The 115,343-nt window shown below is 60.4% G+C and carries 106 protein-coding genes and 1 other annotated feature (1 of these 107 only partly in view); of the genes, 81 read left to right on the forward strand and 25 right to left on the reverse strand.

Annotated elements, in window-relative coordinates:
• Positions 1-47: 47 nt before the first annotated feature.
• The 6 genes from MBR110_RS29925 to MBR110_RS29945 all read left to right on the forward strand — a co-directional run bounded on the left by MBR110_RS29925 (position 48) and on the right by MBR110_RS29945 (position 2,502).
• The gene (locus tag MBR110_RS29925) at positions 48-497 is read left to right on the forward strand and encodes a hypothetical protein (protein ID WP_181709944.1); all 450 of its coding nucleotides are present in this window, start codon (positions 48-50) and stop codon (positions 495-497) included.
• The gene (locus tag MBR110_RS29930) at positions 494-934 is read left to right on the forward strand and encodes a hypothetical protein (RefSeq protein WP_181709945.1); all 441 of its coding nucleotides are present in this window, start codon (positions 494-496) and stop codon (positions 932-934) included. Before MBR110_RS29925 ends, MBR110_RS29930 begins: the two co-directional genes overlap by 4 nt.
• A 52-nt stretch (positions 935-986) precedes the next feature.
• Positions 987-1,373 carry a hypothetical protein gene (locus MBR110_RS29935; RefSeq protein ID WP_181709946.1) on the forward strand — a complete coding sequence of 129 codons (387 nt, stop codon included), beginning with the start codon at positions 987-989 and terminating at the stop codon, positions 1,371-1,373.
• A 142-nt stretch (positions 1,374-1,515) separates the two neighbouring features.
• Positions 1,516-1,647: a hypothetical protein gene (locus MBR110_RS32430; protein WP_258570038.1), complete on the forward strand. Its 132-nt coding sequence runs from the start codon at positions 1,516-1,518 to the stop codon at positions 1,645-1,647.
• 16 nt (positions 1,648-1,663) lie between these two features.
• Entirely contained in the window at positions 1,664-1,957 is a 294-nt protein-coding gene (locus MBR110_RS29940; RefSeq protein ID WP_181709947.1) for a hypothetical protein, read from the forward strand.
• 113 nt (positions 1,958-2,070) lie between these two features.
• Entirely contained in the window at positions 2,071-2,502 is a 432-nt protein-coding gene (locus MBR110_RS29945) for a hypothetical protein (protein ID WP_181709948.1), read from the forward strand.
• A gap of 1,779 nt (positions 2,503-4,281) precedes the next feature.
• Here the strand turns inward: MBR110_RS29945 and MBR110_RS29950 are convergent.
• From MBR110_RS29950 to MBR110_RS29960, 3 genes are read right to left on the reverse strand one after another with little or no spacing between them, the layout of a single operon-like run.
• Positions 4,282-5,244, reverse strand: a complete 963-nt coding sequence (locus tag MBR110_RS29950; protein WP_220138112.1) for a hypothetical protein — start codon at positions 5,242-5,244, stop codon at positions 4,282-4,284.
• Positions 5,219-7,144, reverse strand: coding sequence for a type IV secretory system conjugative DNA transfer family protein (locus MBR110_RS29955; protein ID WP_258570039.1), 1,926 nt, complete (start codon positions 7,142-7,144; stop codon positions 5,219-5,221). The genes MBR110_RS29950 and MBR110_RS29955 overlap by 26 nt, the downstream gene beginning before the upstream one ends.
• A 22-nt stretch (positions 7,145-7,166) precedes the next feature.
• Complete coding sequence (locus MBR110_RS29960) at positions 7,167-7,451, reverse strand: hypothetical protein (protein ID WP_181709951.1); 285 nt, start codon at positions 7,449-7,451, stop codon at positions 7,167-7,169.
• A 109-nt stretch (positions 7,452-7,560) separates the two neighbouring features.
• Between MBR110_RS29960 and MBR110_RS29965 the strand changes: the two genes are divergently transcribed.
• The 5 genes from MBR110_RS29965 to MBR110_RS29985 all read left to right on the forward strand — a co-directional run bounded on the left by MBR110_RS29965 (position 7,561) and on the right by MBR110_RS29985 (position 12,326).
• A complete protein-coding gene (locus MBR110_RS29965; protein WP_181709952.1) occupies positions 7,561-9,891 on the forward strand; it encodes an ATP-dependent DNA helicase in 2,331 nt (776 codons plus the stop codon).
• 108 nt (positions 9,892-9,999) lie between these two features.
• Positions 10,000-10,584, forward strand: a complete 585-nt coding sequence (locus MBR110_RS29970) for a hypothetical protein (RefSeq protein ID WP_181709953.1) — start codon at positions 10,000-10,002, stop codon at positions 10,582-10,584.
• Between the two features lie 38 nt (positions 10,585-10,622).
• Entirely contained in the window at positions 10,623-11,015 is a 393-nt protein-coding gene (locus MBR110_RS29975; protein WP_181709954.1) for an outer membrane protein assembly factor BamE, read from the forward strand.
• Positions 11,016-11,299: 284 nt separating this feature from the next.
• Positions 11,300-11,578 carry a hypothetical protein gene (locus MBR110_RS29980; protein ID WP_181709955.1) on the forward strand — a complete coding sequence of 93 codons (279 nt, stop codon included), beginning with the start codon at positions 11,300-11,302 and terminating at the stop codon, positions 11,576-11,578.
• Positions 11,579-11,588: 10 nt separating this feature from the next.
• Positions 11,589-12,326, forward strand: coding sequence for a helix-turn-helix transcriptional regulator (locus MBR110_RS29985; protein WP_181709956.1), 738 nt, complete (start codon positions 11,589-11,591; stop codon positions 12,324-12,326).
• Between the two features lie 78 nt (positions 12,327-12,404).
• On the opposite strand, the gene MBR110_RS32435 is transcribed toward MBR110_RS29985, so the two are convergent.
• A complete protein-coding gene (locus MBR110_RS32435; protein WP_408913059.1) occupies positions 12,405-13,763 on the reverse strand; it encodes a diguanylate cyclase domain-containing protein in 1,359 nt (452 codons plus the stop codon).
• A gap of 993 nt (positions 13,764-14,756) precedes the next feature.
• On the opposite strand from MBR110_RS32435, the gene MBR110_RS29995 reads away from it, so the two are divergent.
• From MBR110_RS29995 to MBR110_RS30015, 5 genes are all read left to right on the forward strand, one after another.
• Entirely contained in the window at positions 14,757-15,416 is a 660-nt protein-coding gene (locus tag MBR110_RS29995) for a hypothetical protein (RefSeq protein WP_181709958.1), read from the forward strand.
• 21 nt (positions 15,417-15,437) lie between these two features.
• Positions 15,438-15,800 (forward strand): hypothetical protein, encoded by a 363-nt coding sequence (locus MBR110_RS30000; RefSeq protein WP_181709959.1) that lies wholly within the window; start codon positions 15,438-15,440, stop codon positions 15,798-15,800.
• Between the two features lie 129 nt (positions 15,801-15,929).
• Positions 15,930-16,367 (forward strand): outer membrane protein assembly factor BamE, encoded by a 438-nt coding sequence (locus MBR110_RS30005; RefSeq protein WP_181709960.1) that lies wholly within the window; start codon positions 15,930-15,932, stop codon positions 16,365-16,367.
• Positions 16,368-16,528: 161 nt separating this feature from the next.
• Positions 16,529-17,071 (forward strand): hypothetical protein, encoded by a 543-nt coding sequence (locus MBR110_RS30010; protein ID WP_181709961.1) that lies wholly within the window; start codon positions 16,529-16,531, stop codon positions 17,069-17,071.
• Between the two features lie 154 nt (positions 17,072-17,225).
• Positions 17,226-17,810, forward strand: a complete 585-nt coding sequence (locus tag MBR110_RS30015) for a hypothetical protein (RefSeq protein WP_181709962.1) — start codon at positions 17,226-17,228, stop codon at positions 17,808-17,810.
• 194 nt (positions 17,811-18,004) lie between these two features.
• Here MBR110_RS30015 and MBR110_RS30020 read toward each other — a convergent pair whose 3' ends face one another.
• Entirely contained in the window at positions 18,005-18,553 is a 549-nt protein-coding gene (locus tag MBR110_RS30020) for a JAB domain-containing protein (RefSeq protein WP_309486129.1), read from the reverse strand.
• 161 nt (positions 18,554-18,714) lie between these two features.
• Between MBR110_RS30020 and MBR110_RS30025 the strand changes: the two genes are divergently transcribed.
• The 11 genes from MBR110_RS30025 to MBR110_RS30075 all read left to right on the forward strand — a co-directional run bounded on the left by MBR110_RS30025 (position 18,715) and on the right by MBR110_RS30075 (position 24,683).
• Positions 18,715-19,239, forward strand: a complete 525-nt coding sequence (locus MBR110_RS30025; protein WP_181709964.1) for a JAB domain-containing protein — start codon at positions 18,715-18,717, stop codon at positions 19,237-19,239.
• A gap of 1,232 nt (positions 19,240-20,471) precedes the next feature.
• The gene (locus MBR110_RS30030) at positions 20,472-20,750 is read left to right on the forward strand and encodes a hypothetical protein (protein WP_181709965.1); all 279 of its coding nucleotides are present in this window, start codon (positions 20,472-20,474) and stop codon (positions 20,748-20,750) included.
• A gap of 9 nt (positions 20,751-20,759) precedes the next feature.
• Positions 20,760-21,251: a hypothetical protein gene (locus tag MBR110_RS30035; protein WP_181709966.1), complete on the forward strand. Its 492-nt coding sequence runs from the start codon at positions 20,760-20,762 to the stop codon at positions 21,249-21,251.
• A gap of 195 nt (positions 21,252-21,446) precedes the next feature.
• Positions 21,447-21,650, forward strand: a complete 204-nt coding sequence (locus MBR110_RS30040) for a helix-turn-helix domain-containing protein (RefSeq protein WP_181709967.1) — start codon at positions 21,447-21,449, stop codon at positions 21,648-21,650.
• Between the two features lie 38 nt (positions 21,651-21,688).
• The gene (locus MBR110_RS30045) at positions 21,689-22,171 is read left to right on the forward strand and encodes a hypothetical protein (RefSeq protein WP_181709968.1); all 483 of its coding nucleotides are present in this window, start codon (positions 21,689-21,691) and stop codon (positions 22,169-22,171) included.
• Positions 22,172-22,578: 407 nt separating this feature from the next.
• Positions 22,579-22,833 carry a hypothetical protein gene (locus MBR110_RS30050; protein ID WP_181709969.1) on the forward strand — a complete coding sequence of 85 codons (255 nt, stop codon included), beginning with the start codon at positions 22,579-22,581 and terminating at the stop codon, positions 22,831-22,833.
• Between the two features lie 9 nt (positions 22,834-22,842).
• Positions 22,843-23,184 (forward strand): hypothetical protein, encoded by a 342-nt coding sequence (locus MBR110_RS30055; protein WP_181709970.1) that lies wholly within the window; start codon positions 22,843-22,845, stop codon positions 23,182-23,184.
• Positions 23,185-23,227: 43 nt separating this feature from the next.
• Complete coding sequence (locus MBR110_RS30060) at positions 23,228-23,488, forward strand: DUF6904 family protein (RefSeq protein WP_181709971.1); 261 nt, start codon at positions 23,228-23,230, stop codon at positions 23,486-23,488.
• A 75-nt stretch (positions 23,489-23,563) separates the two neighbouring features.
• On the forward strand, positions 23,564-23,884 hold the full coding sequence (locus tag MBR110_RS30065) for a hypothetical protein (RefSeq protein ID WP_181709972.1): 321 nt from the start codon (positions 23,564-23,566) through the stop codon (positions 23,882-23,884).
• A 220-nt stretch (positions 23,885-24,104) separates the two neighbouring features.
• A complete protein-coding gene (locus MBR110_RS30070) occupies positions 24,105-24,401 on the forward strand; it encodes a hypothetical protein (protein ID WP_181709973.1) in 297 nt (98 codons plus the stop codon).
• A gap of 15 nt (positions 24,402-24,416) precedes the next feature.
• Positions 24,417-24,683 carry a hypothetical protein gene (locus tag MBR110_RS30075; protein ID WP_181710049.1) on the forward strand — a complete coding sequence of 89 codons (267 nt, stop codon included), beginning with the start codon at positions 24,417-24,419 and terminating at the stop codon, positions 24,681-24,683.
• 508 nt (positions 24,684-25,191) lie between these two features.
• Here MBR110_RS30075 and MBR110_RS30080 read toward each other — a convergent pair.
• A protein-coding gene (locus MBR110_RS30080) for an IS3 family transposase (RefSeq protein ID WP_157367621.1) occupies positions 25,192-26,432 on the reverse strand; the annotation gives its coding sequence in 2 pieces (ribosomal slippage) (positions 25,192-26,147 and positions 26,147-26,432; 1,242 coding nt in all).
• Positions 26,032-26,148, reverse strand: a sequence feature (AL1L pseudoknot). (Overlaps the previous gene by 117 nt.)
• 140 nt (positions 26,433-26,572) lie before the next feature.
• Here MBR110_RS30080 and MBR110_RS30085 point away from each other — a divergent pair.
• Positions 26,573-26,830, forward strand: a complete 258-nt coding sequence (locus MBR110_RS30085) for a hypothetical protein (protein ID WP_181709974.1) — start codon at positions 26,573-26,575, stop codon at positions 26,828-26,830.
• 152 nt (positions 26,831-26,982) lie between these two features.
• Positions 26,983-27,474 (forward strand): hypothetical protein, encoded by a 492-nt coding sequence (locus tag MBR110_RS30090; protein WP_181709975.1) that lies wholly within the window; start codon positions 26,983-26,985, stop codon positions 27,472-27,474.
• 56 nt (positions 27,475-27,530) lie between these two features.
• On the opposite strand, the gene MBR110_RS30095 is transcribed toward MBR110_RS30090, so the two are convergent.
• The 5 genes from MBR110_RS30095 to MBR110_RS30115 all read right to left on the reverse strand — a co-directional run bounded on the left by MBR110_RS30095 (position 27,531) and on the right by MBR110_RS30115 (position 35,714).
• Positions 27,531-28,751, reverse strand: a complete 1,221-nt coding sequence (locus MBR110_RS30095; protein ID WP_181709976.1) for an ISL3 family transposase — start codon at positions 28,749-28,751, stop codon at positions 27,531-27,533.
• Positions 28,752-28,911: 160 nt separating this feature from the next.
• Positions 28,912-32,178, reverse strand: a complete 3,267-nt coding sequence (locus MBR110_RS30100) for a conjugal transfer protein TraG N-terminal domain-containing protein (protein ID WP_181709977.1) — start codon at positions 32,176-32,178, stop codon at positions 28,912-28,914.
• 8 nt (positions 32,179-32,186) lie between these two features.
• Positions 32,187-33,728 carry a conjugal transfer protein TraH gene (locus tag MBR110_RS30105; protein WP_181709978.1) on the reverse strand — a complete coding sequence of 514 codons (1,542 nt, stop codon included), beginning with the start codon at positions 33,726-33,728 and terminating at the stop codon, positions 32,187-32,189.
• Between the two features lie 16 nt (positions 33,729-33,744).
• Entirely contained in the window at positions 33,745-34,710 is a 966-nt protein-coding gene (traF, locus tag MBR110_RS30110; protein ID WP_181709979.1) for a conjugal transfer protein TraF, read from the reverse strand.
• A complete protein-coding gene (locus MBR110_RS30115; protein ID WP_181709980.1) occupies positions 34,686-35,714 on the reverse strand; it encodes a hypothetical protein in 1,029 nt (342 codons plus the stop codon). The genes traF and MBR110_RS30115 overlap by 25 nt, the downstream gene beginning before the upstream one ends.
• Before the next feature lie 129 nt (positions 35,715-35,843).
• Between MBR110_RS30115 and MBR110_RS30120 the strand changes: the two genes are divergently transcribed.
• From MBR110_RS30120 to MBR110_RS30235, 24 genes are all read left to right on the forward strand, one after another.
• Positions 35,844-36,419: a lytic transglycosylase domain-containing protein gene (locus MBR110_RS30120; protein ID WP_181709981.1), complete on the forward strand. Its 576-nt coding sequence runs from the start codon at positions 35,844-35,846 to the stop codon at positions 36,417-36,419.
• An 11-nt stretch (positions 36,420-36,430) separates the two neighbouring features.
• Positions 36,431-36,853, forward strand: coding sequence for a hypothetical protein (locus MBR110_RS30125; RefSeq protein WP_181709982.1), 423 nt, complete (start codon positions 36,431-36,433; stop codon positions 36,851-36,853).
• Positions 36,853-38,112 carry a GspE/PulE family protein gene (locus tag MBR110_RS30130; protein ID WP_181709983.1) on the forward strand — a complete coding sequence of 420 codons (1,260 nt, stop codon included), beginning with the start codon at positions 36,853-36,855 and terminating at the stop codon, positions 38,110-38,112. Before MBR110_RS30125 ends, MBR110_RS30130 begins: the two co-directional genes overlap by 1 nt.
• Positions 38,109-38,795, forward strand: a complete 687-nt coding sequence (locus MBR110_RS30135) for a thioredoxin domain-containing protein (RefSeq protein WP_181709984.1) — start codon at positions 38,109-38,111, stop codon at positions 38,793-38,795. The genes MBR110_RS30130 and MBR110_RS30135 overlap by 4 nt, the downstream gene beginning before the upstream one ends.
• Before the next feature lie 16 nt (positions 38,796-38,811).
• Positions 38,812-39,693: a disulfide bond formation protein DsbG gene (locus MBR110_RS30140; protein WP_181709985.1), complete on the forward strand. Its 882-nt coding sequence runs from the start codon at positions 38,812-38,814 to the stop codon at positions 39,691-39,693.
• Between the two features lie 90 nt (positions 39,694-39,783).
• Positions 39,784-40,155 carry a hypothetical protein gene (locus tag MBR110_RS30145; RefSeq protein WP_181709986.1) on the forward strand — a complete coding sequence of 124 codons (372 nt, stop codon included), beginning with the start codon at positions 39,784-39,786 and terminating at the stop codon, positions 40,153-40,155.
• Positions 40,156-40,158: 3 nt separating this feature from the next.
• Positions 40,159-40,788, forward strand: coding sequence for an OmpA family protein (locus MBR110_RS30150; RefSeq protein WP_181709987.1), 630 nt, complete (start codon positions 40,159-40,161; stop codon positions 40,786-40,788).
• The gene (gene traL, locus MBR110_RS30155; protein WP_181709988.1) at positions 40,785-41,063 is read left to right on the forward strand and encodes a type IV conjugative transfer system protein TraL; all 279 of its coding nucleotides are present in this window, start codon (positions 40,785-40,787) and stop codon (positions 41,061-41,063) included. Before MBR110_RS30150 ends, traL begins: the two co-directional genes overlap by 4 nt.
• A gap of 44 nt (positions 41,064-41,107) precedes the next feature.
• The gene (locus tag MBR110_RS30160) at positions 41,108-41,980 is read left to right on the forward strand and encodes a TraE/TraK family type IV conjugative transfer system protein (protein WP_181709989.1); all 873 of its coding nucleotides are present in this window, start codon (positions 41,108-41,110) and stop codon (positions 41,978-41,980) included.
• A gap of 374 nt (positions 41,981-42,354) precedes the next feature.
• A complete protein-coding gene (locus tag MBR110_RS30165) occupies positions 42,355-43,200 on the forward strand; it encodes a TraK domain-containing protein (RefSeq protein ID WP_181709990.1) in 846 nt (281 codons plus the stop codon).
• Entirely contained in the window at positions 43,197-44,594 is a 1,398-nt protein-coding gene (locus MBR110_RS30170) for a TrbI/VirB10 family protein (RefSeq protein ID WP_181709991.1), read from the forward strand. The genes MBR110_RS30165 and MBR110_RS30170 overlap by 4 nt, the downstream gene beginning before the upstream one ends.
• Positions 44,595-44,602: 8 nt before the next feature.
• Positions 44,603-45,277 (forward strand): TraV family lipoprotein, encoded by a 675-nt coding sequence (locus MBR110_RS30175; protein WP_181709992.1) that lies wholly within the window; start codon positions 44,603-44,605, stop codon positions 45,275-45,277.
• A 338-nt stretch (positions 45,278-45,615) separates the two neighbouring features.
• Positions 45,616-45,960 carry a TraA family conjugative transfer protein gene (gene traA / locus MBR110_RS30180; RefSeq protein ID WP_258570041.1) on the forward strand — a complete coding sequence of 115 codons (345 nt, stop codon included), beginning with the start codon at positions 45,616-45,618 and terminating at the stop codon, positions 45,958-45,960.
• A gap of 314 nt (positions 45,961-46,274) precedes the next feature.
• Positions 46,275-46,619 carry a TraA family conjugative transfer protein gene (gene traA / locus MBR110_RS30185; RefSeq protein ID WP_258570042.1) on the forward strand — a complete coding sequence of 115 codons (345 nt, stop codon included), beginning with the start codon at positions 46,275-46,277 and terminating at the stop codon, positions 46,617-46,619.
• Between the two features lie 151 nt (positions 46,620-46,770).
• Positions 46,771-49,200, forward strand: coding sequence for a TraC family protein (locus tag MBR110_RS30190; protein WP_181709993.1), 2,430 nt, complete (start codon positions 46,771-46,773; stop codon positions 49,198-49,200).
• A complete protein-coding gene (locus tag MBR110_RS30195) occupies positions 49,197-49,850 on the forward strand; it encodes a hypothetical protein (RefSeq protein WP_181709994.1) in 654 nt (217 codons plus the stop codon). The genes MBR110_RS30190 and MBR110_RS30195 overlap by 4 nt, the downstream gene beginning before the upstream one ends.
• 22 nt (positions 49,851-49,872) lie before the next feature.
• Positions 49,873-50,346 carry a signal peptidase I gene (gene lepB, locus MBR110_RS30200; protein WP_258570043.1) on the forward strand — a complete coding sequence of 158 codons (474 nt, stop codon included), beginning with the start codon at positions 49,873-49,875 and terminating at the stop codon, positions 50,344-50,346.
• A gap of 100 nt (positions 50,347-50,446) precedes the next feature.
• Positions 50,447-51,667: a TrbC family F-type conjugative pilus assembly protein gene (locus MBR110_RS30205; RefSeq protein ID WP_258570044.1), complete on the forward strand. Its 1,221-nt coding sequence runs from the start codon at positions 50,447-50,449 to the stop codon at positions 51,665-51,667.
• Between the two features lie 3 nt (positions 51,668-51,670).
• Positions 51,671-52,960 (forward strand): TraU family protein, encoded by a 1,290-nt coding sequence (locus MBR110_RS30210; protein ID WP_408913056.1) that lies wholly within the window; start codon positions 51,671-51,673, stop codon positions 52,958-52,960.
• On the forward strand, positions 52,960-55,668 hold the full coding sequence (traN, locus tag MBR110_RS30215) for a conjugal transfer protein TraN (RefSeq protein WP_181709995.1): 2,709 nt from the start codon (positions 52,960-52,962) through the stop codon (positions 55,666-55,668). The genes MBR110_RS30210 and traN overlap by 1 nt, the downstream gene beginning before the upstream one ends.
• Before the next feature lie 135 nt (positions 55,669-55,803).
• On the forward strand, positions 55,804-56,814 hold the full coding sequence (locus tag MBR110_RS30220; protein ID WP_181709996.1) for an AAA family ATPase: 1,011 nt from the start codon (positions 55,804-55,806) through the stop codon (positions 56,812-56,814).
• A gap of 152 nt (positions 56,815-56,966) precedes the next feature.
• Positions 56,967-57,449, forward strand: coding sequence for a hypothetical protein (locus tag MBR110_RS30225; protein ID WP_181709997.1), 483 nt, complete (start codon positions 56,967-56,969; stop codon positions 57,447-57,449).
• Positions 57,450-57,548: 99 nt separating this feature from the next.
• Positions 57,549-58,064, forward strand: a complete 516-nt coding sequence (locus tag MBR110_RS30230) for a hypothetical protein (RefSeq protein ID WP_181709998.1) — start codon at positions 57,549-57,551, stop codon at positions 58,062-58,064.
• Between the two features lie 248 nt (positions 58,065-58,312).
• Entirely contained in the window at positions 58,313-63,670 is a 5,358-nt protein-coding gene (locus tag MBR110_RS30235; protein WP_181709999.1) for an Ig-like domain-containing protein, read from the forward strand.
• A 162-nt stretch (positions 63,671-63,832) separates the two neighbouring features.
• On the opposite strand, the gene MBR110_RS30240 is transcribed toward MBR110_RS30235, so the two are convergent.
• From MBR110_RS30240 to MBR110_RS30265, 6 genes are all read right to left on the reverse strand, one after another.
• Entirely contained in the window at positions 63,833-64,429 is a 597-nt protein-coding gene (locus tag MBR110_RS30240; RefSeq protein WP_181710000.1) for a hypothetical protein, read from the reverse strand.
• Between the two features lie 402 nt (positions 64,430-64,831).
• Positions 64,832-65,299: a hypothetical protein gene (locus tag MBR110_RS30245; protein WP_181710001.1), complete on the reverse strand. Its 468-nt coding sequence runs from the start codon at positions 65,297-65,299 to the stop codon at positions 64,832-64,834.
• Complete coding sequence (locus tag MBR110_RS30250; RefSeq protein WP_181710002.1) at positions 65,296-66,081, reverse strand: hypothetical protein; 786 nt, start codon at positions 66,079-66,081, stop codon at positions 65,296-65,298. Before MBR110_RS30250 ends, MBR110_RS30245 begins: the two co-directional genes overlap by 4 nt.
• The gene (locus tag MBR110_RS30255) at positions 66,078-67,010 is read right to left on the reverse strand and encodes a hypothetical protein (protein ID WP_181710003.1); all 933 of its coding nucleotides are present in this window, start codon (positions 67,008-67,010) and stop codon (positions 66,078-66,080) included. The genes MBR110_RS30250 and MBR110_RS30255 overlap by 4 nt, the downstream gene beginning before the upstream one ends.
• Before the next feature lie 15 nt (positions 67,011-67,025).
• Positions 67,026-67,946: an OmpA family protein gene (locus tag MBR110_RS30260; RefSeq protein ID WP_258570048.1), complete on the reverse strand. Its 921-nt coding sequence runs from the start codon at positions 67,944-67,946 to the stop codon at positions 67,026-67,028.
• Positions 67,947-68,025: 79 nt separating this feature from the next.
• The gene (locus MBR110_RS30265; RefSeq protein WP_181710005.1) at positions 68,026-68,241 is read right to left on the reverse strand and encodes a hypothetical protein; all 216 of its coding nucleotides are present in this window, start codon (positions 68,239-68,241) and stop codon (positions 68,026-68,028) included.
• A gap of 292 nt (positions 68,242-68,533) precedes the next feature.
• Between MBR110_RS30265 and MBR110_RS30270 the strand changes: the two genes are divergently transcribed.
• The 14 genes from MBR110_RS30270 (at position 68,534) to MBR110_RS30335 (ending at position 94,557) form a co-directional block, all read left to right on the forward strand.
• On the forward strand, positions 68,534-71,962 hold the full coding sequence (locus tag MBR110_RS30270) for a DUF4165 domain-containing protein (RefSeq protein ID WP_181710006.1): 3,429 nt from the start codon (positions 68,534-68,536) through the stop codon (positions 71,960-71,962).
• A 3-nt stretch (positions 71,963-71,965) separates the two neighbouring features.
• Positions 71,966-75,418 carry a DUF4165 domain-containing protein gene (locus MBR110_RS30275; RefSeq protein WP_181710007.1) on the forward strand — a complete coding sequence of 1,151 codons (3,453 nt, stop codon included), beginning with the start codon at positions 71,966-71,968 and terminating at the stop codon, positions 75,416-75,418.
• 3 nt (positions 75,419-75,421) lie between these two features.
• Positions 75,422-78,901: a DUF4165 domain-containing protein gene (locus tag MBR110_RS30280; protein ID WP_181710008.1), complete on the forward strand. Its 3,480-nt coding sequence runs from the start codon at positions 75,422-75,424 to the stop codon at positions 78,899-78,901.
• A 17-nt stretch (positions 78,902-78,918) separates the two neighbouring features.
• The gene (locus MBR110_RS30285) at positions 78,919-82,719 is read left to right on the forward strand and encodes a PKD domain-containing protein (RefSeq protein ID WP_181710009.1); all 3,801 of its coding nucleotides are present in this window, start codon (positions 78,919-78,921) and stop codon (positions 82,717-82,719) included.
• 167 nt (positions 82,720-82,886) lie between these two features.
• Positions 82,887-83,939 (forward strand): ArdC-like ssDNA-binding domain-containing protein, encoded by a 1,053-nt coding sequence (locus MBR110_RS30290; protein WP_181710010.1) that lies wholly within the window; start codon positions 82,887-82,889, stop codon positions 83,937-83,939.
• Between the two features lie 146 nt (positions 83,940-84,085).
• Entirely contained in the window at positions 84,086-84,709 is a 624-nt protein-coding gene (locus tag MBR110_RS30295) for a hypothetical protein (RefSeq protein ID WP_181710011.1), read from the forward strand.
• Between the two features lie 210 nt (positions 84,710-84,919).
• Positions 84,920-85,735, forward strand: a complete 816-nt coding sequence (locus tag MBR110_RS30300) for a metallophosphoesterase (RefSeq protein WP_181710012.1) — start codon at positions 84,920-84,922, stop codon at positions 85,733-85,735.
• A 262-nt stretch (positions 85,736-85,997) separates the two neighbouring features.
• Positions 85,998-86,861: a hypothetical protein gene (locus MBR110_RS30305; protein ID WP_181710013.1), complete on the forward strand. Its 864-nt coding sequence runs from the start codon at positions 85,998-86,000 to the stop codon at positions 86,859-86,861.
• A complete protein-coding gene (locus MBR110_RS30310) occupies positions 86,858-87,583 on the forward strand; it encodes a hypothetical protein (protein ID WP_181710014.1) in 726 nt (241 codons plus the stop codon). The genes MBR110_RS30305 and MBR110_RS30310 overlap by 4 nt, the downstream gene beginning before the upstream one ends.
• Before the next feature lie 277 nt (positions 87,584-87,860).
• Entirely contained in the window at positions 87,861-88,883 is a 1,023-nt protein-coding gene (locus tag MBR110_RS30315; protein WP_181710015.1) for a hypothetical protein, read from the forward strand.
• 37 nt (positions 88,884-88,920) lie between these two features.
• Positions 88,921-91,074, forward strand: a complete 2,154-nt coding sequence (locus MBR110_RS30320; RefSeq protein WP_220138111.1) for an HD domain-containing protein — start codon at positions 88,921-88,923, stop codon at positions 91,072-91,074.
• Positions 91,075-91,168: 94 nt separating this feature from the next.
• Positions 91,169-93,373 carry a hypothetical protein gene (locus tag MBR110_RS30325; protein ID WP_181710017.1) on the forward strand — a complete coding sequence of 735 codons (2,205 nt, stop codon included), beginning with the start codon at positions 91,169-91,171 and terminating at the stop codon, positions 93,371-93,373.
• 190 nt (positions 93,374-93,563) lie between these two features.
• Positions 93,564-93,809: a hypothetical protein gene (locus tag MBR110_RS30330; RefSeq protein WP_181710018.1), complete on the forward strand. Its 246-nt coding sequence runs from the start codon at positions 93,564-93,566 to the stop codon at positions 93,807-93,809.
• Between the two features lie 40 nt (positions 93,810-93,849).
• Positions 93,850-94,557: a hypothetical protein gene (locus MBR110_RS30335; protein WP_181710019.1), complete on the forward strand. Its 708-nt coding sequence runs from the start codon at positions 93,850-93,852 to the stop codon at positions 94,555-94,557.
• Between the two features lie 163 nt (positions 94,558-94,720).
• Here MBR110_RS30335 and MBR110_RS30340 read toward each other — a convergent pair whose 3' ends face one another.
• Entirely contained in the window at positions 94,721-96,388 is a 1,668-nt protein-coding gene (locus MBR110_RS30340; protein ID WP_181710020.1) for a DUF4403 family protein, read from the reverse strand.
• A 366-nt stretch (positions 96,389-96,754) separates the two neighbouring features.
• Between MBR110_RS30340 and MBR110_RS30345 the strand changes: the two genes are divergently transcribed.
• Together MBR110_RS30345 and MBR110_RS30350 are read left to right on the forward strand one after the other, a co-directional pair.
• Positions 96,755-96,991 carry a hypothetical protein gene (locus tag MBR110_RS30345; protein WP_181710021.1) on the forward strand — a complete coding sequence of 79 codons (237 nt, stop codon included), beginning with the start codon at positions 96,755-96,757 and terminating at the stop codon, positions 96,989-96,991.
• Between the two features lie 481 nt (positions 96,992-97,472).
• Positions 97,473-97,733 carry a hypothetical protein gene (locus MBR110_RS30350; protein ID WP_181710022.1) on the forward strand — a complete coding sequence of 87 codons (261 nt, stop codon included), beginning with the start codon at positions 97,473-97,475 and terminating at the stop codon, positions 97,731-97,733.
• A 115-nt stretch (positions 97,734-97,848) separates the two neighbouring features.
• Here MBR110_RS30350 and MBR110_RS30355 read toward each other — a convergent pair whose 3' ends face one another.
• The 6 genes from MBR110_RS30355 to csf5 form a co-directional block, all read right to left on the reverse strand.
• Positions 97,849-98,310: a hypothetical protein gene (locus tag MBR110_RS30355; RefSeq protein WP_181710023.1), complete on the reverse strand. Its 462-nt coding sequence runs from the start codon at positions 98,308-98,310 to the stop codon at positions 97,849-97,851.
• A gap of 1,694 nt (positions 98,311-100,004) precedes the next feature.
• A complete protein-coding gene (locus MBR110_RS32675) occupies positions 100,005-100,508 on the reverse strand; it encodes a hypothetical protein (RefSeq protein ID WP_408913057.1) in 504 nt (167 codons plus the stop codon).
• 549 nt (positions 100,509-101,057) lie between these two features.
• Positions 101,058-101,777 carry a type IV CRISPR-associated protein Csf3 gene (gene csf3, locus MBR110_RS30360; protein WP_258570045.1) on the reverse strand — a complete coding sequence of 240 codons (720 nt, stop codon included), beginning with the start codon at positions 101,775-101,777 and terminating at the stop codon, positions 101,058-101,060.
• Positions 101,778-101,779: 2 nt separating this feature from the next.
• Positions 101,780-102,895: a type IV CRISPR-associated protein Csf2 gene (gene csf2 / locus MBR110_RS30365; protein WP_181710024.1), complete on the reverse strand. Its 1,116-nt coding sequence runs from the start codon at positions 102,893-102,895 to the stop codon at positions 101,780-101,782.
• A gap of 37 nt (positions 102,896-102,932) precedes the next feature.
• Positions 102,933-103,697, reverse strand: a complete 765-nt coding sequence (csf1, locus tag MBR110_RS30370; protein WP_408913058.1) for a type IV CRISPR-associated protein Csf1 — start codon at positions 103,695-103,697, stop codon at positions 102,933-102,935.
• Complete coding sequence (gene csf5 / locus MBR110_RS30375) at positions 103,694-104,419, reverse strand: type IV CRISPR-associated endonuclease Csf5 (protein ID WP_181710026.1); 726 nt, start codon at positions 104,417-104,419, stop codon at positions 103,694-103,696. Before csf5 ends, csf1 begins: the two co-directional genes overlap by 4 nt.
• A 296-nt stretch (positions 104,420-104,715) precedes the next feature.
• On the opposite strand from csf5, the gene csf4 reads away from it, so the two are divergent.
• The 3 genes from csf4 to MBR110_RS30390 all read left to right on the forward strand — a co-directional run bounded on the left by csf4 (position 104,716) and on the right by MBR110_RS30390 (position 109,013).
• The gene (csf4, locus tag MBR110_RS30380) at positions 104,716-107,217 is read left to right on the forward strand and encodes a type IV CRISPR-associated DEAD/DEAH-box helicase Csf4 (RefSeq protein ID WP_181710027.1); all 2,502 of its coding nucleotides are present in this window, start codon (positions 104,716-104,718) and stop codon (positions 107,215-107,217) included.
• 219 nt (positions 107,218-107,436) lie between these two features.
• Entirely contained in the window at positions 107,437-107,841 is a 405-nt protein-coding gene (locus MBR110_RS30385) for a hypothetical protein (RefSeq protein WP_181710028.1), read from the forward strand.
• Positions 107,842-108,065: 224 nt separating this feature from the next.
• The gene (locus MBR110_RS30390; RefSeq protein ID WP_181710029.1) at positions 108,066-109,013 is read left to right on the forward strand and encodes a hypothetical protein; all 948 of its coding nucleotides are present in this window, start codon (positions 108,066-108,068) and stop codon (positions 109,011-109,013) included.
• A 70-nt stretch (positions 109,014-109,083) separates the two neighbouring features.
• Here MBR110_RS30390 and MBR110_RS30395 read toward each other — a convergent pair whose 3' ends face one another.
• Positions 109,084-109,236 carry a hypothetical protein gene (locus tag MBR110_RS30395; protein ID WP_181710030.1) on the reverse strand — a complete coding sequence of 51 codons (153 nt, stop codon included), beginning with the start codon at positions 109,234-109,236 and terminating at the stop codon, positions 109,084-109,086.
• Positions 109,237-109,368: 132 nt separating this feature from the next.
• Here MBR110_RS30395 and MBR110_RS30400 point away from each other — a divergent pair, with 132 nt between their 5' ends.
• The 9 genes from MBR110_RS30400 to MBR110_RS30440 all read left to right on the forward strand — a co-directional run.
• Complete coding sequence (locus tag MBR110_RS30400; protein ID WP_181710031.1) at positions 109,369-109,767, forward strand: hypothetical protein; 399 nt, start codon at positions 109,369-109,371, stop codon at positions 109,765-109,767.
• 251 nt (positions 109,768-110,018) lie between these two features.
• Positions 110,019-110,285, forward strand: coding sequence for a hypothetical protein (locus MBR110_RS30405; RefSeq protein ID WP_181710032.1), 267 nt, complete (start codon positions 110,019-110,021; stop codon positions 110,283-110,285).
• A 177-nt stretch (positions 110,286-110,462) separates the two neighbouring features.
• The gene (locus tag MBR110_RS30410; RefSeq protein WP_181710033.1) at positions 110,463-111,458 is read left to right on the forward strand and encodes an AAA family ATPase; all 996 of its coding nucleotides are present in this window, start codon (positions 110,463-110,465) and stop codon (positions 111,456-111,458) included.
• Between the two features lie 5 nt (positions 111,459-111,463).
• Entirely contained in the window at positions 111,464-111,637 is a 174-nt protein-coding gene (locus tag MBR110_RS30415) for a DUF4031 domain-containing protein (RefSeq protein ID WP_181710034.1), read from the forward strand.
• Between the two features lie 155 nt (positions 111,638-111,792).
• A complete protein-coding gene (locus MBR110_RS30420; RefSeq protein ID WP_181710035.1) occupies positions 111,793-111,990 on the forward strand; it encodes a hypothetical protein in 198 nt (65 codons plus the stop codon).
• 33 nt (positions 111,991-112,023) lie between these two features.
• Entirely contained in the window at positions 112,024-112,524 is a 501-nt protein-coding gene (locus tag MBR110_RS30425; RefSeq protein ID WP_181710036.1) for a hypothetical protein, read from the forward strand.
• 87 nt (positions 112,525-112,611) lie between these two features.
• Positions 112,612-113,013: a hypothetical protein gene (locus tag MBR110_RS30430; protein ID WP_181710037.1), complete on the forward strand. Its 402-nt coding sequence runs from the start codon at positions 112,612-112,614 to the stop codon at positions 113,011-113,013.
• A gap of 173 nt (positions 113,014-113,186) precedes the next feature.
• Positions 113,187-113,528, forward strand: coding sequence for a hypothetical protein (locus MBR110_RS30435; RefSeq protein ID WP_258570046.1), 342 nt, complete (start codon positions 113,187-113,189; stop codon positions 113,526-113,528).
• A gap of 486 nt (positions 113,529-114,014) precedes the next feature.
• Positions 114,015-115,343, forward strand: partial view of a hypothetical protein gene (locus tag MBR110_RS30440; protein WP_181710039.1) — the 5' portion only. Its footprint extends 906 nt past the window's final position; 1,329 of the gene's 2,235 nt are visible here — the first part of the coding sequence; it begins with the start codon at positions 114,015-114,017; its stop codon lies beyond the right edge, outside the window.

The following is a 115,343-nucleotide window of genomic DNA, read 5'->3' on the forward strand; positions in this document are numbered from 1 at the left end:
CGCGCACTCCGATGACAGAATGGTGAGCGATCGATCGGAGGACAACGATGAGCAATCTCAAACTGAAACGACAGGTCGCAGCATGGCTGCGTTCAGGCGACACCGGCGTCAGCTCGGAAACGCTCGTCGCCGCGCTGATGGGTGACGGGATCGAAGATACCGACGTCCCACGTGACGCAGAGGACTTCGGCCGGTGCCAACGCGTGCTGCGTGCGATTCCAGCATTCGGCCCGCGCCTCGGCGAGGTGTGCCGGCGGTTTCCGGCATGGACACCTCTTGTACGCGAATGGACGTCGCTGTCATCGACGTACGAGGTCAGCCTCAATTCGGGCGACTTCGCCGCATTCAACAAGGTCCTTGACGCGGTCCTGAAGGAGGTGGACGAGCAGTACCCGTCGCCCAGCATCGAAGATCCAGCTTTCGGTCGTCACTACGGGCACGATCATGACGAAGGGCACTTCCCGGAAAAGCTCACCTTTGATGTGGTGCATCCATGACCCGCTCCGCGCGAACGTGGACCGCACTTCGTCAGGCCGGGCTCGACTTCGCCGCTGACGCGCTCGGACGCGCGAAGCAAAAAGATTCGATTCCGGACGTAGGTGTTTGGACGCGTGCAGTGAAGTGGACCGCGACGCAGGCGGTAGCGTCCGGAGTACTCGCGGCCGCGTTCACCGTATTCGGGCTGCTACTCGCGGTGCGTAACCACGTCGGTCTGACCATCGTTGAGCGACTTCTTCACGACTTCGACAAGCAAGGTTCTGCGTGGCTCATTTCCGTTGGCGTGGGGTTCGCGGCGTGGTCGCTCGTATGCGTCGCGTACGTGCTGTGGCTGATGGAGCATCAGTACCCCGACGTGGCCGACTATCTGGAGACCGCACCTCAACCCACGGGAGACGTGAAGGCAGTACCAACCTGCGGTGACGGGATCCGGTGAGAGGATACGGGAGGCCCGTGTGGGCATCCGAGACAACATGGAATGGTGCCGTATGACTTCAGAAGATCATCACGTACAACATAGCATTTGCGAGCTCGACAAGGAGATCATCGTCGCCGCCTTGAATCAGATGGTGAATACCGGATGGGTCAATATATGCACCATCGATCGTTGCCTCGGTATTGCACAGATCGTGGCACCTCCAGACATCCACGCCCGCCTCCATGCATTGCATTGTGTGGAATTCGCGCGGATGCCCGTGCCGCTCCGAGAGGCGACCCTTGAGACGATCGCGGCGCTGTTTCGCAATGGTGGGCTGCGCACGTTCGATGACCTTTTTGGCGTGAGCAATCAGCCGACTGAAGCCGCTTCGCCGAAAGGGCAGCGGGTAATCTCGAGCACGATCGGGCGCTTCCTACGGATTGCGCGGGCAGGGTGACGCGTGGCACATCCCGCATGGGGGAATCATCCGGCAGGAACGAATCCAAGTGACGACGGCACTGCGGATTAATGTGTCGGAGCGAGGTGGACAGGCTGCGCATCGAACGCCGGACGACATCTAGCTTTTATAAGGAATCGCCGTGAGCATTCAAGAAATCCTTCACCTGAGCGACGCCGCGACCGACGCCCTGTTGGCTGTTATAGGCGTAGGTTGCTTTGTCGCGGCGGCCTATTGGATGGGCTACTTCAAGCGTGGCATTCGTGCTGGCTAACGGGTCGGAAAAGCAGATGACACTCCATGTCTACGCACAGGAACATGAGCACGATGACGCATACATCGTAGGGACGAGGGAGGATCTCGTGGCGTTGCGTGATGCGATCGACCGGGCACTCGCGGCGAAGGCAGAGCATTGCTCGTCAGACAGTTTGATGGAGGCGTTCGCAGCCGACGGTGAATGCTACGACCTGTATATCAAGGTGGTACCAAAGTCGGTGCAGTACCAGCTGTTGCGGCCCTATGCCGAGCTAAGGGAGGAGCCCGATCAAGGGTTTCGTCACCCCTGCCTGGTTCCTACTGAATAGAGGAAAAGTGCGATCTCGGAAGGTGATCACAAGATACTCCTCACCCGCACAATTCCGACGGCACCGAAGGTACCGTCGCAAAACTAACTGCGACCGATGAAGACACTTCAGCAATGGACTCAAACAATCGAGCGAAGAAGCGGACGCTGATCGATCGCCTGCGGCACCACTTCTGTACCGGCACGATGTGTCGTGCCGTCGCCGAATGGTGCGAGCCACACTCCGAACAAATCACCGGTTTCAGTCTGCTTGTTGCGTTCATAGTGCTATGGACGGGCAGCGCCATACTCGGATATTCGTACTGCTCACGCACACACGGCTTTGGACTGTTCGTCTGTAACCACGCGGGCGCACTCACCTTCGGCTTGTTCCTGCTGCTTGTTGCCATCGCTTGCATGATGGCGTGGATCTTCGGCCGAACGGACTCGCTACTCGCGGCCGCGGTATTCGTCATCTCATCGCTACTTGCCGTTGGAGTCGTGCTCTGGACGATGCCGCTGGACGCAGTAGAATGGCTTGTGAGTCGGATCCGCCGTAGGGGATGAATCTGCGGCCCCGACACCGGTGCAGTCGAGTGCAGACAACTATCCATTGGGCTTGCCGTGGTCATAGAAAGCGCACGGCGTCGCTCCAGATTCGCGATCGAATACAGGGTCCGTCAGGACGTCGCAGAGTGATGGGCGTGGTATCAGGTCAAGAAACAAGCGACCATTCGAGAGAAGACTATCCGTCAGATAAGGAAACACTTCGGGAACGGACGACTCTCCTCGACCACGGCCGCACGTGCGACGCATCGGAGTCCACGGGTTTTCGCGCGCAGCGCGATTTACTGCCGCCGAAGGCGGCATATACGGCGCGCCAGCGCCATATACTGCGCGAAGCGCAATATCCCGCGGCGTCAGCCGCGATATCCAGCGTCGTAGACGCGATATACCCGGCTCCCGATGGGAGCCGGGGGTTTTCCGAAGTGGCACGCACGGCGAGCCAGCGCAGCGCTCCCTGACGACGCTTGCCATCGAAGACGACGCGCAATTTCCCAGGCGACGTACCGAGAAAATCCATCAAATTGCCTGTTGAATAATCGAAACGAGAGTTCTATACTGAAATCGCCGAAACCGTTACGAAGCCTGTTGACGATATCGGCACATACGTCTCTCCTGTTGGTGACGACACATAGCCCGTCCGGCCCGGTTAGCCGGAAGCAGAACCCCGCGATGCGGGGTTTTGTCTTTTTGGAATCTGCGATCCACATGATGGATCACGCCTGCCAGACAGCTTGCACCGTGCCCAAGCGATCTACAGATCGCGGCTGGTGGCTTCCGAACCGAGAAGGGTTGTGCCGGCCCCAGAGAATCGACTCTCGAGCAAATTAGCACCCGTCAATCGTTCGGAAGCACCATGTCCACCGCGGGAACCAATGGCAAGACGATCGATGAAGAGACGGGAACGACTGCGCCAGGCACATCCCACGAAAAGCCGATGTCAAAAGGATGGACTGCACGACGAAGCCGAGGCAAGCGCGGTATCAATGTAGAGCCACCAGCCCCCGCCGGCTCCGTGGTTTAGAACCTCGGGCTTTTCCCGTATCAAGCGAATCACTGTCGATCCATCCACCCACTCGAGTGCACGGGGAGGGAGTGCACCCCCATTGCCCGGACGCTCGAACGAGATCCCGTCGGCAGAGACAGCAGCCTTCCCCCAGTGGGATCGCCCGATAGCGGCGGCCGCATCGAAACTCTCCGTGGAGCGAAGGGGCCGCGAGAATGAAACGACACCCATCATCTTGCACATACCGAAGAGAGCGGCAATCGTTCGATTTTTGCGATTGCCTGCGGCCAGGAAGTCCGCATTGTAGGACCATAGCTCCAGTCCTCTTCGGCTCGCCAGTATCGATAATTGACTTTCCGACATACCCGACCGAACGCCGTCGACTTCGAACGCAACAACAGTAGAAGTCGCCAGTGTAAGTGCTGCAACAATTGAGTATTTCAACAATGCAGATCTCCCTCGTGGCGAGTAGACTCCGCGCCCCGTAACGGCGCGACGTCGAAGATAATCTGCCGCAAATATACTATGTAGCGCCGGCCGCGCTGCAGTCGTGCGTTCATCAACGGGATGAATCATATTCGCGGCCGACCCGATGCGGGCCGGCCGCCCGCCCCATCACCTCGGCGCAATTCCCAACGGCGCCAGAACAGCGGATCCGCAGTGTTAGGCCGCGCGAGTGGGGCAAAGAGGCTACGCGGAGCGGTCTGGTATGGCGCCCGCCAGACAACGCCGCAGGCCGCGCGTTTCGCGGCGCCGACCATCGCCGCCATTCCTTATCAAAACAGGCGTGACCAGGTGAAGTTCCCTTCACGCACCCGCTGAAAGTTCCCTCGCGCACGCTCCTCGAGCTCGAGGACAGGATTACGACCTGTGACCCACAAGAAGCGCTCCAGGTCGTTGCTGTGGGTCCCCACGACGACAGAAACGATGTGTTGCTCGATCAAACGATCAAGAGCCCACGGCAGCTCTTTCACGTCAGCCGAGTCGATCATCTCGGCCGCGCGCTCGAATACCTCACCAACGGTGATCCCTGGCTGATACCACGCAACCTCAACCAAGCACCCGCCCACGTCCCCGGCGAGATACGCAGCGTTCGCCCGAACCTTCTCCGGGCACCCGACGACCGACTCGAAACCAATCGGACCGCCAAGCCTAAACTTTCGTAACCACATTTCGTAAACAAGCCGAAGCCGGACCACGTCGATTCGAATGGATGCAGAAATCGCACCAACGGCATCGCGCAACGACATCTCGCGATCACCATGACAGAAGAAGAACTCGATCGCTTTGTGCTTCTCTGCGGCACGGAAGTTGTTCGAAAACAGCACCTGAAAATGATTGTGGATCAACAAAAACGCCTCGCGCTCTTCACCAGGCTCGAAATCCTCCTCGGTGACAAAGAGGCCCGTCACCCCTTCAGGCTTCACTGCTCGTCGCTTTCGTCCTCCAGTGTCCGATACACCACTCTGCGTGGCTTCAGCAAATTTCGCAGCAAAATCTGATGCCACAGGAAGATCTTCTTCACCAAGTACAAGATCCATTTCGCCGACGTCGAGATAAGCGCAATCCCCGCTGGCGTCAGCAAATGCGAAAGGATCGCCGCCGCTATCTGCCTCAGCGGTGGAATGATCAGTATCAACAGTCCGCATAGAATCACCGTACCCCATGACATTCTTGCCCCTCGTCTCCGCTAAATCGGACCCTAACACCGCCTTAGGCTGCCTGCGCGTCGTCGTCATCCATGTTCCCCCGTGCCGCGCCCTTGGAGGTTCCCTTCTTCGCATTCGCCGCGCGTGCCGCGACCGTCGCGGCTTCCCGCGCCAAAAGATCGTCGACCTTGTCGTTTAAGCGGTAGGCACGTCGCTCTGCATGTGGATCGATTCGGCGACGAACCAACCTGATATCTTTCGCAGTTGCGCCAGTCTCTCGGACGAATCGCTTGTCGAGGTTCACCATCGGCACACGGATATTGAAGACCTTCTTGCCCTCATACAGCACCACACACTCGCCCTTGTCCAACTTCTTCAGCTGGTCCGGCGTGACGATGTAGTCCTCAGTCTGCCGCTCGCCATAACTCTCGCTGGCCGAATCCCCGCTGTTGAATCCCGGCGTCGCCTTTAGCCACTCCGCTGACTTGCTCTTGCTATCCGACGTGCTCATCGACTTGAGCACCTTCTTCGTGTAGCCAATGAGCTCAGCACATTCTTCCGCTGTGTTCTGCGATCCGACGCGGAAGATCATCTTTGTGGTCGCGTTGCCGCTCACACGTTCCATCATGTCCTTCTCTTCAGAGCGAGTTGGCAGCGTTTGCATCGCCGGCATGAGGAAAAGACCGGCGCTCCGAGCCTGTTCAAAGAGGGTGCCCCAGTGCTCTTCCAAATATGATCTTGCTTCATCAAGGAATACTAAGAATGGAATGGTAGGACGATCTTCCGGCGCGAGTTGCAGCCACGCGCAAGCGGTTTTGATATCGGCGACGAACATCTTGCCGAACGCGTTGGACGTTTCGCCCTTCGCCATGGTCGGCAGTGCGACATAGGTGATTCGCCCCTTCCTGATGCTCTCGTACAACCTGACATCAGGCGCATAGGAGTTCATCACCTGACCAAACTTGTCCGCCGCAAAAAGCGACAACTTGCCGGCGATCCCGCCCAGCGTCTGACGAAGGCGGTTAATGTCGATCTGGCCGCCCAGCGGATCCATCGGATTCGCGGCCCGACGGTACTTGTTGAGCCACAGCCGCAACGTATCGAGCTCTTCGGAGCGCCCTTTCTTCTCCAGTTCTGCGACAAGATCATCGAGTGCGGCGCCGTTGTTCAACAGAATGACGAGGTCGCGGAAGGTGTAGAGCTTTCCGGCTTTGTCCAGTGCCGAGAAGAGCGTCTTCAGAGCATCAAGGGCCTCCGATCGGTAGAAGTCGGCGTTCGGATTGACCGGCACCAGCGACAAAACACGCGATGCCTTTTCGTCTGCATCACCATCCGCCAGCGGGTTATATGTATTCGATAGAGTCGGATCACCCGGGTTGATGATGTCGAACTCGTGACCCCGTCCCGCCCAGCACGCAAACCGATATAGCGACAGAATGTTCTCTTTGTCGAGCTTGCCGTCGACAAAGATGACGCCGCCACCACGCTGGATCTGTTGGAGCATCAAATACGAGCCTGCTACCGTCTTGCCGACACCACTCATGCCGCCGATCCACACATGGCGAAACAGCTCGGAGTTCGGAATGACGATCGGTTCGCCTTTATCGGTCGAATAACCGAAGAGTAGGCCTTCCTTCAGCGACTTCGCTGGAGAATCATCCGACGGCACGTTGATCGAACTCTTCAGCAGAAAATAGCTCGACCACGATTCAAGAAAGCGACCCGACAACACGGTCGCACCACTGAACGCCAATAGCGCCGGCAGAATCCAGTCCGTTATTGGCGCAGGGACCCACGGCACGAGCGCGGGAACCGTCTTCGAGGATGCGAGCACCGCCAGACCCATTCCGGTCAATGCGGCTGCGTCGCGGGCCCCGCCCAATCGGACGTCATATAAGTCGGAGACGAGCTTGCTGAAGCGGAAGGGCTCGTTTTCATGTGCCTCCCGCTTTCGTGGCGCCTTTCTATTGAACAGTCGGGTGAAGATCACCCGCTGCCCAATAGAGAACCACCTATCCCGCATGCGTCGGCGACGCAACCGTCTGCGCCGTCGCTTCCACACCGACCGCCACGCTCGCGACCGAGAGCGGCCGCAAGCTCTTGTGAAACACAATCACGACGCCGAGAGCTACCAGAATCGCGGCGAGCAGAAGCCGCTTTCGCCGGCCAATCGCTGTGTCGCGATCGAGACTGCGGTTGATCTCAGCCCAACGATCCGTCTTCTGGGCACCGTCGACGCCGGAAACCCCGCTACCCGCGCTCCCCGCAACATTTTTCTTCCGCTTCCAGATACACATACCGTTCCCCTGAGCAGTTACCGCCTTCCGACATTCAAAACACGGCCTCAAACCGACCGTGACTCCAAGGCGCGTATCGCCGGAATCATTTCTGCAACGGCGGACGCGCTTGGATAATCACTCTAACGACCGACTCGCTTTTTCAGAAATGCAACGAAACGCGGACTCGATTACCGGCCAACTGGTAGAACTAAAGGTCTTCCGCCGGACGTGGGCCATCGGGGCGACGGTGAGTTCTGACGGCGCTCGACTCCCCCTTGTTGGCGAGGCCCTGGTCGACCTTCGATTAGGCTCCGAATACCGCTTCACCGGTCAATGGGATCACCATCCGAAGTACGGGAGCCGCTTTCACGTCGTCACGACACGGCCGCATGTCCAGGTGGATCCCGAGGCCATCGCGCGCCATCTTCAACGCCATTTCACAAACTGCGGACCCAAAACCGCCCAAAAGGTCGTCGCGCACTACCTCGAGCACGACCGTCTCGCGGACCTGCATCAGTTGCTCCTGAATAACCCCGGAGCGGTCCCGTTTGCCGAGATCGCCGGAAGACAGGGGGTTCAACCCATCCACCCCGACTACCTTACCGACAGCATCTATCATCGGCTGTCGATCACCCTCGCCATCGACGGGGTCGGGATCAAGACGTTCAAGAACATCGCGACATGGCTTGCCGGTCAGGTCGAGAGGGGCACCTACCCGGTCGATGACGCGTGGCAACTGTTCACGTCCGATCCTTACAAACTAATCGGACAGGTGCGTCAATACGGATTCAAGCTGGCCGACAAAATCGCCTACAAGGTGGGAATTGGCAGGAACGCGCCATGCCGCTTGAGCGCGCTGGCCGAATACGCGCTGAACGAAGGGTGCGAACAGGAAGGGCACAGTTGGCTGTCACGCACACAGTTCGCAACGAAGATTGTCCGAATCGACCCGCTCGTGAACCCCCTCGCAGCTATCGAGGCCGCTGTCACAAGCGGCGCCCCGATTGCTGTCGATGGCGAGTGTTACTACCCCGCGTACCTTCGCAACGCCGAGATCGCGGTTGCCCGATCCTGGGCCAGACGGGCCGCGGGACATACACAACCGTTGAGCCCGCTCTCTGGCGATCGGTTGTCGCAAGAAATTGCCGTCGCCGAACGAACGGTTGGCATTACGCTCGACGATTCCCAACGCCAGGCGCTGGCCGGTCTGCTGTCGTCGGCCTGCACCCTTCACTCGCTGACTGCCGGACCAGGATGCGGCAAAACGGCACTGATGGAGATGATGTTGCGCGTGATGCCGGCCCGCGCGGCCGCATTCTGTGCTCCCACGGGAAAAGCGGCGAAGAACTTGTCCGCCCGGCTAAAGGCGTTCGGCGTGCGTGCCTACACGGTCAACCACCTGTTAGGAACCGATGGACAGGGCGGCTTCGAGTACACAGAACACAATCTCCTTCCATGCAGCGTCTGTGTGATGGACGAAACCTCCATGCTAGACATTAGCCTCTTAAGTGGGCTACTCGCAGCACTTCCGCTGGATTGTCACATCATCAAGCTTGGCGACGAAGAGCAACTTCCGTCCGTCGGCCCGGGCCAAGTACTGCGCGATGCCCTTGAATTGCCGTTCAATCACCATCGACTCGATAAAACCCACCGGAATGGCGGGGGAATACAAGAGATTGTCCACCAGATCCGGGGCGGCCAATGCGATCTTGTCGATAAACCAGACGTAAGCTTTTCGCATTCGCTACCACCCCCCACCCCTGAGAACGTCGCGGGCATCGCACGCATGTACAAGAACGCTGTTCAATCCGTCGGCATCGAGAACGTTTGCCTACTGACGTCCCGTCGAAAGGGCACCCGCACGGAGCCCGGGTGGAATAGCACGTACCTGAACGAGTACCTGCGCGAGATCTTTAACCCAGGTGGGGAGGCTATTCTCAGTACCAAGCTGCGGGTTGGAGATCGAATAGTCGTCAAGAAGAATGGGCACATACTTCAGAGCGAGGACGATCTGGGCGTCAAGACCTACGAGTACGTCGTGAACGGCGACAGCGGAACCATTGACGAGTGCCATTACAACGCCGACCGGAGCGAAATCACCTACCTGATTCTCAGTCTCGACGACGGCCGGACACTTCGCTATCCGATCGGCAACGACGGACCAACGATCGACAGCGTCGATCTGAGTTACGCAAATACGGTTCACTATGCGCAAGGATCGGAATATCAGATTGTGTTTTTCATCTGCACACCAGGCGGGCCGGCATTCATGCACCGCGGCATCGTCTACACCGCTGCATCCCGCGCCAAGGTTCGGCTTTGCATTATCGGCGACGATCAAACGTTGTTGGATATCGTCAACCGCCCGGTGCCACGTCGGAATAGCAACCTCGTGAAGCGATTCCACGAAGAATTGGCAGTTCTTGCGCCATGCGGAGAACTGCCGTCAGCCCACTAGTCAACGAGTTGATTGCGGAGAAATTGACAGGTGCGTATAACGCACCTAAGCTGAATGAATGTGGATGACGATGCCGTCATCACCGCGCCAACGAAAAGGATACGGGGTATGCGATTCGCGAGTGTTTGCCTGATGTCAGCGACGGTGATCGCCGCAGCGGCGGCCGGCCTTCTCCAAGTTTCCGGAGTGGTCGCGCTTGTCGTCTGTGCCGAGCTAATTGCGCTTGCCGCATACGTGGTGTCGCGTCATGCCCGCACGTTCGATCTCGCCCTCACCGTCGGGTGCCTCGCTGTATTGAAGTATTTCGTGTTTGCGCAACCCGAGTTGTCAGCGATCCTGCATACCAGCTATCCAGTATTCGCGTTTCTCGATGCCAACTGGTTCATCGGCGGCGCGGCGGCAATCTCGATCCCGCTATCCGTGCATTTCGGGATCAACTCGCAAGACGAGCCAAGAACCAAGTCGACCATCGGCGTCGGAAAAAAGATTGCCTTCGTCGCTAGCGCGGCGGCATGGCTTACGCTTGCGGGAGCACTATACGTACACCTGCACGGTTTTGACTTACTCGCCATCGCAGTCGGGATGATCATGGCGACTTGTACGGGCATCAGTATTAGCCTCATTTGCACCACCAGAACGACCGGGGCGGGAGAGACTCACACCCGTCACCAGGATGCAACAACGTCAACCTGAACCTCAATCGACGACACCTATACCGTTAGGAAATCACGATGAAAAAAACATTCGCGGCTTTCGCAATCATGCTCGCGGTCGGCACCCTCGCCGGTTGTGCCAGTGCCGGTAACACACAGCTGAAGGAGACGACGAGGGAGTCCCTAGATCAGAAGCTGATCCAAGGCAAGACCACAAAACAGGATGTTCGTGACGCCTTCGGGGATCCGTCGGCCGTTGGATACACCGACGGTGGGCGCGAAGTCTGGACGTATGTCTACGCACACGCAACGCCAACTGCAGTGAGCTACGTTCCGATCGTGAATCTCTTCTCGCATGGTGCAGACGTCGACAAAAAGCAGCTCGTCATCATGTTCGACAAGGACGGTATCCTGCAAAAGTTCACCTTCAGCCGGAGCCAAACGGAGCGCCGCGGAGGAATCGCTCAGTAAAAGGGGGGCCGCGATCTCGGCTCGCGGCCACACCGCGCATCCACACTGGATCGTCGCACGTCCGCTGTATCAACAGCTAGCCGCGGATCGACAACACGGTCGCGATTCCCGCATGCGGGAACCGCGAAGGGGCATCCAGGCCAGTCCGCACCTATGCACTGCACATTGGTGCCACTGACCGAACCAGCAAAAGTGAGGAAGGCAACGCACGTATCACGGGAGATACGCGCTGGCGTTAGAACCGATAGCCATAGACTACATACGAATAAGTTGGGGGCCTGAGAGTGAATTCCGACACGCATGTCGACTGCCAAGTTTTGATATCGCGCCTCACCCCGGTGGGGCGGGAGAGTATCCATTTGCGTCTTCTGGTCGACAAGACCAATGCCGCTATCAGCCGCGACGCCATCCTGCCTGACGGTACAAAGCTCAGCGTCATCGCACCAATGTCGGAGATCACTGCGGTAATGGATTTCGCGGACTCCGATCGTTATCGAACCCATCTCCAGGAGGCGTACGAAGCCATCGAACTTCGCTTCGCGCAGATCCTGGCAACGAAGTAGATTAGCTCGCATGGACGGGACCACGATCGGTGCAGTCGCCAAGATCAAACGATTGCGCGACTCCGATTCAGAGATCGACCTTCACTGCCGCGTCCATCCGATCATCCGTGCTCTCGGGGGGCAGTCATACGTCTTCACAATGGTGCAGTACGGACTCGATGCGAATGCGCCACCTCACTATCGATACTTTGCGGACTGCGCGCCCGAATGGATACAGATCTACACGTACCGGTGCTGGTACGCAATTGATCCTTTCCTCGAGTACGCTCGCACAAACCTAACACCGTCTGTTGGTTCGCGGATCGAATTGGCGTCAAACGGCCAACGCGAAATGATTGCGACGGCCGCCCGCTACGGCTTCAAAAGCAGCTTGGTCGTTCCGCTACATGGCACGACTCAGGAAACACTCGGCCTTCTTCACGTCGGAACTGACACAGAACCCGAACGAGGGGGGGAAGAACTGCTCGAAGCGAGCGCGCTTATATACCGCCTCTTGGCCACTGAGATGCTCGACATACGGCTTCGTCAATTGCGGCAGCACGCGATAGAAGAGTTCGGTCTTCAGCCTAAGGACCTAACCGTCCTTCAGATGGCGTATTGGAATAGAACGGCAGCCGAGATCGCCGCAACGATGGATTTGTCGATTTCAACCATCCATGCCCTGAACAGAGAAATCAGCGGAAAGTTCAGCACGAAAACCCTCCGTCAGGCCGTGCAAATTGCTTTCACGCGAGGATTGCTGACGTAGGTCGTTCAAGGACACCCGGACTTCGAGGTACCCCACCTTCGCGGAGACGTCACGGCTAGTCAGCCAACGTGCGAGGCCCTATGGCCGATGATGACCGGGTGGTCTGACCATCTGTCTGGCGATTCGCTCCAGCTGCGTGAATTCCGTAAGCCACGCGGTGTCTATACGTTCAGACTCGTCGTCGACGAACACTCGCCACCCAAACGACAATCCCAACCTCACTACAGAAGAAGCAATCGCCGCCGCACGGGCATTCGCAGCGGCGACGCGCATCAGCTCCTCAGGTAGCTTAATCCCGTCCCACCCCGTGGATTTCAAGGCGGAAAAGGTCAGCGCAGGCAAGGTCCCGCGCATGATCAGCAGGACGCCGGCGAGCCGCAGTTCGTCGACCACGTCCGGATCGATCATCGGCAAACTCTGTAGATCCCCACTAACGACCTCGATACCGACTCCGCCGCGATCGACACCATGCTCAGCCACTAGGTCGCGCACTAAGTAGACAAAGTCGGGTAAGAGGATTGCCGACACCGGCAAGGCAACGAGCAAAAACGGAGGAATCGCCGCGTCTTCACGCCACTTATGCCAGTCGGAGAACACCTGCCGCAATACACACCGCGCGTAGTCGTCCGCTAACGCGGTTGAGCTAGTCTCACTTGCAAGCAGAAGGATGTCTTCGACAGTCCGTCCACCTTCATCCCAACGAACCCCCGCTGCATACCCAACCAGCCCTGGGCAGTCCGGCCTTTCTACGCGTCGGTAGCAAACCCATGCGTGCCCACCCGTAAGCGCATACCGTAAGACCTGCTCCGACTCGAACAATCTCTTCATTCGTTCCGGCAACTCGGCCGTATAAACGCATACGATGCTTCGGCGTTCCTTTGCTCCTATGGCTCTCGCCTCGTACATCGCCATACCTGCCTTCTTGACGACCTCGGTCTCACACCCAGGCGAGACTTCACAGACCGCGATACCGATCGACACACGCATTTGATGGGAATCGCCCTGAATGCCGAGCGGCCGGTGGAAAATGCGGAGAATACGTGTGGCGAGTTCTTCCGCAACTGTATTGACGCTCCGGCCACCGAGGACCACTGCAAACTCATCGCAGCGAGTCCGAGCGAGAAATCCAGCGTCGCCGACCTCCTTCGCGAGGCGGCCAGCGACACGGCGCAGGACGTTGTCACCGACGTCATTGCCATGGCGATCATTGATGAACTTGAATTGATCAAGATCAAGACAGAGTACCCCAAGCTCATCAGCCCCATCAGCGGACGATGCTATGCCTGACAGGTGGGTCATCAGCCCACGGCGATTCGGTAATCCCGTCAGCACGTCAGTCTCAGCCATGGCCTTGTATGCGGCCCTTTGCCGGGCGCACCACCTCGCGGCGAACGCTGCTCCACCTACAAACAAGACCACTGAACCGGCCACGATCATCGAAAGCACCGATTGAAGTTCAGGAGCATCCGCGTTCGCCGCGATGGACCGAAGATGAACGTCGTCTCGTGACGGTGCATACTCGGACCCAACCAAACGTCTAAGCCAGTCGACATCGAGCACGTTGTTTAGCGTCCGTTGCGCAAACGACCGAACCAAAACTCCCGTCGAAACCCGCGCACGCACCAACAGACGATCATTTTCGCTCTCGAATCGACATCCAATCGTGGTCCATAGCACTATCGCGAGCGCCAGCAACACCAAGGACGCACCGATAATCAAACGATTTGCACGCACGATTCTTCGCAAATGCCTCGGAGACTGAGTCACGATTTTTATTCTTTCCAGTCGACACCAATGGCGCGATCGCGATCATGCCGGCGTCCTGCGGCACAAGCAACCATTGAGGGGGAATCATTCTCAATGAAAATAGAGGAATCGCCAATCGCCGGACGGACAATATCTACTCTGCGCACGCCAATAGGAGTGTGCTGCCGCTCAGTTGTACGACCGTCGAAAATGACGGATAAACCGCGGGCGTCCGCTAGCCGCCTTAGCTGGTAAGGCGCCCACTGTTGAACTGGCAGTTCGAGGCGAGGCTGAGGTCAACTGCTACCACAACGATTCGGAAAAAGGAATCGTAAATCGGACGCCGATTTACTATCGATACCGGCCGAATTCCTCTTTAGAATCGTGCTGTCGGGAACAAGCGATGCAAATTGCTCTGGCCCGACACTTGGGGTGTAGCGCACGTAGACGCGCGACGTGCAGATCCAACCCGTCGGAAGCGCGGGGATAAATTTTTACTTGCCACTTTGCGGCCAGCTCTTCATTGGGCGGCCGCGTTTATTTTTGTGGAGCCGCGACCCGATGATCGATGAGAATCGGGAGCACTAGCGCTCCAGAAGTGTCAGTTCCTATTCCAGTCGGCCACGGGAATCTCCTGGCGCAAGCCAACTGCCTTCATCGAAGGCTATCAAAGGAGAGACCACAATGTACCGAATCGAAGTGAAGCATGACACCCGCCACAAGGTCTGGCGCGCGCTGAGCGGCACGATGGCGCAACCGGAGACCTACACTCGTGATCTGGTGCTGTACGTCAGGCAGTACGCGATCGATCACCAAGACAATCCGGATTTGATCGCAGCTCGTGTTGTGGATGTTGAGACGGGAGCGGTAGTGAGCTACCGCAACAGCAACGCAGCCGAGAATCGGCCTTCGGCAACCATGTCGACTACGCAAGCAGGCTGTGTCCCAGGGCTGCCCGCATCGCAGGGGCAGGGCGGTTGCGTCGCGCCCGGGAGCGATCCCCAACTGATCGTGAAGCTCTTCAGGCCGAAAACCGGGAGGACAGTAGGGATCCGAGACGATCGGCGAATCCTTATTCGCGACATCGTAACGGGAGAGTGGATCCCCACGGGCAAGATTATCGCGAGCGCATTGACGACCGAAGAGTTCGTCGCTCGGCGGCGGGCCGACGGGTATCGTGACTACCAGGAGGGTGACGTTCCGTCGTTCGAGGAGATCCGCAACATGGAGTTTGATGCATGCGCCAGTGCAACTGACGGTTGCGACGGCATCGAGCCCGATGGCACGTGTTGCCATGGGGCCCCGAGCTGGGTGCAGGCCTTGCTGTCGATAGCTTTGCCGTAAATCAACGACTGGAGACATGAAATGAAGCGACCAGAATATGTGCTCCACCACGGTTCCTACTATCTCTACGACATGGAGCAGCGACCCAATCCGCTCACTGGGGAGCGGACGATCATCACCATGACGGATGAGATCGCGATCGCATTCGATTTGAAAAACGGAATCATGCACAAGCACGGCCGGCCCGAGGTGGTCCACGCATGGACAACCGCTGCGAGAAGAAAGCTGACCGAAGCCGGCCATTCAGATCTCGCGAAAGATATCACCGTGATCATCGGCAAGTTCCCGGTCGCCGAGATCAATATGTGCCTCTCGACGACGGGCTACGTTCTGCAACTCTATGAGAAGCTCGTTCGAGGGGAACTGCAGCCAGCTGGAAGCTGACACACTTCACGATCATCTAGACGCCCAGTCTCCGTCGACCCGGACCTTGTTCATTCCAGCCCTACAAGTGCATCTCTTTGCGCACGTGATACCCAATTTCGGGCCGACACTACTCACAAGGAGAAAATCATGGGCAACTTTCTGAATCGGGTCGTCAAGAGCTTCGCACGGACATCGCGTATTGGGCGCCACGCTGGTCTGATCGTGGTTCTCGCGGTGGTCGCGACTGGCTGCGCGTCGACAGGTAACCAACAACTGAAGGGCGCGACGCGGGACCAGATCAATCATCAGATCGTGCAGGGCAAAACCACCAAGGACGACGTCCGCCGGATGTACGGCGACCCGATGGCGGTGCGCTTTACCGAAGCCGGGCACGAGATGTGGGGCTACGGCTTCTCGAAAGCGACGCCGACCGTCACGAGCTTCGTGCCCGTCGTCGCACTGTTCAGCCGCGGCGCTGACGTCGAACGCCGGACCCTACTCGTGCTGTTTGACGAGAGAGGCGTCGTTGAGAAGGTGGCCTTCAGCCGCTCCGAAACGAAAAGCCGCCGTGGCATTGCCGAATGAACCGAGCCGCCTTTCCGGTCTCGATTACTTTCGATCCTCAACCGCCTACAAGTGCTATGCACATGTGGGCGTTTCCTTTTCTGGTCACACGTCCCCCCGTCGTTGCATTCCATCCAAGGCCGCGCATCTCACGAGACATTGCCAACCTCTTGAGGACAACCATGTTGAAGTTCAACCTATCTCCTGAATCCCGAGCGATGCTCGACCGAATCGAAACGACCACGATCCGGTACTTCTCGCTGACGGATCGCTGGCTTGCTCAAGAGTTGTTGCGTCTCTCGCGCGCACTCCGATGCCAGCGTCCCGACATCCAGCCGACCGATTGCACGTATGACGCCTCGATGCTATGGCACCTTGTGCCGGAGCTCGCGCGGCGTCTCGGTGCCACGAGCTTTCGCAGCAACGAACGCACCAATGGAGCAATCGTCTTGCTAACCGATGCTGCACTTCGTGAACGAATCGGACATTCGTTGAAACAGCTTTGCCCGTACCACTTCACGCCGAGCAGCGATGAAGCGCATCTTCTGTTCCGTCAGCCCTACAACGGGAACCCGATCGCGATGGCACTGGACCGGCTATGTCCGCCGGCCGATTTGATTCACGACCCGATCGCCCGGAGCATTCGGGAGATCGCCGCGGTCCGCAAGATTCAGACGAACGGTTGCTGGACTCCCGCGATGAACCGCCGGAGTCGAACGGCTTGATCTCCCAGCAGGCCCACGCATCGTGCGAGGGCCTCTTTTTTCCCTCCCCGCGAATGCTCGATTCTCCGCGGAAGCACTCTTCCAGCCCCTCGTCCGCATCTCCCAACGCTATGTCAACGCCTCAGATCACGAGGCCCATTCTTGGGAGATGCACATGTCCGCCGTTCTCACTGCAAACTGGTCGTCCAAGCCTGTCGAATCGATGACGCTCGATCGTCACCCCGAGCAGTTCGAGTGCCTTGTTGGCCTCGCGAAACGACCGCACGTCCCGCTCGCACCGCGAGCGCTGTTCCTGCAATTCGGTGATGCCACGGTCACCCACCTCGCGATGCTACGGCGATTCGCTATCGCCGCTCGGCAAATCGGTGCCACACGGATCGAAGCGGCGCCGTCGGTCGATTTCAAGGTGGTCTGGCTGACGCACGTCGACGATCGGTGCCTGAATGGCGTAACCCACTTCGTCGACTTGCCTCGCCCAGGAGATCAGGATTTCTGGGATCGCCGCACGGTCATGCGTCGTGGAATCGGCAACGTGCGCTATCACGTGTCTTCCGACAGCTTCTATGTGTCTGCGACGGTGATGGACGCGCCGGCGGACCTGGTCACGAACATCGTCCATTTCGATGACGTGCCGGCCCTTGAGGAGGCGCTTCTCGAGCAGGAGCTACCGTCACTCGACAGCATCACGGCGAGCGCCGCGCTCGGTATGATGTTTGCGCCTCGGCGACACCATTCCTGATCCGATGGGAGTCTTGCTGTCCCCGTCAGACCTTTCCGCCCGCCCTGGTTCAGCACCTTGAACCTGCGGGCTTTTTCATTTCGCGGCCGGTCTATCATCGAGGTCATCAGCGTGGGGCGGAGGTTCCCCTACCGGCCGCCGACAAACGAAAAAAGCCCCAAAGGATTGGGGCTTACAGATCTATACAGCCGCTGTCAGTCGGCCTTCAGCGAGCGAACAGAGGATCGCTCGACCACGAACATGTCCAGCGCGGGCACGTCGAGGACTTCAGACACGTCGTCCCACCGCCTCACAACGCGTCGCAGGCCTTCGCCACGCTCAACGGACGGCGAGGGGCCCACGGCCGCAAAAATGACCGCCGACGCGAAACACTGCATGGCGATCTTGACGCAGTCGCGCATCCTGGCGTCAAAGTCCGACTGCTGCGTCACGACCGAAGCATCGCATCGTGAAAACTCGAAAGCATCGATCAAGCCGAAGGATCGGTTCAAAAAGAGGACCAGCACCACCGGCGTTGCCGAAGCGCCGACTGTTCGTGCAAGCAATCTCGCCACGTCAAGCGGCCTATTCAAAGTGCGAGTGGGGGGACTCCGGTCGAGCTGAAGGGCAGTCCGACCGGCATGCCAGCGCTCTAGCGATATCGATCGGGGGAGGCGCGTCGCAGCCGCATAAGGTCGGTCACTGCTTGCCAAGTGACTACCTCCGGCCGAATTTACACATACAGGGTCTGCTTGCATCGTCATCTCCTTGAGGAAAAAGTCATTGCGACAGGAGATGCAGCGATCAAGCCGAATCGAGGAACACCCACGAGACGAACCACGAGCGGGACATCGCGGAACGCGGATTCGACCTCAGTCTCGCATTTCCATGGACACTGAATTCCTCGCTTTCGGAGCCCCGCATCATGAACGACACATTCTCGCTATATCGTCCTTACTCCTTGGCGCACAGGTCGACACCGATGCCACCACGATACCCGTGGGCCGGCGGACGCGATGGCCTCCTCGAGCGCACGAGACTCAGCCTGCCTGCCTTTGGTCCGCGGCAGATAGGCCCATTCCTGCGGCGCGAACTCGCTTCGCTCGACCACGATGCCCTTGTCGCCGTCTTTCTCGACAGCTCTCTCCGGATCTGCGACGCGCAGGAAATCGCAGATCTCCCATCGCATGACGGTGAGCTCGGCAAGCGGCCGATGAGCATCGCGGCGCGAGAGACGGTTCGTACATCCCTACGGACCTTTGCCGCAGCCGTTGTGCTCGCGCTCAATGACCGAACGGAAAGACCAAGCAATGGAAGAGTCGGGCGATTGCTCTGGGCAGCCATTGAGGATGCCCTCAAACCTATCGACGTACCTGTCAGCGACTACATCAACGTGTATTGGCCGACCGGAATGATGAGCCGCGTCACGCACTACGCATGCAGCGTATGAGGCGAGCGGACCACCTTTGATGACCTTCTAGCCCCATTGCATTTGCAACTGGGGCTTTTTTTGCGTCCCGCCCGGACGGGCGCCGGGCCCTGCCAATCCGATCCATCGCGGCGCATTGCGTCACCGCTGGCCTCCCCGTCACCTGCGTCGGCCAAACGCGGCGGTGAGCCTCGCGACCTGCGCGTCATAATAATTCGTGCCACCACGGTTGAAATGAGCGGTTGCGTCTGTGAACCTTGAGACGCAGGCACGACGAACTCCAGGCCGCGACCGGACACCGTCCCGCTGACGTCTTGATCGATTGGCAGAGGTGTTTCCGAGACGGTCTGGACGATGGTGCTATTTTCCTCAGTGCATCTCTAAGGTTTGTCTCTGACGTTTTTCGGGGTAGCCTGACACGCAGGATTGGATGTCAGAATAGGCGACCTTGCGGAGCAGGCTTGAACTTGAAGCGGAGTCCCGTCACCTTCCGCTCGGCCGGTGTGGTGGGCAATCTTGATCGTCACGTTCCGATCGCGCGTGCCGATATCGGACGGTTTTTCAAGACTGGCCATTCTGACATTTTCCGGGCAATTCTGACATTGCTGGGTCTATGTCAGAGTTGCTTGAATCAGCAAGGGGCGTGCCAAAAAAAAATAAGCAGCCACCCCGAAAAATGTCAGGGTAATGCCTGCCAAGCCCTTGCCAGTATTGGGTTTGCGGAGTCCTACAAAGGTGAATTCAAATGTAGACGGAGGCAGACACGTTAGCCACAGCGCTTGCGACATTGCCGTCGCTGTTCAAGATCGCTCGGCGAAGGGTGTCGGTGAATCGGTGGTCGGGCCTTTCAGTGATCTGCAGAAGCGAAGCGCTTGTGATGTTGTACGAGGTTACGTCCCGGAAGCCGACCAGTCCACATAACCCGCGAGTAGTGCTGTAGCAATGATGCCCAGGCATACGCGCTGATTGTTCCGCCCCGTGTTGTCCCCGATCCCAGTATTTGGGTGGTCGAAGTATAGCGATGGAGGCAATTGCCGGGTCCGCGAACGGTCTGAAGTGCACGCCCGTTTCACCTCGAACCTTCCTTCAGTGTGCGCAGATTCTGGTGGCCGGTCGAGTCAATCACACTCACGGTCATCCGCAGCTTTGCCATGACAAGGAGACGCCCGCCGCCCCCACTTTCTACCCGATCCACGTTATCTCCACTGGCTATGACTTTTTGGCAACTAGCCGTGTATTCGGAGGAACGTTCTATGTCGACCAAAGCAGCCGCAACAACCACGAATTTCTTCGTGCGCGCGAAGAAGGCGTATGATGCCTTCATGAAACGCTTCAAAGCATCCAACGGACAGGAAGTTGTCAAGACTGTCACCCCATCAGGTGTGACGGCCTATTGCGCTTCGTCCGTCCCGCAAGAGGCTTTGAGGGGTCTTCGTGACAAGCTGCTCACCCAGCTTGGCATGTCACTCACCGAGTTCCGCGAAACCTACGGCTATCAGCCGAAGGGCAAGAAGGGCAACCCCGCCAGATAAGGACTCACCATGGCCTCCTCGCCGTTTGTGCGAGGCGCTGTGGTGAAGTGTCGCTTCCCGTACGATGCCAGGCCGGACAAACCGGGCCCCCAGCCGCACTACTGTTTGCTCATTGCCGAGTTTGAGCTCGGCGAGCGGACGTACGCGGCTGTGTGCTATGGCACGTCTCGGCTCGACGAGCAACTGATTCGTGCTCATGCGGGCATGATCCTGAGCGTCCCATCGCGCTTCATCAAAGGACCGATGCCTGGCCCAGTCACGCATTTTGTGGCAGATCACGTGGCAATCATCCCTCATGACGAGCAATGGTTTTACCTCAGCTTCAAGGCTCGGCTGGACTACATCCCAGAGCGGGCTCGGAAGGGCGACTTTCAGCGTCAGCGTCTCTTTCAGGACTTTTTACGGCACGAAGCGGCGATGAATGTCGCCGCCGCGCAAGCCGCAGAATCGTTATTGGAACTTGGTCGGATCGGCCTGCCACCAAACAGGAAGCTCCGTTGATCTCACGCCCTCGCATTGCCAATCTGGTGATCGGGGGTTTTTATTTCCCGCGATCCGCATAGGCCCAGCTGCCGTGCGGAGCCAGCACACGCGCCATGTCCGATAGAAGAATCAGGCAGATGTTCTGCGAAGTGCTATGACGCCCGCGCGTGAGGTAAGATCATGGAACACCTATGTTCCATTTGATAAGCGCCCATGAGGGATACCAACGTGCTTTACGGCGAAGACGCGCAGGCCCTGCGCAAGAAGGCCGGATTGACCCAAACGCAGCTTGCGGAGCGTTGGGGTTTGACTCGCCAACAAATTGGCCGCTACGAAAAAACCGGGCAGGAAGTGCCCGTGAAGGAGGCGGATGCATATCGGGGACTAGTGCTTACCGTCAAATCAAATGCAACATAGGTGTTGCATTTGCAATTGTGGGGCGATATGATTCGCTCATGGTCGGCGCACGTGTGCCGATACCACGGACAGGGAAAAAGATGATGCGCTCAACGGTCGCTCACAATGTCTACGATGTTGTCCTGTATCGGACCCAACGGGCGCAGGCTCAGCGGGTTGTAATCACGACGCCGGGTACGCGTATCAGTTGGTCCAGCGTGGAGGAATGGATGATGGCGTGGAAACGTCTTAACGCCCGCGCTCCGACCATGAAACGGCACGGGCAACGCGCGGCACACATCGCTGCACTCGCCTCGAACATGGACGTCATCAATAGCGAGACGAACATCGAGACGCTTGCGGCGGCGAAGTTCTTCGTTGAGTGCGAACAAATGCAGCCGCCTCGTGGTGAGCGCGAAGGGCATCCCGCGACGGAAATTCTCCAGCGCCTTGGCACGGTCCTGAACGAGCGTAGGCGTGCTGCTGGAAAGCCCGCTGTCGGCATCCCCACGCACAAGACAAACTGGAAGGCTGCGGCCTGAACACAAGCCCGCTGCGGCGGGCCACGGAAAATGGACATGGAACGTGCCTAGATCGAACACAAGCCCGTCGAAGGCGTGCTGTTCGAGGCGAAGGGCCCCTGGGGTACGTGGACGACGCTTGGCATTCCGTTCGAGCATGCAGGGCGCCTGTGGGCCATCCACCAGAAGATCAACGGCCGCAGCTTGTGGCCGCGTTGGGTGGTATCGGATGTTGAGACTGGTCGGGCGGTGCCGCGAGTCGCCGAAGATGATCCGAAGACTGCCCGAATAGCGGCGATCGCCGTGATTGATGCTGCTGAACGTCAAAGATTAATGCGGCAGTCCGTGCCGCTCGCTCAGGCGGAAATGGGAGTCGGGTGAAGAAAGATGTTGCCGATCAGTTGAGCCACCACCGATAGGAAAACGCGATGCAAATCACGCTCGACACTGCTAAGGCGGTCTACCGTAAGGCAATCGACCCGCACGCAAGTGATGGTGAAGGAGCGGCATGGTGGGATGAGGTTGCGGACGAAGTTCGCGACGTGATCGCTGCGCGATCGTTGGCCGACGCTGCCGCAGTGATCGAGTGGTGGCATCACGACTGGACAGAGGCATCCGACACGCCGCGCGATGCCGCTCGCCGGATTCGAGAGGCGGCCCGAGCGCTGCATTCGAATGCATAGGAAAACATTGTGAGCGACTGCGTGCCCTACGCGATCCATACGGCTACCGGAATCGAATACAACATCGTGCTCGATGCCGCAAAGCGGTTCGGGTGGAACAGCCACGACGGAATGACGGCAGTTGGCGGGTGGCGCGTGTTGCGTGATCTTGGCGTGTCAGCATCGAACATGCGCCGCCCAGGTGCACGAACGACGCTGGCGACTTTCCTTTCGCGAGTCGATTCGACGCGGGCGTACATCATCGACGTGAACGAACATTGGCTGTCGGTGCGAGCAGGCATTGTGTTCGACAAGGCAAACACGGACCCACGAACGGTAGTTCGGAACTACATCGAACTGCCTTCACGATAGAACGGAAACGCCGAACTGCGATGAAGATCCAATGAGACGAGAATTGGAGAAGACTATGCTCCAGTACGCGCTGCTGAAGAATCACGCTGGACTGCTGCTGTGTGGCGACTATAACTCTCTCCGCGAGTTGCATGAGGTCGTGCATGAGGTGAACGAGAACTCAGTGCTCGTGAGGAATAAAGAGGGAGAATTCCTGTCGTTGGCGTATGACGTTAGGAAGGCGTATGAAGGGCAACGTCGCGTGCTGCAACCACCGGACGGATATCCAGAGGTCGGTACCAGCTTCGGAGTAGAGATTCTTTGACCCGTTGCGCTATTTCAGTGTTCGATGCTTCGCGCGGCGTTGGCGTTCTTCGACAGTACCAAACGGCAACAGGGAATGACGTTCTTGCTCGAGGACATCATAGAGGCCGCCTTGCGCGCGGACTTTGGCCCTGAAGCTGAAGCAATCATAGAGCAGTGGCGGCGTATCGATCCGCGTCACGAGTGGGCTGAAAAGAAGATCTATGGCCGTTGCGCGCAGTTCTGTGCTTGGACAAGGGCACAACGCAAGAACGGTCTTTCGGGTCTGCTCGCTAGCCTTGATCCGATGTACCCGGCGTTCTATCCAATCTGGGTTCGAAACGGCGCGGCAAACCTCATTTCGCCCGAGATCTTGGACACATTTGACGGCGCAGAATGGGGCGACCCTAAGTGGTAGTTGAAAACGGCAACGGAAAATCGTGCTCGCATTGAACGCCATCGGAGCAGGCGGTTCGCCCGCTTCGTAATAAGGAAATCGCGATACAAATCACTCTTGACACCGCTAAGGCGGTCAGCCACTGGCGACGCCTTCTACCCCGCCACGGTTGGTTTCTGACCTGATCGTGGTCGGCAACGTTGGCACATGACTGGATGCAAAGGAAAGACAGGGAGTAAGAATGGGCAATTTGGTGGCAATGCCTATCCGAGAGCGCGAAGCGCCGAACATGCTTTCGGTGCTACTCGAAGGTGCAATCGATGGGTTTAACAAGCAGATGGACGCGTCGCGGTTCGACAAGGCGTCGACCAGGGTAATGATGGGGTACCTATCGGCAGCGAGCATTGCACTGCGCTGCAATGGCCTGGATGAGGAGGCTCAGCGCTTCCTCGAAGCGGCGACGGCCATCGAACAGGACTGGACTCGCTATGAGCCCGCGATTCGGGCACTCGCAGCGAGCTTCGGGTACAAGTCCTAGAACCACGGAAAAATGATGCGTGATTTCAAATTGCCGATCGAACTTCCCTCCGGTTGGACGGCTGAGCAGTGCTCATTCGGCGTGCTGCTTGAGGCCAAGGGCCCAGACGGCCGCTTCATCGGCGGAATCACCGTTAACGAGAAGGTACGCGGCTACGCTCTCGGCATTTCGCCAGTCCGCACCGCGGATGTTGAGTCGTCGATTTATCAAGGCAGGGGCTGGCGAGAGAAACTTTATCGCGATGCCGTGAGCAAGCTCAACAGTGCCCTGGTGCGGAAGTGAGATGCGAAATGGCAGCCGATAAAATGACGGACATGACTTTCAATGTGGGTGACGCCGATGAAGCGGGCGCCTGGTAAGGCCTCGAAGTCGGTCGGCAAGCTGTACTGGCCACGCGCGACCGCGTTACGGAAGCCGTAAGAGGGGAAAGGTGATGATGCGAACCATGCATACATCAAAGCGCGATCCCATCGAATTGGCGATGGAGAAGCTGAACAAAGATCGTCCGACCGGCGCACGGGAGTTCGCGACGCCTCGCCGCTCCAATGATCGGTGGGCTTTTCTACCAGCTGATGACCTTCAGCGCGCACGCTTCGTATGCGCGCCGTCTGACGCCAAAATCTTGTCGTAATCAGACAGAGGCCCCTCGCCGGGGCGGCGTCGCAGCGCCAGCCCGCGCGCTGGGGGCAGGAGCGTGGCTCGTGAAAGGAGGGTGTCGCGAGCGGACAACGCTATCACCCAGTGGCGCGAACCGTGTTGAACCGCCCCGGGTATCGCGGAGGCTGTTTGGTTAAAGTAAAACGGCCTCGTCGGCGGTTCTGCCAAGTTGGTTGTAGTAGTTTGCCTCAGCCTCGGCGGGCGGGATATAGCCGATCGATGAGTGCAGGCGTTGATGGTTGAACCAGGCGACCCACTCCAGGGTGGCCAGCTCGACGGATTCCCGGTTTTTCCAGGGCGCACGACGATGGATCAGTTCGGCTTTGTACAGACCGTTGATCGTCTCGGCCAAGGCGTTGTCGTAGCTGTCGCCACGGCTGCCGACCGAGGGCTCGATACCGGCTTCGGCCAGCCGTTCGCTATAGCGGATGCTGACGTATTGCGATCCCCTGTCGGAGTGATGGGTCAGAGAACCGTCATTGCCGGGCTGCCGGGCGTACAACGCCTGCTCCAGCGCATCGAGCACGAAGTCCGTGGTCATGGACTTGCTCACGCGCCAGCCGACGATGCGCCGGGCGTAGACGTCGATGACGAAGGCCACGTACAGCCAGCCCTGCCAGGTCGAGACGTAGGTGAAGTCCGAGACCCAGAGCTGGTTTGGCCGATCCGCCCGGAACTGCCGGTTGACGCGATCCAGCGGCCGCACGGCAGCATCGTCGGCGACGGTGGTGCGCAGCCGCTTGCCACGCCGCACGCCTTGCAGGCCCTGGACGCGCATCAAGCGCTCGACCGTGCAACGAGCCACCGCCACGCCTTCGCGGTTCAGTTGCCGCCAGACCTTGTCAGCGCCATACACGCGATGGTTCTCCTGCCAGACCCGATGGACTTGTGGCTTCAGATGTTCGTCACGCCGGGCACGGTCGCTGCGCCGCGACGGTTCGCGCAGACGCGCGGCGTGGCGCCGATAGGCCGACGGGGCAACCTGCAACACCTTGCAGATCGGCTCGACCCCGTAGACCTCCCGGTGCCGGTCGATGTAGGTGTTTACGACTTCAGCTTGCGGTCGAGCTCCGCCTGCGCGAAAAAAGCGCTGGCCGTGCGCAGGATGTCGTTGGCACGGCGAAGCTCGCGGTTCTCCCGCTCCAGCTCCTTGATCCGTTCGCGCTCGCTGGTGGTCATGCCTTCGCGCTGCCCGCTGTCGACTTCATGCCGCTTGACCCAGGTCAGCAGCGTCTGAGCCGAGCAGCCGATCTTGGGCGCGATCGACTCGACCGCCACCCACAACGATGGATACTCGCTGCGAGACTCCTGCACCAGGCGCACTGCGCGCTCGCGCACTTCCGGGGAAAACTTGTTCGCGTTGTTCTTGCTCATGGCTCACATTCTCTCAAGAGTTGGAGCCTCCGCGAAACCCGGGGCGGTTCATGTTGCATCCCGAGAGCCCGTATGATGAAATGAATTCTGGAGCCTCGCCGGCTGAGAAAAGTTGAAAGGCTGGGGCAAGGGGAATAATCATGCTCGGCACTTTCATCGTTTTTGCTGTCACCCTCGTATTGGCGGGTTTGCTCGTGGCGCTGATTTGCGTCATGGAGTCGCGCGCGCCCAGCGGAAATGCGATTCAACCGCTGAATGGCTGGGAGCCCCTCGGGCCGGATCAGTTCCATCGACAGGCAGATCAAGTCAACCCGGCGACAGGGCTCATGATGGTCGGAAATAGCGGCGTTGACATGGAAGGCAACCCCTACGGCATGAAAATGTTCGATTTCGAGTAGGCTAGGCGTTTCGCCGGAAGCAGTGCCGCCTTCGGGCGGCATTTGTGTTTTTGGCGCCAGACCAGGATCAACAGCGCGCTGTTCCAGCGAATCCTCAACATCTCCGACTGCTATGCAAACCGTCCACTCTGGACCGACCATCGGAGATCAGCATGAATATGTACCTGTACTTCGCCTTTGCAGTACTGATAATCGGCATCGCCGCATCTGGACTTTTTTCTGCCTCGACAACCGCGTCCGCTCAGACGCAATGCGAGAATTCGGCACGGCCTGCAGAAGTCGTGGTGGAGCGCAACACGTTGCTGAGCTCATGGCAGCGCGCGCCGACGCAACATCAGAATGCAGAACGTCGCCTGACGGACTGCACTAGCCGAAACAACGATCAACCGCCCCCAGTTCGATCGACGCAACCTCTCTTGCTCACGCTAAACACCGAACGAGGGGAGGCGGTCCGGGCAAAGGGTACGCCGGTGCACGGGGTGCTGATTCCGAAGCCGAAGGACAATCCTGCCCAACCCGACTTTATCGGATTGATCGGGCAGGTCGGAGAACCGTGGCAACATCAGATTTCCGCGTGGTGGGTAAAGAACCAACGTACAGGCCAGTACCAACTTTCCCTCAGCGTGGAGAAGCGTCGCGTGTAGACGCGGATCCCTGATCTTCAAAAAGCCCTCTCACCTTGAGCGGGCTTTTTCTTGGTTCATCGAGGATTACCGGGGAAGGCGGCGCGGATCTTGAGGAAGAAGTATTCATCGTCACGGTACCCGTAAGCCCGACGCTTGATGACCTTGATGGTGTTGTTGATGCCTTCGACGACGCTGGTATTGAGCGGATGGCGGCAGCGAGTCACGATTCCGTGCCAGTAGCCCTGCAAGCGCTCGGCGAACTTTTGCAGGGCGGCGATCCCGCTTTGCTGAGCCTGCTCGAACCATTGTTCCCAAGCCTTTTGCGCCCAGGCTGGCTTCTGATAGAACCAGAGCCGCTTGAGCTCGTCGCGTAACACGTAGACGCATAACAGCGACTGATTGGCCGCCAGCAACTCTTTCAGGTGCACGGCCTGATCTGGCTTGAGGTTGTGGCGGTTGCGCAGCAACAACCAGCGGCTGGACTTCAGAACTTTGCGGGCCGGCTTGTCATGTCGGAGTTGATTGGCCTGGTCCACTCGCACCCGATCTATCACTTCGCGGCCGTACTTGGCCACGACGTGGTACAGGTCGAAGACGATCTCCGCCTGTGGACACTGTTCCCTGATTTCGAGTTCATACGCCGTGGTCATGTCGATCGCCACCGCTTCAATACGCTTGGCAACGCCTTCGGGAAGCTGCTCGAAGAAGGCACGGGCAGTCTCGCGCGAGCGGCCCTGTCCGATCCAGAGCACCTGCCGGCTCATCGGCTCGACCACCACCGTGGCGTAGCGATGGCCTTTATGCAGCGCGAACTCGTCCATCGCCAGATAGCGGATCGTTGACCAGTCGGGCTCGCGCACACGCGCCCGCAGACGCATCTTGTCGATCGATTTGACCGTGTGCCAGCCCAGGTCGTAGAAGGCCGCCACGGCCTGCACGCTGGCCGCTTGCAGCAGCTTCTCGCAGGCCTTGGCGAAGCGCTCCGTCACTCGCTGGTAGCGGCCCAGCCACGCCAGCTTCTCCAGTCGCGGGCCGCCGCAGCGTTTACACCAGACTCGGCGGCGCGGAACGTGCAGCACCACCCGGTATTCGAACAGCGGCAGGTCACGCACCCGGCGAACCGTTGTCTCGTGGATTTGCTGGCAGCGTGCACCACATTGCTCGCAATACATGACCTTGCTGATCGGCTTCAAATACAGCGACAGCGTGCGGCCGTCGCCTTCCGGCCATTCCACACGCTCCAACCGGTAACCCGTCCAGCAGCCCAGTGCCTGAAGTGCCTTGCGATCGAGCAATTGCTTCTCCTGACGTCCTTAAAGTCAGGCGTCAGGTTACGCAATCGCTCTAAAACCCTCCACGGTTTCCTACGATGAACCTTTTTCTTTTGCTGCGCCAATCCACGCCCCGGGCTGTTGTGTCCTCCGGTTCCCCCGACCCTGCGAATCCGCGCAGCCTTTAGCCCCCGCCACCGATGCTTTGTCCATCGACGTTTTTCGCCGAAAAATCTTCGACGCTCTTTCTGACATCGCTTGCCGCAGGCGCCTTAGTAAACGACGGCAGCTGCGAATCCTCTCCGTGTACGGCCTTCTCACGTGCGTGGATCTGCTCCACCATTCCATCGTGCTGGATGGCGGTCTGCCGAGTCTTCTCGCTTGCCGAGCCAGCCGCAAAACCGGCACCAACCGAGTCCACTTTGCCGCCAACTCCCGCCGCGCGAGCCCCAACCGAACCTTCCGTCAAATGCCGCGCGATCGGAGCATAATCACCCGCTTTAACCCCAAGATTTTTTGCACCGTCCGCCACAGCGGCAGGAACGGTTTTCTCAAGACCGCGCGTATTCGCCGACTCCCTGCCCGACAGCCCGGGTGTCATCGACGACCGCACGGCCTCGAGTTCCTGCGACGCACTAGCCAGGTACTGAGCGTTTTGGCTAATGGCCTTGCCTCCGCCCGGATACTGGATCGATCGCGCAACCGCGCCAGCCATTGCATACCCAACCGCCTGTTCTCCGGTATCGTTCGATTGCACCAGTTCAGAGGCATTACGCATCATCCGTCCCATGTTGTATGGCGTAAAGCCTTGGGTATCGACTCCGCGGAATGCCTTTTCCAGCAAAGCAGAGGACCTCGTGGAATCGTGGCCGGTAGCAATGCCGGCGATTCGGCCTGCGTCCGACCGCGCGGCGCTCAGAGCGGACTGTTGCACGTCTTGGGTCGATTGCTGACCCCTTTGAGCGAGTACCCCAAGGGAGACCTGAGCCTGAGCGGCGACATTGCTCGAGGCCTGAAGCGAGCGTTCCGAAGCCTGGACACGTTGATATGCCTCCGCCATTTGCTCAAACGCTCGTGCCGTCTCCGACGCGCTTTCTTGCCGCCTCGCCTCGCTCGAAGTACTCCCCTGCCTAACTTGTTGGCCGCCCTGACCATCGCTGGCGTGTCCCGATACGTCATACCCTTTTACCTCGGAGGTCCCGCCTCCGACAGTCGTCGATTTATTCATGCTCTGGGACACGTCAGCCCCTACGCCAGCGCCTATGTCGCCGCCGCCGCGTGAGGCACTTCCTCCATTGCCACCACCTCCAAAGATCCGGCCCAGCCCCAGCTTCCCACTAGCGCTCTCGCTCGTCGTCGTCTGATTCTGCATGTTCGATGAGTTCCTGAGCGTGTCCTCGACGCGCGCGCCGACCGAGCTCTTCACATCGTTGCCGACGTCCCATTTGCTCATCAACGAGGTCGTAAGTTGTGACGCCGCTCCCACACCATACTGCTGCGCGTACTGCCCAATCCGCTCCATAGCGGATCCCAATGAACGTTGATACGACGCTTGCGCCGACGCGCGTTCCGCCACACCCTGACCCAATGAAGTACTAGTCGAGACGCTTGCCATTGCGCCTACATCCGCTCCTGTCATCGCCACTGGCGCAGCGCCCCCAAGCAAGCCGCCCACGCCCATGCCCGCCGAGGTAGTTGCTAACCCACCACCTGATCCGCGAGACCATGAGGAGAACCCACTCCATGCGGTCCCGGTATTGTTTGCATACGCGCTCTCGATCGCGCCGGCGTTGGATGCTCGATCGACCGTCGGTGCCAGCCTTCCGCTGTCAACGTATTGCTCGCCATTCCCGGACGAACGGTTGGCGAGGCTGGTCATCGCGAAGATCGAGCCGGTCAGAACCGAGAAGGAGATAAGCGGGGCGGACGCCATCATCGATCCCGATGACGCCAACATGTTCGCGACGTTGTCGTAAAGGTGATCGATCTGGCTCGGGGCGAACATCATTCCGCTCACTCGAGAACCCCGGATCATCGAATTAAACGACACCTGCGTGTAGTAGCTGATGATCGCAGCGATCGGCATCCACGTCTGCGTCCACAGGCCGAAAAGAAAGTACATCACGTAGATCCGGACCGCCGCCAGACCCGCTCCGATCGCGATGATTGCCACGATTGGTGCAAGCGCCGCGAAGAGGAACGTCATGAGGTTCATCGCGCTCGTCATGAAGTTGACGAACATCGAGCCGCTCGCCGCCATACTGATGCGTGCTCGCTCGTAAGCCTCCCCCATGATCTGCTGGAACGCAGCCGCGGCATTGGGATTTGCATCCGCACGGATAGCGGCGAGCGCCGCCGGTGAGAAGACCTGGTTCATCATGAAGGTGTTCGCGTCACCACCGATCTGGGCCGCCAGGTTCTGGTAGTACTGCGCTTGGGTTTGATACGCTGCGTCCGGCCCGGTGTAGGTGGTGCCCGGCGTGTCCACGGTCGAATCGACCATTGCAGTGACCGTCGCCAGATCTTGCCCCATCGTTACCCCGCCGGGGCTGAGCATCTCGAACACCGGCTTGTTCTGGACGTACTGTTGCATTGAATTGACGAGCCCATTTGCGGCGGTCTGGCAGGGCACGAGCGCAGGCGACGCGGAAGGCACTGACTGATCAATGTAGACCGTATAGTTAAGCGGCTGGGAGAGCAGTAGGCCGGCAATGCCCGCGCCCGGAGCCGGCTTGTCGAGCTGCGTCATATCCAGCACCGAAGACTGATTCGCGCCCCCGGTCTTGCAGTAATGCATGAAGTTCAAGAGGTTCGTGCAGGTCGACTGGTGGACGTTGCAGTCGTACATCGTGCGCATAGCCAGCATGATCTTGAGAGGCTTCGCGAATCCATCCGTGCCCAACGACATGAAGTTGTTGTCGGAAGACGCGGTGCTAAACGCCGTCTCGATGCCGCTTGTCACGCGATAGTTGATCATGCCCGCGATGCCCAATGCGTACGCGACGCCAATCGGTACGTTGTCAACGTACAGCGGTGGCGAGCCGGCCGCCCCGTTGGCATTGAAGTACGACACGACGCGCACCGACGTGGTCGGGTAAAACATCAGTATCGCGATGATCATCATCAGGACGTACTCGCCGATCATCAGGCGCATCTTGAAGATCGAGTGCAGCAATACGCCGACCAGGCCGACGAGGGAAAGGGCAGACATCCCGCCAGCGATGAACGAACCTGCGACGTCGCCATGACCGAAGAGCATCGCGATCGCATTGAGTGCGGCGGCAATCGGCGCAGGGTCGCCCGCAGTCCACATCGTCGGGAAGTCAGACGATGAGGGCACCGTCCCGATGTTGCCGAGCGGGTCGGCGAAAGCGATCATCGGAACTGCAAGCGCACCCAGCCCCGCAATGTATCGCGCACCGTCGCGAATTAATCGTCGAATACGTATCATGTCGAACCTCACTTGTTCGAGACGGCAACGCGTGGCATGAGTGACTGCTGAACCTTGATCGCGTCGAGGATCCCCCGAACGCGCTCGAGCCGCTTGTTCGAGGTCTCACCGGCGTACCTCGACAACGCGATGTGGAACGTCTCGCGTGCTTTCTTGACGGAATCCGGCATAGACGAAATGACTTTTGCGCCATTACTCGGCTGAGTCGAACCGGGCACGAATGCCGTATCGAGAATCGTCAGAAGGCCTTTGCCCAGGGACACTGCCAGATCCTCGGCGGCCGCTTGTGCGATCCGGTTGTACAGTGACGTATCGGAGCCCGCCTGGTAGGCGTCGAGCAGCATGATCGAATAGTTTGCCGGCAGCGCGTGCAGGAACGCTGCCTGTGTCGGGTTGAGCGGCTGACCGTTCTGGATGTTGAAAATGATGCTGCCCGGCTGGATCACGTTGATCATCTGATCGGCGTTAACGTCGGCCGCCAACTGCGGTGCACTTCCCTGATCCCCCGCGAGCTGCTGAACGACGTAGCGAGTGGTCCCGGGGAAACCGAGGCCAGAGAATTCAAGATCCTTCTTGATGTGCTGGCAGGTTTTCGGGTCTCCGTCGGACCAATCGGTACAGTTGTACATCAGCTTGCTCGTGTTGCCGGGACCCGATACCAGATCGTCGAAGGTCAGGACCGGATCGAACGTCTGGGCCGGCAGACTCTGATCTTGGCCGGGGGAACCGGACGCATCAGCAGACGTCGTCGTCTGGATGACGTTCGTCCCGAAGATGCTCACCAGCAACTCCGTTAGCCCCAGGTTCCCTCCGAATATCCCGGGACTGGAGAAAGTCGACAGCGTGTTTTTCGTCATCACCGCGTTCACGACCACGTTTGCATAGTCGGTCGTCGAATCCTGCTGGGACGCGTTAGTTGATGTATTTCCGCTCGAGAATCCGGTGGAAATCGCCGTCATGAAATCGCTAAAGCCACCCTGTGCAGTCAATGCGTTCTGGTTCACCTCGTCCTTGGCCGTCCCGAGCAGCGGGATCAAGCCGTTGAGGCCGGGCGACTGAAGCGCGGTGCTGACCATCATCTTGCTGATTCGGCAGGTGTTCATCTGCGCGGAGTTCAGCTCCTGCATTATCTTCTCGAGTTTCGCCATGATCGATTCGCAAGGGTTGCAAATCGCCGAGATTGCGAGATGAACCAGATAGCCCGCTGCGTTCTGGATAATCATTCGCACCATAGCCTTGAACTGCTCCCCGTTCATGAACGAAAAGGAGCCAAGAAACATGTCGATGCCACCGCACCCAGCGTCGAAGTGGGGCGGGTCGAACGACATCACGGTAAAGGTATTGATCGGAGACCGAAGCGTAAAGTTGCCACCGAACGCACCGATGCCCATATCGTTGCCATAGGTCCGTGCAGCGGTCGTATTCCACATGACGTCCATTTGCGTCGATACGCCCGCGTACGCGATCGATGCCACGTACGGCGTAGAAAAGACCACGATCGCCAGTGCGGCCGTCAATTTCCTGACGCGCGCGCCAATTTTCACCTTCATCGTCGTTACCTCGCTTTTACTGCAATCGGCCCTGAATGGCTCTTTGCATCAGCTTCACCAGCACCTTGGGATCGTCGGAATCCGTGTCGTCCCGACGGATGGCAGCCATGTCCTGGGGCGTGAGAATGCCGCGTTTTTCCAGCTGCACTACGTCGGTCAATTCCTTGGGCACGAGCTGCTGATCGGCAGCTGCGAGAACGATCTTGTCCAGCAGTGCGTCCTCCGCCATGGCACCGTGCGCGACGACCAGGAACTTGTCGGGCGGGTGGACCAGCACCACCGCCGGCGTGACCGCCAAGTTCATCCGCGCGAAAACCTTCCGACCGGCGTCTGTCACAAACGCGTTCATACCGGGTAGCGGGCGCCCATCCAGCGAGATGTTCTTGACGACGAAACCAGTGCTCCTCGCGACACGCTGCAATGTCTCGAACTGTGCCGAGCAAAAGGCGCACTTGCTGTCGAAGAAGAACCAGAGGCCGGCGCGTTGCGTGAGGTCGGCCAGCACCTCTCTTTTCGCTTTCGCCACCGCGAACAAGGAGCTCCGCTTAGCAAACGTCGCCGCCGGCATCCGATACTCCTCGTTCAGGTAGGGATCCGACTGGACAACCTTCTGGCCCTGCGACGCAAAACCATCCGTCATATCGAGCATCATCCGTTGCGCGTACATATAGGCGGACACGTTGTCGACCGACGGGTCATTGATAGCTGCATCGAGCATGATCGGCATCTTTTTGCGCAGCCATTCAACCGAGAATGGCGCCGGCTTCGCTTCAGCTGATGGGGGGGGAGGCGGAGGTGGAGGCGGCGGCTCCTCCGCAATTGGCTCGGGCCTTGGGGGCTTCGGATCGTTGTAGAAGAACCAGCCCTGATCCTTGCGTTCGTAGTAGGCGAAATCCCTCCCGTCACCCAGTGCGTGGGTCGCGAACGAGAGAGACGAGAGTGAGACCGCGGCCGCGGTCAGTTTGCGAGCCAATGCATACATAGCTTTCGAATCTCACTTCCGACTTCGCTATCCAGCGCATCGGCCTCGGTAGCCAGTGCGAAAACTCCGTGCTTGAGCGTGCCGTTCATCTTCGAGCGGGACGGCGGGTCCGCGTTGCCTGCCTTGTCAGCAAGCAGCGGTGTGAACATGTGTTCTTGGGCAGACGGAAAACACCGGATCCCATGCATGTGTCTCCTGAAAGTCCCTTCGCAGCTCGGATGGAGCCGCTGCAATCTGTCGCGCCGGCTCCGGTCCACTGAAAACACGCGCAACTGCGAGCCATTCGGTGACTCATGGAAATCACAGACCCGGCCGAAGCGCAGCTCGAGAGGCTCAACCGGTGCGTAAAGGAAAAGCGAAGAGATCCACGCATCTAACGTTCGGTCGCTCGCGCGCAGGCGATCGAACGCAGCGACAGCGGCGGGATCGCGTCCGACGCGCTCGATGGACTCGGTGAAATCCAACGTGTTCGCCTTCTTGAAGAACTCCACGGGCGATACGGCAATAGCGTCAAAGATCCGTCGGTTTCCGTTTGAAAACCGCAGGAACCCGTTGATCACCGACATGGCCTGTTTGACTGAACTCGGCCGCGGCTGACAGCGAAAGGGGGTCCAATCCGTCCGCGTGAAATCTGCCTGCTCGCCGATCAGCGCGTCAGGGATCGCTTGCAGGAAGGCTACATATTCTTGGAGGTCTACGTCCGTGAGATTCGACAGGTGCTTGCCGCGCACCACGTAAAGCCAGAAGACGAATCGCTGGATATGTGCCCGGTAACTCGCAAAGGTGTTCTCAGTTGCCGGCCGGCTCTCTAGCCACTTGCCGATCGCCTCGATATCTCGCCTCGCACATGCTTCGGGAATGGCGACCGCCGTCGAGCAGACGATCGGCCAGAAGTTCTCGCGGACTACGTCGTGTCTCATCAGAAGACCTGTCGATAAAGAAATCGCATCCTGTTCAGTGAGCACGGAACCGCGCTTAACTTTTCGCCTCGGTTCCAGCGTCATTTCTGCATTTCGACAATCTGCTGCACACTGCCTCGCACGTTGGATCAACAAACGCGGGACGACGGCCTGATTGCAGGGAATCGATTATCACGGGCGGTCACTCGTATCACTAATGGTTTTGAACTCGGGATGAACGCATTCAAGGTCGCCTGTGTGTTTGGCTTTCTTGGCGCCGCCGCCGGCGCTTGCGCCCAGATTCCGCCCGCGGTAACCGTGGAAGGTGGCGCGCTCGCGCAATGCATCGAGCACGTTGCTCGCAAGTACGGGCGCGACCCCGGGCTCTACTACGCGATCGCACAGGTTGAGTCGTCAGGCTGCAAGAACCTCACACATCGAAACACGAACGGAACCGACGATATTGGATGCATGCAGATCAACTCATCGCTGCTTCCGTTCCTCGCGCAATACGGAATCACGCGCGAGGCGCTACGCAACGACTGGTGTCTAAACGTCCATGTCGGCGGATGGGTGCTTGAAGAAAAGATTCGCCGCTTCGGCCCGACCTGGGAGGCCGTCGGTGCTTACAACACCGCCTGCTCAAAGCTGAAGGGGCAAGCCTGTGTCGACTCCCGCATGAAATACATCTCGAAGGTGTCGGCCGCCTATCGGCAGTGGCTGGGGCGCAGCACGGCGACACACGTCGTGCCAACTCAAAACGCCGGCGGAGCCAATACGTTGCGTGTGAGTGAGGGGGCTGTCCAGTGAGCCGATTTTTCGTGATTTTGTTTCTGGCCGTCGCAGGCTATTGGGGTTGGTGCTACTTCGTGCCGGAAAAGGCCGACCGCATCGAGCAATTCGCAGGCGGCTGTAGCCGAACAACCGAGGTGATCGGCGGCGTCGTGCGTCCGTTCTCCGCGGATCTGGGAGACCTGATCTATGGCGCGCGGAACGACGCGAAGGAAAAGTGCGGACAAATGTGGTGGTGGGCTGGCGCCGGGCGCGCGGATCTTGACCATTTCTCCGATCTCGCCGGCAAGGCCGACCATCCGCACGATTATCCGCCCCCCGGTACTGGCGGCGCCCCTGCACCTGGCGCAACCCCCGCTTCAGGGGCATCCGTACCGGAAGCGAGTGGCCCGGCGTCCGGCGCCGCGTCGTTCAGTGCATTCCCGAATGCGTCCAACCCGAATTCATTGTGATGGACACGCTCAGCTTCGGCCTTCTCGTCTCGGACCCGACAAACGCCCCAGACCCTCGAACGCTTCGGTCCGCGCGGCAGTTCACGCATACGGATCGTGGTGACGAGGAAGTCGTTGCATTCTTGAACCACGTGTTTGTCGAGGCGGCCGATCTTGGCGCCTCAGACGTCCACTTCAGAGACGATCCGGCTTATACGACGGTGCGCTATCGAGTTGGGGAGAATCTGGTCGACAAGTACTACGTCGAGCGCTCCGCATCGCTAACGATCGATCTCAAGATACGAGCACGTGCTCAGTTGCCCGCAACGGATCGCGACACCCCCCTTGACGGCAAGTTCTGGTTCGACCTGGGTGATCGATTCCTCGAAGCACGTGTGAACGTCACGCCGCAAAGCAACGGCCAGACGATCGTATGTCGACTACTCGATCAGGCAAACGCCGCGCGCCGTATCGACGAAATTGAAATGTCACAGGAGGTTCGGGTTGCGCTGGCTAAGGCGCTTCGTTTCAAGGAGGGGGTCATCCTTGTCGTCGGGCCAACCGGTTCGGGCAAGACCTCGACGCTCTACGCCTGCCTGAACGAACTCAATACGCCCGATATCCACATTGCAACCGTCGAGGATCCAGTCGAGTACGCGCTGCCTCGGGCGTCGCAGATCAATGTGAATCCGAGCCGCACTTTCACCATGGCGCTGCGTGCACTACTGCGTCAGGATATCGACGTCGGTTTGGTGGGCGAAATTCGCGATGCTGAGACCGCCGAAACAGCGCTCAAGGCCGGGATGACAGGACACCTGATGTTGTCAACGCTGCACGCCAGCACCAGCGTGATTGGCATCAGCCGCATGCTGGACTTCGGGCTGGAACCGTACTCCGTTGGCGCATCGATGATCGCCATCATCGCACAGCGTCTCGAGGCGAGGATGTGCCCGCACTGCTGCCAGGAATATCGCCTAAACGATGACGACCTCGAACATCTCGCGCGCAGTCGCTACGACAGGAAGGGGCCCTTCTTTGTGCCGAATCCAGACGGCTGTCCGAAATGCCGACCAGGTGGTGAGAAGGGCAGAGTACCCATCATCGAAATGCTCGTCCGATCGACTGAAGTGAAGCGCGCAATCATTGCGCGCGATCTCGATGAAGTATCGCGGCTTGCCCGCGAGCAACCACAGTACCGGGCGCTCCCTCACGCAGCTTTCGACCTATCCTCACGGAGGCTTCTGAGCTTCCGTCGCGCTATGCAGGTAACGGCAGAATGAAGCTCACTCGACGAACTTTTCTAGCCGCCGCAGGTGGTGTCCTGATGGTCGCGCGTAGCGTTGGAACAGCGCGCGCGCAGAATTCTTCGGCTGGTGCGCCCGGCGCAATCGCGTCGGACATCGAACGCAACCTGACGCCCTATCTCGTGATAGGGGACTACAAGGAAGACTACGGCAAGGTCTTCATGTTTTTCATGTTCACTTGCCCGTACTGTCAGGCAAACTGGCGCGCATTGACCGGCTGGGGGGCGACCCTTCCTAAGTCCTACCGCTTCGTGGACGTCCCGATTATCGAGGACACGCCTGATAGCCGGGCGGCCGCCTTGGCGTTCTACACCGTCAAGGCCCTTGCCCCGAGCCGTCTGCTTGAATTCAAGGCTGCAGCGTACACGCGAGCGCAGCAGGGGCGCGCACGATCTGACGACTATGCAGCCATTCTGCGCGAGATGCGTCTGTCCGGCGACGACATCACGAAGTACCTAAAGACAGTAGAGATGCGAAGCCGCATCGACCGAGCGCTCCAGCTCGCCGGGCGCTATTCGGTCGAAGTGACGCCAAGCTTCGGAATCGGTGGGCAATACCAAACGAACGCGAACTTCACCAATGGCGATTACGCCCTTCTCGCACGCTTGATGGGCGGCCTCGTGTCGCGCCAGATCGAGCAGCGTCTCGTAAAAAGGTAACGACAGGAGCTCTTTAATGAAGGCACTTACTCTGGGCGCCGCGGCGCTCGTTCTGGGTTCGTTCGCGGGAATCGCGCGAGCGGCCGATACCTCGACAAGCCATGCCACCCCCGCGCCGGGCGTGCTCTCCGGTGACACATCATCCCCCAGCGCACCCGCTCAGCCGCTGAGTCCGCTCATTGCTCGGCTCACCAAGGGGATGACGGACGTCAAAACTTTCCCGACGCCCAACGGGATGATTGGTGTGATCGCGAAGGGAAAGGGCAAGCCGATCATGATGTATGTCGATCCGCGCGGAACAATGGTTGTGTACGGCCTTGGTTTTGATCTCGTCAAGAACACGCTTCTCGGCGCAGATCTCGTGCAGGCCGAATTTAACGTGCCCGCGGGAAAACTGACACCGCCCGCTGCTGCGTCGGGGGCGCCGGACAAGATCTCGGGCGACGCACTGGCACGCCTGAAAGGCGCGACCTACATCGAGACCGTGAGCGGCACCGGGCGGGGCCCGTTGATCTATGCGTTCGTCGAGCCGAACTGCATCTGGTGTCGCCGTGCGTGGCCGGCACTGAGCACCGCGCAAAAGACGCCCGGCTCGCTCCTCGCCAACGCGACGATTCGGTGGATCCCGCTCGCGTTTTCGGATGAGGCGTCGCAACAGGTCCTCGCAGCGCTCCACAGTGATGCGGACGGATTCGAGCGGCTCAATCTGCTTTTCAATCCCACCGCACCGGTCGACCCGCAGAAGGATCCCGACTACAAGAAGGTGACGTCCAATCTCTCCCTCTTCAGTAGCCTCGGTGACACTGGCACGCCCACCTTCTACGCGCTCGCTACACACACCGCGACGAGTGGCAAGCGCATTGAAGGCTGGGGCGGGCTCGAGCTCTTTCGGCAATAGCGCACGGTGAACGCACTGCAAAGGGTGTCCGCCCGGGTCCTTCGACAACGATTAAGCCGAGCGGTAGGCGCCGCGTTGCTCATCGGATGCATGGCCATCAGTGTGCATGTGGAACCGGCACTAGCTCAGGGTGCGGCGCCAGCGCATTCCGGTTCGTCACTGTCGCATCGGAGCGCGCACGAAGCGATCGGTAGCTTCCAGATTCGCCATCCCGCGATGACGGCACTTGCTTCGGTTCTCACGCTCGACTTGTGGCCGGCTCATTACGGATCCGACGCGCACGACCGCGGCGCGTACAGCGACGGATGGACGAAGGAGCAACTCGATCTCTTGCTAACGAAAGCCCGACCGGCGTTCGAGGCGTGGCGTTTCTTCTGGCGCGTGGTTCTGATCGGAGCTTTCATTTCTGCATTTCGCAAGCGGTTGCGACAATGGGCAGCGTCGATTTTCAGAGGGAAGTAGGCAATGCGCCATGACGAACATCGAATCAGTTTTATGCGGTCAGCTCGAATTGCCATGTGCGTCATGGCGCTGGCGGCATGCACGACGCAGCCTCCCTCGCCGTCGGTTGTTCAGTACGAGGCGCGGCGGGGATCCCTTGAGGAGATGTATGTCCCGAACATGTCGGACGTTGCGCTCATTAGCGAAGAGCCTCGTACCTGGATCTGGAAGGGCGCTCCCACCCTCAACCGATTCTCCGGATTTCGGTGGGTCGTCGAGCAGCCCGACATCGCAGGTATCGTGCAGCGCACGTTGCCGAAGCAATCTCGGGAGACCGCGACAGCGACAGTCAATTTCCGCTTCGACTCAGCGCGGCTCGACTCGGCGAACAAGAGCCGGCTCAACAGCCTCCCGGTTGACGTCGAGTCGGTCCGCGTCGATGGGCACACCGACGCGGTCGGCGGAGAGGGCTACAACGATCAGCTATCGAGCCGGCGCGCCGATGCAGTCGCGGACTATCTTGCGGTTCGCGGTATTCCCCGTGACAAGATCAAAACGTCCGGCCACGGCAAGGCCAATCCGGTCGCGTCGAACCGGTCGTCGAAAGGGCGCGCGCAGAATCGGCGCGCGGAAGTCACGGAGGAGTTGCAATGAAGCGCGTCGAGATCCCGCAGTGGATTGATTCCTTTCCCCAGATTATGTGGTTTGAGGTCGATGAGATCACGCCATTCATTTTCTGCTTCGCTGCGGGATCGCTGCTCCACATGACCAGCCCGATGCTGATCCTCGGTGTAGGGATCACGTGGCTGTACCTCAAGCACAAACGGAACTCCCTCGACGGCTCCCTGCTTCACATGATGTTCTGGTGGGGCCTGATGGCGTTGAACAGTGTCTTTAAGAACGGTCTGATCCGCGAGTACATCGAATAAATAGACCGCCACTCGAGCCGCAGACTTTCATGTGAAGCGAAATTATGAACCTCAAACGTTTCAAGTTGAATTGGGACACGATGGAGTCGCTCGCGCGCTCGTCGATGATTCTCAATTTGATCCTCGGTGTCGGCCTGCTGATGGCGATCGGGAAGATTCTGCAAATGCACGAGCGGATCGTCCTGACGCCACCGCATTTGACTGAGAAGGCGGAGATCGCGTGGAACGCCGCAAACGAGGGGTACATGAAGCCTTGGGGCCTGTTCGTCGCCTCGATGCTTGGATCGATCACACCGGGGACGTCGACCTTCATTCGTGACGCGCTGGAGCCTTTCTTCGATCCGGCGATTTGGCCGCAGATCAGCACCCAGATCATGTCAATCAATGACGACCCGAGTTACACACGAACCGGCACGATCAACGTCTTCACGCCGAAGGACCTCATTTGGGAACCTGGAACGCAGAAGATTTTTGTTCATGGAACGCTGGCGACTACCGCGTACCGAAATACCACGATTCCGCTTGCACAATTTGACGTGACCTACGAGATGGTGATGCAGATCAGGCGCGGGTTGCCGATGATTACCGGGTTCACCTCCTATATCGGCATGCCGCGAACGCTGAAGTGGCGCCTGACGCACGCTGCGGAGGTCGATGCGCTCGAGAAGAACGAAAAGAAGAGGCGCCAGAACTCGATCATTCCGCAGGACGCGGACCTTGCCCGCAAGGCTGAGGAGGCTGAGTCCGCGCGCGACGCCGCGGGCGCGTCGGCAGCGGCAGCCGCATCGGCGCCAAGCACAAGTGGCGCAGCCGCGGCGTCGAGCGCGGTCGCGCAGCCCGCAAGCGGTGCCCACCCGACAGCGGGCGCGACGGCCGCTGTCCCACCACCCGCTGCCACATCAGGAGAGAAGCTGTGAGTCGCCGTTACCTCGCCCGTGCCGTCGCGACGGCGCTCGCCGCGCCTGTCTTAGGATCCGCATTTGCGCAGATGCCCCCTATTCCGGCTGGGGCGCAGATCGGTAACAACAACGCGCAAGCGGTGCCACCCATCACGATAGCCGGCCCGGGTCAGTCGGTCATGCCGAGCACGACACCGGCCGTTGCGCCCGCCACAGCACGGTCAGCCGGACGGAACACGATCGTCACGACCACAGGGACGCTCGATGGGGGCCCCGTGGGCGCCGGCGGCAGTCCGGTTCCGGGCACGCTCCCGCAGCCATCAGGTGCCGCTAAGCCTGGACATAGCGCCCAGAGCGAGGGACGAACGGCAGGGTCGCTTGCGGCGCAACCGATGCGCAGCAAGCTGCGGCGACTCGAGCCACCCGCGCGCGGGCAGGAGGGCGGCGACGCGTTAGCGGCGCTGCGGATGCCATCTCCAGCCGCGACACCGCTTTACAGCCCGTTGCCGTCGCTTGGCCGTGCGCCGGGATCGGCATCGGGCGGAAAACCCACGGTCGTGCGCTGCGAGAACGGCGTGAACGAAATCATCGAGATGGCCAGCGGCTACCCGAACCAGGTCGTCACGCCGTTTAGCGATCCTCGCATCATCGATTCGAAGGGCGACGATGACAACCTCACGTACGGCAATTCGGTGTTCATCACCCTGAATCGCGACAAGCCCATCGCGATCTGGATTACCGACAAGCGGCCAGGCTCGCGGATGTGCTCGCTGACGCTGGTACCCAAGCCCATTCCCCCTCAGAACATCGTTCTCGAAATCGAGGGGCGCACGAGCAAGCTCGGTGCGGATACGTCCCCAGCGGCAGAGGAGACGGGCCGTGAGAGTCAGTACATCGTCAACCTGCGGACCCTTCTTCGATCGGTGGCCCGCAATATCGTGCCGAGGGGTTTCAGCGACGAGCAGCTAAATGTCGGCATCGCGATCTCGAACGGAATCGAAGCCCAGCCAATGCGTCTTTATTCCGGGACGGACTTCGACATTTACCGATACCACCTCGTCAACAAGAACAGCAGTGCAGTGACGCTCTCCGAGGAGGCATTCGGGAGCAAAGGCGTGCGCGCGGTCGCGTTCTACCCGCGAATCCAGCTTGCACCCGGACAGGATACCGACGTTTTCATTGTGTCGGATCGTGCTGACAGCTCAACCGCGGACGATTCCGGAGGGGCGTCGCAATGAAGATGATCGACAACGTTCGCCGAACGTGGAGTCTGGCGTCGCCGACCAAGCGCAAGCGCATCATTCTGATGCTGGTTTGCAGCGGGCTTGGCGCCGTGTTCTTTCTGGTCTCGAAAGCATCCCACAAGCCGCCCGCGCCGCAAGACACGAGCCTGGATATGCAAGTGATTGCTCCGCCCAAGAAGAACATCGACATCGAATCTCTCAACGCGACGGTGACTGCGCAGTCGCGGCAATTGAACGATCTGCTGACGCGCATGGCCACCATGGGACAGGACCAGAAGAACGCCAACCAGGCGCTCGCGCAACAGATTGCCGACGTTGCGCAAGGCAAGACCGCGGACGCGAACCTGCAGAAGAACATCGACACCTCGGTCTCGACGAAGGTCGCGGAAGCACTAGCCAAGCAACGCGGGCAAAACCCCATGGGTACGCCCGGGATGGTCGGGGTGCCAGGTGCGCCCGGAAGTGGGTTGAACCCGCCGCTGCCGGATTCGGGTTACAGCTACCCGGCGCTACCGATGGGCGGCGCATCGGTACCGGACGCATCCGGCGCGGATGGTGGCGGAGGGTTGCGCGTTTCGGCGGGTGACGATGATACGTCGACAAGCGGTGGTGCCGCAGCCGGTGCAGGCGGGAGCGGGGGCACGAAGGGCGGAAAGGGCGGCACCGCCGCACCGATCAGCGTCAACAACGGGAATCCGAACGCCTCGTCAGCCGACCGCGCCGGAGACAAAGGCGACGATGGCGGTCAGACCTGGTTGACGGCCGGCGCGATGATCACCGGCGTGTTCATCAACGGCGCTGATGTGCCAACTGGACAGGCTTCGCAGAAGATGCCGAGCCCCACACTCATCCGAGTGAAGAAGGACGCGATCCTGCCGAACATGTACCGCGCGGATATCCGCGAGTGCTTCATCTTGACGAGCGGCTTTGCCTCGATGGCGACTGAGCGTGCCTACTTCCGAACCGAGCGATTGTCGTGCGTGCGCAATGACGGAGGCGTGATCGAGACCGCGCTCGACGGATACATCACGGGCGAGGATGGCAAGCTCGGCATGCGAGGGCGACTCGTATCAAAGGAAGGTGCCGTGATCGCGCGGACGCTTACCGCTGGATTCATCGGTGCGTTCGGCAAAGGACTCGCCGCAGGCCTGAACGGACAGTCGTCAACGGGCGGGGTCACGATCTCAACACAGAACGAGGGCATCTCGACAGGGAAGGTTGTTCGCGGCGCGGTCGGGCAGGGCATCGGTGACGCCTTTGACAAGGTTGCCGACTACTACCTGGACATCGCCAAAGAAATGGTTCCGGTAGTCGAAATCGACGCGGGCCGCGCGCCCACCATCATCCTCGTCCACGGCGTCAGCCTGAAGTACAGTCAGCAAAGGTAAGGTCCTCCATGAAACGTAAATCAGTAGCGCGTTGCATCGCTCCGTTGTTGCCGGTACTGGTGCTCAGCGGTTGCGGGTCGTTGTGGAGCGTCGGCAATTCGAAGTTCGACTGCCCCGGGATCCCCAACGGCGTCGTCTGCAAGACACCGCGCGAAGTCTACGACTTGACCAACCATCACGATGCGCTCGTGACGATGGACTCTGACGGCAAGCAAACAGGCAACGCCGAGATCACGGTTGGCAAGCCGACCGGAGTACTCGCGCAAGGCGCATCGGTTCGGTTGCCGCAGCCGATCCAACAGCCGATGCCAATCCTTGAGCCTGCGCGCGTGATGCGGATCTGGGTCAATAGCTGGATCGACCAGAATGGTGATTTGCATTATCCGGGCCTGCTCTTTACGGAAGTGACGCCGCGTCGTTGGGCCCAGGGCAATCTCGTGAGCGGTGTCGGTGCGAAGACGCTCGTCCCGGTTCAGATCGACGCTGATCGAAACGACTCTGACGCCGGCACCTCGACGATCACTGGCGGGGGCGGAATCACGCCAGAGGCGGGCGTGATTCCGAAGCCTCAAGCGATCATCCAACCGTACACGAAGCCTGCAACCACGAACAAGGCACCGGCGAACAACCAAGGCGCGGAGAAGAGCTCGCTTCCCCTCGGACTGCCGAGCGCGGCGAAATAGCGTTCAGGTCCGCAGCCGGCGATCGGCGCCTGGGTGGCGTATAGCATCCGCACAACGCGGAAGGCCGCCCGGTCCCGATCCGCCAGTGTTTGGCCCGTTCCCCCCCCGTACTGCACTTTGGTCAAGAGCCATCGATCGTGGACGAGGCTGTCGTCCTATCGGATTGATGGGCGGAAAGTGGTAGCGCGCCCACCGTCACGAAAACACCCGCGATTTCTAACGAGGAAATAACGCCCGATTTCTAATTGGTGGTCTGAAATTAGGATTAATGCCACGCTCGGTGAACATCCATTTCGTCGAGATACCCCGCCTTCAGACTGTCCTATTCGGAGATCTCGATGAACGCATTGAAACTCGCTCTCGCTCACGGCGCCCCGTCGGTACGCATTGGTCGCCCGTCGGGCAAAACGCTCGCCTTCGTCGTCGTAATCGTGTTCGTGGCGCTCTGCGCGGGCGCCGCGATCGCCGGCACCGATACCACGTTCAACTCGGTCGCGACGATGATCCAAGGGTGGCTCACGGGCTCGCTCGGTCAGGTGCTCGCGCTCGCTGGCTTCGCAATCGCGCTCGCGTCCGGCCTCGTGCGCGGTTCCGCCGTCGGTGTCGTCTTCGGCCTGGCCCTCGCGCTCGCGGCCACGTACGGCCCGACCATCCTCACCGGCCTTTTCACCGCCACGATCTGATCCTCGAACAACACGCGCCCACCCTGAGAAGCTCTTTCCCCGCCTTGTGCGGGGTTTTTTATGTGAATCGATTTATCACGCGGTAAATGATTTATCGTTCATTTATTGATTCAAGAACTGTCAATCGATCGGTGAGTCACTCGGAATTAAAAATAACGAGCATGCACGGGTGCGTTGAAACAGCCCGGGTTTTAATGACGTTATTTCTCACAATTTCTAATTGGGATGCCGTTCATAGAATCACCTCGACCCTCACCACTTGTTCCGGGTCGTTCGTTCACTCAACCGATCCTGCAGACGCACTGGAGATCTCTATGAAGGCACTGACCCTCCGTCTCACCCAAGCCGTTCCGTCGGCACGCCTCTCGCGCCCGAGCAACAAGGCGCTCGCCATCAGCGCAGCTGTCGCCCTCTCGGTGGTGTTCGCGGGCGCCGCGATCGCCGGTACCGACACGACGTTCAACTCGGTCGCAACGATGATCCAGGGCTGGCTGACCGGCTCGCTCGGTCAGGTCATCGCGCTCGCTGGCTTCGCGATCGCGCTGGCCTCGGGTCTCGTGCGCGGCTCGGCCGTGGGCGTCATCTTCGGTCTCGCGCTGGCGCTCGCCGCAACGTACGGCCCGACGATCCTGACCGGGCTTTTCACGGCGACGATCTGAGCACGGCCGCGCTGACGCGCAGCTCTCCCCGGCGCCTCACGGCGCATCCTGGTTGCCCTTGTTCTCCGGACAAGGGCATTTTTCATTTCTGCATTATCGAGTCACATGCGAACCTCCTTCGGCATACCGACCAATTTCCAGGAGTGAATGCATGGGAGCAGTCGAACGCATCGTGGCGATGCTCGAGCGCACGCCACCCTCGGAGTTGTTGCTCCCGCTCGCGCATTCCGCCACGCGTTACTTTCTCGACAACGGCACGCTGGGGGCAGTCTTCGAAGCCGCACTCTTGCCCGGAGCGGACGAGCGTACGCAAACCAACCTGACCAGCGTGCTCAACGAACAGTATCCGCCCGGCACGATGCTGCAATTCATACAGATGGGCGTGCCGGACGTCACGGAGCCTTGCCAGCCGTATGAGGCCGCACGTTCGCGCGACGGCAACCCCGCGTCAGAAACGGCGCGCGCGCTAGCTGGCAAACGAGTTGAATTCATCAAGGGGGGCACGAAGGTGCCTCATCTGCGGATGAATGACGCGCTCACGCTCGACGCTCGCCTTTATGTCACGATCCAGATTCCGTTCTCGGGGATACCGTACCCGTCGGAAGAAGACCTCGCCGACTTCTCGAGCTATTGCGAGAAATTGCAGGGCACGTTGGATGCGGCGAAGATCGCCACGCAGGCGTTGGAACCCGCCAGCTTTTTGGCGGTACTTCGCCGATATTTCAGGATGTTTGGCACCTGGGACTACCACTACGACGAAGAGACGTTTTTGCGTAAGCAGGTTGTCCCGCCCGGCACCCGAATCGTGCCGTATCGGAAGATGTTGCGCATCTCGGTACCCGGCGAGCCCCATACGTTCGTCCGCACCGTTGCGGTCAATCGCTTTCCCAAGTGGGCCGATCTTGGCCTTGCCAATGCACTTGGCGGAGACCCGGACGGAAATGGTACGCAGATCGGTCTGCCGTACGCACTGTGCACAACGCTCCACATCCCCGAGCAATCCACGAAGATCAGCAAGGTCCGTGCGTCCGCCACGTTGATCAACAACCAGGCCTTCGGACCAATGCTGAAGTGGGTTCCCGTGCTGAAGGCGAAGAAGGAAGGGCACGACTGCTTGGGCGCCGCGCTGGAGCGCCGCCAACAAGCGATCGAAGTCGGCACGACATTGACGCTCTTCTCGCGGCGACACAAGCATCTGGAGCGGCGCGCGGCGCAAATTGCCTCTTACTACAGCGAACTACAGGCACAAGCATTCGGCGAACAATACCTGACCGTGCCGACCTTCTTCAATCAATTGCCGTTGCAAGCATCGCCGGCATCGATTTCGAAGACACACCGATTCAAGACGATGGGCGCTGAGCATGGCGCCCAGTTCTTGCCTGTGTTGTCCGATTGGGGCGGCTACGGGGATGCCATTCTGCTGCACACTCGTCGTATGCGGCCCTTCCGCTACGACTTCTTCGATTCGCGATACAACAGCAACTTTAGCTGGCTGCTCTTCGCGGAGGCGGGGGCCGGCAAGTCGTTCACTGTCGAGCGCTTCCTCAGCGACTACCTGTCGATGGGCGTGCAGCTGTGGGTCGTCGACAAAGGGCGATCGCATACCAAACTCACGCAGGCCGCGGGTGGTCAGGTCATCGAATTCAATCGGGATTCCGCGATCTGCCTCAACCCGTTCACGCGCGTCGCTGACTTTGAAGAGGACGTAGGGATGCTAACCGCGCTGGTTTGCAAGATGGCCGCCCCGCGGAATTCGGTATCAGATGCAGAAGAGACACGGATCCTGGAGGCAATCACTAGCACGTGGCAAGCGCTCGGTCCGGACATGATGATCGAGAACGTGATCGAGTATTTGAGAAAGCAGACCGGAGACCCGATCTCAATCGAGCTTTCGCGACGCCTTTACCCGTTCTCCCGCAGCGGCCCATATGGAAGCTGGTTCAATGGACGGAACAACTTCGAGGTCAATGCGCCGATCGTCACGCTCGAGCTCAAGGGCCTCGAGGCGAACCCGATACTCCAGGAAGTGGTGCTCCTGCAGTTGATGCTCACGGTCGAGCAGCAGATGTTCCGCGGCGACGAAACCCGCCAAAAAATGATGATCGCGGAGGAGTGCGGCGACCTGTTGAAGATCGACGCATTTGCCAAGTTCGTCGCCGCGATGACATCTAAGATCCGCAAGCACAAGGGCTCCATGGGCATCGTGATGCAGAACCTCACGCAGCTCTACCAAAGCCGATACGGGGCTGAAATTGCGGCCTCGTGCGCAACCAAACTGATCATGCAGCAGACCGGTGAGGCAATTGAACTCGCGCGCACCAACAAATGGCTCGACCTGCCCGACGCCGCATTCGACCTGCTCAAGACGGTCCATACGAAGAAGGGGCGTGACGGGTATTCCGAGATCGCGTTCTATTCGCCCGTGGGCCTCGGCATTGCCCGGCTCGTCGAGTCGCGATTCAACCAGATTTTGTTCTCGTCCGAAGGTCGAGAACGCACCGAGATTCTCGACGCGGTCGATCGCGGCGAGAACGTCATCGAAGCCGTCGATCGATTTATTGCCGAGGAAGCCGAAGCGTGAGCGAACCCATTGTCCAAGCCGAGTCACCTGCCGCCTGTGCGGCCAAACCCGCAGAAGCGCGGCCCGAGACTGTTCACGAGCCCAGCGTGCCGCATCCGGTCGACGAAGGCGTCCCGCTTTGGGTGCAGGTGGCAGTGGCCTTTTCCGTGATGCTCGGTGCGTTTGCGTTGTACCGCACCTATCAGCCGCCCCCGGCTGCACAACGGATCTATTCGCTGAACGTCGACGCGCTTTTGAGTGCCAAGCAGCTCCAACTCGAGACGACCAAGGACCCGGTCGCGTATAGCGCGGGGATGGCCGAGTTCATCAAGGCATTGCACGGAGAACTGGCGCTGCTTTCGGGATCGGGCGTCACCGTCCTGAAAAACGACGCGGTGCTCTCGGCCGGGAAAACCGTCGACATTACGCCGGCGATCGCCGCGAAGCTCGCGCTCTCGGAGCAGCTTGCACAGGCACCGGCGCGAGACGTGGCGCAGCGGGCGGCCAATGCCGCGCGCGTGCGCGACCAATTGGGCTTCGCCGCGACGTCGCCCGACGCGGCATCCGCTGCGGCGGCCGGGCTGCCATCTTCATCGGCCGCGGGCACCCCCGTGCCCGTATCCCCGGTTTCAGGAGCGTCTGATGCGAAATCCGCTAGCAATCTTGACTAAGCTGCCGCGCAGGAACCGGACGGTGACGCTCGCCGGCGCACTATCCTTTGGGGCTTTTTCGCTCGCTGTCCATGCCGGGATCGTGCCGCAACTCTACTTCGAGGCGCAGGACGTCGCCTGTTTGCCATGGGATGTCTATGTCCCGGCCAGCGGCCCAGGTACGGTGATCCACCATGGGGATATCGTGCGTTTTCGCGCCCGCGGCCTCGCGCCGCTCTTCAAGGACGGGACGCCCATGGCGAAGATGGCGGTGGGCCTTCCCGGCGATCGCATCTCCGTCCATGAGGACCGGGTGTACGTGAACGGCAAGTACTGGGGCTCGCTTGCAATCGGTCTGCGTCGTTTGCAGAAGCCGCCCGGTTACTGGGATCGCGACCTGACAGTGGGAAAGGGGGAGATCTTCGTGCTTGGCACCGAACCCCGCAGCTTCGATTCCCGCTACTGGGGAGTTATTCACGAGGATCAAGTCGATGGCACGCTCAGCGTTCTCCTGTAAGCGACGCACTGCCCTCGCGTGTTGGGCCGTTTCGTGGGCGGCTTCGCAGTTCGCGATTGCGCAGCAGCCGGCCGTCGATCTGTCTACCCTCGGACCGGAAATGGCGGAGCTGACGGCGATTTTGAGCCACCAAGCGGTTGCCGTTGGCGGGGCAGGCGCGGGTGCACCTGCCCCGGCGATGCAGCTGCCGCCGCTCACGACCGGAGACCCACGTGAACTGGATCCGGCGCTCGCGAACGCGTTGGACCGACAGGGACAACGCCTGGCGGCGGGCCAGGGCGGCACGCTCGCCGACGTGCCGGCGCTGCGCTCGAGCGTTCCCGCACACGTTTTGACCGAGGCCCAGCAGGTACTGGCGCCCGGCAAGCGTTACATCCAGAACCTGACCGCGGGAGAAGGGAATCCAGATGGCGCGGGAATGGCCAAAGTCACAACCGTCGTGTTTATCTCGACTTCGATGCCGCAGAGCTCGCTTGAGGCGCTCTTTGCACAGGCCTCGGGGCGCAGCGACGTCGCCTTTGTCGTCCGCGGCTGGACGCCCCCGAACTTCCGCGAGCTCGTCGGGAAGATCATGGCGCAGATGCCCAAGAACAAGCCGCAAGCCAACGTGCTGGTCTATCCCCAGGCCTTTGAGCAGTATGGCATCGACGTGGTGCCCGTCACCCTCCATCGTCGCTCCGCTGACGGGAAGTGGTTCAAGCTGACGGGCGAGATTTCGGTCGACGGCGCGATCGCGGAGATCGAACGCGGTCGAGCGGGGAAGGTGGTCGGCAACACGTACAAGATCGCCGAACCTGACATCCTGTCCGTCATCCGTACGCGCATGGCAGCGATCGACTGGAACAAGCAGATCGCCAACGCGCGGGCATCCGCCCGTCAACGGCCGTTCGATGGCATCGAGATGCCACGCGCCTCACGTACGGACTCGCACCTCTTCGATCCGAGCATCGTGCTGAGTCGCGATGTCGTGAACCCCGCAAACGGGCAGCTTCTCGCGCGTAAGGGTACCGCGATCAATCCGCTGGATCTCCAACCGTTTCCCTACGTGGTTCTGGCGTTCGACCCATACGACGCGTGGCAAATGCAATGGGCTATCGCCCAGGTGAAGGCACACCCAAGCGCCCTCGTATTCGTGACGCGCAATGCGATGCACGGGGACGGGAATCCCACGTGGGGCGTGCTGAAAACACGAACGTTTCCGCTGGATGAGCGCGCGGCCACGCGGTTCGACATCAAGGCCGTGCCGACGCTCGTACGTCAGGAAGGACGAAGCATGCTCATCACGACATTCGCGCCCGGTGCAGCGCCTCGAGGCGAATAGGTCATGACCAGATATCTGCGCCAAGCCTTGTGTCTCACGGCTTTCATAGTGATTGGGTATTTCGTGCCCCTGCGCGGTGCGCACGCACAAGGCCTCGGGATGGCGGATCTGTCGTGTCCCGACGGCAAGATCTTCTCGAATCTCTTCGACGGCGTTTGCTGGTCGTCGATTTTCCCGCTGCGGATCGCTGGGATCGACTTCTTTCATCCCGCAGACGGTATCGAGGCTCCCTATAACGCGAGCCGCAGCATCCTCTGCGAGTGCAAGGGCGGCGGCCGCATCCTCCCCACCGTCGGATTCACGATCGGATTCTGGATGCCCGACAAGCTGATCGAGACGACCCGGTACCCGTATTGCTCGCCGACGTTAGGGGGCATCAGTCTGACGAGCGCCCCGCCCAACGGAATCGACAGCGGCGGCGCTCTGCCGAACGGCATCAGCAATTTCGGACGGCCAGCGCTTGGTGGCGAATCCAGCGACTCGGATCCATCGGAATCCGGACTGCGGCAGTTCAACATGTTCGAGTTCCCGCTGATGCAGATCCTCCACCTGATGAACGTGCCGTGTAATCCCGACGGCGCAATCGGCATCGACTTTGCCGCCTCGTCCGAGGAGATTCCGGGATGGGATAAGCCCGAGCTCGCCGGTTACATGAATCCGGAGACGGCGATTTTTGCCAACCCTGCCGCGATGCTCGCATTGCCGGCCAGTTGCGCACTCGCCAGCTCGGGGCTCTCGCCGCAATCCGACGATCTGATGTTCTGGGCGATCGGTTGTTGGGGTTCTGCATTTCCGATGGACGGTTTTGGCGGCATGTCCGATCAGGTACAGAACTCCTCGCTCGTGATGGCGCGGGCAATGATGCTCTTCAGCCAGATGCCGACGTCTAGCCTCGCCAACCGGACACTCGGCGACGACGTCGTCTCCGGGTCGTGCCAACCGGTCTTTTCCCCGCCGCTGCAAAAATCCGCCTGGAAGGCATCCATGATGTTTCCCGTCCCGGAGGCCGGAAGCGGACTACCTATGGCCGGCGGGTTCGGTGCGAACGGGCAACCGGCGCAGGTCAGCCCGACGATGAACAACCCGGGCAACACGGGTCCCGGGACAGCCCCAGGGGCAGCCAGCTCGTCGGGGCAGGTCATCGACTTCGGGAGTGTCACCAACGGCCGGTGTGCACACCGGCTTGGCGAAACCACGATGCGGTGGGGCGACTGGCGCACGCGGCCCGGTACGGGGGAGGACCAGGTCTACATGTTGTGGCGCTGGGTTGACTGTTGTGTGGGAGTTTTCTGATGGCGTCGATGCATCCGTGGCGGTTCGTAGCTTCTGTCGTTCTTCTCGCCGGCATGTACTTCGGTGGGTCGAGTTTCGCGCGAGCCGATGATTACTCGGATGCCCAAAGCATCATCCTCGGGGCGCCCGGGCAATCCAATTTCGTCCAGATGGGTAATAGTCTCGCCAAGGGGCCCGCAAGCTACGGCCCGTCGGGCAGCGCGAACTGCGATACGACGAAAGGGCAGGTCTGCGCGAACGACGCAATTCCGTCCGAGTACGGTGCATCACAGCTACAGCAATACACCAACAGCTACGGCGGATCGAACAACGCAGGTGCATTGCAGAGCAACGCCTATCAACAGCAGCTGAACGACAAGGCCGCCGCCGCATCGAATCCCAATAGCGATTCACCCGCGCAATGGTTGTATAACTCTGCGAACAGCGGACGCACGAGCCGGGATCTTGGCACGACGCTCGGCTCGGGTGCCGCCGACAGCCTGCAGACCATGAATGGTGGCTCTGACCCAGCCGGGCAACCTGGGCTCCTCAGTGGTCTCTTCTCAGGATGCACATCGACCACCGATGCATCCGGCAAAGTGTCGCAGGTGTGCGGCGGTGCCGTTCGCTGCCTGGGCAATGCTTGCCACAACCCACAGCAGGAATCCAATGCTGACTTCGGGAGTTTCGCTGCTGCGACGCAGATGATCAATGCGATCCACGCTGGCATGGTGTGCGCGGAGACCGGAAAGCCCCCGAGCCAAGCCAATACGTGCACACCAACACAAGTACAGGTCGTGACCGGCTATCAGCCGGACCCGAACAACCCATCGTGCACGACAACGGATTGCATGATCCCGATCATGGGTCCACAGGACATCTGCAAGGAAACCGGAAAGCCGATTCCGGTCACATGCAACGGAGGCCCAGTACAGGATCTGTCGGGCACGCTCGCCAATATGCCAGCGACCTGCAAGGTCGCGGCCACAGCGCCCGATCTCAACGCCTATCCACAAAACTGCACACCTGTCGTATTCGTGGGCACAGAAAACTATTGCAACAACTATTTGGGTTCGGGGGTAGGGCTGACGAACAACTGTTGCGCGATGGGCGCCAACTCGGCGAGCGGGCTTAGCTTGACGTCGCTCATTGCGTTGTCGGACATGATTCCGCAAGCCAAGGAATTGAAGGCTCAGCTGATTGCGCAGGCCAAGGACGGCCTAAGTCCCTTGACGGAAGCAGCGTCCCAGCTCGCGGATGACTTCACGAGCGCCGTCGGAAACGTGGCGGGGCAGATCGAAGGCGGCCTCAGCAGTGCCTTGTCGTCCTCAGCCGTTGGCGCTGGCATGGAAACACAGGCGCTTGGGAGTGGCATGGGCACTGAAGCATTTGACTTCGACATGGTATCTGGCGGTGGCGATGTTCCGGCTATCGATGGCTCGTTAAGCTCCATGGTCAGCGACGCACTCACAAGCGTCGTTGGACAGGAAGCGGCCGAGCAGATACTGCAGGCCTATGACTACTTCAATACGGCGATGATGTACTACTCCGCCGCGAAAATGATCGGGCAATTCGCGACCAAATGTACCGCGGATGAACTGCAAGTCGGCGTCAAGAAGCAGAATCGGGTCTGCGTAAACATGAATACGTATTGCGCAACAAGTTTCCTCGGCGTATGCCTCCAGGAAACAACAAAGTCCTGCTGTTACAGCTCAGTCATCACACGCATCCTTGGGCAGCAGATCAAAGCACAGCTCTATCCCGGGGCAGGCAACAACGGCTACGGACCAGACGACAACCCTGATTGCGGCGGATTCACGCCACAGCAGCTCGGGCAGGTCGACTGGCAACGCATCGACCTGAGCGAGTGGACGCAGATGCTGCAGCAAACCGGCTATGGTCTTCCCCAGAGCGGGACACAAGTCAATGCGGCGGCAAGCAGTCCCAATAGCGCCATGGCTTACTACATGCCGAACTCCGGCGCACCGATGGTTGACCAGCAACAGAACGCGGCGACGCGATCACGGCAACTGGCCCAGAACAACAACCTCGAGGCAGTCCGCGCTGTCGCGACTCAGACTCAACCGAAGTGCTATCTGGATCCAAGCGGCATCCCGGTTTACGCACCGCCTGCGAAACCCGTGGAGAACGTGGTCCAATGGACAACGACACACACCGATTTCCCCCAGAGTACGCCACTTGGCAATTGCACGCCAACCGTGGGGCAGCATTGCGTACAGCTGTATCTTGGCTACTACGCGTTCCACACCATCAACGGCCAAATGTGCCAGGCGCTCTTCAGCCATGAAGGGATTTTCAAAGTTACCCATCCGGAACTCATCGTCCAGGCCCACCTAACCCAGGTCATCTGGGACGATCACGCACTGATCAAGATCAACGGGCGTCAAGTGTTTGCGTCGTCGGGTTGGTTCAACACGTCTTACTACGGCGGAGCCGGCGCATGCGAACTCCACAATGCGTGGGGGGGATTGCAGATTCCACCAGGTACGCTAGGCATCGACCAGATCAAAATCGTCCCGGTCCCGGAGTCCCAGGGTCAAGACTACATCGATCTGACCAGTGACTTTACGAAGGGTGGGGATGTTCCGACAGGACTTTATCTGCAGGTGGGCGGGTCTGGTGAGGCATGGGCTCTCATTCAAATCGAGTACAACGATCCACCACCGCAAATCCCTACGAACTGCATTGCCCCACCATCACCTCAGTAACGTATGCGATCGCGGTGGCGGCCCAATCGCCGCCCGCTGAGCTAACGTGCGACGGCAGGATTCCGGCATTCGCCTCTCATTTCTCTACGCACTGTCATCGAGCGTCCGATCCGGGCGCGTCACAAGGAGAGGAACATGTCGAACGTTGCAATGCTGGAAAGATCTGTCGCTGCGGAACCCGCTGGCGATTCCGATGAATTCGCCTATATCGACGAGATCTTCGATATCGAGGTCCCGAAGGCAAGCCGGGAAGCAGCGCGCATTCGCGTCACCGCGCGATCCGAAGATACGCCCGATCGCAATCCCCACTACGTCGTGACAAAGGACGCGATTCGCTGCGCGCAGCAATGGATCAACAGCGACGCACGCAAAAACGTCAAGAAGCTGAACTTCATGCTGACTGGCCCGACTGGATCAGGAAAGACAACATTGGTTGAGCAGATTTCGAGTCGCTGCGGCTGGGGTGTCGTGAAGATCAGCTGCCACGGTCAGATGGAACTCGGCGACCTCATCGGAAACCGGGTCCTGGATGAAAACGGCGGGATGGTCTGGGCAGACGGCCCGGTGATTCGCGCGATGAGGGAAGGCAAGATCGCGCTGTTTGATGAGATGAACTTCCTTCAGCCCGAGATCGTCGGCGGCCTGAACACGATTCTGGACGGCGGCAGCTACTACATCGCGCAGACCGGCGAGCGTGTCAATCCGCACATCAACTTTCGAATCGCAGCAACGGGCAACGCGCTCAACGGCGTGGACACCGCGAAGTACCGCGGCGTCAAACGGCAGAACGACGCCTTGCTGGACCGGTTTCTGCTCGGCCTGGAACTCGACTATCTCGATCGGGTGACCGAGGAAGCGATCCTGAGCGCGATGTATCCCAACCTGCAAGCGGGAACCATCAAAGTCATGATGGATGTCGTAACGGCAACGCGAAACGCGCAGAAGAACACCGAGCTTGGGGTTGCCATCTCTACGCGGGTATTGCTCGATGGATGGGCCATGAACGTGCACCGGGCAGGCAACGACCCGAAGAAGCAGCTCGAAACCCTCTTGCCCGCACTCAAGCGCTGCATGTTGTTTCGTGTGCCGGCCGACGATCGGATCAAGATCGAAGCCGCACTCGAGGGCGTACTGAAGCGGAAGTAGTCCAGCACTGAGCGGGATGAAGTACCTGTCCAACTCAGGTGCACCGGCGATTGTCGCGGCGCGCCATCGGCGCGATTTCCCGCATGCGAAAACCCCCATTCGGCATCGAGTCCTCGTTGCCAAGATATCCCGACCCGAGCCTGGAGAAATTCATGACACACGTGATACGCGAGATCGCGCTGCCGGCCATATCCGCGACAGCCATGGAGCACGGCTTACTGAACCAACTGCCACCGGATGTATGTCATCCATCGCTGACGTCGAAACTGCTGAAGCCCGTGTTCCGCGCACCCGATGGCCTCTTTCTGGCCGAAGCCGTCGCAGTCGTCTATCGGGATGCATCCGGAAGCCCCGTTGACGGTGGCTTCTTCGGCTACACGACCGATGGCGAGGTGATCCGTATCGCCCTCGTGGATACCGAGCGCGGCATCAACACCGACGACGACCCCAAGTGGACTGCCTTCGGCTTGACGATGAGTCTCGGCAAACTACTCGTCCAGCAAAGCGACGGTATTCGTGAACTGCAGTGGTCGATCGTTGATTTCGGTCTGCATCAGCCGAATAACGCAGAACATTGTCCGACGCCCGCACGAATGGCTGTTCGCGCGGCATTCGTCCCGAGACCTTCCGCTTGACGGCGCACCAGCCTATCCGCCGGAGTTACCCAAGCTGATTCAGACATTTGATGAGAGGCAACTATGCGAAGCGCAGTCTACTTGTTGGAAGGGGAGGGCGTGCCGCCGAAACTGGCTGTCGTTGCCCACGACCTGGACATTGGAACGCTGTTCTCAATCGAAAATCGTTCACAGACCCGTGCGTTCTATCAGCGCGCTGCAGTGGTCGACTCGGGGATTTTCCAAGGAAACGACCCGATCCACGGTACGCATGACCAGGCGTGGTACCCCGGTCGTGACACCGCCACTTTCATCGGAGGCAATGCAAGACATGAGACCGCCGGCACCGTCGACCGCCTCGTCATAGAGCCCGACGGCCCGCGCAATGCGTGGCTGTTGTCCCAATCCCATCTTGGGAAGGTCACGAATGTGATAGTCGTGCTGCCATCCCGCGACCAGAACATGGCCGACGAGTTGGCGACGTCGTACCTGCGCGACTACTTCGCAGACGCGCCTGCGTCAGTGAAGTTGATTGGATCGGGCACATTCGTGCTTTCGGATTCGATAGTCGCGCCATGCGGCCGCGTTCGAGTCAAGCAGGTTCGTACAGTCGAGGCCTCCATCGGGCACCACTGAGCATCGTCGCTCAGATTCGACCTCTCGCCCTGCGCTTGCCAGTATCTCGGCAACCAGGGCTTTTTCATCCTCCCGCATTGCATCGTCTCGTCCCTTCCAGTTTCTGTCTACCGGTGATCGCACACACCGGTCAAAACCCCATTATTTTTAACGACAAACCGGCGATCGAATTCTAATTGAAAGCCACGCCATAAGCTCCGAAGTTGAGCCAATCCGTCATGTTGGCGCTTCTTGAGACAGGGGTTGTTATGTCGACCGGACAGCAAATGGTGCGAGCCACATCGCGCTACACGCGCACGCAGTTCGTGGGTCTCATGGTCTTCCTCATCGCCACGTTCGGGTGTGTCGGTGCACGCGCCGACCTCGTGCAGTACGCCTTTACCGGCATCGATGGCGCCGCGAAGACCAACACGCCAGACCAGACATACGCGAACGCCCAAGGGCAAATCACGTTTGCGCTAAGTGCGGGTATCGACCGAAAGGTCCGGGTGCAAATCATTGACGCGCAGAAGCGGCTGGTCTCGTCGACACAAAGCGGTCTGCTCGGCCCAGCGTCCACCTTTGTTGTGAACGGGAACACCTACTACGGCGCGCAGCTGCAGCTGCCGGCACCACCGCCGGGCAGCTACACCATCCAGTCGAGCATTCTCAGCAGCACGGGAGCGGTTATCGCAACCGACTCCCACCCCCTCGTTGAGGCAACGAGCGGGCCAGGTGTCGGGGGAGTAATCGGTGCGGGGTATGGAATGTGCGCGACCACCGACCTGCGGAACGCGGGCGACGTGTCCTATCAATGCCCGATCAATGACGGGATGCTCGTCGGTATCGACTCTGGGGCCTTGGTTGCGGTGACGGGCGTCACCGACAGCGGCGCGGGCGTCGCATCTGCGACTTTCACGAGTCGCTCCCAAGACGGCAAGACGACGTTCAAATCCGTTGCGGCGCAATACGATCCGGCCAAACAGATGGTGTCGATTGGCAACAACTCCAGTTACTCGATCAATAGCAGTCAGTTCCCCGATGACTACAACGGCCCCCTGACCTTCGAGTTCGACATATTCGATCATGCCGGCAACAAGACGATCGTCACGCGCAACGTCAACTGGCAGGGCATCAGAACCGCGCCAAACTGGTCATATGTGGGTGTCCACAACCCTAACGCGACCGGCAATTTCCTTCCGGGCTCACCATTTGCAGGGTTTGATCCGTACACGCCTGGAATGACGGTATATGAAAACCCGATCAAGCTCGTGATGCGGATTCCTCGAGAACAGTGGATCAGCAACTCCATCTACGGGTGGTGGATAGTCAATACGCCGAACGAACAGGTAGCGGACTATCAGGATGCGAATTACGCATATAAGGTTGTTACGTTTCCGTTCGATCCGGCGGGCGACACTGGACACATCTCTTTCTGGCGAGCGCAGACCGTCTGGGGCAACTTACCGCTCAGATATAGCGTAAAGCTCGCGCCAGGGGTGCGTGGCACACCGCAGATTCAGAGCGTGACCTACAATTACGATCAGATTGGACCGACGACGCTCAATCCAAACATCCAGCCACTGACGCTGACGAATCAGGATCGTACGTACAAGCAGATCACGGTCAATGCCGCACCACAAAGCTACGTACAGAATGTCTGGGCAGTTTCACGGACCGACAACGACAAGGTTGGTGTCTACACGTGGCAGTGCTCGATCCCGATCGGGGCAACCTCATGTTCCGTGCAGGGAAACTGGTGGGAAGGGGCGACGGCTGGCCAACAGGCGACCTACTGGAACTACTATGGAATCGTCTCCGACGACGGAGCCATCAGCAGCGATGCCTCCTTCCCGTTCACAGCGCTGGCCGTCGATAAAGCAGCGCCAATCATTTCATCGGGGTTGTTCGATGTCGCTCAACGCACGGTGATCGCGTACGGGAATAAAGCGAGCGCCGGTCAAGCTTGGGGCGCTCTGCGCATTTCGAGCTGGTCCATGACGGCGCGCAACACGGCGACGAACGCGTCGGTTGGCCTTAACGCCTCGATCAACCTGATGGGGGCGGGCGGCTTCACGATCACCGCGGATGCCAGCGCACTTCCGGACGGCAACTATGAGTTCACGGCCAGCGCGACCGATAGCGTTGGGAATAGCAACTCAAAGATCATTGGGACGTACTTGATCGAGCACTCGCCCCCCGCGATCAAGTTTTCCGTATCGAACGGTAGCACCGTCAACTCGCTCGACAATATTCTGATCACGCTGAGCGATCCCTTAGATCCCTCACCGACGATTACCGCGGTATCGATCTCCGGCGGCCCGACGAACATCAACACGGGCATCGGGGCGCGGCCAGCCGCCACGGCAGGTCGGTACAATCTCGAGTACCCCGTCCTCTTTCCGTCTGCGGGGCCAGGGACCGCGTACACGCTCACGGTGACGGCGGCCAACAAAGGAGGGGGCGTTGGTACCAGCACGCTCACGTTCCAATACCAACCGTCAACTGTGTACCCTGTCGGCTACAGCACGGGAGCGGTTCGCATGCCGGCGGTACCTCAGATCGTCACCAACCTGAAGTCGCCGCCTCTCAAACTCAACGATGGCACGTTGGTGCACGGGGTCTACGATGTTCAAGCGTCGCTGCGCGCTGACTCGACGGTCTCGCTCGTCGTCAACGGCGTCACCGTCAACCCCGGAGATACAGCGACGGTATCGGAGGCCTATGATTACGGGGCGACGGGAGGCGTGCTCAACCTCCAGGTTGGACCGGCGGTGGCTAACGTAACAGGCGCCGGGTACCTGATGCTGAACACCGTCGCGCCAAACGCTCCGATCGTCACCGCCGAAGCCGATGTGTGGAGTCCCGCGAATCAGGTCACCCTCGCGCCCACACCGCCTGCCGCTGGCTACACCGTCGACGTCGGGCCTGTCACCCTGAAACCGGCGAAGGTCAACGGCACATCCGATTGTGCCGGCGATATCCCGTACTCGCTCGCTGGCGCAATCGAAACGCGTGGCTCACTGCTGCCGAGCGGAAGCTACGCGTGTGCCATCGAACTCGGTGGGACGCAATCGGACGTTGTCGACTTGTCTACCTCGTTCGCGGGTATCCAGGGATACCTCCATAAGCTCGGTGACAATGCGCTCGCCTTCGAGCCCGGGCTTCTCTACCGCGTCCCGGCAACCGGCCAGATCGTGTTCTATCGTGCGGGGCCACAGTCCCTAACCCTACAGGGCACGCCGCTGGACACGGCGGCGGCGCAGCTCGAGTTTCAACCGGGTGATGATCCGCATCTCGCGGGGTCGACCCAGGCCACACCGATCGCGATCGTCGGACAGAACCAGTTCGCCGGGCGCCTGCGTGGCACGGCGCCCAATCCGGGCCTGACGATGGTCGTGACCGACCCGGCCGGGAAAACGTCGAGGTATGCCACGACCCTCGGTGCGGTCGGCAGCCAGATCTATACGAGCGACAACACGCTCTGGGACACCCAGCTGTTTGGGGTCGACTTGTACTACACGCGTCGGCCAGACAAGGTCTGGCATACCGACCTGAACTTCTCGATTCAACCGCCGACACCCACGATAAGCGTTTCGCGGCAGGCCGCGACGCCGGTCTCCACCGCTGACACCACGATCGACGGACAGATCGGGCTATTGCGTGGCGGTTCCTACACTTTCAACCCCGGCATCATGGGAGACTGGCGCGCTCAGGTGTTCCAAAAGACGGTGACGCGTGATGGAAACGGGCGCATCACGGCGACCAATCTCGTGCCCCTCGGCAACGCGCCGGTGGCTGTCAGCCCTGACGGCACGTTCTCGGTCGCGGCAGGGCAACTGAGTCCGGGGATCGCCGATCTCATCGTCAAGGCAACGCTCTATCACAACGGGCAACCCACGAGCCGAACAGTCAGCAGCGGTGACGTTCTTCAGACGGTGAGAGATGGCCGACCGGTGCCCGGTACGCTTGTCGTGGCTCAATCGAGCTCGGGCCTCGTCACGACCACGCAGTCATGGACGCCTGCCTTGAACGTCCAGATCGATTCGCGGCGGCTCAACGACCTGAAACTCGTTCACTGGTTTTCGTCGGCCGACGGCGGCGCGACCTGGAGCGCCGCGGTCGACACGACCGTGCCGGCGCTGCGGCCGCCCATCTCGAAGTCCGGGACGTATCTTTACCGCGCGCAGATCGTGAACAAGTACTCCGGGCTGACGGCAGACACCAATACCGTGACGGTTGACGCTTTTCAGAGGCCGACTATCTCGATTCAAGGCGCGACCGCTGGCTTTGTGGGGCGCCCGGCCACCTTTACCGCTGTTTCCGACATCCCGGACACCAAGTTCACATGGTCGGTGCGGAAGTCATACAACGATCCCGCACCGCAAACCTTTGTCGGCGCGTCGATCAGCTATACGCCGCCCGTACCGGGGATCGTTTACCTGACGCTCGTCGGCGAGCAGGCGGTCGGGACCATTTCAAATCCGCTGAGGACAAGGACGGTGTCAGCGCTGTACAGCGTCGCAGCACTCAAGGTGCCGGCGCCGATCATCAGCGGCCCGAACGTGCTCGAGACCGGAAAGACGGCGACGTTCAAGGTCAACCAACGCTCACCCTTCAACCAGAATCAGACCACGACGGAGAAGATTCTCGGTGAATGGATGCTTCCGGACGGCAGTACCGTGGCGGGATTCGAACCTCTGAACCTGAATGTCAAGCCTGGCTTCCGAAGCATCGGCTTCCGGAGCTGGGTCGACGGGCTGAAGGACTCGACGCAGCAGGCTGCCACGTACAATTTCACGACGTGGACGTACGCGTTCCCGGCCATGGTGATCACGACCAGCATGCCGTCGAAAGTCTCGCCGGCGCAGGCCGTCTTCACCGCGGCAATCAAGAATCCGGCGGACGCCCGGAATACCGGCGGCGAGCAGTTCACCTTTACGTGGACGCTGCCGCCAGGTGCGTCGGTGACGTCACAGAAGGGTGCGACGATCGGTGCGATCCTGAATGAGCCGGGCGAGCAGTTGGTCAGCGTCGTGGTCAAGGATTCGCGGGGAAACAGCCAAGTCGCGTCGACACCCGCTTTCACCATCGCACCGCCGGCCGTCCTCGCGGCCACGCTCGCGCTCACCGGAAGCGATCAATGGGCGCGGGCGCCGTCTGACGTTCAAGCGAAGGTCAGCGTGACGTCAGTGCCCAAAGGCGACGTGTTCGCGAAAGTCGAGTACACGCTCGATGGCGCGCCGGCCGCGTCGTCGGCGAATCTCGGCCTGCCTGCGGTCGTCCATGTGGATTCGCCCGGGAATCACAGCGTCACGGCAACCGTGACCTCGAAACTCGGCGTCACCACCACGGCGACGCAGTCGTTCTCGCTCGTCACCGGCGACTCGCCGGTCTGCAACCTGGTGTCGAACGGATCCGTGTCGACGTCGATTACCGTGCGCGCGTCGTGCTCGGTGAAGATGGGCAAGATCGCCTCCTTGAACTGGTCCATCAATGGTCAGCCCACTGCGCTCTCCTCGAGCTTCATCACGTTCTCGGGACAGCAGCTCGCCACGCTGTCGACGGTGCGCGTTACGGCCACCACCGATAAGGGGCAAACCGGCTACGCGGACTGGAGCAAGTAATAGTGCGATCCGCGTCCGAGGATGGGCGAACTGGGTGAGGTTTGGCACCCCCCCCGTCCTCGGTCGCAGGACACCCGGTAGCCAGTCAATGGGCCCATGCGTTGAATTCAATGCCGACGCCTGACGGAGCGGCGCCGACAGTCCCAATTCACGCAGGTATGGTCAAGGCGCCCGCATCATGCGTTGTGTGTGCTCTGTGTACGCCCCATGTTCCTTCAATGCTTTCAGCGCGGCGGACACATCGGAAATGCCCGCAGCGATCGCGAGGTGACGTTTCCCCTCGAGCAGGCTCCCCTCGACGCGCTTCCAGTGGATCCAATCTCCATTTTCCTGGCGCGCTAGCTTCAGCTTCGATTTCTCGAGTGTGACACCGACGAACCGTATGTCGGTGGACAGACGCCAGATGTGGAACTCGACAGCGCCGAGACGGCGATACTTTGATGCACGAGAGAACGGTGCACCCGACAGCGGGATATTGTCGCGCACCCATTCATACCCCGAAGCCTCCATCACCTGCCTGGCCATCGCTCCCGCCATTTGCTTGAATCGATCACGCTGCGGATAGTTATCGGCGAACTGGTCATCGAACTCTTCCAAAAGCTCGTCGGATACGGCTTCCAACGCCGGCCGACCGAGGTCGGACGCCGTCATCATTTTGATCTTCGAGCTCTCGCGGTTCAAAAACGCCCAAAGTCTGGCGCTCTCCGGTCGCCCCGAGACGTCAGAGTAGGAACGTGGATTAAATGCCGGGATAGTCATGGTTGCCTCCGTTCAGGAACAACTCCAGCGTACCAGCTGATTTCAGTCGCGTCAAATTCGACGCGACGGAATCTGACGGCACCATGTATCCTTGGCACGTTCCGTGTGGGCGAGGGCTGGGGATCGTTCGCCATTTCGCTGGCGGTGATGTGCACCGCGTTCGGCGCTCGAGACCAGAGGGGCCCTGCCAGTTACCCCTCCCTGACAGCGGCACGCCGCGATTTCTTTGCGCACCGGACTACCGGACCGATAGATCACGGCACAATCGTCTCGACGTCAGTTGAGTGGAACATTCCCCGATGATCGAGCCGGGTTCGTCGTTACGGGTTCAAAGGGGATGAGACATTCCCCACCATCAATTTGAGCCGCAACGGCATTAATCGCCGCGGTGGGCGGCGCGCATCAGCCCTTGATTGCTCTCATTGCCGCATCACGCTTGCTTGATGCCTCGACTGACGTATAGCGTCTCGCCAACCGATCCGCCAGTGCCCGATCGAACTTGTTCTCAAAGCCAAACCGATCTGGCCAAGCGAGTGCCATTAGAGTCCCGGCGCACATTCCAACCCCTGCCAACCCAATACCTGCGTACACCCCGAAATGCTCAAGCAGAGTAGGGTGTTGTGCGCACTCCGTGACGAGCGCCGCGGCCCACGCTGGCTTCGCAATCGCGACCATAAGGCCGCCGGTCACCCCGGCGATGCAGACCGTCCCGATGACAATGGCAGCGGCCTTGGCGATCGTGACGCAACCGTTGCCGATCTGCTGGGCATGCACCCTCCAGTCTCGGCGTACGAGGGCACGCATCTTGTAGTATTCGGCGTCGTCCACGTTTGCTACGTCGACGCCACCAAGCCGCAATCGGACGCTCACTCTCGTTCTCCCTTACTTGTTCCACGCGCGCCGTTGCCAACCGCAGATAGACCGTCCACCGGCAGCAGGCTTTTCGCCTTGTTAAGTACTTCGTCCATAATCCCCTCTGACTTGACCAGGCCCCGCAGGTACGAGTACATCCGGTCGGTACTGGCATCGCAGCAGACTGCGAATTCTTCAACGGTCAGCCCTAACTGTTCGCGTATCGCGCGCAGTTCGAGCGCTTTGGTATTGGCGACTTTCGCCGCGGGCCGCTGCGCACCTTGCGGCGCATTGTTGATTCGCTTCTTGATGGCTCTCCGCTTCGTCAAACTCGAGCGCGGCAAGTGCTCAGGCCACGCCAGACGGCCGAGTTTTTCGGCAAAGGCCTTCCGGTTTTGCTCGGTACTCTGCTCGTCGTGAAAGCGCTCTTCTAGCGTTGGCGCCGATTCGTCCTCAGCCACCGCATGGGTGTGAATGATCTCGGAGAGGTCATCCTCGTCATCAGAGGCGATGAAGACCGCGTTGTTACGGATCCCACGGTACGCGGTCAGCGCCAATCGATCAGCAATGCTATAGATCAGGCTGTACACGTTTGCCGGTTTGTCCAGTACAGGCAGCTTCGACGAGCAGACCATCCAGGTATCGTGCAAGATCGGCTCAAAATCGTCCCTTACGCTGCGCGCTCGTACGATATATGACACGATGCCACGCACCTTTGCGCATCTGAGAAATTCGCGTGCGAGCGTGTCGTCCGTTTGGTTTGACACGTCGGCCAGCGCAAGATGAAAAGTCCCGATCAAAGGCCGAATCTCCGTCGACGCGCCTGGAGCAGCTCTAGCAAGGCGGGCGCCTTCCCGAACGCAATCAGCACTTCGCCTTCGACGACGTCGCTTTCGCCGTCTGCCTCGGGGTACCAAAGGATCGGAAGCGCATCATATGCGGCGGCAGCGCGGCGGGCATCGGACAGCGCGGTCCCGGACTCGCCCCTTAAGCCGGCGATCTGCAGCCGCCGTCGTCCGAATCCGCCCATTCCGCGACGAATGGTGACACGAAACTGCGCACGCGGCAGGATCGCAAATCGCCGGCCCGCGGGCTCTTGAACGAGCAGAATGGGCGCGCCGGTTACACCATCCACTGCCTCCTCGATCGCCCATTTCCTAGACAGGTTGCGGCGAAGTGCTCGAACCCCCTTGCGCTGCAGATACGCTAGACGCGAGGCGATGAAGTATCGGCGCAGCAGAAGACCAGCACAAACGCCAGCAGTCGCACAACCAATGCCGAACAAATTGATGAGCGATTGGGTACCGCCTTCGTGCGCACTGATCGTGAGCCATCCGAGGACAGCACTGACACCCACGAGACACGTTCCCCGTGAAAGATCGCGCATATCGGGTGTCATTTGCGATCGAGCAGGGTGCTTCGCGGTCGACTGACGGCCATCGGATATCGGCTGGCCAGCCCAGCTCTCACTTGGCGCTGCACAGTTCGCATTCGGCGGCACGTCGTCAGAATTCATGTCGTCGAACTCAGCGCGGCTCGGCGCGCGCTTGTCGATTTGCGCCGGATCCCCTGGCGTTTCCCGAACAGGCATGCCAGCCCAGCTCTCACTTGGCGCTGCACGGTTCGCATTCGGCGGCACGTCGTCAGAATTCATGTCCTCGAGCTCAACGCGGCTCGGCGCGTGATTGTCGATTTGCGCCGGATCCCCCGGCGTTTCCCGAACAGGCATGTCTCCTCCCCGCGCTTATCCGTTAATTGTCACTTGTACGCGCCGCATCTGCGCGCCACTCGTCTCTTCGATTTCCTGGCGGTTCGTCTGCATTGCGCCGTTCGTGTCAGTTGACAGGGTCAAGCGCGTCGTACGGATCCCATAGTTTCGGAGAGTCTTCATCACCTCGCCTGCGCGGCGACGGGCGAGCCTTCGGTTCGTCCATTCCGGACCAGATGAATCGGTCATGCCAAGCACTTCTACTGATTTCCCGGCCTCGATTGCTTGGGCAAGCGCGGGCGCCGCGGCGAGAAGGGCATCGCGCTCCGGGGGCATCAAGCGGCTCGATCCGAGGGGAAAGAAGACGGTCACGCCCGTCGCCGTAACGGCTGGCGCCAGCACGATCCTTCCATACAAGACATGCGGTGTCGCCCGCGATATCGAAGTGTCGACACGCTTTGCCGCCACGGGCGTCCGTTGCAGTTTCGGCGCAATTTCGAACCCGCTAGCAGGTGCTGCCACTCCAGCGCTTCCGCCCGATGACCCAATCTCGTTACGGCCTTGGTCCGCGGGGAGGCTTTTGTCGCGCGTATTGACATTGAGTGGTGGAAACTGGGAAAGGATGACACCCGTGGCTACGTTGCCACGTTGTTCATCCCCCGCCGGTGGATCGCCCGTAACCGAGGCGCCCCGTAGCGCCTCAGCTACGTAGCGAGACAAGGCGGCTGCATCAAGACGCTTGGTCGGTCGATCTTGATGGGTTGTGGTGGACGCGTCCATTTCCTCGCTTCGTCCCGCCGACTCCCATGCGGTAGTCGGTGACGCCGTGTCGTATTCGAACTGAAGAATCCCGCCTTGATAATCGCGAGATCCAGTGAAACGCGGTGCGTCCGAGGCCGCAGCACATCCTGTCAGCAAGACGGTAATCGTCATCATGTTGAGCCGGTTGATCATCATCACGCTGTTCCTGAAGTCATCGATAAAGGGAGTCCTATACCGTCTCGGCAGAACGCGATTCGGCACTTGTGCGCCAGCATCAGCGTAGATCGTCGCCGCCCGATTCCCCAGAGTATTCAACATACGCAAACGCGCCTACTACGGCCGTGACCAGCGCAGCGAGCGGCCACATCCCGATCGCGCACAAGCTTGCGAGTGAACCAAGCAACACGACGGCTGACACGATGACGAGTCCGTGCTTATGCCACGCGAACTGGCGGCTGCTCAAGAGAGCACTCCACGCGATCTGTTTCATCCCGTTCTCCTCGGCGGCGAGTCGTACCGATCATTACAGATGAATCCGCGAATCGGAAATGGGCTGGCCGCGATAGACGAAATGCAAGCCCAGACTCCGGACGCCCTTTTCTACGCGTCAGATAGCTGCGTTCGTGAGGCGACCATCATTCGGATGTCGTCGACGAGGGGTCTCAGTACGGCGGCGGCAGAACCCCATTATTTTTAATGGGGTTTTGGCAATTGAAATCTAATTGGGCCGGCGCTGAGATAGTTCGTCGTGGACAAATGCGACCTCAGCGGCAAGGAAAACCATGAAGATGATCACTCGCCTCCTGCCGTCAGCGCTGAACCGACGTGCTCGAGCCGGATTGGCCTCCGTCAATCCGGCATTTCGTAGCGTCTTGGGAGCGATTCTCCTGGTCGTTCTGGGCCTTGTCGGCACGCCGGCGCATGCCGACTTGCTCCAGTACTCGTTCAGCGATTCGACCGGCAGCGTTCGCACACTGCAGCCCAATGACCAGTTCGCCAATCCCGTCGGGACGATTACCTTCGCACTGAGCGGCGGGCTTTCACGCATCGTACGAGTGTCGCTCACCTCCCAGGACGGCAGGAACACGCTAAATAGCGCGACAAGCGCTGCCCTCGGACCGAACGACCTGATCTCGGTTGGCGGCCAGAGCTATTACGGCGCGACCTTGGCACTCAAAGCGCCAGCAGAAGGACAGTACCTGATCAAGGCGGATCTGCTAAGTGCTTCAGGCAGCGTGCTTTCGACCTCGTCCTACCCTCTGTGGATCGACACGACCGCCCCCGTTGTTGGAAGCTTCTTCGGAACCGGTAATGGGATGTGCTACGCCGCGACGTGCGCGAGCCTGAAGGACAACGATTTTATCGGACACGGCAGCGAGCCAACCGCACTCGGTGTCAATGGCGTGACCGATTCCGGCACGGGAATCGCATCTGCAACTTTCTCGTCGTTTGCAAGCGATGGTTCACTCTACAAGACGACGAGTGCGTCCTATGCACCGGCGACCGGCGCAGTGTCGATCGCAAACGTCACCAGCAACCTGCCGACTGTGGATGGCCCCATCACCATCCAGTTCGTCGTCACAGACAAGGCGGGGAACAGCACAACTGTGCGCAAACCGCTCAAATGGAACGCGATCGGAGTACCGGCTGGATCCTGGTCGATCGCCGCAGTGAAGAATCCGGCCGTGCAGACGAACTTCCTGCCCGGATCGCCGTTCACGGGCTTTGAAGCGTATCAGTCGGGGATGACGGTTCACACGAACCCCGTCACGTTCGTCATTCGCATTTTGAAATCGCAATGGATCGCGAATAATCAATACGGCTTCTACCTCTGCTGTACCAATGTCGCGAATCCGAAGACAGCTGACTACGAAGACGGTACGTATTCCTACAAGATTATTACGCTGCCGTACAACACTGCGGGAAACAGCGGAAATTACGTCATCTTTTACGATGGGACGTCACCAGGGGTCTCCGCATTTGGTTACAACGTCGTTTTAGCCTCCGATGTGCCGCCGTCCCCCGCATGGGCCGGCACCATGGAGGTCTATTACGATGACATCGGCTGGTCGAGCGGAAATCGGATTGTTAATCAAGCGGTGACGTGGTCACAAGTGCGATTCTATGTGGCGGCACGCACCTATGCGCAACAGGTGACGGTCGCACCGGGCGTGGTTTGCTCGATTCCCGTCGGTGCGACGTCGTGTGTTTCCGCCGTAAGTGGATCGCTGGATACCACCGCCGGGACCTCAAAAGCGTCCCAGCCGGTTTATTACGCTACCCAGACTGGGGGCGTGCTTCAGACGTCCGGGAACCAAAACTTCCTGATCGTCGTCGACAAAGGCGCGCCGACAATTGAGAGCTTCAGCTATGACGCGCAAGGAGGAACGGTCGTTGTGTCTGGCCACAAGCCGACGCAGGGCAACTCCTACGGCTTTTGCCAACTGAAGACCGGGACCATCTCGGTCGTGGCTGGCGGGGTGACGAAGTCCTTTAGCGGGACGTTCGTATTGGGCGGCCAGGGCGCATACACGTTGACGACCAAACTCGGAGCATTGCCGCAAGGTAACGCGCAACTGATCGCGCAGATTTCCGACTCGGCTGGCAACGTCACGACACAGACCCTTGGCACGTACACGATCGATACCGTACCTCCAACGATTTCGACCTCGATCGGCAGCGGCGCGTCAATCCAGTCGATCGACGACGTGGTTGTTGGCGTGACCGACAATTTGGATCCTGCGCCTAAGTTGACGACTGCGAATCTACAGGGCGGGCTCGCCGGAGTGAACGTCAATCTCGCGTTCAACGTGGACGCGCAGGGCAAGTACCACCTGCAGTATCCGGCCCTCGCGTCGACGCTCAATCTGACCACTGGGCAAAACACGCCGTACATCTTGACACTCGGCGCGAGCGACGCGTCTGGCAACATTGGCACTACAACCGTATCGTTTAACTTCTCTCCGCCGCAGGTCGTTTTGACGAATCTGCAGGGCGTGAACGCGAACGTTCCCGCCATCGCACCGCCTGGCACGCCCGTGACCGACACGGTGCAGTCCCCGCCCATAACCCTCGGTGACGGTTCGATCCTTTCCGGCGTCTACCCGGTTCAGGCTACACTGCGTGCGGACGCACCCGGGCCGATCTCGATCGGCGGCGTAACCCTGCAACCTGGCCAGACACAGACAATCTCGAATTACGACTTCGGGGCTGCCGGGGGGCGGCTGTCATTCCCCGTATCAGCAAGAGCGGCTGGTACCTCGGGCGCCGCGACCCTGTACCTGAGCACAAGCGCGCCGAATGCGCCTCTTGGCGTGGCGACTGTCACTGTCTGGGATCCGTCGACGGAACTCGCGCGATGCGCGCCTGCAATCACGCTTTCGAACGTCGGAGGGGGATTGGATGGCGAGCCCCTTACGGCGCAGGCCAATTGGTCAATGACGGCCGCGCAGTCCAACGGCTCGTGCGCACCGTTTCTCGCCTGGCTCGCCGCCCGGGCACCGGGGGCAACGTTGCTCGACGTTGCTGTTGGGCTGAACGATTCCAAAGGGGCCGCAGCGGCGACGCTTACGCCAAGCCAGCCGATCAGCAGCTTCACCGGCCAGCTAATCGCGACGGGCAGTGCCGTGTTGCCGGCGGGTTCCTACACGGTAAGGCTCGTAGCGACCTGGGCAGTCCCGGTTCTGGAAGCGTTTGGGCTGTCGAGCGCAGCGCCGGTCAACGCGGTTCAGACCTACACGCTTGCGTGCCCGGCGCCGACGCTGCTTGGCGCTCAACCACAGCCTGGAACGCGCGGGGCGGGGGTACTCGCGCTCGTGCACGTCTACCAGTGCAACGGCCCAGTGATGGGCACGTTGGCTTTGACGGGCATTCCCGCGCCGCTGGCTGGCAGGGTGCTCGATGACTCTACGTATAACCGAGGCGTGCCGCTCAACCGGATCATCGCGTATGCGTTTGATCTGACTGGTGTACAGCTCGCCGACGGCGCCTATCAAGGCAATTTCACGTTCGCCGCCTCAACGGGCGGCAGCGCGACCTCTCAGCAGCCTATTCGCATCGAGACTGCCACGGCGATTCCGCTTGCCATGCCGATGTACAACGGTGCCGACCTTGCTGGGCAGAGTGTCCCGAGCTTCGGGAAAATCTTTACGGCACCAATCCTGCCCCCAGCCTATTCCGTCGTTGCACCCACTCCGACTGGGAATCACTGACCCATGGACGCCCTGCACCTTTTAACCAGCTATCACGCTGCCTTTGCTCGCACCTTCTCGTTGGCGAACGCGCGACGTAGCGCTGGGCGTTGTGCGGCGGCCGCAGCGCTCGCGACGGCGACCGCATCGCTTGCCCATGCGGACCTCGTTCAGTATTCCTTTACTGACCCGTATGGAGCGAGCAAGGCGCTTCAGCCATCGAGCCAATACCTCAATGCAGTAGGGAACATCAGCTTCTCGCTGAGCGGAGGGCTTTCACGAACGGTGCGCGTCACGCTACTCGCCGCGGACGGTACGACGGTCATCGGTACGGCTTCGAGTGCGCCTCTTGGCGCGTCCGACATCATTCAAGCCAATGGCGCTACGTACTACGGCGCGGCGCTCACGCTGCCGGCACCCCCGGAGGGGACATATACGGTCAAGGCGGACCTTCTGTCATCGGCGGGTGATGTTGTCTCGACGAATACCTATCCGCTGGTCGAAGATGTAACCCCGCCTACTGCCGGCCAATGGGTCGGCGAAGGCTATGGGATCTGTAACAACTTCGCACATATTGGAACCGGCACGCCGTGCCCGGGAATCCCTGACAACGCGATGATCGGGCCGACCGAATCGCAGATGATCGCGGTCTCGGGCGTGACCGACAACCTGGCCGGCGTCGCGTCCGCCACTTTTACTTCGTTGTCCGCGGACGGTAAATCGACGTACTACACGTTGCCGGCCACATACGGGGCGTCTCAGCAGACGGTGGCCGTAGGCAACGGGCAGAGCTATTCGATCACGAGCGGCAAGGTATTCCCGGCTGCCGACGGGCCTGTCATCGCGCAGTTCGACATCGTCGACAAGGCGGGCAACAAGACCACGGTGCGAAAGCCGTTGAAATGGAATGGGATAGGGCTGCAATCGAGTTCCTGGTCGGTCGCCGGCGTCTACAACCCAAGCTCGTCGAACAACCCCGTTCCCGGCTCGCCGTACGTCGGCTACGACACTTACGTTGCTGGTATGCAGGTCCATACCAACCCGGTCAAGCTCCTTGTCAGGATCAATGCGAATCAGTGGATCGGAAACAATGAGTACGGCATCTACATCACCGGTACAGGCATTACCAATCCGCTGACGCCTGACTACCGGGATTCCGATGGAAACGTCTATCGTGTCGTTTCAGGTCCGTATGGCGGAGGGGTGCCGAATACGCAATTCACAGACGCGACATTTTGGAGTATCGGCGGTGTCAGCTACAACCTGACGCTCGCTCCAGACGTAGCGCCGTCGCCGATTGTTACCGCGAGGAGCTTCACGACACAAGAGTTGGGTACCGTGACCGGTGCCATCACGGGAAGTGATTTCACCGTGACCGGTGCGCAGGTGAGCGTGCAAGCGCGACCGTACAACCAAGTGATAAAGACGAGCTACGGCTCATGCACGGTCTTGGCCGGCGCAACCGGATGTAGCACTTCAGGTTCGTGGAAGCTCAGCGCTGCCGCTGGAAAGACCTTCGTGACTCAGCCGACTGTGACTGCCTTCAGCAGTGACAGCACGCTGTTCTCAAACACACTGCTTGCCGTTTTTGTGGTCGACAAGATCGGACCGTCCATCACGACAGCCAGTTTCAACCAGAAGACTGGTGTCGTAACCGCGAGCGGCGCAAAGTCGGACCAGGGGCAGGCGTGGGGACTCATCAAGATGTCGTCGGCGAGTGTCACGGCAACGGCGACATCTGGGACGTATACGAAGACGTTTCCCGCCGCGCTCGTGGTGCCCGGCGACGGGACGTTCTCGATGTCGGCCACAATCAGTGGGCTCCCACAGGGCGCCTATGACTATGTTGTCCAGGCGACCGACTCCGCCGGCAATGTCGCATCCAAGGATCTGGGCACCTATACGATCGACACGGCGCCCCCCGTGGTGTCGACGTCCATCACGAATGGCACGTCGATCAAGTCGATCGACGACGTTTTGGTCGGCGTGACCGACACCGTCGACCCGGCGCCGAAGCTGACGACCGCAAACCTGCAGGGCGGCCTCGCCGGTGTCAACGTCAATCTCGCGTTCAGCCAGGACGCGCAGGGCAAGTTTCACCTGCAGTATCCGGCGCTGGCATCCACGCTCAATCTGGCCACGGGCCAGTACACGCCGTACATCCTGACGCTTGGCGCGACGGACGCATCGGGCAACATCGGCACGACCACGGTGTCCTTCAATTACACCCCGCCGCAGGTCGTGCTGACGAACCCGCAAGGGGTGAACGCGAACGTGCCCGCGATTGCGCCGCCGGGCACGCCTGTGACCGACACCGTGCAGTCGGCGCCCATCACACTCGGCGATGGCTCGACGCTCTCGGGCGTGTACCCCGTGCAAGCCACGCTGCGCGCGGATTCGCCTGGCCCCGTCTCGATCGGCGGGGTGACGCTGCAGCCAGGACAGACGCAGACGATTTCGAGTTACGACTTCGGCGGCGCCGGTGGCCGGCTGTCGTTTCCCGTCTCAGCGCCAGCGGCCGGGACGTCGGGAGCCGCCACGCTGTATCTGAGCACGACCGCACCCAATGCCCCGCTCGGGGTGGCGACCGTGACGGTGTGGGACCCTTCGACAGAACTTGCCCGGTGCGCGCCGGCCATCACGCTGTCGAACGTCGGCGGCGGATTGGATGGCGAGCCGCTCAACGCGCAGGCCAGTTGGTCGATGCAGGCGGCGCAGAACAACGGCGCGTGTACGCCGTTTCTCGCGTGGCTCTCCGGACGTGCAGCGGGCGCGACGCTGCTCGACGTGTCGGTCGGACTGACCGATTCGAAGGGCACGCCGGTGGCGACGCTCTCGCCGAGTCAGCCGATCAACAGCTTCACGGGCCGGCTGAGTGCGACAGGCACCGGCGTGCTGCCCGCGGGGACCTACACGGTGAAGCTTGCGGCAACGTGGGCCGCGCCGATCCTGCAGGCGTTCGGACTCTCGAGCGCACTGCCGGTCAATGCGGTCCAGGCCTACACGCTTGCGTGCCCCGCTCCGACACTCCTTGGGGCGCAACCGCAGTCGGGGACCAACGGCACGGTCGTACTCGCACTCGTGCACCTGTACCAGTGCAACGGGGTAGTGAGCGGCACGCTCGCGCTGGCCGGCGCACGTGGACCGATCGCGGGGAAGGCGCTGGCAGATCCGGCCTACACCCGCACCGTGCCGCTCAACCGAATCGCTGCGTACGCGTTCGATCTGACAGGTGCCCAGGTGCCTGATGGCATGTACCAAGGCAACTTCGCGTTCGTCTCCGCAGCAGGCGGCAATGCGTCCGCGCAGCTACCTGTTCGGATCGAAGCCGCCACGGCGATCCCGCTCGCCACGCCGACATATAACGGCGCGGATCTCACGGGTCAGAGCGTACCCAGCTTTGCGAAGGTGCTCACCACGCCGACGCTACCGCCCGCCTATTCCGTTGTAATCCCCGCATCGCAAGGGAGCCGATAAGTCATGAACGGCCTGTGCTTCGCTATCCATCTGCTCGAGTCCTTCGGGCGTTCGTCCGTTGGCACGTCGATCCGCCGGTGCGCCGCCCGCTGCGCCATGGGCGCCATGCTCGCGATCGCGGGCTTGCCGATCGCCCATGCGGACCTCGTCCAATATTCGTATACGGACCCATACGGCGCTCAGCGCACCCTCCAGCCGAGCGCCCAATATGCGAATGCATCCGGCAACGTGAGCTTCGTGTTGAGCGGCGGGCTTTCGCGGGTCGTCCGTGTATCGATCTTGAGTGGGGATGGAAAAGTCCTGCTCAACACGGCGTCGAGCCAGGTTCTCGGTGCGGCCGACCTCGTGACGGCCGCCGGGAAGTCGTACTACGGCGCAACGCTCACCTTGCCCGCGCCGCCGGAAGGTGCCTATCAATTCAAGGCCGACGTGCTGAGCTCGACCGGCGACCTCATCTCCTCAAACACGTATCCGGTCAACATCGACCTTACACCCCCGAAGGTGGCCGGCTGGCAAGCGGAAGGCTGGGGCCTCGTGCACGCGTGGACCGGAAGAGGCAGCAGCGTGATCCTCCAGGGCGTGCCGGACAACGCGCTCGTCGGTCCGGCCGAAGCCCAACTGCTCGGACTGTACGGCGTGTCGGATACGTCGGGTATTGCGTCCGCGATGTTCACGAGCATGTCCACCGACAGCTCGACCGTGTATCACACCGTTTCTGCGTCGGTCGACAACACGAGTGGAACCGTCTCGATCGGAACCGGCGTGATAGCGTCGATCGGCACGGTCAAGGAATTTCCGGCGCTCGATACCCCGTTGATCGCTCGTTTTGTCGTCATCGATAAGGCCGGTAACAAAACCACTGTCGACAAGCCACTGCGATGGAATGGCGTCGGCCTCGTCGCGTCGAGTTGGTCGATCGTTGGCGTATCCAATCCGAATACAACGACGAATGTTCTGCCGGGCTCTCCGTTCGTCGGATTCGATCCGTATACGCCGGGCATGTCCGTGCAACAGAACCCGTTCAAGATCATTGTGCGGATCGATAAATCCCAATGGGTACCATACAACGTCTATGGCATTGAATTCGGATCGATCTCGTCGGGGAAGACGTCCGATTGGGAGGACAGCAATTCCATCTACAAGGTCATTTCACTCGCATACAACCCCGGCGGCAACAGCGGCAGCTATGCCAGCTTTACCGACGAGACCACGTATTTCCTGACGCCCATTCCATACAGCCTGAAGCTCGGACCCGGGGTGCCAGCGTCGCCCGCCTTCGCATCGCCCGCGCTTCAGATTCAGTTCCAGGATATCGGGTGGACGACGACGACTTACCGACTATCGAACGTGCCGCTTTCGTGGACCGCGATCAAGCTCACGGTCATCGCGCAACCCTATGATCAGGTCGTCAACGCGTGGATCGGTAAATGCACAGTCCCCGCCGGTCAGACGTCGTGCACGATCAGTGGGAACTGGACGCTCTCACCAAGTGCCAGTGGCACGAACAACATCGAAACGCGAATCTCGCTCCAAAGTGCAGACGGTCAACTCGTATCGTCGCAGAACATTGGCGTACGTTTGATCGTCGACGCGACGGGGCTGGCGATCAATTCCGGTACCGTGACAGTCCCGTCGCGCACCGTGTCGGCCACGGGGAAAAAGCCGAACATCGGAAGCTTCTGGGGCCTCGTCACGGTCGCAAGCGCTAGCGTCGAAGCAAAGTCGCAGACGGTCGATCGTTCTTTCCCGGGAACACTCACGATCGCGGACACCAACAACTACTCGTTCGTTGCGAATTTCGCAGGATTGCCCGACGGACAATACGATTTCATCGCCAAGGCAACCGACACGGCAGGGAGTACCGCGGTGCTGGATCTCGGCACCTACGCGATGGACTCGACACCCCCCGTGGTGACGACGTCGATCACGAATGGCACGTCGATCAAGTCGATCGACGACGTTTTGATCGGCGTGACCGACACCGTCGACCCGGCGCCGAAGCTGACGACCGCAAACCTGCAGGGCGGCCTCGCCGGTGTCAACGTCAATCTCGCGTTCAGCCAGGACGCGCAGGGCAAGTTTCACCTGCAGTATCCGGCGCTGGCATCCACGCTCAATCTGGCCACGGGCCAGTACACACCGTACATCCTGACGCTTGGCGCGACGGACGCATCGGGCAACATCGGCACGACCACGGTGTCCTTCAATTACACCCCGCCGCAGGTCGTTCTGACGAACCCGCAAGGGGTGAACGCGAACGTGCCCGCGATTGCGCCGCCGGGCACGCCTGTGACCGACACCGTGCAGTCGGCGCCCATCACACTCGGCGATGGATCGGTGCTCTCGGGCGTGTATCCCGTCCAAGCCACGCTGCGCTCGGATTCGCCCGGGCCCCTCACGATCGGCGGGGTGACGTTGCAGCCGGGACAGACGCAGACGATCTCGAACTACGATTTCGGCGCTTCGGGCGGCCGGCTGTCGTTTCCCGTGTTGGCGCCGCAGGGGGGAACATCCGGGGCCGCGACGCTGTACCTGAGCACGACCGCACCTAACGCGCCCCTCGGCGTGGCCACGGTGACGGTCTGGGATCCGGCGACCGAACTCGCGCGGTGCGCGCCGGCCATCACGCTGTCAAACGTCGGCGGTGGACTGGATGGCGAGCCGCTCACCGCGCAGGCGAGATGGTCGATGCAGGCGGCGCAGGGGAATGGCGCGTGCGCGCCGTTTCTCGCGTGGCTCACCACGCGCGCAACGGGTGCCACGCTGCTCGACGTTGCGGTGGGGCTGGCCGATTCCAAGGGCTCGTCAGTGGCGACGCTTGCGCCGAGCCAGCCGATCAACAGCTTCACGGGCCAGTTGAGCGCCACCGGTGCTGGCGTACTCCCGGCGGGAACCTACATTCTGAAGCTAACGGCCACGTGGGCGGCGCCGATCCTCCAGCCCTTCGGACTCGCAACTGCCGCGTCGGTGAGTGCGCAGCAGGCGTACACGCTCGCTTGCCCGGCGCCGACCCTGCTCGGCGTGCAGATGCAACCGGGCACGAGCGGCCGGGGCGTACTTGCGCTCGTGCACCTGTACCAGTGCAATGGGGGCGTGACCGGCACGCTCGCGCTGACGGGTGCGGGCGCGCCGATCGTGGGCAAGGCGCTCGCGGATCCCACCTACAACCGTGCCGTGCCCCTGAACCGCGTCGCGGCGTATGCGTTCGACCTGACGGGCGCGCAAGTCCCCGATGGCGCGTACCAAGGCAACTTTGCATTCGCCGCCGCCGCGGGCGGCAACGCGACCGTGCAACAGCCGGTTCGGATCGAGACATCCACCGCGATCCCGCTTGCCTCGCCGACCTACAACGGTGCGGACCTCACCGGCCAGAACGTACCGAGCTTCGCGAAGGTGCTGGTCGTGCCCACCTTACCTGCGGCGTACTCCGCGGCCACGGCGGCCCAAGTCACACCGCGCGTGGCCAACTCGCCAAGCCAATAGATCTCAGGGGCCTTCTAATGAAAAAGCCAATCCACCGCGCCGCCATCGTGCTCGCAAGCTCAGGCCTCGCCTGCGCACTCCTCGCCCACACGGGGGCCGCAGTCGCGGCCGGTGCCTACGCTGCTGTCACGCAGGTCTATCAGGACGGGAGTCCGCCGACCGCGGTGCAGAGCCAGGCCGATGTCAGCGGACGCGTCCTTGTCATCACGGGGTATGGCGGCGACGTGAGCGGCGCGCTCGCGAACGGCCAGACTCAAACGATCGTGCTGCGCGGCACCTCGGGCCTGACGTACAACGTGCAGCCGCTGCGAACCTTCTACAGTGCCGACTTCTATACGAAGGTGTTCGACGATGCGAATGCCTTGCCGTCGTCTGACCAGGCCACCGTGATCAATGGTGGCGGATGGCTGACGTTGATCGATACCAACGCGCTCGGGCGAGACACGTATACCTTCGACCACATCCAGATCACGGACAGCAACGGCACCTCGTCCTCGATTCCGTTTGCCAACGCATTCACGTTCCGGGTCACGACTCCACAACCCCCGAACCTCGCCATCAATGACGCGAATGGGCAGGCGGTGCGTGGGACGTTTATTGCGAACGCCAGCGGTGCGTTCGTGCTGAATGGATACCCGGCGCAGCCGGAGGGCCCCTATACGCTCACCACGCCAACGATGAACATCTGGGGTACACATCTGGCGTCGCTTTCGGTGCCGTTCACGTATCAACGGCCCGTGGTCAACGTGGCTGGCCGATCACCCTCGTTGCCCGATTTCCCTGGGAACTCGCCGTTGGCGGTGCATCTTGCGAACCCAGCCACCAGCCAGCCGCTTGTTGGGCCGTTACCGTTCACGGCCGCACCGCTCGGCGCCGGAACCGGGATGCTCAACGGGGTCAAGCTCGGGGCACAAAGCGTCACGGGCACGCTGCCATTCGATATTGCGAAAGATGCGCAGATGCTGACTGCGTCGGCGACTGTCAACGGAACGATCAACCTCTATCTGAACGTGCCGGACGCTCCCAACATCGCACTCAATATGACGACGTGGAACCCGGCCGACGAGATCCAGCTGTCCCCATCCAAAGGCAAGATGGCGTACACGGTCGACGTCGCGCCGTTCCTGCTCGAGCCAGCCAGGCTCGGACTCGCTCCTGATTGCGGGTCCGGCGTGCAATTGACGACACTCGTCGGCTCCAAGGGCGGCACGCTAAAATCAGGGGATCTCGCCTGCGCGGTCAAGTTTGTCAGCGCGCCACTTGATGCACAGGACGTCACGGCAACGTCGGGTGGGATCAGCGGGTACATTCACGACCTCGGCCCGAATGACCTGACCTATGAACCGGGCGTCCTCTATCGCGATCCGTCGTCGGGAACGCTGCTCTTCTACTCGACCAACATCCAGAAGAAGCTGACGCTCACGGGCACGTCGCTGGACGACGCTGCACCGACACTGACGGTTGAGTTGAGCACGGCGGCCAAGCAAGCCGGCTCGACCACGCAGGCGCTTGCCTCAGTCATCGGAAATGACCAGTTCGCCGGCCAGGTACACGTCGCGGCGCCGAACCGCGGCTTGTCGATGAAGATCACCAACCCGGTTGGGAAAACCAACGTCGTCGCAACCCCGACCGACATCCTGGCGTCGCAGATCTACACCTCGGATTCGACGCTGTGGGACACGCAGCCGTTCGGCTTCGACGTGTACTATACGCGGCGGCCGGACAAGGTCTGGCACACCGATTTGGCGTTCACGATTGTGCCGCCAGCTGTCTCGATGACGGTCAAGCGTCCGACGGGATCGCTCGTGTCGAGCAACCCGTTTACGCTGTCGGGCCAGTTGGGTGTCGCGCGCGGCACCGTCTACACGTTCGATCCGACCACGATGGGCGATTGGCGGGTCCAGCCTTTCCAGAAGACGGTGAACCGCAATGCAAACGGCGCAGTCACCGGCTATACGCTCACGCCGCTTGGCGGCACGGGCCCGGTCGCGATCAATGCGGACGGAACCTTCACGGTGAACGTCGGGAAGGTGCAACCCGGCATCATCGACCTCGTCGTGCAGGCGACGCTCTATCGTGATGGCACGGCCACAACCCACACGGTGAGCGCGAACGATCTGCAGCTGTCGGTCCAGAACGGCAATCCGATCGACGCAGAACTGAAGGTTGCCCAATCGGCGTCCGGTCTTGTCTCGAGCTCGCAGGCCTACACGCCGATCCTGAACCTCATCATCACGGGACACCGGGAAACTGACGTGGCCGCAGTGCACTGGTTCGTGTCGAGCGATGGCGGGAATACATGGTCGTCGGCGGGCGACACGACCGCACCTGCACTGCGGCCGAAAATCACGGCGGCCGGTGCGTACCAGTACAAGGCGACCCTCGTCGACAAATATTCCCAAAGCGAGTCGACGTCGAACGTGGTGACCGTCGAGGCCTTCAATCGACCGAACCTGTCGATCAAGGCACCGACGGCCGGTTTTGTCGGGCGCCCGGTCACGTTCACCGCCGTCTCGGATGTACCCAATACGGAATTCACGTGGGTGCTCAAGACGGCCTACAACGACAAGGATCCGAAGACTGCTTCCGGTCCGACTTTCGACTACACACCAACCACGGCCGGCACCCTCTATGTCCAACTCGCCGGCAAGCAGACGGGCGGGACGATCAACAACACGCTGCGTACGCGAACGGTTGAGCAAATGTATAGCGTCGTGCCGCTGAAGATCTCGAAAGCAGTGATCAGCGGGCCGAACGTCGTCGAAACCGGCAAGCCTGTGACGTTCAAGGTTGCCCAGGGACAGCCCTTCGGGAACAACCAGACCCATACCGACAACATCGTTGGCCAGTGGGTGTTGCCGGACGGGACGACGCAGCCGGGCTTCAACCCGCTGACGACGACGGTCCAGCCGGGTCAGAAGAACGTCAGTTTCGAGAGCTGGGTCGATGGACTGCAGGACTCCACGCAGCAGATCAGCGTTTTCGGCTTCTCGACGTGGACGTACAAGTTCCCGCTGATGGTCATTGCTTCGTCGATCCCGGATCCGCGTGCGCCGGCTACGGGTGTCTTTACGGCAAGCTATGCCAACCAGGCGGACTCGCGCGACACCGGTGGCGAGAAATTCACCTTCTCGTGGGATTTGCCGCCCGGCGCGAGCCTGCTGTCGGAGCGGGGCAATACCATCACGGTCCAATTTACCCAACCCGGCGAGCAGCAAGTGAACGCCACGATCAGCGACACGCGCGGCAACTCGCAGCGCGTGGCGTCGCGAGCGTTCACGATTGCGCCGGCGCCGACGCTCGACGCGACGATGACCCTCTCCGACGGAGACCAGTGGCTTCGCGCGCCGTCCGATGTGCTCGTGAAGGTGGCACTGCTGTCGGTGCCGAAGGGCGATACCCTCAGCAAGGTGGACTACTCGCTGGACGGGACGTATCAGACGAGTTCGAGCAACCTGTCGTTGCCGGTCGTCGTCCATGTGCCGGCCGCCGGCAAGCACACGGTCTCCGCATCCATCACCACGAAACAAGGCGCGACGGCGTTCGTGACGAAGGACCTCACGCTGGTCCAGGGCGACTCACCCGTCTGTGCAATCGCGTCGGAAGGGACGGTGACAAAGTCGATCACGCTGCGCGCGACCTGCACGGTGAAAATGGGGAAGGTCGCCGGGCTGAAGTGGCTCATCAACGGGCAGCCAACCGCCTTGTCGTCGACCTTCATCAACTTCACGGCCCAGCAGCTTGGGAACGTCTCAAACGTCACGGTGATCGCCACGACGGACAAGGGCCAGACGGGCCAGACGCAGTGGTCTAAGTAACGGCGCAAGTCCAGGCGCAAGCCCATCTGACGGCCGCCCCACGGGGCGGCCGTCATTCATTCAACCGGCGGTGCGTCGTCCTCCCCGTGGTTCCGGTTCATCGGTCGCATCTCTCCACTGCATTGTCACCCGCCGATTTCAGGCGACTTCAATCTGGAGAGACTCAAATGGCTATTCGAACCAATGCGCCGCGTGCGCGCAAGACACGGGCTACCGCGAACAATTCGGCGTCAGGCACAGGCGGAGCGTTGCCCACGCGGCGCGAGAAGTGCAACGAGGCGCTCGCTACAGGAGCGGGATGGCTGGCTGGACGATCGGCGTTGCCGAGCCATCCGTGGGCGGGCCTGGACCGACTCCCCCAGAAGCTCGCGAAGGGAGGTGGGTCGTATGAGGGCACCAACTGCATCATTCTCTGGGCCGCGCAGGACACGATGGGGTTCAGGTCGCCTGTCTGGGGTGGTTTCAAAGCGATCAAAGACGCGGGATTCAAGCTCGAGAAGGGCTCGCATCATACAGTCGCCATCTTTGGTGGCTTCATCGAGAAGGACGTTAAATCCGGCGACTCGGATCCGGTCGCCGATGCGGTGTCCGACGAACCCGAACAAAACCCGAAGCAGCGGATTCAGACACTTCAGCCCGTGCAAGTGTTCAATCTCGCACAGACAACCGGCTTTCTATCCGACCGTCGACCGTCGCCCGCTGGACCGGCCCTCGAGGAGCATCTGGCACGTTGGAAGCGCGCACAGATCATTGCGGCGGTCGCCTTTCAACGATGGGAGACCGCGCAGACTGCTCACGACCTCGTGGAACACGAGATCGCGATGATCATCCGGCTCGCAGGCGACTTCGCTGTCACGCGGGCCCTGGGGCACGCAGAGGTGATCGAGGAGCCGCTTCCGCTCTTCGGCGCTGGCGCGATACCTCAACGCCTTCTCAAGATCTGCGGGGTCGCGCAGGAACTGTCCGCAGCGGTGGAGCGCGCTGTTTTCGGTGGTTCGAGCGCGCACGCGGTTGGTGCAGATGAATCTCTGCCCGAAGGCGCCGCTTCGGTGAGCTCGAGGCAGACCGATCCGACTTCCGGGGACCCGGGTACGGAGCCTTCGTCGGACCCAGACGTACTCGAGATCGCCGAACAGGATCTGGGGCGTCTCATCCCGCGCTCTGCGCCCGCAGCGCACGCTTCGGACGATGATGTCCTTGACGGATCCTGGGCGGACTAAACTCCGGCCCTGACCTCTACAACCCCGCATTGGCGCTGCCGATCGGGGTTTTTTTCTGGGCGCAGCTCATTCCACTGCAATTCGTACATCTCCCATCGCTATGTCAACCCAGCCCAGCTTTGGGCTCTTCGTCAATGGAGATGATGATGAACGTCAATGTTTTGAAAGCCCGCCGTGCCTTCGCAGGTGTTTTTGCCACGTCCGCTTCATTCCCGGCGCCTTCCGCCGCGATGTTGCGGGCAAGCAGGACGCCAGGAGAATCGGTCGCTTTCGAGGTGAACGGTTTTATCACCGTTGTGCACACGATTGCCGATCGGAACTCCTCCCCGTTGTACGAGGATGACGTGCAGCAGTTTGTGACGGAGTTCAACCCGTACGGTAAATACCGTGTTGGCCTGGACGTGAAGCTGGGTGATGCTTTCGGCAAAACCTGGATGTTTGATCGTCAGGCGGCCGTTCTCCAGGAACTGGAATCGGACACGCTGAAGGAAGTCGCTGCGGTCTTCGGAAATGGGACCGCACGGCGTCACGCGAATCAACGCGTGCTTCGTCGCGTTCAACGCGTGAAAGACTGGATGGCGCGTCGTTGGGCATACCTGACCATTCAGGTCCAGGTTCTCGACGGTTTCGGATGTCCGATGAAGGTCGAGTCGATGACCGGAATCGCGAGCGATGCGCGCACGGAAGAGATCGGTTCAGCAGTTGAGGAACTGGTCGAGGCTTGCTTTGTCGAGCCTGTTCAAGCGATTCGGCCGGTTCAGTTCTTCTGACGGCTTGACCTCCCACCCCGCACATTAGGCCATGCCTATGTCGGGGTTTTTTTCTGACGGGTGTTGAACCATGCCCAAACAGGCCAACACTCCGAACCCGCCGCACACCGCGGATGTTCAGATTGTCCGGTCAATTAGTGAATCACGGGCTCGCCGGATATCCTCGTAAATTCCACGTGGTGCGCGCAGGCTCTCGATGGAGACAGTCAAATGCAACATGTTCAACGATTCGCTCGAAACAAAAACGGTCGCGACTTCGTCGTGGGCGACATCCACGGGTGCTACGACCAGGTATGGGAGGCAATGCGCGCGGTCGACTTCAAGCCCGAAGCGGATCGCCTCTTCTCTTTGGGCGATCTGCTCGACCGAGGGCCCGGATCGCGGCGCGTGCGTCGGTTCCTCGAGCAGCCCTACGTCAGGGCCATCAGGGGCAACCATGACGACGAGTTCGTGCAGTTGTATGCGGAGGGTGTGCCCGACGACCGAGTGCTGCAGGCTTACATGAATGTGATCGGCGACAGCAATGGAATGAGCTGGTGGCTTGACGTACCGCATGATGAGAGACTGCAGATTGTCTCCCGACTCGCCCGACTTCCCTATGTGATCGAACTCCAAACCGCTCGCGGTCTCGTGGGGTTGGTTCACGCAGAGGTGCCGATCGGGTGGGACTGGGCCACGTTCACCGCGCGTATCTCGGCGGGAGATGAATACGCGACGAAGTCCGCCACGTGGGGAAGGAAGCGAGCGGAGCGGGGTGACGATTCCGGTGTGCACGGCATCGACCGCATGTTCGTCGGCCACAAGATTCATGCCGCGCCACGCCGCCTCGGCAACGTCTTCTACATCGACACTGGCGCATTCGTCAGCGTACTCGACCCGGGGCGAGAAGGTCATCTCACGATCGCGGACGTTGCTGCGTCCACCGAAGTGCTCACCGCCGCGCCTATGCTGAAGGGGCCGCACGTTGCCGCTGTCACCGAGCAGGTCAACCCGGACCGTCCATTTGGAGACTATGTGGCACGCTAACAGCCGGCACCGTCGAATGCCGGTCGATGCCTCTGCGGATGCCATAGTTCGAAATCGATAGCCTCGCGGACGCTTCTATCCGTCTCGCCTGAAGACCTCCCAACCCCGTATCTGTTGCCACGCGACAGACGGGGTTTTTTCTCGGGCCACGGGCGATATCGTGGGCCGCGCCTTCTGCCCCTGATCGGCAAAGGCGAGCATCAAGCCCGTCGGATTTGAATATACTCGCAGCACTGTGCTACCGCGTCTCCAGGACCTGTCCGTGAAGATCATCTTTAGTCGCAAGGGATTTGACTCACAGTATGGCCGGGTGCCGAGTCCGATCCTCCCTGATGGATCGCTTCAGACCTTGCCCATCCCGTCGCGATATGGGCGTCCGCTCGGGGACATCCAATGTCCACAGGGACCGGTCCACAACCTCGTTGACGACCTTACAGGAGGCGCTATCACGGCGCGAACTTCTGTCCATCTCGATCCTGACCTGAGTGACGGCAGCGTGGCGCGGCGGCCTGGCTGGCGTGCTTCGCTCGGGCAAGTGGGATCAGCACAGAAACACCTTGCCAAACAGGGTGTGGGGCCGGGAGACGTCTTCCTGTTCTTTGGTTGGTTTCGTCGCGCTGAACACGTCGCGGGCCGGTGGCGGTACGTACCCGGTGCACCAAACGTCCATGCTTTGTTCGGTTGGCTGCAGGTAGGGCAGGTCTATAAGGTCGGTAGATTTGAATGCCCACGATGGCTTGATGATCATCCGCACGTGCAGCATGCCGGCGCGATCGGCGTGGACAACACAATCTATGTCGCCGACGAGAGTTTGGCGGGTACGCGCAATCAAGTACCCGCGGCCGGCTTGTTCCGAAGCTGGAGCGCTGACCTGCAGCTTACCGCGCCCGGTTGCTCACGTTCCATATGGCGTGTGCCCCGATGGCTGCTGAACAATCCTGAACAACCAACTCTGAGTTACCACCGCGATCCCGCTCGGTGGCGTATCGACAACGAATGGGCCATCGTGCAAACGGTTGGGAAGGGCCAAGAGTTTGTGATTGACATGGGCGACTGCAACGACGCCTCTCAATGGCTGGAGAGCCTGGTTCTCCGTCATGGTACGTCGCCGGGAGCGCAGATATGAGCATCACGATGGGCTACAAGATGACCCACGACAGTGGATTCGCACCCAATCCCTTCCACGGCGTGTTGACGCTCGCCACGTGCAAGCCGAAGGTGAGAGCGTGCCGGAGGGTCGGCGAATGGGTGGCTGGGTTCGCTTCAAAGGACTTGGTCGATAGAGCCGCTCGCCGAGGGGTGAGTATCCCGCGCGACGGACTCGTGTACCTCATGCAGGTCCGCGAGGTCTTGCCGCTGCACGCGTACTTCGAGGACAGCCGCTTTGCGGTCAAGCAGCCGCCACGTGAGTCGTCCAACACCATCGCTTTGTGCGGCGACAACATCTACTATTACGACCACCGTGGCCAGTACGAGCAACTGGAAAACCGTCACCACACCCGAGCTGACGTTAGCCGAGATACCTCTGGTGTGAATGCGCTGATCGCCGAACGCTTCTACTACTTTGGTCGCAAGTGCTTTGTGCCCCATGATGGATGGGCGACCACGATCGGGGCCCCTTTGTCGACGGGCCGCACGTTCTACTGCCCTGATGGTTTTGCCGAGAAGATGCTTAGCTACTTCGACGCGAAGGGCATCGCGCAGGGCTTGCACGCGCTACCATCTCTGATGGACGAAAGCACGACAGTGAATCCCGATCATTTCTGCGCCGTTGCCTGCCACGAGACGGGTGGCACGCCGACGGTCAGGCTGGTTGGTCCCAACAGATCGGGCTCCTGCGGCGGCTGAGCTACGCTTCTATGCATCCGGTCTGAGCCATTTACTGCCCCGCAACGTCTCGAACCGCCTCACTTCCTGCCAGTACTTTTTCCTCAGCCGCACGTCTTCCGGCTTTCCGTCGAACGCCCACGCAACACCGTTTCCGCGACGCGGGCGGCAGGGATTTTTCCCGCGCATCCAATCTCCTCGATCGCAAGTCGCTTCGATTTCATTTCTGCATTCGGTTAGGCCGTGGCTATGCTTGCGAGCAATATCGGCGCGAAATCAACCAAAAGGAGCCCCGGAGATGAAGCCGCTGTCGCTCGATGCACAACGCAACCCTGACCTCCATCAGCACTATCAGGGGTTCAAGAACATCCTGTACCTGGCGGGCTACCTCCGGCGCGAAAACCCGCACGCGCAGTCGGTTCCCGTGGACGCGACCAGGACGTTCTGGATGCAGATGACCAACAACGAGAACCTGAGTTTGCCAGTGGTACTTCCGGCGGGCATCAGCCTGCCAAAGCGCCTCAAGGATCAACAAGGCCTGAAGGTCCATTGCAACCTGCGTGGCTGGAGGAGCGACCTCAACGACCGCAGCGAGCGTCCCCAGCTGCAGGCGTATGCCCGCAGCTTCAACCGGATCAACGTGCTGGAGATGCCGGCGCTCACCGATTTCCAGAAGGCGGTCCCCGAGCAGGCGCCGGAAGACAAGACCTTCCGGCCGTTCGGCTCCGGTTATCGGAGTAGCGGCGCGTCGAACCATGTCGAACTCGCCGGCATTCTCGCCAACAAGTACTATCGACCTGCAGACGAAAACAAGGGCGCGGCCTTCTTTGGTCTCATCCGCCAACACCCGGATCCCCGTCAGGACATCCCCGTGATGTATTACGGACGTCTCGCTGAGCAACTCAGCGATATCCCGATTGGCGCACCGATCCATGTGACCGGGAAATTTCGCCTGACGGACGTCCGACCGACCGATGAGATCAATCCGGTCACCGGGAAGCCGCGGGTAATCGCATACCCCGTCATCGTCATCGACGTTCCACAGCAGCCGACCGAGCGCGACATTCTCTATATTCAGGAAGTCAAAGGCTCGCGAGTAATCTGGAAGGCAAGCACGCCGGAATGGATCTTTAACGTCGCGCCGAAGCGCGCCAACCGGGTGGGGATCCAGGGAGACGGCGCGGGCAAGGCGCCTCAAATCGAGAAGGTGGAGGAAGGCGCGGGCGCGCCTGTGGCGGGCCCCGCACAAGGTGTCGCGACCGGCAACCTGCAGATGTCGGAGGAAGAGCGCGAGGAGTTGAAGCGGCAGCTGAACATCTAACGCAGACTCGCGTTCACCGATGCATCGCGAACCCCTTGTGTCCGCAGCCGTCGGCGCGACATGCTTCTGGCTTGTCGTGCTGACGGGAGTCGGCATATGGCATGGGTCGGTTCGTGTCACCGACCTATTCCAGTGGTCATTCTACTTCGATACCGTCAAATGGCCGATCGCCGGTGGCGTCTCCGGCTTCCTGATTGCGTGCCTGTCGATTCACCTCGATCGCCGCTACCGTTTTGAAGAACTCGCACCACATTCGCAAGCTGGCCTGACCACCAAGCTCGGTATCGTGCCGATTCATCTGGAAGAGCTTGAAAGCGCAGGCGAGCGGATTGCGCCCGCAGCGCTGGCGTCGGTGGCACGCCTGGCGAACATCATCACTAAGAAGCCGAAACCGCCCGTCGAATTCCTTGACGAATGGTACCTGCGATTCGAGAAGCCGTTTCCCAAGCACACCGCCCTCATGCGAAAGCTGGAAGGGGTGTTCATGTCTTACCGCCACTACCCCGCGAGCCATGTCGTTCAGGGCTCGCGCAATCATGGTGGCCGCTCGCTGCTCGAACACTCGGTGCTGGTCGCCCTGTTGATGGAGTGGAACGCGCCGTCATTCGAATATCCGATCGATCGAAGCAAGCCGCATTTACCATTGCTCGACCAAAATTATCGATTCAACTCTCACGATCCCGTGATAGCGCTCGCGGGCATGGCCCATGACATCGGCAAGATCGAGTGCTACCAGTTTGAGGAAGACGATCCGGAGCATCTGGGCGCGCCGATTGGATCGCGCCCGGACCATGACCGCACGGGCGCTCGATGTCTCGCTCGCATGCCGGAATTCTGGGACCTGCCAGCCGACGACCGCGACGTCCTGCGTCTCGTTGTCGCGCATTACCACGCTCCGCAAGAAATGCCGATGGCAACACCCAAGCAGGTGCTGTCTGACCGGCTTCATGCGATTCTCGAGCTGTTGATCAAATGGGACACGGAGGGATCGGCGCTCGAGAACCGGGAGGGTGCGCGGGAAGCTGAGCACGACAAGAACGCTATGGCAACTGAGCCACAGGCGTTCAAGCCGCAGTCGCAACTTGGGCAGCGCCTGAAGCTGTGGGAGGTTTGCCAGAGTGTGATGAACGAAGCGGGGCGCATCAATGGTGCTGACAAGCGGCGCAACGTCGGTTGGAAATACCACTTCCCTCATCTCGGCAAGACCCTCGTCTTTCTCGTCGAAGACGCCTTCGTCAAGCTGGTCGCCGCACGGGCCAACCTGGAAGATGAGATGGGCGGGACATTCAGTGGCTCAAGCGTTGATCCGCTGACGAAGAAAATCCTGATGACATTCTTCGAACAGGGCGTGCTGCACCTGGATTTCCAGGATGCACGGCTTCGCTCGCCCGACCTCCTTGCCTACGTCGCGAGAATGTGGGAGCCACGGGCATACTTTGAGAGCACGCGCACGAAGCGCGACGTTAAGCCGGTCGGTAAGCGCGGCAAGCCCACGATTACGCTTGGCTCCGTCCTTGTGTTGGAAATTACGGACGCTACTTTCCCGGAGTTGATGAAGCTCCCGGATAACAACCTGGTGCCCGAGATCAAGCACTTCCGACTCGGTGCGGCGGGCCGCGGTCGCAAACCCAAGGCCGGCGCGCCAGCGCCGACTGGAGATGCGGCCCCGCAGCCAGTCGAGCCGACGGACAGCGGCTGGTATGTCCCGGACGAGGGCGATCGGCTAAAGCCCGGGGAAACCGCCGCGCCTAAGACGGAGGCGCCCACCGACGGCAGCGGCGAGAACGTCTCGGACGACCCGGCGGATCCATCCGGACAGCCGTTAGTCTCAACACCGACGCCGCAGGGCGAGCCGGCATCGGTAGTCCCGCAGGAGAAAGTTGCGGGAGATGCGACGGGCAGCAAGGCAATCAGCTCTGGCCTGTTGTACCAAATGGCCAAACGCGCGCTGGAGCAGGGCGAGATCGAGGCGCGGCTTATCGGGTCTTCGAAATCCATCATCGTCTACACCGGACAGAAGGAGATCTACGGGCCTCTCGGCCTGATCGCCTTTGGGTACGACAACGAGCAGCAGTTCATTGTCGACGCCGCGTCCGGCCGGATCCGGGAAGTCACCGCGGGCGAGCTCGAGGGGCGGATGATCGTGCGGATCGCGCCGAGTGCCGAGAGTCTTCGCGCCATGGAGGGGTAACCAGGGAATATCGTCGCGACCGCTTCCAGTAGGCAATGACATCTCCAAGGGCTATGTCCTCCCCACAACGGGGTCACCTTTTGGAGAATTGACGATGGAAAACGCAGTTGCAATTTCCGGCCTTTCAGATCGCGTCGTCGCGTGTGTCGGGTCGGCGGGACTCGCCTTCAGCGGATTACTCTCGGATACGGTCATGACGCTGGCAGAGCATCGTGCCGTTTTTGACACGATCGTCGACGGCGAGATCGCAGCCGACACGATCAAACATGCCTTCGAGCGGCTCGTACGAGACCGCGACTCAGTGAAGGCCGAGCTGCGCAAGATGACGGTCAAGGAACTCGAAAAGATCGCCCGGCCGAACTGGCGCGGCCAGCGCAAAGACATGTTGGTGTCCAGCGCGTTCAGTGAAATGCTCTACGAGTATGCCTTCATCGGAGCCGCGGGCGGTTGCATATCGATCTCGGGATATACCGAGGACGACCGGATTGCCGGCCTACGCGGCCAGGTCGTGAAACTGACGGATGTTGATGTCGCCGCCTGTCGGGAGCGGCATCTCGCCGCTCGTGAGGCGCAGCGGGCCCGCCTGCAGCAAGTCGTCGACGCGATCAAGGATCCGCAAACGCTCGAAGACTTCGCAACGTACATTCGCTATAAGGGCGCGGCCAGCTTGACACCGGAGCAGATCGCCCGCCGCGATGCGCTGATTGCAGAGAAGCTGCGAGTCGAACGCGAGAACGATCGTGCGGCGCGCGGGACCGTCGAAGGCGTTGATGTCGGGACGGGCCTCCAAATCGTCGAAACGACTCACACGCGAGACAACTATCCGCTGTTCGTCGTGAGGCTGGATACCCGTGTCGACCGAGCGAAGTATGATGAGCTTCTTCAGGCGGCCAGGCGACTCGGTGGCTGGTACTCGAGTTTCGGCAAGAACGGCGCCGTGCCTGGATTTCAATTTCGCGAGAAGCCGGCGGCAGAACAGTTCATGGGCGTGGCCCAGGGGGAGGCTGCTGATATCTCGGGCCGGATAGCCGAACGCGACGCTCAAAAGAAAAACAATGCCGTATCGCGCCTGCGCGACCTGGCGGCGAACGTCGAGGATGCCGCACAAGAGAGCTTGACGAGGGACCGCCTAACCAACACCGCGCGGCGCGCGAAACATGCGTCGTATGCTGAGGCACAGGCCCGTACCTCAGCGGCGCTTGCGCGAATCATGGTGAACCTTGCAAATGCAATCGAAGCAGGGCAGGCGTACCACCTCGAGCACATTCGCGAAAAAACCCAGGTGCAACAGCTGATTGCGGCACTGCTGGCGGCGCGGCATCGCGAAATCAACACGACGTCCAGCAGCTACGCCGAAGAGCTCAAGCGCCGTGAGGAGCCGCTTGGCGAAGCGACGGTCAACTACGTCACCTTCCCCAAATACGTCGGATACATTGATGATCTGCCGCGCGTCGCCCGCGACCTTGAGAAGTTGAGCGGCCTGAAGCTCTTGGGCCGGCGGATCGCGAAGGTGGCGATCCAACACAAGGCCAACGAATCGGGTCGGGTTTTTTTGCATCCCGATCTCGCCGAAGCCTGCATCGAGAAATTGGGTAGCCGAGCCGGCAACTACCTCCCGTGGTACTGGCTCAACGCCTATGACGAGCGCAAACGTTACGCCAGGATGGAGATCAAAACCATCGAGCAGCTGCGTTGCGCGTGCCGGGAATTCCTTCAGCATTACATGGAACCCGACGCGCCGGATCGTGCGGTCGAGCTCGAGCGCGAACTCGTAGGCTGGGATGTCGGAATCGACTTCTTTCCGACGCCGATGAGTCTGGCGCGCCGCATGGTCGAAAAGGCCGGTATCCGGCACGGGATGAAGGTATGTGAGCCCCAGGCAGGCAATGGAAACATTGCGACGGCGATTCGCGAAGCAGGCGTCGAGCCCGATTGTGTCGAGATCGCGCAACCCCTACGTGCCGTCTTGGAGGCAAAACGCTTCAAGCTGATCGGATGGGACTTCCTCGACATCCAAGATGTTCAGTTCGATGCGATCGTGGCAAACCCGCCGTTCGGCCGCAATGCTGATATCGAGCATACCCGACATGCCTTTTCACTGCTTGCCGAGAAGGGCTGTCTCGTCACGGTGGTCGGGGAAGGTGCGTTCAGCCGCACGGGTGCGATCGAGACCGAGTTCCGGGCCTGGCTCGATGAAGTGGGGGCCGAGATCGAGATGTTGCCGCAGGGCACATTCATGGACCCATCGTTGCTCGCGACGACCGGCGCCAACGCGCGCCTCGTGACGATCTGCAGGTAATTTTTTAGACCTCTCGCCCCAATATCAAGCATCGCTTGAGTTGGGGCATTTTTCTTGTCTGCGAGCAGTGTCGCAAGTGTTCCCGCATGCGGGAGGTGGATGGTTTTCCACGGTCATCTTCCGTTCCGTCCGTGCAAGGGCATTTCCCACGTGCAATGCCTTTAAATCACTTTAACGGAGGATCAACGCAATGAATGAACCGAATCCAAAAATGGATGGCTCGTTGTTCGTAACGATGTCCAATGGCATTAAGACCCGCAGGCATCATCCCGATTGCCCAACGTGTGGTATGCCCCTGACAAGCCATTCCCCGAATGGCTTCGACGTCATCTACGAGTGCCCGGATCCACCTATGCACCATCGCCACATGATTCGCGGCATCACGGGCGAATACATCACCTTGCGGCCGCTGATCCTCGAGGCTGGTCCTCGGTAAGGCCGACAACCATCATTCACTTTTGAAGGAATCTTTGACCATGAATTCGCTTAACCAGTCCACGATACAGACTCTCCGTCTCGCACACGCATCGCTGGCAGACTGCTTGGCAATGATCCATGCGATCGACGCCAGCCAACTTGAATTGGTCCGGTCGGGAAGCGGCGGCGGCTTTCCCACTGCCGTACAGATTGCACTTGAGGCGATCCAATTGCTTCTCCCGTCGTCGGAGTCAGAAGCGAGTAAACCATCGGTGCCCAGCTGGGGTGACGCCATGCTGGAAGCCCGTGCTTTGAGCGATCTCGCCACGAACGCAATCAGATTGGTGGTCGACGCAGCGTTCGATTGCGGCGACCATCGGCCTGACGACGACCAGGAGTATGCAAGTGTGCTTGCGGCGAGCGAAAAGGCTGAGGATAATCTCCGCCGCCTGTTCGCACTCGCACTTGTGGCAAACACACGAGATGCCGAAGATTCATTCGGGAGGTTCGTCAACCTGTTGGATCCTGTAATGTTCGCGAGGCGCTACAAGGCAACCTGGGGAGCTGATTTTCGGGACCCGGGGACACGGATCGTCGGGGCCGATTTTTTTCGTCGTCGTGGCGGCTACAGCGATCTCGATATCTCCCGCGTGCTTAACATGCGAGTAGGGGAGAAGTGGATGGCTCCGGACTACCGCGACACCCATACCGTCGAGCGGCTCCCCGACTCGTCGATGCCAATCGACAGCAACATGGTCGGCGCGTAAGTGAGGTCCGCACGGCACGCAGCGCGCCGGTGCCGAGATTGTCGAGCACGCGCGACGCGCGGCAATGAGGCAGCATCGTCGACAGGGGGACTGCCCGACAACTGATCATGTAAGCCGGCAACTTGCCGGCTTTTTTCTTTCAGCACACAAATCGAGTCATCATCTACGACGGAAGCGCGTTGATCGCGAGCGAAAATGGCATCATTGCCATTGCGTTGACCACGAAGCCGGTGGGTCCGAGCACGATATTGTCGAGCTTCATGTCGATGCTCGGCGCGGTGATCGTGACACCCTTCACGGATGCGCTATTCACGCTGTGTAGAAGATCGTCCCGAGCCTTCTGAATCGACGAAGAAAGATCCACGGTCGAATGATCTCGCAGCACGGTCTTGATTCGGGCATCGAAGACACTCACGATCGCGTTCCAAAGCTGGTTGTCCAGGACAGCGGCATATCGGAAGTTGTCGATGTGAACGCTGGTACCGTCGCTCCCCGCGACGGGATCGCCGAGAAGGTAAACCCAACCACGTGTATTGAAAATGCGTCCGGGAATATTCGCCGTGACCCGCACACCCACAACGAGTGATTTCCCGCTCGGGTAGACGTTCACCTCATCAACGTGAAGCGACGCGCTGCCCGCCGCTGTATCCTTACTGAAGTCCTTCCCGACGATCTCTTTCGCGAGAATGTCGGTCAACATCGTGTAGGGCGCCGTGGCCTGAACATGCACGTCGAGATTGCTTTCGGACGATGGGTCAGCCTGCCCCAAAGCGGGAAGCGGGAGCGCGTCCGCGGAGGCCGGTGTTGGACCGACCGTGGTCTGCGCGGATACCTGGAGCACCATCTTGGCGGCATCATCCTCGGCCACGAGCGAGGAGACGGCAGCCGCCGTAGGTTTAATGTTCAGGAACACTTTGGCGTCGTCCGCGACCTGAATCGGAATCGAGATGGGAATCCACTTCGCCTGAACAGCAGCGCGGACTGTCTCACATGACAAGACCGCAGCGGCCGCCTCGCGGATCTTGTCGTGCTGCTGATCAATCGCCTTGTTGGCTGGCCCGGTCAGATCGACGTTGGCGGGGCCCGCGCATACCTGCGGGTGCCCGAGCGGGCCAAGGTCAATGCCGACACAGTTCTTTCCCACTGCCTCCACCTTCGCATCCGACACCCACCGGTCGGTGGGCGTGACGTCGATCTTCGGGCACCAGTTCTCGTCGAACGATGCTCGAATGTCACCGCCTGGTATCGCATGCGCCTCAAAGTTTTTCGCCGAGAGGCTTAGTACTTTCGCGAGGTCGCCCGTCACCCCTCCTTGTCCGCTCACCGCCAGTGGAATTGATACCCGGATCGCGTCGCCGGCGCGCCCGATTGATGGTTCGCCCTCGGGCTGGACGGTGGCGTGCCAATTGAAGTCGGCACACTGTTCCTTGGTCCCGACGGTAGGTCCTTCGACGGTCGGAACGTTCGTGCATTGCCGCTGCATCCCCGCGCCGCGCAAATCAACGTATGGCACGTCCATACACGCCTCCTTCGTGGTCACGCGGGGGCCAATGACGTACGGAACCTGGCCGCACTGCAGATGCTGGGAATCCGCGAGCTGTACCGGCTCGGACGCCTTCGCCTGAAGGGCGGTCTTGAGGATCGAGTACGGCAGTCGCGCGACTGCAGTTAGCTTTGTGTCCGCGGGCGGCGGCGGGGTGAAGATGGGTGCTTCTCGGGGCGGTTCTTGGAATATGGTTTCGTCCTTCGTGGCTTTATGACAGCCGGTCAGGATCAAGGTCAGTGAAGCCGCATAGAGCAACCCGGCAGTGCTTTTTCTGGATTTCAGCATGGTCCCCTCCTGGTCCCGATCCGGACACAAGGTAGCGTGTGGATAATTCTTTAGTGCACTGCCGCCAATTCTACTTCGAGGAAACCGCGCGCAATTGTCAAAATCCCCACCCGAAGCCGCCATGCCGACCGGTCCGCGGCCAGCGTATCGGGACCGTTTGCCTGCCTCCGATGACCTAACGGACGGCTCGCTGGCAGCGGCCCGACCAGTAGGTTGATACGGTGCGTGCAACCACTGTATTTGGCGTTTCTGCATTCTCAATCGTCGTGGCAGCATTCTTTCAAGGCGGTGCGAAATCTCGCGCGTCTCGCCGCCTCCGTATTTCTGCAATGTCCCGCGCCCAAAAACACGTCAGGAAAGCAAACCATGAAACTCACTCGAGCCGGCTGGATCCTTGTGCTTGCGCTGGGCTGCGTCACGGGTATTGCCAATGCCCACGCAGCCGGATGTCTAAAAGGCGCAATCGTGGGCGCTGCGGCTGGTCATATGGCGGGCCATCACGCGATCGTGGGAGCCGTTGCAGGATGCGCGATAGGAAAGCACTTGGCAAATCAACGCAAGCACGATAAGCCGCTGCAGCAAGGGGTAACACTGAATCACTGACGCAGCGCTGTGTACGAGGGGACGAGCGTCATGGAACATGCACCGTGCGTTGACCTTGATCTTACCGAGCAACTTGTCGGCCGCCTGACTGGACACATCGCGATGCCACCCGGGCTTGGAGCCGAGTTCTACCGGCACGAGTGGGAGGACGCGGTGCGCTGTATGGCGAATGCCTTGCAATGCGTTGGCCGACAGCCAACGCCAGATGCCATCCTCTGTACCATGTCGGACCCGGTTTGCGCACTTGCATTGCTCAACGCTTGCCTGGATGCGGCGCCGCGTTCGGACGACGCGCGTATGCTGCAGCTCTTACTGCATCGCTTTGTTCGGCGAGACTCGCACACGCTGGATGCTAGTAGGTTCAGGTCTATGTTTGCCCCGTTCGTGGCCCGCCATCGCGGCGGTGGCCCCACGATGCCATGCAGCTAAACGGGAAAGCACTGTGACGGGCAGTATGGTGCGAGAAGGGAAGGGATCCATAATGGCAATACTGAAGAAGAGTGCTTACCGGCTGGCCGGCTTGTTGCTCCTAGCGTTTTCCGCGGGAACTTGGGCGTGGATGCTCGGCCTTCTTGCGAATGTAGCCGGCATGCAGATGCTACCGGGTGTGGCAGGCCAGTGGGCAGCACCGGGTATTCTCGGATACCCAATGATCGTATCGATCATCGCGGCATTGATTGGCTTGCTCTTACTGATTGGAGTGCTTCCGCTGTCATCCGACGCGGACGATTCAAACGCATGAAGGGGTGAGCTGCGGCGCTGGGAAGCTGGTCGAGACCGCGATAACGAGAGCCGCGGTCGTATACATCGTTGCCCAACATTGGCGTCTCGTTGCCAAATCCCGATTGACGTCGTCATCAAGCGGTGTGCTGGTCACACTCTGCGGCTTTCGTGAGCATGTCGATCAGGTCGACCTGCCCGGGGGCAACGGCAGCGCCAGCGTGGGTTGAACGTGGACGCGGATGATCGGCCTTCCGAAGTGCGTGAGCGATCGCGCGGATGTCCTGCCAGATCACGTCGGCTTCGGAAGGTGAAAGGCTGTCAGCAGCGACGTCCAGCGCCTCAACCACTTCAGTCAGCGTCTTGTGCGCGTTCCGCACCACCGTACTTTGTCGGGCGTATTCGTCTCGCTTTCGTTCGGACACCAGCCATTGGTTGAGAGATTTTCGCTCGGATACGGTGAGTGTTGCGAGCAACGCCTCGCTCGGACCATCGGCTCGCCGGAAAGCGCCCAATACCATCTGACGTTGGCGCATTGTTCTTCGGTTAAGAACCTGGCGGATGAGTTTGATCGTTCGGGCCTTTTCACGAATCAGCACGACTTCACTCCGAGGAATCGAAATATCTATAGGATACCGTACTACATTAAGAGGCTCAAATTCTAGGGGGGCGACGTGCAGGCGCAAAATCGAAAACGCATGGTCACCGATTTCAGTGTGTTGACGCGTATTAGCCGGGACTCGATTTGACACGTGGTCGCGCCAGCACATACCTCAATCCCGGCTACGCGGGGGACTCTCGGCCGTATACCAGCCGCGCGTGCAGTCGTACCCGCAATCCCTGCTACACAGGGAACTCGTGTGCCATTCCACTTTCCCCTCATTGCAATCCCCGCATCGCGGGGAACACGGCAAGTTTGAGTCGGACCAACAACTTGCAGACCTGCAACCCCCACATCGCGGGGAACACTCATACATCGCGCTGATCAAGTCGATGGACTGCCTGCAATCCCCGCATCGCGAGGAACACTTCGATGGCTGGCCGGACGACCATTACGACCACCTGCAATCCCCGTTACGAGGGGGCTCTCGGCCAAATACTAGGCGTGCATGCAGTCGTGCCCGCAATCCCTGCTACGCAAGGAACTCGTGCGCCATTCCACTGCCCACTCCTATAATCCCCGCACGGCGGGGAACACGGCTGTTGTCTCAGCCACGGGAAAAGTATACGACTGCAATCCCCGCGTCGCGGGGAATACGTGAGTGGCAGACCATTGAACTTCTGATTGAACCTGCAATCCCCGCATCGCGGGGAACACTCAGCAGCGGACCCTTCAGTCCCGACGCCGTTCCTGCAACCCCCGCATCGCGGGGAACACTCGCTATCGTTGGCAGTTTCATGGAGACTCCTACTGCAACCCCCGCATCGCGGGGAACACGAGTCGGGCTCGGGGAAATCCTTCTTCCTCAACCTGCAACCCCCGCATCGCGGGGAACACTGCCGGCCTTAGCGTCCGGCGCGGCAGAGCCGCCAGCAACCCCCGCATCGCGGGGAACACGTCACCACCACGGTCGGCTTCATCTCCTTCCCCCTGCAACCCCCGCATCGCGGGGAACACCTGTTGGTACGCGTCACTCTGCAACGCCGCGGCCTGCAACCCCCGCATCGCGGGGAACACGATGCCGCACGAGTTGCGCGCGCAACTTTTCTACTGCAACCCCCGCATCGCGGGGAACACCTCAATCCTAGCCCTGCTTATCTGGTCGACATCCTGCAACCCCCGCATCGCGGCGAACCCCAGCGGGTAACGATCATCGACGAGCCTCAACTCCCGCAACCCCGGCATCGCGGGAACACCAATCCAGCGGAACGAGCTCGTCGACGACATTCTTGCAATCCCCGCATCGCGGGGAACACTCACCGGTGAGGACTACTCAGCCGCTTTGCATACCTGCAACCCCCGCATCGCGGGGAACACTCCAATTGACATGGAGAAATTTATGAAACTTCCCTGCAACCCCCGCATCGCGGGGCATACAGACTCGCGCTCGAAGTTGATTTCACCTCCCACTTGCAATCCCCGCATCGCGGGAAACACTCGTAGCGTTTTTCGTATCGAACTGGTCCCAAACTGCAACCCCCGCATCGCGGGGAACACCAGGACACGACACCGCCACCGTACGGACATTGCCTGCAACCCCCGCATCGCGGGGAACGCGAGCGATGTTCGATTTGGCTCGGGCCAGAATCCCTGCAACCCCCGCATCGCGGGGAACACGCAAGCTCATCCACATCAGGGCAGGGCGTCCACCTGCAACCCCCGCATCGCGGGGAACACACTTTGCGTGCGCGACCCTGAGTCACGTCGAACCTGCAACCCCCGCATCGCGGGGAACACGACCAGCTCGTCGTCAAGATTCAGGATATCGACCTGCAACCCCCGCATCGCGGGGAACACGCCCGCCTGCGAATACGTGCGCATGATGCTCTCCTGCAACCCCCGCATCGCGGGGAACACATCAGACTCGACATGAGCTGTGTTGCCGCTCCCCTGCAACCCCCGCATCGCGGGGAACACGCAGGCGCCCCCAGTTTTCGGACGAACGATCCCCTGCAACCCCCGCATCGCGGGGAACACGGAAGGTACTTGCCGAGCTTCGCTCGGGCCCCCCTGCAACCCCCGCATCGCGGGGAACACCGCATCATGAGCAAGAACGCACTCCGATACCCCCTGCAATCCCCGAATCGCGGGGAACACTTTGTTCTCACCGATCGCAAGCAGCGGGACGACCTTCAATCCCCGCATCGCGGGGAACACCGCAGGTCGCACTCGGCAGCGGTGAGAGGATTCCTGCAATCCCCGCGCCGCGGGGAACCCATGAGTTGGCTGTGGAAGTGGGCCATCTGGCTCCTGCAATCCCCGCGTCGCGGGGGAGACGCTCGATTGACCGATGCATCCGCGCGACCTCGTCGGACATCCTCGAATAGATTCGGCGCGCGATGTCGAGGCAACGCGCCGGATCCAGTCGAGCGGCGGCCTGCCGCAACGAGGCGGCGGGCGCCCCCGTGGCATGCCCGATGCATAGAGGCACACACCAGCTTCACCGGTCCATATCAGCAAGGTTTCCTCCAGCCCCCAGAGCGCAACTGCTGCGTGAGTGACCGTCGTGCCCGGCCCCAGCAACAGAGCCGTCGTCGCACCAACCGGAATGACCGTTCGCACGCCGTTACCGAGCGCGACGAGTGCATTCCCGTCTCGCTCGACTACATGTTGGTCGAGATACACCAGTGAAATCCGATCAGACATCGGGATCGGGAATGCAAGCTTGTTACGCATGGCCGTCGATCAGGTCAGCAATTCAGGAACGACATACGCGGCCACCCGGTTCTCGATCGCCCAGTACGGCGGCCTCGTAGCCATCTGCACGAGTTCGGCACCGTCGTGCGGCCACGGTAGGACGCGCCGTTTCCAGCGCTCGCCAGCCGTCGGATCCTGCTCGATGTGCAGGGTCCCGATGCGTCCATACCCCATCCGCCCCTTGCTGCCGAGATGAGTCACGTAGCCGGTTTCGGGCGCGAGCAGGTCAAGCAACCGATCCTCGTCACCGACACACCACGCCTGTACCTGCTCGATCTGGCGCACTGGAAAGAACTTGAACTGCTGCTTGAAGAGCCCCCGGACAGTGTCGACCTTGTAGGCATAGGGCTTGAGCGGGAAGCGATATCGTCCTTCGATCTGTCCGGCTTCGATCCGGTGTGCCATGTCATACGCGTCAGTCTTCCGTGTCCAGAACCGCATCGAGTGCGGCCCGGGGTCACCCACAGGCACGACAGCCGATGCCTTCCAGCACCACGCGTCACCGCGCGCCTCCCGCTCAAGTGGAAGAGGGGAGTCAGCCAGTTCCCGGACTGTCGCATCCCGCATGCCCGTGCCGGCGCCCGCAGTGCCGGTGGCGCGAATGGCTTCCTCGACGATCGCATACGCGATCAGCGCATCGAGATGAAGCGGGTGCGCGCCGGCCACCATCGGCGTCTCCAGCGTCCACGTCAGCCGCAGCGGGACCATGATCAGACTTCCTCATCAGCGGGTTGGCGTGCCACAAAGAAATCCATCATCTCCTCGGCGGAAAGCCGTTTCAACGCCTCAATCGCGGTTGCGGCGAAAGTCCCGGCAACCGCATCGGATAGCGTCGCCTCTGCGGCCGCCACATCGCTCGAGAACACCGGGTACGACTCGCCGTTGCGCTCAAGCGTCAGGCGCGCCCCGAACTGGCCCAGCCCTGCCCGAACCCAGCCGCCCAGCGCTTGCTCGCGCACGAGGGCCTGCAGCGCTAGCAGCATCAGGCCAACGTGCGCATCCGATGCGTCGTCAGAGAAGTCGAGCTGGAAGTACATGGGCGTCCCGCCGGCGATTGCCTGGATCGTCATCATGTTGCCGACGTCGGCCTTCTTCCGGACCTCAGCGCCCGAAATTTCCTTGTTCAGCGCCTTCTTCTTGTCGTCCTTGCGCTTGGAACGCCCCTCCAGCACGCCGGCCTGATAGTCCGCCACCGCTGCTTGTGCGTCATCGACGTACTTCTCGAGTTCGTCGGGGCGAAGCACGCGAATGACGTCATCGACCCGCAGCAGGTGGTGGACGACCAGCAGCTGATCTCCGCGTAGCGGCTCCGTGCCATCGAAACTCTTCGGCAGCCACGTCGTATCGGTTTCGTTGCCATACGCCCGCGGCACCGCGCCGCAGTCCATCGTCGATCCGATGATCGGCAGCAGGTCCGCCACGCGGAACCGCGACCGGAGGATCCGGGTACCGCCGCCGAACAATCCCATGTAGACGTTATCGCGCGCGCGCAGCACTTCCTCGATCGTCACGTCGTTCTCGGGCTTGCCACTGACCGCGCCGCAATTAAGCCCGGCGTAGAGTTCCAGCTTGATCTTCTTCGACACGGTGATGTGGTCGAGCACGATCGACGCGGCCTTGCGCCGAAGGCGCCCACGCAAGTCGTTGCCCGGAAAGTACGGCACACGTTCCATGCCCTTGCGCGTCAGGATACGTTGCTGCGCCGTCGGCGTGCCAGTATCGCTGACGCCACCATTCATCGACGCCTTCAGCGACTCGTCCGGGCTTGCGCAGTGGAGCGGGCGGCTCAGTTGGAAAACACCGGTAATGCGATTCGTGATCGTCATGTTCGTTCTCCTTTCAGGTTGCCGGTATCGGCGGGTCTCAGGCCTGCGCGGCCGGCGTGGGCAGTTTTCGGTCAGGGCGCTGCGGGTCGGCAACGTACAGGGTCGCCGTCAACCCCCAGAGTTCGCCGGGCGTCAGTGCGTGAATGATCGCGATGTCCCGCTTCACGTCCGGATCTTGTTCGGCCATCTCGTACAGGTCGCTGCGAAGCACGCCGTGTGCGGGATCGGCCAGATCGCGTGACAGGCGGACGAACGGATTCTTCAACGCGGCGCCCTTGGCCTTTCGGTTCGCCGTCGCAGCGGCGGCGAGTCGTTTCGCGGCCACGGTTCCTTCGACGAGGTGCGTGCGCCGGACGGTGAGCAGCAATTCACCGAATCGCACGGTGAATACCTCCCGAGATTCGTTGACGGGCGCGCGCCAGACCACGTGCTGACGCTTCTGGTCCGACTGCAGGAACAACCAGCGCCCGGCCGGCGGATTCGTCAGCCAGTACGCGATGTGTTCGTTGCTCGCGGCCGGAAATACACCTTCGCTGCAGATCACCGCCTTCGTGTAGCGCTGGGTGAAGTCGAGATTCCATGTGGCTGCGCACCACCCGCACATCACCCGCGAACCGGGCGCACGAAGCGCGCCGTAGTCCGTGAAGGACGAATCGGGTGCGAAAGGGCTGACGGGATCGCCGGCAGCGTGCACGTAGCCGCACATCGCACAGGATCCCGGTACGCGCGCCGACGTCGATGCGACGGGCTTGAGGCCGGCGGCCGATGCCGCGAGTTGTGACGGGCTGATCAGGGCGTTCATCCCGCAACCCTCCGCGGCTGTTTCTGCTCGCGAGCAAAGTTCACCGCGAGATTGGAAAGGTCGCGTCCGATACGGCCGTAACCGCGTGACGTGAGGTTGCCGGCAAACCAGATGCCGCCCAGATCGGCGTGAATCGTGAACGACATGTCGAGCAGGGTGACGAACTCGTTCGTCGGCCCGCTGACCGTGGTCAGGCGCAATCCGAGGTTGCGCTTGATCGACACATCGATGCCCAGCTGGTCGTCCGTCGGACAGTCGATCCCGTATCGCGTGGCCATGCGTTCGATGCCGGCTGTCAGTCTGCGTCGCGCCAGATCCTCGAGGTCGCCCTCGCGCGCTGACGGTGAGCGACGCTTCAGGACCATTTCGCGAATCCAGTACTGTTGGGGGTGATGGCGGGGCTTGAGGCCCAGCTCATGCTCCTCGACTTCGACCGGAGTATTGCGCCCCGTTAGACTGTTGGCGGCCGCGACTGCGCCGCCCATCACCTGATAGATGACACTTGTGTTGGCTTCGTCGGCGAGGATGCCGATCCAGCGCTTGCCGCCCACCACCCGCACGCCGGGCATCCCCGGCTCGGCCGAACGCAACTCGTTCGTGTGAAAGAGCGCGGACGGGAAGCCCCAGGTAGACGCCTCTTTCGCCAGCAGCTCTCGGTACCGCGACGGGTAGATCTGCGCCCCGTCCGGCAGGCCGATGCGCAACAACGTCTGCTTTCTCATCGAACTCTCCTGTATACATCGTTGGTCGAGTGTAGGTGCGTTTAACGCACCCTGCAACAACTATCGATATGCCGGGCGCGTGTTCGACCCGACTCACTGTCATATCGCGCAAAAACACAAACGAGCGTAAAGCGGTGGTTGCCGCATCCGAAATCATTTCTGCACTGGCCGCTTTTCGATCACACTGCCTGCACACCGATTCACGAAAGTGGCTGTCACATCACGCGAAAACAGAAACGAGCCTAAACCAGCATGCGCCACATCAGAAATCATTTCGATCGCACGGAGAAATTTCGATGAGCCTGAACATGACGCTCGCAGTACCCGACGGATGGCTGTCCTCGGCCATTCCACAATTCGAGGCCATCCGCCACGACGATGAAAGAGTGCGGTCGGCGGTCAAGCTGCTCGTCGCTCAATCCCTCCGAGACGGGCTGTCCATTCCGAACGAAGCGATCGCAGAGACGGGCGACAGGCGCCGCATCTTCATCAGCCTTCCGGAACCCGAAGCCGGCATGCTCCGCGCTCGCGCGAGCGCGTGCGCGCTTGGGCACGCGCCGCTTGCCCGCGCACTGATCGCGGCCGCCAGCCTGCGGGACGTCACACCCGAATCCTGGGATGAGGAAGATCCGATTGTCCGTCTCACACGATTGCTGCAGGCGGTGGATCCCCAAGTCACCGTGAGGTCCGAGCAAATCAAAGTGGCCGCGATGATGCGGGATTGCCTTGATCGGGACAGTTTTGGACTCGTCGAAGCCGGAACGGGGGTCGGCAAGACGCGTGCGATGGTTTGTTCGGCAATTGAGTGGATCGTGGCGCGCGGAAAGCGAGTGGTGATCGCGGCGCCAACTATCGCGTTGATCCGACAATTCGCTGCGGAGTTTGCGCTGCAACGGCGCGTGTCGGACATGCCGCGCCTGCGCGTCGTTTTTGGGCGCCGCGAGTTCGTCAGTCAGCACGCGCTCGAGGCATTCTTGAGCGACCCGGCCGGCCGGCAGCGTGACATCGCAGACCTTGATGCGGTTCACCGCTGGGCCGCGAAAGGGGGGACGGACGAACATGCCGACGACGGAGTCGAGGCCCGATGGCTCGTCGGATCGCTCGAGCGCATTGCGCCCGGATTTCCGATCGACGAGGTCCGACTGTCCGATTTGAACAGCGTGGACGACCACGGATACCGCGCGTACCGCGCGCAGTTCGAGGTGGCAGACACGGACGAAGAGGAGCTCGTGTTGTGCACGCATGCGATGCTCGCGCAGGACATGCGCACCCGTCTGAGAGCGGCCGGTCAGGACGAATCCTTCCGTGACATCGACAACGAAATCGTCGGCGCCATTCGCTTGCTACGTCAGGATTCCAACACCGTGGCTGACGCACGCGAGGCGCTTCGGGCGCTTAACGTGCAGCGATCGGCGTTGTTCAATGCGCTGACCGAGGATCGGGGATTGCTCCCCGACTATCGCGCGCTGATCGTGGACGAAGGTCACTTGCTCGAGCAGATCTTCTCGAACTCTCTGTCGCGGTATGTCTCCCTGAAAGCTTGCGTCCGGCACGTCAGGGAGTTCAAGCACCGTGGCGGCAGGATCGCTGCACAGACGATCGAGCGGCTCGATGGCCTGGTCGACGAGATATCGTCGGTTGGTGGGACGCTCCGGCGCGACTTCGTGACTCTGTCGGGTAATGACGGCCCGGTCCGTCGACTCGCCGTTCTGCTTCAGCGCGTAGCGGAGTGCCTCGACGAAATTCCGGCGCCGCGGCGGCTCTCCGGTGTCGATCCGGCGCGTTTGCGCGCAGTAATCCAGGCACGAGCAGCTGCGGCGGTCATCCGCGGTGCGGCGGGCGCAGCGATTTCACGGTCCTATCTGAGGTTCTCACCGATGCGCGTTTTCCCACAACTCTATGTCGGCAGCGGCTCAGTCGAGTCAATCTTGCGCACGATGTGGAGTCGGCTCGATGCCGGCGCAATCGTTTCGGCAAGCCTCTACCTGAAGCGCGTGAACGACGTCTCCGCAAGCTACCAGCGCATGTTGCTCGCCCTCCCGGAACAACGATGGATCGAATATCCGCCTGTCCATGCACCCTGGAGCGTTGCACCTGTCGTTGGACTGTGGACCCCAGGCGAACTCGCTAGCAAGTTGCGGCCGCCGACCCGGGCTGACCGTCTCACGGATACCGAGTATCAGCGCGCGGAAGAGGCGTGGCTCGACAACCTCGCGCCGGTCATCCAGTCGTCCCATGAAACAGCGCGCGGCGGAACGCTAGTCCTGTTGACGAGTTATAGGGCCGCCGAGGGTATCTCGAAGCGGCTCGCAGGTGCGTCGACATTTCTGGTCGAGGCGCACGAGAATCGCCCCCTCCAAAGGCAGGTGGCGGATTTCTTGGAGCTCAGGCGGGCTGGCGTTCGGCCGCTGTGGCTTGCGGTCGGTGGTGCATGGACCGGCGTGGATGTCGGCGGGCATGATCCGTGGGCGCGCCTTTTCGAGGGCGAGTGCATCCCGGCGGCTGATGATAATGTGCTCACCGACCTGATCATCCCGCGATTGCCGTTCGGGACCAACCAGTCGATCACGCATCTGTGGCGGTCGCAAAACCGGGCTGGAGTACCTTGGGATTTGCTCGAGGCCGCTTTCCGATTCAAGCAGGGGCTAGGGAGGTTGGTGCGTAGGGGAGGCTTACCGGCGAATCGGCGTATCTTTGTTCTCGACGGGCGCTTGGAGGATGCCGACGCTGGTTCCGCGTATGCCCTGTTCAAGCAACTGATGCAAATCTATCCTGTGAAGGCATTCCCGTTGGAGTGAAAGCGAGGATGTGTTCAACGCGTACTCCCGAAATGATCTTCACAGCAAATTGCTGACGAACCGTGCCTATCGGTCGGCCTGGAACTCTGGAAATCCCGCATGCGGGAGCGATGAGGGGCTGAGACGCACGGACCGCCGCCGGAAAACCCTCATCAACGAGGCAGATCCGGTTGCAGATGAGCTTCTGCGCGATCGCACCAACAGTCAATAGGTGATGCAATGACCAACGGAATTGATCAGCAACCGGAACACACCGATCTTACCGAGAGATGGACAAACTCGCGGACGGCGATGTGGTTCCTCGTAGTCGCGACAATCGTAACGATTTTAGGGGGCGCATACCTCTCGTTTACCGATGGCCACGCATTGGATGGCGACGTGAAGGGCGTTGAGACCTTGCTCACTTGCATCGGTGCGCTTGCCGTGAGTGCTTCGTGGATTAGCGCGGGGTACCGGTGCAAGCCCATATTCCTGGTAGCGTTGCCGCTCTCGATCGGTATGTACCTTGCGCTGGTCGTTAGTCTTCCTGCATCAACCGCCCAAAATGCGGTGAGTGTGCCGGCTGTTTCGATCATCGCGTTTGCATTGTCGGCTTGGTTTCAATGGCGGCGCACGCCAAGATGACCAGGCTACCGTAATCGTGATCACGTGAGCGGTATACGGATCGTCACATCACATGGAGAGCATCGTCACTACGCATATCGGAGTCAGTTGTTTCCTCGAGATTCTGCATGGGGGATATAACCTCCGATATTCCGTCACGGGGCAGAAGAAGCGAAAGGCGAGCGTTTAGATGTGCAAAGCCCGATTATTACCATCCCGTCATCCTGGACCCGCGTGAGGTACTCATGGCAAAACGCAAATTCCGTATGAAGCAGGCCAACATGAAGGGCAAAGATTGGCGTGGTCTTTCCTTCCGCTCGTACATCGATAGGGGAGAATCAAAATATGCCCTGTCTGACCCAATCATTGCCAGCGTTTGTGGTGATGAGATCGACTACGGGAAGCTGTTCGCCTACTGCTTTCGTCGCTTTGGCTATCCCGATCGAGGCTGGGATGATTACAAAGAGCTTGTGAGTTACTACCTCACAACACCACATCCGGACATGGTGTTGAATATCACGCCGTACGTTGGCAATACGGCAGTTCTTACACTGAGTTTCCTTGTGGAATTCGAAGCAAGCCGGGCTATAGAAGCCTACGCTGAGCGTGACCGCTTGGCGTGGAAGCAGCGGTCACTGGAGTGGGCCGAGAAGCAAGGGCTTCCGGAATGGATGCCGGAATGGATAGCTATCTACAATTCCGAATACCGTGAAGCGTTTCCGGGCGTTCCTCTGGCTGATAACTGGCGCCAGGTCATCAATTTTCCATTCGCGATCGGTGAGGAGGGTACCCGCCCCTACGAGCTCAGCAGTCGCGTCACCGAATTCCGCAAAAGGCTCCACGACGATTACTGTCAAGTCGAGGCGTGGCCTGCGTATTACAACCGCCCGGTCAACGTGCAAGACTGGAACGACGACGACCCACTTAAGCATTTTGCGCAAGCGGCGATTGACGCATTGAAAGATTTGTACACCTCTGTGGGTGTGCGCGACCAGTCAATTAATGCATTCGGCGCTGTCGAGTCTGACCGCGCCGATGTCAAGGCAGCGGCAAGTGCGGGTTATCCGTCTGGGGCACTCGGAAATGCGGCCGCGGAAGAATTTGCTGAGCTCCATCAACTTGTCTTGAAGCTGGGCAAAGGCAGTGCCAAGCGCGGAATCATGAAAATTATGTCTGCCGTTGGCGCTGCATGAAAAGTATTGCTGAGCGAATACATCAGTCGTTGCATGCCGGCGGCGCGTGAACTCAGCGCGCGATAGTCCCTCAAATCTCTTTAATTTTCGAGGCCCGTGGCAGCGCCAGCACGGCGGCGTCGCGCTCGCCAGGTAGCAGATCCTCGTCGGACGCCGCGGCGGCTGCGAGCAAGAGCGCGGCACCACCTTCACCCCCGCTTAACATCTCGTCGTCGGCGTACACATCCCCCACCGGCACTTGCTCCCACGTCTGCCCGGGCACGTCATTTCGACGATTACAAATTTCATTTCTGCAACCGCCCGCTCTACGAGAGACTGTATCGACTAACCTAACAACGGAAAGCAATCGGAGGATGTGACGAGCCAAGTATCTGGCGATGCCATCGATGAAGCTGAGATCGAAGGGGACTTGCGCGCGAACTATGAGGACGAACAGCGGCATAGTGATCAAGCGTTTGCGCTCGATTACCGCATCAACTTCCGGAGGGGTTTTGACATGGCAATGACGCCGACCGTCGCTGCGGCTCGAAAGCGAAGGAAGTTCCAAGCGCGGGTGAGTACTTTCGCGATGCTGGCCGTCATCGTCGCACTGCTGGTTCTGATTTCCTGGGGCGAGTATCAATATTTTGACTTCGCGGAGCCGTGGGTTCGCATCGTCGGGATTCTCCTAGCGTGGATTGGCGCTGGTGGCGTGTTTGTCCTTGCCATTGGTTGCGCAAACAAGAGGCCGCCTCGTGCGGACGACCACAGCTAAATCCGGATACGCACATACGAGAAGCTTGATCCGTCGATTCTTGATGCCATCGGAGATTCGGTCCTGCCGTCCGGTTTGATCAATGCGGACACGGTCGTGTGCAACGAGAGCCAACGCATAGCCGAGGAGGAACGAGAAGTCGCGCGCGAAGGACGTCCCTCCACAGCGGCCTGGCGAATTGTCGACCGCCGACTTCAGGCGCTGCGCAAGGGTGGCAGGATCCGCTTCGACGGAAAAGGGTGAAGCAAAGTATGAACTCGACGAATACCCCCGAACGGACGATCGACGACTACGAGGCTGTCGCCGCGCGTAAGGCTCAATGCGCGGGCTGGAAACCTTTCGCATACGAGCGCATCGAAGACGCGATCGTCATGACGGGCGGCGTTCCGCGCCCGCTGAAAACCGGCCCACGGAAGGGAGAAATGATTTGGGACCGGAAAAGTGCCACGCGCGTGGTTGTGACCGATGCCGAAGCCGACGAGGAGGCAGCGCGTCAGGCCGGTGCCGTGCGGGCGTAGCCGTCAACACAAAGGGAGCCACACGCATTCATTGCCATTTTGGAATCGATTTTCCGCTTGCGCAAAGCGACGCCAAACTGGCAGAGATGCCCGGAATTGACATCCCACCAATTAGCAGGCCAATCGCCGCCATCTACCTGCGTCCAAGAACAAGCAAGGAAAACCAAGGATCTACACATGACTAGTGCAGCAATTGAAAGTGAACCGCTGGAGTCGGCGCCGGCGCCGCGCGAGGCCACGAAGGGTGTTCGCAGGCAGGCCGCTTCGGCCGCTCTTTCGTTGTTGCCTTCGTTCATCGATCGGCTTCGTTGGGGCAACACGAATGGCGCAGCCGAACTGATCGAGCAAATGGCATCGGCGCTGGCCGACAGTTATCCGGCGGTGGCGGGCAAGCTCCGGCGCTATCAGACGATGAAACCCGTCGAGATGAAGTTGCCCGCCGATCTCATTTCGTTCGAGGAGCCGATAGCGACTTTCGCTGATGTGGTCCTTCCCATCGACCTCGAACAGCAACTTCCAGCGATCCTCCAGGAGCACGGCCGTGCCGACGAGTTAGCTGCATTCCGGTTGTCCCCTCGCCACAAGATCCTGCTGGAAGGTCCGCCGGGGAATGGAAAAACGATGCTGGCCGAAGCCTTTGCTGGTGAGCTTGGCATTCCGTTGCTGCGTGTCAGCTACAGCGGCCTGATCGCCAGCCATCTCGGACAAACAGGATCAAATCTCGCGAAGGTGTTTCGCTATGCCGAGTGTGCACCGTGCGTATTGTTTCTCGACGAGTTCGATGGGATCAGCGCTGATCGTGCGACGAGCGACCTCGGTGAGATCAAGCGGATTACCAACCAGTTGCTTATTCTCATTGACCGGATGCCTTCCAGCTGCGTGCTGACCTGCGCCACTAACCTCGTCGAGAAAATCGATCCGGCGGTGATGCGGCGCTTCGATTTTCGACTGCACATACCTGCTCCGGATCACGCAACACGTCTGCGCTGCGCGGAGATTGAGCTTTCCAAAAGACTCACACCAGGTAAGGACGTTTCGCACCTTGCCGGTATCGTCGCGCAACAAACGTTCGAGAACCTAGCCGCGCTGGTTCAGCGTTGTCGGGAAATTCGTCGGGATCTCGTGCTGAACGATGGGCGCAACGCTGATCGTCTGGCCTCACAGAGGAACTGATTGGAATGAAGCGCGCGTGGTTCCAGGAAAGCCGCGTGGCTCCCCATTACGACCTCAGGCCGAGCATGCGCGCACTCGCGGTCTCGCTCGGGGCGATCCAGGTCGGTCGGAGAGAGGCCGTGGCCATATGGCGGGCGCGCCGCGCAGCGATTAGCGTTCCACCTCAGGTTTCTGGTTAAACGCATACGGTGAGATCCATGTGCATCGGGCAAATTTTCCCTCGTCTAGTTCCCGCGCTTCAGACAGCGACTACGTCCAGCGCGCAGGCCGCGAGGCCCCAGCCGGATCGGTGACGGCTGCTTAATCACAGTTCAAAAATCAGGAGTTCAACGCCATGTCATTCCTGCTCGGATTCTTCGTTGGCCAGTCGACTGCAACCGGGGGGCATCCCACCGCAAATCAGGCGTTGGCCGATTTCTGGAGATTTTTCCATGGGCCAATCGGCATGTTTTGCGTAGTCGCCGGCGCGGCAATGGCGATGTATCTCGGACGGGTTATTTACCGCAACGTGACGTTGAGCCGCCGCACTTGATATCCCTTCATTCGATAGAGGCCCTCATCAACCATGAAACACGTCATTGCATTTGTCGCGTTCGCACTCGCATCCGTCGTAGCCGTTGCCGGTGACTTGCCTGACGCCACGTTGACCCCGGGTGCGATCAACCCAGATGTCACGCAAGAGAACATCAGCAGCACGGTGTGTGTCAAGGGATGGACCCGCACCGTGCGGCCCCCGATGTGGTACACGAACAAACTCAAGAAGGTGCAAATCCGCGAGTACGGTTACGACGACACCAACCCGCACGACTATGAAGAGGATCACCTGATACCTCTCAGCGTCGGCGGAAATCCGACTGATCCGCGCAACCTCTGGCCGCAACCGCGCCACTCGGAATGGAACGCGGATCGTAAGGACGATCTCGAGTTCGCGCTGTACAAGGGCGTATGCAATGGCGAAATCAGTCTCGCCGAAGCGCAGCACGCGCTCGCGACGAACTGGATCGAGGCGTATCGGCGCTACGGTTCGCTGCTCCACCGCTACCACGCGCATCATTTCACTGACTAACCGACCTCAACGGCCCAGGGGGTAGAACGGGTTTTCACGGGCCAACCGAAAAATTGAGCTTCTTCAACCATGATTGGGAGCAATGCGATGACCACCACCGAACGTAACATCGACGAGATCACCGAAGCCATCCTGCAGTTTTGGCCGACCACGGAAGGTAACGCCGGAGCCACCTACTACCGCCAGGAAGCCACGTACGGAATCGGAGTGATCCTCGGCGCGCTCCACCGTGCCGGCGTCACTTATCAGCTGGCAGACATTGGGGCGCTGATGATGAGCGACAGCGCGCTCGAGGACCTCGAGCAGAAGCTCAAGAGCCGCGCGCCGGACTCTGTCGAGTTGCGCGCGTTCAGTCTCTTTCTCAACAAATACCGGAAGGTAGTCACCCGGGGTGACGACCATGTTCTCACGATCGAAATGACCGCGATGAAGAGAAGTTTCGGTCCTCTCCCCGAACGCCTCTGTACCACCGCGTCCGCGCCTCTTTGATGCGCAGCCGCGGCCACGCTCACCATGCTCGCGTTGAACGCCGGTAGCACGCGTGCTCGCGCAAATGGAGTTCAACGCGTCGCAACCTCGCCCTGAAGCTGCTCGTCTCGTAAAGTAGACGAACCACCACCTCACAATTACGGAGTCCAATCATGTCGACTACTGACCAAGGGATGTATGTGACCGACGATCGCGACTTGCCCGAGGACGAGCAGCGTGCTCTGGTGATCTTCCCTGGGGGCAATGGCGACTGGTACGTACAGGTCGCACCGAAGCACGGGCGAACGGTCGAAGGCGTCCGGATCTGCACGTCGGGCGGCGCATCGACCCAATGCCCGGGCCTTGGCCCGGCGATCGCTGACGCGTATCGGGCCATGCGTGCGGCGCAAAGCGGCGTGCGCCCGGAACATGTCGTGCCGCGCGAGGATCTCGAGCGCGAGTGTCATGCGTGGCGCAAGAAATTTTCGAATTTAAGGTTCGACGGCTTCTTCGACATCGTCGAATCCTACGAATGACAGAGAGAATTGGTGGCTAACGGCTTTGACGCGGCGGCATCCGTGACCGCAGAAAAAGCGGCTGAGTGGCCGCACAAGAATGACATCGTGAGTCTCGTTAATCCGGCGAAGCGAAAGAAGATTGGCCGCACATTGTTGGGTGTGCTCCTCCCGTCGCACGCGTTTGCTGGGGCGAAGACATCCTTCGCGCGATAGTACGTCAAATCTCCTAACTTTCTGAGGCCCACAGCAGCGCCGGCACGGCCTCGTCGCGCTCGCCGCGTAGCAGAACCCAATCGGACACCGCGGCGTCCACAGCCAGAGCGCGGCGCGTCGGTGGCGTCTGCGAGCGTTCGTCGGCACGCGTGCGGGCGCCCACCCAGCTGGGCGCTGCGCGGCGTTCCACTCCGTTTCGCGCATCTCTGAGCGCAAGGCAAATCAAATCAACCTCGCGGGAAGCCATTCCCGCTTGGGGCTGCTTCTCGCACTATTTCTTGGAGAAGCAAAATGAATCAACAACCGAAATTGCCTAGCATCTTCGAGATTGAAGCGGCCATGAACAAAGTTAGCGCGGCTGAGGGTTCGCCTGAGCCTTCGAAGCGAGTATGGTGGGCCGACGCAGCGCTCCAAAATGTCCTGATTGCTGGGGCTGCAGCTGGATACCTCCACAAGCAATCACACACTCAGGTGCATTGGACAGAATCAGGTGCGCAGGCGTTGAAGGCAGCCCGCACGGCTATGGTTGAAAGTGGGAAACTGCCGGAATCGCCGTCTCCGGTTGCTGCATTCGAGGCTAAGGTTGCATTGGCATTGGAGGCCGCGGGTGGGCTGAAAGTTGTCTTCAGTTCAATGTTGGAGGCTCAGTCCGAGCACAACGCGGTCTACCATGCCCACTCTGGGCAAACGGCAGAAATCATCGGTGCCGGTATCGATCCCGAGAAGGAGCCGAACTGGGATGAAGAGGCGCTTCCGTTCCTGAAGGTTCGCTTCGCGGATGGTGTGGAAGTCACTGCGTTCGGCGAGGAGCTTTTCAGCCATGACGCACGGTTCTTCACTCTGTATTCCGCTGTCCTCGGTGGGTACGCTGCTGCACGTGAAAGCGAAAAATTCGTCGGCCCGTACCATCTGGAAACGGAGGGAACGGAAGCGGATAAGCAGGCCTACATGAACGCCCTCGAAAAGGCGGTGACGCCGGTTATCCAGTGCTTCCAAGCCTCATGGACACCGCAAGAGTTCCGTGTGGGCAATGCGGGGAAACTGTCGCAACCGACGGTCGAAATGAAACGGTCGGACGGTACTACGTTCCCCGATCGCGTAAGGTTCAACTGGGGCTTTCACGACGGCACGTCCGAGGCTGAACGCGCAAAAGTTCGTGATATGGAAGGCCATCAGGACCGCTCCTATGCACACGGCTACGTCCGTGGCGTCCTCGCATGGAAGAACCTGGGTTACCGCCCCGAGTCGAGCGATGAGGCGTGGTCGATGTATCAGGGTCACCCACCCGTAAGCACAGAAGCCGGGGAAGTGCTGCGAACACATCGTATGCTTGTGCTGCAGGTGCCCATCAGGACCGAAAACACCGCTACTGTGGCCGACATCGCTGCCAGTGTCCAGACGTTGATCCAAATTGGCATTGCAGACGCCCATTCTACGCTGGAGGATAAGGAGGGCGATCTCGACGGCGCGCGCCTTGCCGCGGACCTCGAAATCGGAGAGGTTCGACCAATGATTATGCCGGACGCGATGCCGAAAATCTCGCAGGGAAGCTGCCCGCGCGTTCTTGTAACGGTGTCGGGCGGCGTCGCTGATTTCTTAGCTGACGCTGGCGTGGACGTG

The organism is Burkholderia sp. MBR-1 (assembly GCF_013822785.1).
GTDB classification, from domain to species: Bacteria; Pseudomonadota; Gammaproteobacteria; order Burkholderiales; family Burkholderiaceae; genus Burkholderia; species Burkholderia vietnamiensis.

Excerpts from the sequence above, each read along its gene's own strand:
- MBR110_RS30225 (WP_181709997.1), top strand. The coding sequence starts at position 56,967 with ATGACACACGTGATACGCGAGATCGCGCTGCCGGCCATATCCGCGACA.
- MBR110_RS30280 (WP_181710008.1), top strand. The coding sequence starts at position 75,422 with ATGAACGGCCTGTGCTTCGCTATCCATCTGCTCGAGTCCTTCGGGCGT.
- csf4 (WP_181710027.1), top strand. The coding sequence starts at position 104,716 with ATGAGCCTGAACATGACGCTCGCAGTACCCGACGGATGGCTGTCCTCG.
- MBR110_RS30010 (WP_181709961.1), top strand. The coding sequence starts at position 16,529 with ATGTTGAAGTTCAACCTATCTCCTGAATCCCGAGCGATGCTCGACCGA.
- MBR110_RS30025 (WP_181709964.1), top strand. The coding sequence starts at position 18,715 with ATGAACGACACATTCTCGCTATATCGTCCTTACTCCTTGGCGCACAGG.
- MBR110_RS29995 (WP_181709958.1), top strand. The coding sequence starts at position 14,757 with ATGTACCGAATCGAAGTGAAGCATGACACCCGCCACAAGGTCTGGCGC.
- MBR110_RS30015 (WP_181709962.1), top strand. The coding sequence starts at position 17,226 with ATGTCCGCCGTTCTCACTGCAAACTGGTCGTCCAAGCCTGTCGAATCG.
- traN (WP_181709995.1), top strand. The coding sequence starts at position 52,960 with ATGGCGTCGATGCATCCGTGGCGGTTCGTAGCTTCTGTCGTTCTTCTC.
- MBR110_RS30235 (WP_181709999.1), top strand. The coding sequence starts at position 58,313 with ATGTCGACCGGACAGCAAATGGTGCGAGCCACATCGCGCTACACGCGC.
- MBR110_RS29925 (WP_181709944.1), top strand. The coding sequence starts at position 48 with ATGAGCAATCTCAAACTGAAACGACAGGTCGCAGCATGGCTGCGTTCA.
- MBR110_RS30290 (WP_181710010.1), top strand. The coding sequence starts at position 82,887 with ATGGCTATTCGAACCAATGCGCCGCGTGCGCGCAAGACACGGGCTACC.
- MBR110_RS30275 (WP_181710007.1), top strand. The coding sequence starts at position 71,966 with ATGGACGCCCTGCACCTTTTAACCAGCTATCACGCTGCCTTTGCTCGC.
- MBR110_RS30350 (WP_181710022.1), top strand. The coding sequence starts at position 97,473 with ATGGCAATACTGAAGAAGAGTGCTTACCGGCTGGCCGGCTTGTTGCTC.
- MBR110_RS30300 (WP_181710012.1), top strand. The coding sequence starts at position 84,920 with ATGCAACATGTTCAACGATTCGCTCGAAACAAAAACGGTCGCGACTTC.
- MBR110_RS30075 (WP_181710049.1), top strand. The coding sequence starts at position 24,417 with ATGCGTGATTTCAAATTGCCGATCGAACTTCCCTCCGGTTGGACGGCT.
- MBR110_RS30070 (WP_181709973.1), top strand. The coding sequence starts at position 24,105 with ATGGGCAATTTGGTGGCAATGCCTATCCGAGAGCGCGAAGCGCCGAAC.
- MBR110_RS29940 (WP_181709947.1), top strand. The coding sequence starts at position 1,664 with ATGACACTCCATGTCTACGCACAGGAACATGAGCACGATGACGCATAC.
- MBR110_RS30410 (WP_181710033.1), top strand. The coding sequence starts at position 110,463 with ATGACTAGTGCAGCAATTGAAAGTGAACCGCTGGAGTCGGCGCCGGCG.
- MBR110_RS30100 (WP_181709977.1), bottom strand. The coding sequence starts at position 32,178 with ATGATACGTATTCGACGATTAATTCGCGACGGTGCGCGATACATTGCG.
- MBR110_RS29985 (WP_181709956.1), top strand. The coding sequence starts at position 11,589 with ATGGACGGGACCACGATCGGTGCAGTCGCCAAGATCAAACGATTGCGC.
- MBR110_RS30415 (WP_181710034.1), top strand. The coding sequence starts at position 111,464 with ATGAAGCGCGCGTGGTTCCAGGAAAGCCGCGTGGCTCCCCATTACGAC.
- MBR110_RS30285 (WP_181710009.1), top strand. The coding sequence starts at position 78,919 with ATGAAAAAGCCAATCCACCGCGCCGCCATCGTGCTCGCAAGCTCAGGC.
- MBR110_RS30330 (WP_181710018.1), top strand. The coding sequence starts at position 93,564 with ATGAATGAACCGAATCCAAAAATGGATGGCTCGTTGTTCGTAACGATG.
- MBR110_RS30065 (WP_181709972.1), top strand. The coding sequence starts at position 23,564 with ATGACGTTCTTGCTCGAGGACATCATAGAGGCCGCCTTGCGCGCGGAC.
- MBR110_RS30140 (WP_181709985.1), top strand. The coding sequence starts at position 38,812 with ATGAAGGCACTTACTCTGGGCGCCGCGGCGCTCGTTCTGGGTTCGTTC.
- MBR110_RS30130 (WP_181709983.1), top strand. The coding sequence starts at position 36,853 with ATGGACACGCTCAGCTTCGGCCTTCTCGTCTCGGACCCGACAAACGCC.
- MBR110_RS29930 (WP_181709945.1), top strand. The coding sequence starts at position 494 with ATGACCCGCTCCGCGCGAACGTGGACCGCACTTCGTCAGGCCGGGCTC.
- MBR110_RS30420 (WP_181710035.1), top strand. The coding sequence starts at position 111,793 with ATGTCATTCCTGCTCGGATTCTTCGTTGGCCAGTCGACTGCAACCGGG.
- MBR110_RS30210 (WP_408913056.1), top strand. The coding sequence starts at position 51,671 with ATGACCAGATATCTGCGCCAAGCCTTGTGTCTCACGGCTTTCATAGTG.
- MBR110_RS30000 (WP_181709959.1), top strand. The coding sequence starts at position 15,438 with ATGAAGCGACCAGAATATGTGCTCCACCACGGTTCCTACTATCTCTAC.
- csf2 (WP_181710024.1), bottom strand. The coding sequence starts at position 102,895 with ATGACGATCACGAATCGCATTACCGGTGTTTTCCAACTGAGCCGCCCG.
- MBR110_RS30120 (WP_181709981.1), top strand. The coding sequence starts at position 35,844 with ATGAACGCATTCAAGGTCGCCTGTGTGTTTGGCTTTCTTGGCGCCGCC.
- MBR110_RS30040 (WP_181709967.1), top strand. The coding sequence starts at position 21,447 with ATGAGGGATACCAACGTGCTTTACGGCGAAGACGCGCAGGCCCTGCGC.
- MBR110_RS30020 (WP_309486129.1), bottom strand. The coding sequence starts at position 18,553 with ATGACGATGCAAGCAGACCCTGTATGTGTAAATTCGGCCGGAGGTAGT.
- MBR110_RS30090 (WP_181709975.1), top strand. The coding sequence starts at position 26,983 with ATGAATATGTACCTGTACTTCGCCTTTGCAGTACTGATAATCGGCATC.
- MBR110_RS30160 (WP_181709989.1), top strand. The coding sequence starts at position 41,108 with ATGAACCTCAAACGTTTCAAGTTGAATTGGGACACGATGGAGTCGCTC.
- MBR110_RS30325 (WP_181710017.1), top strand. The coding sequence starts at position 91,169 with ATGGAAAACGCAGTTGCAATTTCCGGCCTTTCAGATCGCGTCGTCGCG.
- MBR110_RS30335 (WP_181710019.1), top strand. The coding sequence starts at position 93,850 with ATGAATTCGCTTAACCAGTCCACGATACAGACTCTCCGTCTCGCACAC.
- traA (WP_258570042.1), top strand. The coding sequence starts at position 46,275 with ATGAAGGCACTGACCCTCCGTCTCACCCAAGCCGTTCCGTCGGCACGC.
- MBR110_RS30150 (WP_181709987.1), top strand. The coding sequence starts at position 40,159 with ATGCGCCATGACGAACATCGAATCAGTTTTATGCGGTCAGCTCGAATT.
- MBR110_RS30045 (WP_181709968.1), top strand. The coding sequence starts at position 21,689 with ATGGTCGGCGCACGTGTGCCGATACCACGGACAGGGAAAAAGATGATG.
- MBR110_RS30145 (WP_181709986.1), top strand. The coding sequence starts at position 39,784 with ATGGCCATCAGTGTGCATGTGGAACCGGCACTAGCTCAGGGTGCGGCG.
- MBR110_RS30265 (WP_181710005.1), bottom strand. The coding sequence starts at position 68,241 with ATGAAACAGATCGCGTGGAGTGCTCTCTTGAGCAGCCGCCAGTTCGCG.
- MBR110_RS30270 (WP_181710006.1), top strand. The coding sequence starts at position 68,534 with ATGAAGATGATCACTCGCCTCCTGCCGTCAGCGCTGAACCGACGTGCT.
- MBR110_RS30035 (WP_181709966.1), top strand. The coding sequence starts at position 20,760 with ATGGCCTCCTCGCCGTTTGTGCGAGGCGCTGTGGTGAAGTGTCGCTTC.
- MBR110_RS30220 (WP_181709996.1), top strand. The coding sequence starts at position 55,804 with ATGTCGAACGTTGCAATGCTGGAAAGATCTGTCGCTGCGGAACCCGCT.
- MBR110_RS30255 (WP_181710003.1), bottom strand. The coding sequence starts at position 67,010 with ATGCCTGTTCGGGAAACGCCGGGGGATCCGGCGCAAATCGACAATCAC.
- MBR110_RS30430 (WP_181710037.1), top strand. The coding sequence starts at position 112,612 with ATGACCACCACCGAACGTAACATCGACGAGATCACCGAAGCCATCCTG.
- traF (WP_181709979.1), bottom strand. The coding sequence starts at position 34,710 with ATGTATGCATTGGCTCGCAAACTGACCGCGGCCGCGGTCTCACTCTCG.
- csf1 (WP_408913058.1), bottom strand. The coding sequence starts at position 103,697 with ATGAACGCCCTGATCAGCCCGTCACAACTCGCGGCATCGGCCGCCGGC.
- MBR110_RS29945 (WP_181709948.1), top strand. The coding sequence starts at position 2,071 with ATGGACTCAAACAATCGAGCGAAGAAGCGGACGCTGATCGATCGCCTG.
- MBR110_RS29960 (WP_181709951.1), bottom strand. The coding sequence starts at position 7,451 with ATGTGTATCTGGAAGCGGAAGAAAAATGTTGCGGGGAGCGCGGGTAGC.
- MBR110_RS29970 (WP_181709953.1), top strand. The coding sequence starts at position 10,000 with ATGCGATTCGCGAGTGTTTGCCTGATGTCAGCGACGGTGATCGCCGCA.
- MBR110_RS30190 (WP_181709993.1), top strand. The coding sequence starts at position 46,771 with ATGGGAGCAGTCGAACGCATCGTGGCGATGCTCGAGCGCACGCCACCC.
- MBR110_RS30170 (WP_181709991.1), top strand. The coding sequence starts at position 43,197 with ATGAAGATGATCGACAACGTTCGCCGAACGTGGAGTCTGGCGTCGCCG.
- MBR110_RS30405 (WP_181710032.1), top strand. The coding sequence starts at position 110,019 with ATGAACTCGACGAATACCCCCGAACGGACGATCGACGACTACGAGGCT.
- MBR110_RS30030 (WP_181709965.1), top strand. The coding sequence starts at position 20,472 with ATGTCGACCAAAGCAGCCGCAACAACCACGAATTTCTTCGTGCGCGCG.
- MBR110_RS30175 (WP_181709992.1), top strand. The coding sequence starts at position 44,603 with ATGAAACGTAAATCAGTAGCGCGTTGCATCGCTCCGTTGTTGCCGGTA.
- MBR110_RS30005 (WP_181709960.1), top strand. The coding sequence starts at position 15,930 with ATGGGCAACTTTCTGAATCGGGTCGTCAAGAGCTTCGCACGGACATCG.
- MBR110_RS29935 (WP_181709946.1), top strand. The coding sequence starts at position 987 with ATGACTTCAGAAGATCATCACGTACAACATAGCATTTGCGAGCTCGAC.
- MBR110_RS30385 (WP_181710028.1), top strand. The coding sequence starts at position 107,437 with ATGACCAACGGAATTGATCAGCAACCGGAACACACCGATCTTACCGAG.
- MBR110_RS30340 (WP_181710020.1), bottom strand. The coding sequence starts at position 96,388 with ATGCTGAAATCCAGAAAAAGCACTGCCGGGTTGCTCTATGCGGCTTCA.
- MBR110_RS32435 (WP_408913059.1), bottom strand. The coding sequence starts at position 13,763 with ATGATCGTGGCCGGTTCAGTGGTCTTGTTTGTAGGTGGAGCAGCGTTC.
- MBR110_RS30165 (WP_181709990.1), top strand. The coding sequence starts at position 42,355 with ATGCGCAGCAAGCTGCGGCGACTCGAGCCACCCGCGCGCGGGCAGGAG.
- MBR110_RS30315 (WP_181710015.1), top strand. The coding sequence starts at position 87,861 with ATGAAGCCGCTGTCGCTCGATGCACAACGCAACCCTGACCTCCATCAG.
- MBR110_RS29950 (WP_220138112.1), bottom strand. The coding sequence starts at position 5,244 with ATGACGACGACGCGCAGGCAGCCTAAGGCGGTGTTAGGGTCCGATTTA.
- MBR110_RS30390 (WP_181710029.1), top strand. The coding sequence starts at position 108,066 with ATGGCAAAACGCAAATTCCGTATGAAGCAGGCCAACATGAAGGGCAAA.
- traA (WP_258570041.1), top strand. The coding sequence starts at position 45,616 with ATGAACGCATTGAAACTCGCTCTCGCTCACGGCGCCCCGTCGGTACGC.
- MBR110_RS30115 (WP_181709980.1), bottom strand. The coding sequence starts at position 35,714 with ATGACGCTGGAACCGAGGCGAAAAGTTAAGCGCGGTTCCGTGCTCACT.
- csf5 (WP_181710026.1), bottom strand. The coding sequence starts at position 104,419 with ATGAGAAAGCAGACGTTGTTGCGCATCGGCCTGCCGGACGGGGCGCAG.
- MBR110_RS30085 (WP_181709974.1), top strand. The coding sequence starts at position 26,573 with ATGCTCGGCACTTTCATCGTTTTTGCTGTCACCCTCGTATTGGCGGGT.
- MBR110_RS30050 (WP_181709969.1), top strand. The coding sequence starts at position 22,579 with ATGCAAATCACGCTCGACACTGCTAAGGCGGTCTACCGTAAGGCAATC.
- MBR110_RS30435 (WP_258570046.1), top strand. The coding sequence starts at position 113,187 with ATGTATGTGACCGACGATCGCGACTTGCCCGAGGACGAGCAGCGTGCT.
- traL (WP_181709988.1), top strand. The coding sequence starts at position 40,785 with ATGAAGCGCGTCGAGATCCCGCAGTGGATTGATTCCTTTCCCCAGATT.
- MBR110_RS30345 (WP_181710021.1), top strand. The coding sequence starts at position 96,755 with ATGAAACTCACTCGAGCCGGCTGGATCCTTGTGCTTGCGCTGGGCTGC.
- MBR110_RS30260 (WP_258570048.1), bottom strand. The coding sequence starts at position 67,946 with ATGATGATCAACCGGCTCAACATGATGACGATTACCGTCTTGCTGACA.
- MBR110_RS30135 (WP_181709984.1), top strand. The coding sequence starts at position 38,109 with ATGAAGCTCACTCGACGAACTTTTCTAGCCGCCGCAGGTGGTGTCCTG.
- MBR110_RS30310 (WP_181710014.1), top strand. The coding sequence starts at position 86,858 with ATGAGCATCACGATGGGCTACAAGATGACCCACGACAGTGGATTCGCA.
- MBR110_RS30295 (WP_181710011.1), top strand. The coding sequence starts at position 84,086 with ATGAACGTCAATGTTTTGAAAGCCCGCCGTGCCTTCGCAGGTGTTTTT.
- MBR110_RS30425 (WP_181710036.1), top strand. The coding sequence starts at position 112,024 with ATGAAACACGTCATTGCATTTGTCGCGTTCGCACTCGCATCCGTCGTA.
- MBR110_RS30105 (WP_181709978.1), bottom strand. The coding sequence starts at position 33,728 with ATGAAGGTGAAAATTGGCGCGCGCGTCAGGAAATTGACGGCCGCACTG.
- csf3 (WP_258570045.1), bottom strand. The coding sequence starts at position 101,777 with ATGGTCCCGCTGCGGCTGACGTGGACGCTGGAGACGCCGATGGTGGCC.
- MBR110_RS30205 (WP_258570044.1), top strand. The coding sequence starts at position 50,447 with ATGGCGGAGCTGACGGCGATTTTGAGCCACCAAGCGGTTGCCGTTGGC.
- MBR110_RS29975 (WP_181709954.1), top strand. The coding sequence starts at position 10,623 with ATGAAAAAAACATTCGCGGCTTTCGCAATCATGCTCGCGGTCGGCACC.
- MBR110_RS30240 (WP_181710000.1), bottom strand. The coding sequence starts at position 64,429 with ATGACTATCCCGGCATTTAATCCACGTTCCTACTCTGACGTCTCGGGG.